General features: G+C 40.9%; 119 protein-coding genes and 5 tRNA genes (1 of these 124 cut by a window edge). 62 read left to right on the forward strand and 62 right to left on the reverse strand.

Annotated elements, in window-relative coordinates; translation table 11 throughout:
* The 4 genes from N0B29_RS09375 to N0B29_RS09390 all read right to left on the reverse strand — a co-directional run.
* Window positions 1–563, reverse strand: partial view of a sulfate adenylyltransferase subunit 1 gene (locus N0B29_RS09375; protein WP_263833463.1) — the 5' end (the start) only. It extends 811 nt beyond the left edge of the window; only the first 563 of its 1,374 coding nucleotides appear in the window; it begins with the start codon at window positions 561–563; its stop codon lies beyond the left edge, outside the window.
* Window positions 563–1,441 carry a sulfate adenylyltransferase subunit CysD gene (gene cysD, locus N0B29_RS09380; protein ID WP_263833464.1) on the reverse strand — a complete coding sequence of 293 codons (879 nt, stop codon included), beginning with the start codon at window positions 1,439–1,441 and terminating at the stop codon, window positions 563–565. The genes N0B29_RS09375 and cysD overlap by 1 nt, the downstream gene beginning before the upstream one ends.
* A gap of 120 nt (window positions 1,442–1,561) precedes the next feature.
* Window positions 1,562–2,254: a phosphoadenylyl-sulfate reductase gene (locus tag N0B29_RS09385; RefSeq protein WP_263833465.1), complete on the reverse strand. Its 693-nt coding sequence runs from the start codon at window positions 2,252–2,254 to the stop codon at window positions 1,562–1,564.
* Window positions 2,251–2,475 carry a DUF2061 domain-containing protein gene (locus tag N0B29_RS09390; protein WP_263833466.1) on the reverse strand — a complete coding sequence of 75 codons (225 nt, stop codon included), beginning with the start codon at window positions 2,473–2,475 and terminating at the stop codon, window positions 2,251–2,253. The genes N0B29_RS09385 and N0B29_RS09390 overlap by 4 nt, the downstream gene beginning before the upstream one ends.
* 328 nt (window positions 2,476–2,803) lie before the next feature.
* Between N0B29_RS09390 and N0B29_RS09395 the strand changes: the two genes are divergently transcribed.
* The 4 genes from N0B29_RS09395 to N0B29_RS09410 all read left to right on the forward strand — a co-directional run bounded on the left by N0B29_RS09395 (window position 2,804) and on the right by N0B29_RS09410 (window position 6,988).
* Entirely contained in the window at window positions 2,804–3,823 is a 1,020-nt protein-coding gene (locus tag N0B29_RS09395) for a Fe(3+) ABC transporter substrate-binding protein (protein WP_263833467.1), read from the forward strand.
* A complete protein-coding gene (locus N0B29_RS09400) occupies window positions 3,823–5,385 on the forward strand; it encodes an ABC transporter permease (RefSeq protein WP_263833468.1) in 1,563 nt (520 codons plus the stop codon). Before N0B29_RS09395 ends, N0B29_RS09400 begins: the two co-directional genes overlap by 1 nt.
* On the forward strand, window positions 5,382–6,341 hold the full coding sequence (locus N0B29_RS09405; protein WP_263833469.1) for an ABC transporter ATP-binding protein: 960 nt from the start codon (window positions 5,382–5,384) through the stop codon (window positions 6,339–6,341). The genes N0B29_RS09400 and N0B29_RS09405 overlap by 4 nt, the downstream gene beginning before the upstream one ends.
* 68 nt (window positions 6,342–6,409) lie before the next feature.
* On the forward strand, window positions 6,410–6,988 hold the full coding sequence (locus N0B29_RS09410; RefSeq protein ID WP_263833470.1) for a hypothetical protein: 579 nt from the start codon (window positions 6,410–6,412) through the stop codon (window positions 6,986–6,988).
* Here N0B29_RS09410 and N0B29_RS09415 read toward each other — a convergent pair.
* Together N0B29_RS09415 and N0B29_RS09420 are read right to left on the reverse strand one after the other, a co-directional pair.
* Window positions 6,985–8,160 (reverse strand): sensor histidine kinase, encoded by a 1,176-nt coding sequence (locus tag N0B29_RS09415; RefSeq protein WP_263833471.1) that lies wholly within the window; start codon window positions 8,158–8,160, stop codon window positions 6,985–6,987. The two genes, N0B29_RS09410 and N0B29_RS09415, sit on opposite strands and share 4 nt — an antisense overlap.
* The gene (locus N0B29_RS09420) at window positions 8,141–8,818 is read right to left on the reverse strand and encodes a response regulator transcription factor (protein ID WP_263833472.1); all 678 of its coding nucleotides are present in this window, start codon (window positions 8,816–8,818) and stop codon (window positions 8,141–8,143) included. Before N0B29_RS09420 ends, N0B29_RS09415 begins: the two co-directional genes overlap by 20 nt.
* A 72-nt stretch (window positions 8,819–8,890) precedes the next feature.
* On the opposite strand from N0B29_RS09420, the gene N0B29_RS09425 reads away from it, so the two are divergent.
* The 5 genes from N0B29_RS09425 (at window position 8,891) to N0B29_RS09445 (ending at window position 15,094) form a co-directional block, all read left to right on the forward strand.
* Entirely contained in the window at window positions 8,891–9,382 is a 492-nt protein-coding gene (locus N0B29_RS09425) for a cupredoxin domain-containing protein (RefSeq protein WP_263833473.1), read from the forward strand.
* A gap of 84 nt (window positions 9,383–9,466) precedes the next feature.
* Window positions 9,467–9,853 (forward strand): FixH family protein, encoded by a 387-nt coding sequence (locus tag N0B29_RS09430; protein WP_263833474.1) that lies wholly within the window; start codon window positions 9,467–9,469, stop codon window positions 9,851–9,853.
* The gene (locus N0B29_RS09435) at window positions 9,853–11,037 is read left to right on the forward strand and encodes a TolC family protein (protein ID WP_263833475.1); all 1,185 of its coding nucleotides are present in this window, start codon (window positions 9,853–9,855) and stop codon (window positions 11,035–11,037) included. The genes N0B29_RS09430 and N0B29_RS09435 overlap by 1 nt, the downstream gene beginning before the upstream one ends.
* Window positions 11,034–12,020 carry an efflux RND transporter periplasmic adaptor subunit gene (locus N0B29_RS09440; RefSeq protein ID WP_263833476.1) on the forward strand — a complete coding sequence of 329 codons (987 nt, stop codon included), beginning with the start codon at window positions 11,034–11,036 and terminating at the stop codon, window positions 12,018–12,020. The genes N0B29_RS09435 and N0B29_RS09440 overlap by 4 nt, the downstream gene beginning before the upstream one ends.
* Window positions 12,017–15,094 carry an efflux RND transporter permease subunit gene (locus N0B29_RS09445; RefSeq protein WP_263833477.1) on the forward strand — a complete coding sequence of 1,026 codons (3,078 nt, stop codon included), beginning with the start codon at window positions 12,017–12,019 and terminating at the stop codon, window positions 15,092–15,094. Before N0B29_RS09440 ends, N0B29_RS09445 begins: the two co-directional genes overlap by 4 nt.
* Window positions 15,095–15,166: 72 nt before the next feature.
* Here N0B29_RS09445 and N0B29_RS09450 read toward each other — a convergent pair whose 3' ends face one another.
* Window positions 15,167–15,676 carry an NADPH-dependent FMN reductase gene (locus N0B29_RS09450; protein ID WP_263833478.1) on the reverse strand — a complete coding sequence of 170 codons (510 nt, stop codon included), beginning with the start codon at window positions 15,674–15,676 and terminating at the stop codon, window positions 15,167–15,169.
* Window positions 15,677–16,131: 455 nt separating this feature from the next.
* On the opposite strand from N0B29_RS09450, the gene N0B29_RS09455 reads away from it, so the two are divergent.
* A complete protein-coding gene (locus N0B29_RS09455) occupies window positions 16,132–16,761 on the forward strand; it encodes a LysE family translocator (protein ID WP_263833479.1) in 630 nt (209 codons plus the stop codon).
* A gap of 15 nt (window positions 16,762–16,776) precedes the next feature.
* On the opposite strand, the gene N0B29_RS09460 is transcribed toward N0B29_RS09455, so the two are convergent.
* Together N0B29_RS09460 and N0B29_RS09465 are read right to left on the reverse strand one after the other, a co-directional pair.
* Window positions 16,777–18,252 carry an amidohydrolase family protein gene (locus N0B29_RS09460; protein ID WP_263833480.1) on the reverse strand — a complete coding sequence of 492 codons (1,476 nt, stop codon included), beginning with the start codon at window positions 18,250–18,252 and terminating at the stop codon, window positions 16,777–16,779.
* A 47-nt stretch (window positions 18,253–18,299) separates the two neighbouring features.
* Complete coding sequence (locus N0B29_RS09465) at window positions 18,300–18,968, reverse strand: tRNA-uridine aminocarboxypropyltransferase (protein WP_263833481.1); 669 nt, start codon at window positions 18,966–18,968, stop codon at window positions 18,300–18,302.
* A 92-nt stretch (window positions 18,969–19,060) separates the two neighbouring features.
* Here N0B29_RS09465 and N0B29_RS09470 point away from each other — a divergent pair, with 92 nt between their 5' ends.
* Complete coding sequence (locus tag N0B29_RS09470) at window positions 19,061–19,567, forward strand: hypothetical protein (RefSeq protein ID WP_263833482.1); 507 nt, start codon at window positions 19,061–19,063, stop codon at window positions 19,565–19,567.
* Between the two features lie 191 nt (window positions 19,568–19,758).
* The gene (locus N0B29_RS09475) at window positions 19,759–20,190 is read left to right on the forward strand and encodes a hypothetical protein (RefSeq protein ID WP_263833483.1); all 432 of its coding nucleotides are present in this window, start codon (window positions 19,759–19,761) and stop codon (window positions 20,188–20,190) included.
* A gap of 27 nt (window positions 20,191–20,217) precedes the next feature.
* Here N0B29_RS09475 and N0B29_RS09480 read toward each other — a convergent pair whose 3' ends face one another.
* The 3 genes from N0B29_RS09480 to N0B29_RS09490 form a co-directional block, all read right to left on the reverse strand.
* The gene (locus N0B29_RS09480) at window positions 20,218–20,820 is read right to left on the reverse strand and encodes a pentapeptide repeat-containing protein (RefSeq protein ID WP_263833484.1); all 603 of its coding nucleotides are present in this window, start codon (window positions 20,818–20,820) and stop codon (window positions 20,218–20,220) included.
* 10 nt (window positions 20,821–20,830) lie between these two features.
* Entirely contained in the window at window positions 20,831–21,931 is a 1,101-nt protein-coding gene (locus N0B29_RS09485) for a GTP pyrophosphokinase (RefSeq protein ID WP_263833485.1), read from the reverse strand.
* Between the two features lie 297 nt (window positions 21,932–22,228).
* Window positions 22,229–22,606: a winged helix-turn-helix transcriptional regulator gene (locus N0B29_RS09490; RefSeq protein ID WP_263833486.1), complete on the reverse strand. Its 378-nt coding sequence runs from the start codon at window positions 22,604–22,606 to the stop codon at window positions 22,229–22,231.
* A gap of 248 nt (window positions 22,607–22,854) precedes the next feature.
* Between N0B29_RS09490 and N0B29_RS09495 the strand changes: the two genes are divergently transcribed.
* From N0B29_RS09495 to N0B29_RS09505, 3 genes are read left to right on the forward strand one after another with little or no spacing between them, the layout of a single operon-like run.
* Window positions 22,855–23,448: an NAD(P)H-dependent oxidoreductase gene (locus N0B29_RS09495; protein ID WP_263833487.1), complete on the forward strand. Its 594-nt coding sequence runs from the start codon at window positions 22,855–22,857 to the stop codon at window positions 23,446–23,448.
* Window positions 23,449–23,451: 3 nt separating this feature from the next.
* Complete coding sequence (locus tag N0B29_RS09500; protein WP_263833488.1) at window positions 23,452–23,745, forward strand: putative quinol monooxygenase; 294 nt, start codon at window positions 23,452–23,454, stop codon at window positions 23,743–23,745.
* 8 nt (window positions 23,746–23,753) lie between these two features.
* Window positions 23,754–24,509 (forward strand): nitroreductase family protein, encoded by a 756-nt coding sequence (locus N0B29_RS09505; protein ID WP_263833489.1) that lies wholly within the window; start codon window positions 23,754–23,756, stop codon window positions 24,507–24,509.
* Between the two features lie 51 nt (window positions 24,510–24,560).
* On the opposite strand, the gene N0B29_RS09510 is transcribed toward N0B29_RS09505, so the two are convergent.
* Window positions 24,561–25,175, reverse strand: coding sequence for a LysE family translocator (locus tag N0B29_RS09510; protein WP_263833490.1), 615 nt, complete (start codon window positions 25,173–25,175; stop codon window positions 24,561–24,563).
* Window positions 25,176–25,380: 205 nt separating this feature from the next.
* Complete coding sequence (locus N0B29_RS09515; protein WP_263833491.1) at window positions 25,381–27,063, reverse strand: response regulator transcription factor; 1,683 nt, start codon at window positions 27,061–27,063, stop codon at window positions 25,381–25,383.
* A 173-nt stretch (window positions 27,064–27,236) separates the two neighbouring features.
* Between N0B29_RS09515 and N0B29_RS09520 the strand changes: the two genes are divergently transcribed.
* Complete coding sequence (locus N0B29_RS09520) at window positions 27,237–29,351, forward strand: helix-hairpin-helix domain-containing protein (protein WP_263833492.1); 2,115 nt, start codon at window positions 27,237–27,239, stop codon at window positions 29,349–29,351.
* A gap of 41 nt (window positions 29,352–29,392) precedes the next feature.
* On the opposite strand, the gene N0B29_RS09525 is transcribed toward N0B29_RS09520, so the two are convergent.
* Entirely contained in the window at window positions 29,393–30,247 is an 855-nt protein-coding gene (locus tag N0B29_RS09525; protein WP_263833493.1) for a nickel/cobalt efflux transporter, read from the reverse strand.
* A gap of 151 nt (window positions 30,248–30,398) precedes the next feature.
* Here N0B29_RS09525 and N0B29_RS09530 point away from each other — a divergent pair, with 151 nt between their 5' ends.
* Window positions 30,399–30,620, forward strand: coding sequence for an SHOCT domain-containing protein (locus N0B29_RS09530; RefSeq protein ID WP_263833494.1), 222 nt, complete (start codon window positions 30,399–30,401; stop codon window positions 30,618–30,620).
* Between the two features lie 3 nt (window positions 30,621–30,623).
* Here N0B29_RS09530 and N0B29_RS09535 read toward each other — a convergent pair whose 3' ends face one another.
* Together N0B29_RS09535 and N0B29_RS09540 are read right to left on the reverse strand one after the other, a co-directional pair.
* Window positions 30,624–31,883, reverse strand: a complete 1,260-nt coding sequence (locus N0B29_RS09535; RefSeq protein WP_263833495.1) for a coiled-coil domain-containing protein — start codon at window positions 31,881–31,883, stop codon at window positions 30,624–30,626.
* A 61-nt stretch (window positions 31,884–31,944) separates the two neighbouring features.
* Complete coding sequence (locus N0B29_RS09540) at window positions 31,945–32,868, reverse strand: phosphoglycerate dehydrogenase (protein WP_263833496.1); 924 nt, start codon at window positions 32,866–32,868, stop codon at window positions 31,945–31,947.
* Window positions 32,869–33,018: 150 nt separating this feature from the next.
* On the opposite strand from N0B29_RS09540, the gene N0B29_RS09545 reads away from it, so the two are divergent.
* Window positions 33,019–33,453, forward strand: coding sequence for a hypothetical protein (locus tag N0B29_RS09545; protein ID WP_263833497.1), 435 nt, complete (start codon window positions 33,019–33,021; stop codon window positions 33,451–33,453).
* A 31-nt stretch (window positions 33,454–33,484) separates the two neighbouring features.
* Here the strand turns inward: N0B29_RS09545 and N0B29_RS09550 are convergent, their stop codons facing one another.
* From N0B29_RS09550 to tig, 16 genes are all read right to left on the reverse strand, one after another.
* Entirely contained in the window at window positions 33,485–33,862 is a 378-nt protein-coding gene (locus N0B29_RS09550; RefSeq protein WP_263833498.1) for a DUF779 domain-containing protein, read from the reverse strand.
* 98 nt (window positions 33,863–33,960) lie between these two features.
* The gene (locus N0B29_RS09555) at window positions 33,961–35,457 is read right to left on the reverse strand and encodes an aldehyde dehydrogenase family protein (RefSeq protein WP_263833499.1); all 1,497 of its coding nucleotides are present in this window, start codon (window positions 35,455–35,457) and stop codon (window positions 33,961–33,963) included.
* Between the two features lie 123 nt (window positions 35,458–35,580).
* Window positions 35,581–36,069, reverse strand: coding sequence for a nucleoside 2-deoxyribosyltransferase (locus tag N0B29_RS09560; protein WP_263833500.1), 489 nt, complete (start codon window positions 36,067–36,069; stop codon window positions 35,581–35,583).
* A gap of 89 nt (window positions 36,070–36,158) precedes the next feature.
* A tRNA-Leu gene (locus tag N0B29_RS09565) sits at window positions 36,159–36,243 on the reverse strand.
* 46 nt (window positions 36,244–36,289) lie between these two features.
* Window positions 36,290–36,366 (reverse strand) — tRNA-Arg (locus N0B29_RS09570).
* A 19-nt stretch (window positions 36,367–36,385) separates the two neighbouring features.
* A tRNA-Arg gene (locus tag N0B29_RS09575) sits at window positions 36,386–36,462 on the reverse strand.
* A 23-nt stretch (window positions 36,463–36,485) separates the two neighbouring features.
* Window positions 36,486–36,562: transfer RNA gene (locus tag N0B29_RS09580), tRNA-His, on the reverse strand.
* Window positions 36,563–36,589: 27 nt separating this feature from the next.
* Window positions 36,590–36,667, reverse strand: a tRNA-Pro gene (locus tag N0B29_RS09585).
* Between the two features lie 78 nt (window positions 36,668–36,745).
* The gene (locus tag N0B29_RS09590; protein ID WP_263833501.1) at window positions 36,746–37,537 is read right to left on the reverse strand and encodes a thiazole synthase; all 792 of its coding nucleotides are present in this window, start codon (window positions 37,535–37,537) and stop codon (window positions 36,746–36,748) included.
* A gap of 3 nt (window positions 37,538–37,540) precedes the next feature.
* The gene (gene purN / locus N0B29_RS09595; RefSeq protein WP_263833502.1) at window positions 37,541–38,119 is read right to left on the reverse strand and encodes a phosphoribosylglycinamide formyltransferase; all 579 of its coding nucleotides are present in this window, start codon (window positions 38,117–38,119) and stop codon (window positions 37,541–37,543) included.
* Window positions 38,110–39,507 carry an NAD(P)H-hydrate dehydratase gene (locus tag N0B29_RS09600; protein ID WP_263833503.1) on the reverse strand — a complete coding sequence of 466 codons (1,398 nt, stop codon included), beginning with the start codon at window positions 39,505–39,507 and terminating at the stop codon, window positions 38,110–38,112. Before N0B29_RS09600 ends, purN begins: the two co-directional genes overlap by 10 nt.
* 9 nt (window positions 39,508–39,516) lie before the next feature.
* The gene (locus tag N0B29_RS09605) at window positions 39,517–41,052 is read right to left on the reverse strand and encodes a YifB family Mg chelatase-like AAA ATPase (RefSeq protein ID WP_263833504.1); all 1,536 of its coding nucleotides are present in this window, start codon (window positions 41,050–41,052) and stop codon (window positions 39,517–39,519) included.
* A complete protein-coding gene (def, locus tag N0B29_RS09610; RefSeq protein ID WP_263833505.1) occupies window positions 41,053–41,568 on the reverse strand; it encodes a peptide deformylase in 516 nt (171 codons plus the stop codon). It lies immediately after the preceding gene.
* Window positions 41,565–42,656 carry a GGDEF domain-containing protein gene (locus N0B29_RS09615; RefSeq protein ID WP_263833506.1) on the reverse strand — a complete coding sequence of 364 codons (1,092 nt, stop codon included), beginning with the start codon at window positions 42,654–42,656 and terminating at the stop codon, window positions 41,565–41,567. Before N0B29_RS09615 ends, def begins: the two co-directional genes overlap by 4 nt.
* A 20-nt stretch (window positions 42,657–42,676) precedes the next feature.
* On the reverse strand, window positions 42,677–43,267 hold the full coding sequence (gene clpP / locus N0B29_RS09620; protein ID WP_263833507.1) for an ATP-dependent Clp endopeptidase proteolytic subunit ClpP: 591 nt from the start codon (window positions 43,265–43,267) through the stop codon (window positions 42,677–42,679).
* Window positions 43,267–44,565 (reverse strand): trigger factor, encoded by a 1,299-nt coding sequence (tig, locus tag N0B29_RS09625; protein ID WP_263833508.1) that lies wholly within the window; start codon window positions 44,563–44,565, stop codon window positions 43,267–43,269. The genes clpP and tig overlap by 1 nt, the downstream gene beginning before the upstream one ends.
* A gap of 128 nt (window positions 44,566–44,693) precedes the next feature.
* On the opposite strand from tig, the gene folE reads away from it, so the two are divergent.
* From folE to N0B29_RS09665, 8 genes are all read left to right on the forward strand, one after another.
* Window positions 44,694–45,269: a GTP cyclohydrolase I FolE gene (gene folE / locus N0B29_RS09630; RefSeq protein ID WP_263833509.1), complete on the forward strand. Its 576-nt coding sequence runs from the start codon at window positions 44,694–44,696 to the stop codon at window positions 45,267–45,269.
* A complete protein-coding gene (gene fliI, locus N0B29_RS09635; protein WP_263833510.1) occupies window positions 45,269–46,573 on the forward strand; it encodes a flagellar protein export ATPase FliI in 1,305 nt (434 codons plus the stop codon). The genes folE and fliI overlap by 1 nt, the downstream gene beginning before the upstream one ends.
* Before the next feature lie 91 nt (window positions 46,574–46,664).
* Window positions 46,665–47,855, forward strand: a complete 1,191-nt coding sequence (locus N0B29_RS09640) for a NifS family cysteine desulfurase (protein ID WP_263833511.1) — start codon at window positions 46,665–46,667, stop codon at window positions 47,853–47,855.
* A 26-nt stretch (window positions 47,856–47,881) separates the two neighbouring features.
* Entirely contained in the window at window positions 47,882–48,871 is a 990-nt protein-coding gene (locus tag N0B29_RS09645) for an iron-sulfur cluster assembly scaffold protein (protein WP_263833512.1), read from the forward strand.
* Window positions 48,872–48,991: 120 nt separating this feature from the next.
* Window positions 48,992–49,213, forward strand: a complete 222-nt coding sequence (locus tag N0B29_RS09650) for a MoaD/ThiS family protein (protein ID WP_263833513.1) — start codon at window positions 48,992–48,994, stop codon at window positions 49,211–49,213.
* A 3-nt stretch (window positions 49,214–49,216) separates the two neighbouring features.
* Entirely contained in the window at window positions 49,217–49,663 is a 447-nt protein-coding gene (locus tag N0B29_RS09655; RefSeq protein WP_263833514.1) for a molybdopterin synthase catalytic subunit, read from the forward strand.
* Complete coding sequence (locus tag N0B29_RS09660; protein WP_263833515.1) at window positions 49,660–50,877, forward strand: molybdopterin molybdotransferase MoeA; 1,218 nt, start codon at window positions 49,660–49,662, stop codon at window positions 50,875–50,877. The genes N0B29_RS09655 and N0B29_RS09660 overlap by 4 nt, the downstream gene beginning before the upstream one ends.
* Window positions 50,878–50,914: 37 nt before the next feature.
* Window positions 50,915–51,121 (forward strand): CPXCG motif-containing cysteine-rich protein, encoded by a 207-nt coding sequence (locus N0B29_RS09665; protein WP_263833516.1) that lies wholly within the window; start codon window positions 50,915–50,917, stop codon window positions 51,119–51,121.
* A gap of 8 nt (window positions 51,122–51,129) precedes the next feature.
* Here the strand turns inward: N0B29_RS09665 and N0B29_RS09670 are convergent, their stop codons facing one another.
* Complete coding sequence (locus N0B29_RS09670; RefSeq protein ID WP_263833517.1) at window positions 51,130–51,735, reverse strand: DUF5625 family protein; 606 nt, start codon at window positions 51,733–51,735, stop codon at window positions 51,130–51,132.
* A 90-nt stretch (window positions 51,736–51,825) separates the two neighbouring features.
* On the reverse strand, window positions 51,826–53,253 hold the full coding sequence (locus N0B29_RS09675; RefSeq protein WP_263833518.1) for an SLC13 family permease: 1,428 nt from the start codon (window positions 53,251–53,253) through the stop codon (window positions 51,826–51,828).
* Window positions 53,254–53,558: 305 nt separating this feature from the next.
* Between N0B29_RS09675 and N0B29_RS09680 the strand changes: the two genes are divergently transcribed.
* On the forward strand, window positions 53,559–54,170 hold the full coding sequence (locus N0B29_RS09680) for a Crp/Fnr family transcriptional regulator (RefSeq protein ID WP_263833519.1): 612 nt from the start codon (window positions 53,559–53,561) through the stop codon (window positions 54,168–54,170).
* Between the two features lie 59 nt (window positions 54,171–54,229).
* Window positions 54,230–54,799, forward strand: a complete 570-nt coding sequence (locus N0B29_RS09685; RefSeq protein WP_263833520.1) for a GNAT family N-acetyltransferase — start codon at window positions 54,230–54,232, stop codon at window positions 54,797–54,799.
* A 38-nt stretch (window positions 54,800–54,837) separates the two neighbouring features.
* Here the strand turns inward: N0B29_RS09685 and N0B29_RS09690 are convergent, their stop codons facing one another.
* The 3 genes from N0B29_RS09690 to N0B29_RS09700 are packed head-to-tail and all read right to left on the reverse strand — an operon-like array spanning window position 54,838 to window position 56,807.
* Window positions 54,838–55,068: a transcriptional antiterminator Rof gene (locus tag N0B29_RS09690; RefSeq protein WP_263833521.1), complete on the reverse strand. Its 231-nt coding sequence runs from the start codon at window positions 55,066–55,068 to the stop codon at window positions 54,838–54,840.
* A complete protein-coding gene (locus N0B29_RS09695; protein ID WP_263833522.1) occupies window positions 55,065–55,487 on the reverse strand; it encodes a YqaA family protein in 423 nt (140 codons plus the stop codon). Before N0B29_RS09695 ends, N0B29_RS09690 begins: the two co-directional genes overlap by 4 nt.
* A gap of 3 nt (window positions 55,488–55,490) precedes the next feature.
* A complete protein-coding gene (locus tag N0B29_RS09700) occupies window positions 55,491–56,807 on the reverse strand; it encodes an MFS transporter (RefSeq protein ID WP_263833523.1) in 1,317 nt (438 codons plus the stop codon).
* A 195-nt stretch (window positions 56,808–57,002) separates the two neighbouring features.
* On the opposite strand from N0B29_RS09700, the gene mltA reads away from it, so the two are divergent.
* The 7 genes from mltA (at window position 57,003) to N0B29_RS09735 (ending at window position 64,743) form a co-directional block, all read left to right on the forward strand.
* Entirely contained in the window at window positions 57,003–58,073 is a 1,071-nt protein-coding gene (mltA, locus tag N0B29_RS09705; RefSeq protein WP_263833524.1) for a murein transglycosylase A, read from the forward strand.
* 47 nt (window positions 58,074–58,120) lie between these two features.
* Complete coding sequence (gene rdgB, locus N0B29_RS09710; RefSeq protein ID WP_263833617.1) at window positions 58,121–58,738, forward strand: RdgB/HAM1 family non-canonical purine NTP pyrophosphatase; 618 nt, start codon at window positions 58,121–58,123, stop codon at window positions 58,736–58,738.
* A 210-nt stretch (window positions 58,739–58,948) separates the two neighbouring features.
* Window positions 58,949–60,163 carry a saccharopine dehydrogenase family protein gene (locus tag N0B29_RS09715; protein ID WP_263833525.1) on the forward strand — a complete coding sequence of 405 codons (1,215 nt, stop codon included), beginning with the start codon at window positions 58,949–58,951 and terminating at the stop codon, window positions 60,161–60,163.
* A gap of 180 nt (window positions 60,164–60,343) precedes the next feature.
* Entirely contained in the window at window positions 60,344–60,682 is a 339-nt protein-coding gene (locus tag N0B29_RS09720) for a hypothetical protein (RefSeq protein ID WP_263833526.1), read from the forward strand.
* Complete coding sequence (locus tag N0B29_RS09725; protein WP_263833527.1) at window positions 60,679–61,503, forward strand: SDR family NAD(P)-dependent oxidoreductase; 825 nt, start codon at window positions 60,679–60,681, stop codon at window positions 61,501–61,503. The genes N0B29_RS09720 and N0B29_RS09725 overlap by 4 nt, the downstream gene beginning before the upstream one ends.
* 74 nt (window positions 61,504–61,577) lie before the next feature.
* The gene (locus N0B29_RS09730; RefSeq protein WP_263833528.1) at window positions 61,578–62,732 is read left to right on the forward strand and encodes an ATP-binding protein; all 1,155 of its coding nucleotides are present in this window, start codon (window positions 61,578–61,580) and stop codon (window positions 62,730–62,732) included.
* Complete coding sequence (locus N0B29_RS09735) at window positions 62,719–64,743, forward strand: AAA family ATPase (RefSeq protein WP_263833529.1); 2,025 nt, start codon at window positions 62,719–62,721, stop codon at window positions 64,741–64,743. The genes N0B29_RS09730 and N0B29_RS09735 overlap by 14 nt, the downstream gene beginning before the upstream one ends.
* A 33-nt stretch (window positions 64,744–64,776) precedes the next feature.
* On the opposite strand, the gene N0B29_RS13035 is transcribed toward N0B29_RS09735, so the two are convergent.
* On the reverse strand, window positions 64,777–66,909 hold the full coding sequence (locus N0B29_RS13035) for a methyl-accepting chemotaxis protein (protein ID WP_318526702.1): 2,133 nt from the start codon (window positions 66,907–66,909) through the stop codon (window positions 64,777–64,779).
* A gap of 153 nt (window positions 66,910–67,062) precedes the next feature.
* Here N0B29_RS13035 and nspC point away from each other — a divergent pair, with 153 nt between their 5' ends.
* On the forward strand, window positions 67,063–68,208 hold the full coding sequence (gene nspC / locus N0B29_RS09750; RefSeq protein ID WP_263833530.1) for a carboxynorspermidine decarboxylase: 1,146 nt from the start codon (window positions 67,063–67,065) through the stop codon (window positions 68,206–68,208).
* Window positions 68,209–68,234: 26 nt separating this feature from the next.
* Here nspC and N0B29_RS09755 read toward each other — a convergent pair whose 3' ends face one another.
* Complete coding sequence (locus tag N0B29_RS09755; RefSeq protein ID WP_263833531.1) at window positions 68,235–69,335, reverse strand: amidohydrolase; 1,101 nt, start codon at window positions 69,333–69,335, stop codon at window positions 68,235–68,237.
* Between the two features lie 138 nt (window positions 69,336–69,473).
* Here N0B29_RS09755 and N0B29_RS09760 point away from each other — a divergent pair, with 138 nt between their 5' ends.
* The 10 genes from N0B29_RS09760 to N0B29_RS09805 all read left to right on the forward strand — a co-directional run bounded on the left by N0B29_RS09760 (window position 69,474) and on the right by N0B29_RS09805 (window position 81,713).
* Window positions 69,474–70,133 (forward strand): nucleoside recognition domain-containing protein, encoded by a 660-nt coding sequence (locus N0B29_RS09760; RefSeq protein WP_263833532.1) that lies wholly within the window; start codon window positions 69,474–69,476, stop codon window positions 70,131–70,133.
* On the forward strand, window positions 70,126–70,596 hold the full coding sequence (locus tag N0B29_RS09765; RefSeq protein ID WP_041958773.1) for a YjiG family protein: 471 nt from the start codon (window positions 70,126–70,128) through the stop codon (window positions 70,594–70,596). Before N0B29_RS09760 ends, N0B29_RS09765 begins: the two co-directional genes overlap by 8 nt.
* 324 nt (window positions 70,597–70,920) lie before the next feature.
* On the forward strand, window positions 70,921–72,618 hold the full coding sequence (kdpA, locus tag N0B29_RS09770) for a potassium-transporting ATPase subunit KdpA (protein WP_263833533.1): 1,698 nt from the start codon (window positions 70,921–70,923) through the stop codon (window positions 72,616–72,618).
* Window positions 72,619–72,627: 9 nt separating this feature from the next.
* Window positions 72,628–74,664: a potassium-transporting ATPase subunit KdpB gene (kdpB, locus tag N0B29_RS09775; RefSeq protein ID WP_263833534.1), complete on the forward strand. Its 2,037-nt coding sequence runs from the start codon at window positions 72,628–72,630 to the stop codon at window positions 74,662–74,664.
* 10 nt (window positions 74,665–74,674) lie between these two features.
* Window positions 74,675–75,253 (forward strand): potassium-transporting ATPase subunit KdpC, encoded by a 579-nt coding sequence (kdpC, locus tag N0B29_RS09780; RefSeq protein WP_263833535.1) that lies wholly within the window; start codon window positions 74,675–74,677, stop codon window positions 75,251–75,253.
* A gap of 1 nt (window position 75,254) precedes the next feature.
* Entirely contained in the window at window positions 75,255–77,948 is a 2,694-nt protein-coding gene (locus N0B29_RS09785) for a DUF4118 domain-containing protein (RefSeq protein ID WP_263833536.1), read from the forward strand.
* Window positions 77,948–78,631, forward strand: coding sequence for a response regulator (locus N0B29_RS09790; protein WP_263833537.1), 684 nt, complete (start codon window positions 77,948–77,950; stop codon window positions 78,629–78,631). Before N0B29_RS09785 ends, N0B29_RS09790 begins: the two co-directional genes overlap by 1 nt.
* Before the next feature lie 105 nt (window positions 78,632–78,736).
* Window positions 78,737–79,669: an EF-hand domain-containing protein gene (locus N0B29_RS09795; protein ID WP_263833538.1), complete on the forward strand. Its 933-nt coding sequence runs from the start codon at window positions 78,737–78,739 to the stop codon at window positions 79,667–79,669.
* 72 nt (window positions 79,670–79,741) lie between these two features.
* Window positions 79,742–80,413, forward strand: coding sequence for a response regulator transcription factor (locus tag N0B29_RS09800; RefSeq protein WP_263833539.1), 672 nt, complete (start codon window positions 79,742–79,744; stop codon window positions 80,411–80,413).
* Complete coding sequence (locus tag N0B29_RS09805) at window positions 80,406–81,713, forward strand: ArsS family sensor histidine kinase (RefSeq protein WP_263833540.1); 1,308 nt, start codon at window positions 80,406–80,408, stop codon at window positions 81,711–81,713. The genes N0B29_RS09800 and N0B29_RS09805 overlap by 8 nt, the downstream gene beginning before the upstream one ends.
* Here N0B29_RS09805 and N0B29_RS09810 read toward each other — a convergent pair.
* Window positions 81,710–82,066, reverse strand: coding sequence for a response regulator (locus N0B29_RS09810; protein WP_263833541.1), 357 nt, complete (start codon window positions 82,064–82,066; stop codon window positions 81,710–81,712). The two genes, N0B29_RS09805 and N0B29_RS09810, sit on opposite strands and share 4 nt — an antisense overlap.
* A gap of 86 nt (window positions 82,067–82,152) precedes the next feature.
* On the opposite strand from N0B29_RS09810, the gene N0B29_RS09815 reads away from it, so the two are divergent.
* From N0B29_RS09815 to N0B29_RS09835, 5 genes are all read left to right on the forward strand, one after another.
* Window positions 82,153–83,130 carry a DNA adenine methylase gene (locus N0B29_RS09815; protein WP_263833542.1) on the forward strand — a complete coding sequence of 326 codons (978 nt, stop codon included), beginning with the start codon at window positions 82,153–82,155 and terminating at the stop codon, window positions 83,128–83,130.
* A 47-nt stretch (window positions 83,131–83,177) separates the two neighbouring features.
* Window positions 83,178–83,396: a hypothetical protein gene (locus tag N0B29_RS09820; RefSeq protein ID WP_263833543.1), complete on the forward strand. Its 219-nt coding sequence runs from the start codon at window positions 83,178–83,180 to the stop codon at window positions 83,394–83,396.
* 185 nt (window positions 83,397–83,581) lie between these two features.
* Window positions 83,582–84,670 (forward strand): transglutaminase family protein, encoded by a 1,089-nt coding sequence (locus tag N0B29_RS09825; protein WP_263833544.1) that lies wholly within the window; start codon window positions 83,582–83,584, stop codon window positions 84,668–84,670.
* A gap of 3 nt (window positions 84,671–84,673) precedes the next feature.
* Entirely contained in the window at window positions 84,674–85,012 is a 339-nt protein-coding gene (locus N0B29_RS09830; protein ID WP_263833545.1) for a mercuric transporter MerT family protein, read from the forward strand.
* Between the two features lie 156 nt (window positions 85,013–85,168).
* Window positions 85,169–85,444 carry a heavy-metal-associated domain-containing protein gene (locus tag N0B29_RS09835; protein ID WP_263833546.1) on the forward strand — a complete coding sequence of 92 codons (276 nt, stop codon included), beginning with the start codon at window positions 85,169–85,171 and terminating at the stop codon, window positions 85,442–85,444.
* Window positions 85,445–85,485: 41 nt separating this feature from the next.
* Here the strand turns inward: N0B29_RS09835 and N0B29_RS09840 are convergent, their stop codons facing one another.
* Window positions 85,486–87,258: a DEAD/DEAH box helicase gene (locus tag N0B29_RS09840; RefSeq protein WP_263833547.1), complete on the reverse strand. Its 1,773-nt coding sequence runs from the start codon at window positions 87,256–87,258 to the stop codon at window positions 85,486–85,488.
* A 391-nt stretch (window positions 87,259–87,649) separates the two neighbouring features.
* Here N0B29_RS09840 and N0B29_RS09845 point away from each other — a divergent pair, with 391 nt between their 5' ends.
* The 6 genes from N0B29_RS09845 to N0B29_RS09870 all read left to right on the forward strand — a co-directional run bounded on the left by N0B29_RS09845 (window position 87,650) and on the right by N0B29_RS09870 (window position 91,813).
* Window positions 87,650–87,901, forward strand: a complete 252-nt coding sequence (locus N0B29_RS09845; protein WP_263833548.1) for a phosphopantetheine-binding protein — start codon at window positions 87,650–87,652, stop codon at window positions 87,899–87,901.
* Window positions 87,888–88,997, forward strand: a complete 1,110-nt coding sequence (locus N0B29_RS09850; RefSeq protein ID WP_263833549.1) for a beta-ketoacyl-[acyl-carrier-protein] synthase family protein — start codon at window positions 87,888–87,890, stop codon at window positions 88,995–88,997. Before N0B29_RS09845 ends, N0B29_RS09850 begins: the two co-directional genes overlap by 14 nt.
* Window positions 88,994–89,638, forward strand: a complete 645-nt coding sequence (locus N0B29_RS09855; protein ID WP_263833550.1) for a beta-ketoacyl synthase chain length factor — start codon at window positions 88,994–88,996, stop codon at window positions 89,636–89,638. The genes N0B29_RS09850 and N0B29_RS09855 overlap by 4 nt, the downstream gene beginning before the upstream one ends.
* On the forward strand, window positions 89,635–89,997 hold the full coding sequence (locus N0B29_RS09860) for a hypothetical protein (protein WP_263833551.1): 363 nt from the start codon (window positions 89,635–89,637) through the stop codon (window positions 89,995–89,997). Before N0B29_RS09855 ends, N0B29_RS09860 begins: the two co-directional genes overlap by 4 nt.
* On the forward strand, window positions 89,994–91,316 hold the full coding sequence (locus N0B29_RS09865) for an alpha/beta fold hydrolase (RefSeq protein ID WP_263833552.1): 1,323 nt from the start codon (window positions 89,994–89,996) through the stop codon (window positions 91,314–91,316). The genes N0B29_RS09860 and N0B29_RS09865 overlap by 4 nt, the downstream gene beginning before the upstream one ends.
* 98 nt (window positions 91,317–91,414) lie before the next feature.
* Complete coding sequence (locus N0B29_RS09870) at window positions 91,415–91,813, forward strand: hypothetical protein (RefSeq protein ID WP_263833553.1); 399 nt, start codon at window positions 91,415–91,417, stop codon at window positions 91,811–91,813.
* Between the two features lie 48 nt (window positions 91,814–91,861).
* Here N0B29_RS09870 and N0B29_RS09875 read toward each other — a convergent pair whose 3' ends face one another.
* The 10 genes from N0B29_RS09875 to N0B29_RS09920 are packed head-to-tail and all read right to left on the reverse strand — an operon-like array spanning window position 91,862 to window position 100,910.
* Window positions 91,862–92,521, reverse strand: a complete 660-nt coding sequence (locus N0B29_RS09875; RefSeq protein WP_263833554.1) for a YajG family lipoprotein — start codon at window positions 92,519–92,521, stop codon at window positions 91,862–91,864.
* A gap of 25 nt (window positions 92,522–92,546) precedes the next feature.
* Entirely contained in the window at window positions 92,547–93,728 is a 1,182-nt protein-coding gene (locus N0B29_RS09880) for an AMP-binding protein (RefSeq protein WP_263833555.1), read from the reverse strand.
* Window positions 93,725–95,842 carry an MMPL family transporter gene (locus N0B29_RS09885; protein WP_263833556.1) on the reverse strand — a complete coding sequence of 706 codons (2,118 nt, stop codon included), beginning with the start codon at window positions 95,840–95,842 and terminating at the stop codon, window positions 93,725–93,727. The genes N0B29_RS09880 and N0B29_RS09885 overlap by 4 nt, the downstream gene beginning before the upstream one ends.
* On the reverse strand, window positions 95,826–96,308 hold the full coding sequence (locus N0B29_RS09890; protein WP_263833557.1) for a LolA-like protein: 483 nt from the start codon (window positions 96,306–96,308) through the stop codon (window positions 95,826–95,828). The genes N0B29_RS09885 and N0B29_RS09890 overlap by 17 nt, the downstream gene beginning before the upstream one ends.
* 3 nt (window positions 96,309–96,311) lie before the next feature.
* The gene (locus tag N0B29_RS09895; protein ID WP_263833558.1) at window positions 96,312–96,845 is read right to left on the reverse strand and encodes a hypothetical protein; all 534 of its coding nucleotides are present in this window, start codon (window positions 96,843–96,845) and stop codon (window positions 96,312–96,314) included.
* Window positions 96,845–97,534, reverse strand: a complete 690-nt coding sequence (locus N0B29_RS09900) for an SDR family oxidoreductase (RefSeq protein WP_263833559.1) — start codon at window positions 97,532–97,534, stop codon at window positions 96,845–96,847. Before N0B29_RS09900 ends, N0B29_RS09895 begins: the two co-directional genes overlap by 1 nt.
* Window positions 97,531–99,051 (reverse strand): HAL/PAL/TAL family ammonia-lyase, encoded by a 1,521-nt coding sequence (locus N0B29_RS09905; protein ID WP_263833560.1) that lies wholly within the window; start codon window positions 99,049–99,051, stop codon window positions 97,531–97,533. Before N0B29_RS09905 ends, N0B29_RS09900 begins: the two co-directional genes overlap by 4 nt.
* On the reverse strand, window positions 99,048–99,908 hold the full coding sequence (locus tag N0B29_RS09910) for a lysophospholipid acyltransferase family protein (RefSeq protein WP_263833561.1): 861 nt from the start codon (window positions 99,906–99,908) through the stop codon (window positions 99,048–99,050). Before N0B29_RS09910 ends, N0B29_RS09905 begins: the two co-directional genes overlap by 4 nt.
* Window positions 99,905–100,609 (reverse strand): glycosyltransferase family 2 protein, encoded by a 705-nt coding sequence (locus N0B29_RS09915; RefSeq protein WP_263833562.1) that lies wholly within the window; start codon window positions 100,607–100,609, stop codon window positions 99,905–99,907. The genes N0B29_RS09910 and N0B29_RS09915 overlap by 4 nt, the downstream gene beginning before the upstream one ends.
* Entirely contained in the window at window positions 100,596–100,910 is a 315-nt protein-coding gene (locus N0B29_RS09920; RefSeq protein WP_263833563.1) for an ApeI family dehydratase, read from the reverse strand. The genes N0B29_RS09915 and N0B29_RS09920 overlap by 14 nt, the downstream gene beginning before the upstream one ends.
* Window positions 100,911–101,024: 114 nt before the next feature.
* Here N0B29_RS09920 and N0B29_RS09925 point away from each other — a divergent pair, with 114 nt between their 5' ends.
* From N0B29_RS09925 to N0B29_RS09935, 3 genes are all read left to right on the forward strand, one after another.
* A complete protein-coding gene (locus N0B29_RS09925) occupies window positions 101,025–102,095 on the forward strand; it encodes a class I SAM-dependent methyltransferase (protein WP_263833564.1) in 1,071 nt (356 codons plus the stop codon).
* Between the two features lie 130 nt (window positions 102,096–102,225).
* Window positions 102,226–103,119, forward strand: coding sequence for an SMP-30/gluconolactonase/LRE family protein (locus N0B29_RS09930; RefSeq protein ID WP_263833565.1), 894 nt, complete (start codon window positions 102,226–102,228; stop codon window positions 103,117–103,119).
* Between the two features lie 93 nt (window positions 103,120–103,212).
* Window positions 103,213–104,100, forward strand: coding sequence for a hypothetical protein (locus tag N0B29_RS09935; protein ID WP_263833566.1), 888 nt, complete (start codon window positions 103,213–103,215; stop codon window positions 104,098–104,100).
* 99 nt (window positions 104,101–104,199) lie between these two features.
* On the opposite strand, the gene N0B29_RS09940 is transcribed toward N0B29_RS09935, so the two are convergent.
* Genes N0B29_RS09940 through N0B29_RS09960 form a run of 5 tightly spaced genes read right to left on the reverse strand, consistent with a single transcriptional unit; the run spans window position 104,200 to window position 108,690 of the window.
* Window positions 104,200–104,808, reverse strand: a complete 609-nt coding sequence (locus N0B29_RS09940) for a DJ-1/PfpI family protein (protein WP_263833567.1) — start codon at window positions 104,806–104,808, stop codon at window positions 104,200–104,202.
* Window positions 104,809–104,829: 21 nt separating this feature from the next.
* Window positions 104,830–106,059, reverse strand: a complete 1,230-nt coding sequence (locus tag N0B29_RS09945; RefSeq protein WP_263833568.1) for an ArsS family sensor histidine kinase — start codon at window positions 106,057–106,059, stop codon at window positions 104,830–104,832.
* Window positions 106,056–106,736, reverse strand: coding sequence for a response regulator transcription factor (locus N0B29_RS09950; protein WP_263833569.1), 681 nt, complete (start codon window positions 106,734–106,736; stop codon window positions 106,056–106,058). The genes N0B29_RS09945 and N0B29_RS09950 overlap by 4 nt, the downstream gene beginning before the upstream one ends.
* Window positions 106,737–106,774: 38 nt before the next feature.
* Window positions 106,775–107,911 carry a PAS domain-containing protein gene (locus tag N0B29_RS09955; RefSeq protein WP_263833570.1) on the reverse strand — a complete coding sequence of 379 codons (1,137 nt, stop codon included), beginning with the start codon at window positions 107,909–107,911 and terminating at the stop codon, window positions 106,775–106,777.
* Between the two features lie 59 nt (window positions 107,912–107,970).
* Window positions 107,971–108,690, reverse strand: coding sequence for a thioredoxin domain-containing protein (locus tag N0B29_RS09960; protein WP_263833571.1), 720 nt, complete (start codon window positions 108,688–108,690; stop codon window positions 107,971–107,973).
* Between the two features lie 94 nt (window positions 108,691–108,784).
* Here N0B29_RS09960 and N0B29_RS09965 point away from each other — a divergent pair, with 94 nt between their 5' ends.
* Together N0B29_RS09965 and N0B29_RS09970 are read left to right on the forward strand one after the other, a co-directional pair.
* Window positions 108,785–108,991 carry a hypothetical protein gene (locus N0B29_RS09965; protein WP_263833572.1) on the forward strand — a complete coding sequence of 69 codons (207 nt, stop codon included), beginning with the start codon at window positions 108,785–108,787 and terminating at the stop codon, window positions 108,989–108,991.
* A 28-nt stretch (window positions 108,992–109,019) separates the two neighbouring features.
* Window positions 109,020–109,994: an HD domain-containing protein gene (locus N0B29_RS09970; RefSeq protein WP_263833573.1), complete on the forward strand. Its 975-nt coding sequence runs from the start codon at window positions 109,020–109,022 to the stop codon at window positions 109,992–109,994.
* Window positions 109,995–110,183: 189 nt separating this feature from the next.
* Here the strand turns inward: N0B29_RS09970 and N0B29_RS09975 are convergent, their stop codons facing one another.
* From N0B29_RS09975 to N0B29_RS09995, 5 genes are all read right to left on the reverse strand, one after another.
* A complete protein-coding gene (locus tag N0B29_RS09975; RefSeq protein ID WP_263833574.1) occupies window positions 110,184–111,098 on the reverse strand; it encodes a DUF234 domain-containing protein in 915 nt (304 codons plus the stop codon).
* An 83-nt stretch (window positions 111,099–111,181) separates the two neighbouring features.
* Window positions 111,182–111,394 carry a CDGSH iron-sulfur domain-containing protein gene (locus N0B29_RS09980; protein WP_263833575.1) on the reverse strand — a complete coding sequence of 71 codons (213 nt, stop codon included), beginning with the start codon at window positions 111,392–111,394 and terminating at the stop codon, window positions 111,182–111,184.
* A 19-nt stretch (window positions 111,395–111,413) separates the two neighbouring features.
* The gene (locus N0B29_RS09985) at window positions 111,414–112,121 is read right to left on the reverse strand and encodes a pirin family protein (RefSeq protein ID WP_263833576.1); all 708 of its coding nucleotides are present in this window, start codon (window positions 112,119–112,121) and stop codon (window positions 111,414–111,416) included.
* A gap of 60 nt (window positions 112,122–112,181) precedes the next feature.
* A complete protein-coding gene (locus N0B29_RS09990; RefSeq protein ID WP_263833577.1) occupies window positions 112,182–112,748 on the reverse strand; it encodes a YceI family protein in 567 nt (188 codons plus the stop codon).
* A 62-nt stretch (window positions 112,749–112,810) separates the two neighbouring features.
* Complete coding sequence (locus N0B29_RS09995; protein ID WP_263833578.1) at window positions 112,811–113,266, reverse strand: MarR family winged helix-turn-helix transcriptional regulator; 456 nt, start codon at window positions 113,264–113,266, stop codon at window positions 112,811–112,813.
* Window positions 113,267–113,285 lie beyond the last annotated feature (19 nt).

The following is a 113,285-nucleotide window of genomic DNA, read 5'->3' on the forward strand; positions in this document are numbered from 1 at the left end:
TGCTCGATGAGATTCACACCTTCACGCGCACTGATCGGTATAAAGATGTCGCTTTTAATGCCCAGTGTTGCGAGGTATTCGCTGTACTCAATTTTGAGCTTATTAAAAGCGATTTCACTAAAATTGACCAAATCCATTTTGTTAACGACAATCGCGACTTGTTTGATGCCCAAAAGAGAGAGCAACATGCCGTGGCGTTTGGAATTTTCAGCCACACCCTCTTTGGCGTCAATGAGAAGCAGTGCCGCCTCAGCACGAGACGCTCCACTGATCATGTTTTTCAAAAATTCGATGTGACCGGGTGCATCGATGATGATATACTCTCGTTTTTTACTTTGGAAAAAGACGCGCGCACTGTCTATGGTAATGCCTTGTTTTTGCTCATCGGCTAGTGCGTCGAGCAAGAAGGCATACTCAAAAGGGCGTGCATTGTTTTCACACATCTTTTTCACACTCTCTAGTTTTCCTTGTGGCAATGAGTCAGTGTCGGCAAGCAGACGCCCGATGAGCGTACTTTTGCCGTGATCGACGTGCCCTGTGATGACAATATTGAGTCTTTGCATTACATGTATCCTTCTTTTCTTAGTGCTTCGAGCGTTCCGCCGCCATCTTTATCTTGAGCCCTTCCTGAGCGTTCAGCGATGTCTTTAAACTTCCCACTGGTGAGCTCTTCGATGATCTCTTTTGGCGTTGTTGCCACAGAATCCACTGGAGCCGTACATGGAAAACAGCCTAAAGAGCGGTAACGTTTTCCATTGCCTTGGTTAAAATAGAGGTTGATAATAGGAATATTCTCCCTCTCGATGTACTCCCAAATGTTAAGTTCCGTCCACTCTAAGAGAGGATGAATGCGCACATGAGTGCCTGGTGCAAAGTCCGTTTTGTACTGATTCCAAAGCTCTGGCGGTTGCGTACTGGCATCCCATTCGCTCTTTTCATCACGTGCTGAAAAGACACGCTCTTTTGACCTGCTTCCCTCTTCATCAGCACGTACACCTACGATCACACCCGTATAGGGCGCTCCGTTTAACTCATCTTCCCATATTTTTTTGTAAGGGTTCCATTTACGGCGTGCCCATGTACCATCCAGCGTGTATTTGAGTGCGTCGCTTTTAAGTTTTTTACAACAACTTAGTCTGTCCAATCCATTCACAAAGGTTTCGCCCTTAGCCAAGGCTTCTTTGTTTTGTCCCACCACGAGGTTTAAGTCCCATTGAATCGCTATTTCATCGCGGTAGCGAATCATCTCAGGAATTTTAAACGCTGTATCAATGTGTACCAATGGGTAAGGTACATGCCCAAAAAATGCTTTTCGTGTGAGCCATAAGAGTACTGTGCTGTCTTTTCCTATGCTCCAAAGCATGGCAAGGTTTGGGAAGCTTCGATAGGCTTCTCGCAAAATATAGATACTCTGAGCTTCGAGTCTGTCTAAATGATCCATCTTTAATCCTTAAGTCATTTTTAACACGCATCACAAGCAAAGCTTGCGATGACTGCGCTAACGCTGAGTTTTCTTCGGCAGAATGCCCGCGCTTCGCTTTTGCAACCTTGTTGTGGTCGCTTATTCTTTATGCAGATGCAATCCGCACTCTTTATGTTCTGGGTTTTCCCACCACCATCTGCCCGCTCGTATATCTTCGCCCTCTTTAATGGCTCTCGTACAGGGCTTACAACCAATGCTTTTAAACCCTTTAGCATATAAGGTGTTTTGAGGTATGGCATTTTCGCGCATGTAACGCTCAACATCTTCATCGCTAAAGTGAGTAAGAGGGTTGAATTTTAACAGTTCAAATTTATCATCAAACTCGACCAGTTTAGTGTCACTTCTCGTGATGGACTGCGCGATGCGAATACCGCTAATCCAGCCATCATATCCTTTCAATGCCTTAGCTAAAGGGATGATCTTGCGAACATGGCAACACTCTTTGCGTAGATGAATATCATCAAAGATGCCGTATTCTCCGACCTTTACTTCCAATGCTTTGATTTGCTCGTCGCTTGCGCTAAAGCGTTGGATTGTGATGCCAAAAAAGGCTTCAATCTCTTTTTCATACGTGATGGATTCAGAAAACAGTTTATGGGTCTCAAGCGTAAAGACATCAAAATTAATGCCTGCTTTTTGAGCAAGAAAGATGTTAATGGCATCTTCATTTTGATGGCTAAATGCCAACGTGACTTTAAGAGCTTTGGCTCCAACGAGTTCTTGAAGTGTGTTAATCGCTTCTGCGATTTTTGTTTCATAAGCGATACTCATATTTGATACTCGATTTCTTTTTGGCGACCAAAATTGATCTTGTTCCATGCTCGTTCATGAAAATAGTAGAGCAAGGTTTTAGTGATAAGCTCAAATCCTCCAATAGACACGGCAGCAAGTGGGCTTCCTGTGACGATAAAACTAATCAACATGGTGTCAACTGTGCCAAGTGTTCTCCATGAGATCGCTTTAACGATGCTTCGTTTTTTGTGCTCTACCATGTTGTCTCCTTCTAAATTTTCAGAATCATAGCATTTTACTAGGGTATTGTCAAGTAATATTATCAAAATAGTCGAGAATAAACTTTTTAATCTATCTCAATTTGTGATAAAATCCTTAATAATAAGCACTTTATTTAATAAATACAAGTGATATTGCAATGAATAAAGTTGAATAAAACAGTCAACAATAAAAACTTTGCAGATAAACTATAGTAAATTTATAAAGAATAAAAAGAATATATCAATATCTAATTGATAATAGTTATTATGTTTATTTAAAGGTTTTGTGTATTATGATTTCGACGAAAAAATAAAATAAGGATTTTCCATGAAAAAAGACTCACGTTTTCTAAAACTCATATTAGGTTTAAGTTTAGTAACAAGCACAATGATGGCAAGCGAAGTCAATGTCTATTCACATCGCCATTATGATAGTGACAAAGCACTCTTTAAAGCATTTGAAGAAAAGAGTGGCATTAAAGTTAATGTTATTACAGCAAAAGCAGAAGAACTTGTTTCAAAGCTTAAAATTGAGGGCGTTAATTCACCCGCTGATATGCTTATTACTTCGGATATTGGTAATTTATATGAAGCTAAAGAAGAGGGATTACTACAAGCCATTAACTCTAAAACCTTGACGGAAAATATACCAGCTCATCTAAGAGACAATGATAATGAATGGTTTGGACTCACAAAACGTGCGCGTATTTTCGTTTACAATCCAGAAAAAATTTCCGAAAAAGATCTTGGAAGTTATTTGGATTTGAGTGATCAAAAATTTAAAGGAAAAATTCTCACTCGTAGCTCATCGGCTGCATATAATAAATCACTTTTAGCCTCTATTATTGCTAATCATGGTGAAGTAAAAGCGTTAGAATTTGTGAAAGGTTTGGTTGCTAATTTTGCGAGAGATCCAAAAGGAAATGATAGAGATCAAATCAAAGCAGTAGCAAGTGGTGAGGGTGATTTGGCGATTGTCAATACGTATTATTTGGGGATTATGCTTAACAGTAAAGACCCTAAAGATGTTGAAATTGCCAAGAGCGTAAAGCTTTTCTTTCCAGCACAAAAAGCTGAAGGAACACATATTAACATTAGTGGTGCTGGTGTAACGAAATATGCTAAGAATAAAGAGAATGCTATTAAGCTGATTGAATTTTTAAGCAGTGTTGAGGCACAAACACTCTTTGCTGAAGCTAATTATGAGTATCCAGCCAATCCAGCCGTTAAAGCTTCTGGAACCGTAGCGACATTTGGTGTATTTAAAGAAGATACCTTACCTCTTGCAGAGGTTGGAAAATATAACAAAAAAGCAGTTGAAATTGCGACAAAGGCAAACTGGAGATAATGCAAACGTTTAAATATCTACTAGCCCCTCTTTTGGGGCTAGTAATCTCTCTTCCCATTTTTTCGCTTGTCATTTACTTTATCGCACAAGGCGATGTAAGCATGGTGAACATTAACACTTCAGAGCTAGTACTTTATTTTAAAAGCACCGCCATTGTACTTTTTGGAACGGCATTTTTAGTACTTTTTTTGGGTATTAGCACAGCATTTATGAGTGCACGCTTTATTTACTTTGGAAGTCGTTTTTTTAGTTTAGCCTTTGTATTACCTCTTGCTTTTCCAGCCTACATTTTAGGTTACAGTTATGTGGGGTTTTTCGAATTTCATGGCATTTTAGCAACGCTTTTTTCTCTTCCCAAATTTAAACTCGACATCTTAAATATCTATGGAGTCATTGCAGTCCTCTCTTTTGCAATGTTTCCGTATGTCTTCATTTTGGCGCGTGTCTCATTTGCTTCTATCTCCTCAACGGTGGTAGAACTCGTTTCACTCAAACAGCTCTCATTTTGCAAAGCCTTTTTCACGGTCTATCTGCCTTTGGCGTACCCTGCCATTTTTGCGGGATTGGTACTTGCTATGATGGAAGTTTTGAGTGATTATGGAACCGTGGCGTACTTTGGTGTCGATACTTTTAGTGTGGGCATTTTTAAAAGTTGGTTTGGCTATGGCAATCTGGGCGAAGCAATCAACCTTTCGATTATTATGCTTGTTGTAGTTTTTGTCATCATATTTGCAGAGTCACGTTTAAGAGCGAGGTATCGCTTTATTAGTTCTACACATAGCAGTAAAAAAGCATCTAAAGTTACATTACAAGGATTTCAAAATGGCATCGCTTTTGGACTCTCTTTGCTCATAAGTACCTTTACGCTTTTTATTCCAACGGGTGTTCTTTTGTACTGGTTTTATCTAGATTTCAACACATTGGATTGGAGTTCTTTAACCTATCTTTACCATACACTTAGTCTCAATATTCTCTCATCGTTCATCATCATCGCTTTAGCGTTTGGAATGGTCTATGCCTCGCGTTTTTACCCAAGCAAGCTAGGAGTGATTAGCCATAAACTCTCCATTCTTGGTTACTCTATCCCTGGAGCGATCATCGGTATAGGCATTTTGCTTTTTACCAATTTTATCGACCAAAATTTCGGTAAAGTCGTACTTGGGGGTTCATTTTTTGCGCTGATATTTGCGTATCTGACGCGTTATTTTGCTGCAAGCATTGGCTCGGTTGAAAATGGGTTTAGCAAGATCGATAAAAGTATCGATGATGCGACCATTGTTTTTGGAACAAGCGAATTTGGGCGTATGTTCAAAGTCTATTTGCCACTGATGCGACCTTATTTGTTGAGTGGTTTTTTGATTCTTTACATTGACCTTGCTAAGGAACTTCCAGCGACTTTACTTCTAAGACCGTTTAATTATGACACCATTGCCATTCGTATCTACGAGCTAGCCAGCAATGAGATACTCTATAAAAGTGCCTTTCCATCGCTCTTGTTGGTGGTTACAACCGCCATTGCGGTCTTATTACTTAATTCAAAATTTGTACGAGGTAGAAGATGAAACCTATCGTCAGCATCGAAAATTTACACAAACATTTTTGCAAAGGAAGTGTCTGTGTTGCCAATCAGATCAGTTTTTCCATCAATGAGGGTGAAATTTTTACGATTTTAGGCAGAAGTGGCAGTGGAAAAACGACCCTTTTGCGCATGCTTTCAGGTCTTGAAAATCCAGACAGTGGAACAATTTGCATTGGTGACAAGGTTGTGTATGACGCCAAAACCAATCTTCCTCCCAATCAGAGAGAGATCGCCATTGTCTTCCAAAACTACGCACTTTTACCCCATCTGAGCATCGCTCAAAACATCGCTTTTGGAAGTAAGGCGAGCCAAGAAGAGCTTTTACATGTAATGCAAAAAACCAAGATAGAAACGCTCTCTTCCAAGTACCCGCACGAGATCAGTGGTGGTCAGCAGCAGCGTGTTGCATTGGCGCGTGCTATATTGGATAAGCCTAAGATTTTACTGCTCGATGAGCCACTGAGTAACATTGACACCGAGCTTAGAGCCATTTTAAGGGCAGAGCTTAAAGAGATGATCAAACTCTTTAGCATCACAGCCCTTTTCATCACGCACGACAAAGAAGATGCGTTTTATCTTTCCGATCGCATTGCGATTATGGATGGAGGCGATATCTTACAAATCGGCACACCCAAAGAGATTTACAATCAGCCCAATTCTCTTTATTGTGCCAACTTCTTAGGAAAAATAAATGTGCTACCTAAAAGTTTGGGGTTAAGCGAAAAAGAGGTTTATTGTAGGCTTGATGCCGTGTATCTAGGCTCTGGTTTTAAGCATCAGGCATTGATTAAAGAGATTGTGTTTTATGGCAATTTTTACGAAATTATTTTGGATTTTGAAGGCGAAATTCTTATGGCGTATAGTTTTGATGACACTTTAAATGAGGGAAAAACCATAGGCTTTGAGATTGATGTAGGTAAGTTAATATCGTTTGTTTAGAAAGAGATAGTGTATCATTGCATTATGTTAAAATAGTCAAGCTTTCTATATCATTTTAAAGGATTTCTATGAATCGAAGAGAGTCTATCATAACACTTGGGTTACTAAGCGCGTCCGTTCCTCTAGCTCTTTATGCTGATGATAACAAAGCAATTATTATCGAATCTGATAGTAATGAATTGAAGTTTAAAGTAGGAAAAGATGCCTTTATACTTCGTCCTCACAGCAAAATCGAACTTTCACATGATGGTACATTTACAAAAGCACTTAAACTTATCGGTGGCGGAGTGATGGGTGTTTTTGGCGGCGGCGAAAAGACGATAGAGACCAAAACCTTTACAGCCGGCATTAGAGGTACGGGCATATACTTACAAGAGTACGCGCCAGATGCGGTGTACAGCTGTTTGTGTTATGGCGTAGGAGAGTATAAAAATCCAACAACCAATGAAGTCCTTTTTTCACTCAACTCCACTTATCACGATAAACCGGTTCAAATCGTAAAAACAAGTATGGAAAAAATTGAGTATCAAGGCTCAAAGCTTGTTAACCACAATGATGATGAATTACGTCATCTAGAGCATCTTTGTCAACGCGAAGCACCATTTGAGGCGTATTTAAAAGCAGAAAAAGTAAAAAGACATTATTAAAAATAGACGCTAAATGTAGTACCTTTACCCTCAACTGAGTCTATTTCAAGCCTGAAATTATTGGCTTTACAGATGGTGTTCACGATGTCTAAACCGATGCCAAAGCCGCCTTTGTCGCTGTTTGCGCGTTTATAGCGCTTGGTGATGTCACCTAGCTTTGAGCTTTTAATGCCGATGCCACTGTCTTTGACACTTAACTTTTCAAAGTCCAGTATAACTTCAATGCTTCCTTCAAAACGGTTGTATTTGATGGCGTTGGAAAGTAGGTTGTCGATGAGTTTGCTAAGACTCTCTTCGTTTATATGTAACGTTTTTTCTTCCAGTTTTAATGTTAAGTCTATTTGTTTACTCGCCATTAAATCCGCAAAATATTCGAGACGTTCCTCTATGAGTTTTTTCACATCGATATCAGTTTTTTCTTCGTTTTGTTTGTCATGTAGAAGCATGTAACTGAGGTTCCCGTATAAGGTTGCGATACGTTTGGCACTTAGTTCAATGCGTTTGCGCTTTTTCTCGTCCACATCTTTAAGTGTGCTAATGCTCATCAAAATCGCCGTAATCGGCGTATTAAGCTCATGCGTGGAGTCTTTGATAAAAGTATCAAGCGTTTCGATCTCCGCTTTGATAGGCTTTAGAAAGAGTTTTGCAAGCACATAACCCAAGAGTGTCGCAAACGCAAGACTCAAAAGTAGGTAAAGCACAACCTCTTGTTTGATCGCGTTTATAATGCTCGATATAGAACTCTGCTTGATTACGATGTAGTGTACGCCAAGATGGTGTTGCGCGCTATCGTCCACGTAAAAAAAGCTATCGTTTTTGAGGTAAAACTTTTGTTCAAAATCGATTTGATCGTTGAAGTTTACATGTAAAGGTTTGTGTTCTGCTCCAAAAAGAGCCACTTGATAGCCTTCATCAACGCCAAAGCACTGTTCAATGGGCTTTTGAGTGAAGCATTTCTCTAAGTCAGCATCTTCCATCATGTGCGCGGTGACGATCTTGTGCGAGATAGCAGAAGCAGTAGCACGCATTTTTAGGGCATAGTTTTCCTGCATATTTTTCATCTGTATGGTGTAAAACATGCCTGCCAAGATGAGTATAAACGTATAAATTGAGAGCAGGTAAATCAGTAAAAAACGAATGAGGGAGCGTTTTTCATAGTGGCTTAAAGACATAACCGACCCCTTTGGTATTTTCGATCAACGCTTCAAGCCCATAACTGCGAAGATTTTTGATATAAGTACGCACCGTCGCATACGTCGGCACTTCTTCAAAACGCCACACCTCTTCGATGATCTCTTCAAAACTCAGCACGCGGTTTTTGTGTTTTAAAAAATACTCCAAAAGTTGCGCCTCTTTTTTGCGGAGTTTATACGAAGTATCTGGTGTGATGATCTCGTAATTGGCAGGATCAAAAACGAGCTCATTCGCAAGTATAATGCGCTCGTTTGTATCGATGTTGTGAAGTTTTTTGGTGCGCTCAATTCTTACCAAAAGCTCTTCAAGATCAAACGGTTTTTTGAGGTAATCTTCAGCACCCAAAGCAAATCCTTTTTTCACATCATTGATCTGGTCGAGTGACGTGATGAAGATGACAGGCGTGGTAATGCGAGCGTTTTTGATCTCTTTTAAAAGCTCAAAACCATTAAGGCTTGGGACGTTGATGTCAAGAAGCAAGAGGTCAAACTTATGCTCAAAAATGGCATCAAGTGCTGTTTTACCGTCATAAAAGAGCTTTACATGTAAACCATGTTCCACTAAAAACTCTTCGATAATTTCGCTAAGAATGGGGTCATCTTCTAAGAGTAGGATTTTCATAGAGGCATTATACATAATTTTATTCCACAAATATTGCACAGATATTTTCTATACTTTAGTAATACTATTACTCATAAAAGGAAATAAATGTTACACCATAAAAAAAGTATTGCTATGCTAATCTTTGTTACTGCTTTTTCAGCCCAAGCTATTGCGATGGATGACCACTCAGCTCATAACCATGCTACACATAGCCATGCAAGCTCTACCATTGGTAATCCCGCTAATGCTTCGCAGGCAAACAAAATCATTAACGTCGACTTGCTTGATTCTATGCAATTTGAATTTCATAGTAAAATGAACATCAAAGAGGGAGATATCGTTAGATTTATCGTGACAAACCAAGGTGAAATTGACCATGAGTTTTCCATTGGTAGTGAAAAAGAACAAAAAGCACACCTAGAAGCTATGAAAAAAATGCCAAATATGGTTCACCATGATGGCAATACCATTACACTTAAACCTAAAGAAACAAAAGAGTTAACGTGGAAATTTACAAAAAGAAACACAGTTATGTTTGCATGCAACATACCAGAGCATTTTGAAGCTGGGATGCACCGCGAGATCACTATAAAGTAGTATGATGGTTTTTATTAGAGTTATTCCACAAATAGTACACACACGCTTTCTATACTGTCATTATATTTTTACAAGGAGTACGTAATGAAGAAGATTTTAGGGATGTTTTTAGCGGTGGCGTTGAGCCTTAGTGCTGTTTTTGCGGCAGATGCTTTGTCTAAAAAAGGGATGGCGGGTCCATTAGAAGTTGAGTACAGCAGTGAAAAGCCTTTAAGTCAGGGCATGAACATGATCAACATCAAAGTCAAAGAGAATGGCAAAGAGATCAAAGATGCGAAAGTAAGCGTTACCGCTGCAATGCCAGCGATGCCAGGAATGCCAGCAATGGAGCAAACTTCTGAGGCAATGTTTGTCAACGGTGCGTATATGGCACATGTCACATTCTCAATGAATGGCACATGGCAGCTTAACATCGTCATCGAAACCAGTGATGGCAAAAAACAACGCTTAAAATCAAGCGTTAACCTCTAATGAAACGCGTCATTTTAATGCTCGTAGCCCTCGCGGGCTACGCTTTGGCGCAAAGCGAGTTGACCTCTTTAGCGTATGAGCATAACTATGAGTTAAAGGCACTCGAAGCTGAGGTACAAGCGCTTGAAAAAGAGGTTGATATAAGCAAGATTTGGGAAAACCCTATGCTCTCTCTTGGGGTCAACGACATCTTTTTAAATGAGCCACTTACAAGAAACCAAGAAGCGCAAAATGAGGCGATTTCGCTTTCTCAAAAGATCCCAACGGGTGGAAAACTGGACATCAAAGAGTCGATTGCCTTGCAAGATTTGGCGATTAAAAAGCTGGAACTAAAAACTAAAAAACTCGAAATGCAACGTGAAATTGGCGTGTTGGAGCAAAGTTACATCCGCATTAACCAAGATCTTGCTTTAGTGATAAAGTATGAGAAAGTTTTGGAAGACCTGAAAAATGCCCACCTTGCTTACAATACCACCAGCGCGCACTATGTCGATACGCTGAACAATACGATTTTGCAAAAAAACCTTACCATCGAGAAAAAAACACTGCTTCGCGACAAAGCTTCCATAGAGCGAAAGTTAGAGAGCATCATCGTAGCCTCTATGCCTGAGATGAGCGCACATGAAGGACTATTGCCTTATAAGCTCAGTGATGAAGAGAAGCTTTTGGAAAAATCGCCGAAGCTTCAAACCCAAATGATGATTAGCCAAAAAGAGCTGCTCAATTTACGCTATGAAAAAGCAAATAAAACGCCCGATGTTACGGTAACTCTTGGCTACAATCGAAGGCAAGGAAGAGACGACTACGCCTTTTTAGGCGTTTCTGTACCGCTTCCGATTTACGGCAAAGAGAATGCCTCCATCCAAAAAGCCACACTCACCCATGCTTCCTCCGAACAGAGTGTGCAGTCGGTGCATAAAAGTTTGCAGTTTGAGCTAAGAGATGAGCTTCTCAACAAAGAGTTGCAGTACGACAAAATCTCTTTGGCGAAAGAGGTGTTACATGAAAATGAGAAGATGTATGAAGTGCTTCAAAGCACTGCATTGTCTCAAAATGACGCACTTTTAAGCCTTCTCAATGTAGTCACGCAAATCATTGAAGCACAAAAGCAAATCAACGCTAACACGTTCGCGTATAACGAGTCCATCATCAAAATTTACACCCTTTTAGGAGTCGAGCTATGAAATACACGCATCTCATTTTAGGAGCTCTTCTACTGTTAGGCTCCACGCTTGATGCCAAGCAGATTTTCAATGTCAAAACCATCGAAGTAAAAAAAGTTTTGGAAGGCTCTGCTAAAGATTTTTACGGCTATACCAAAGCCAATGAAGAAAATGTCAAAGAGGTGAGTTTGCGTTATGACGCGTTTATCGAAACGCTTTACGTGAACAAAAGTTTTACCAGTGTTAAAAAAGGCGAGCCTTTGGCGAAACTCTATTCGCAAGAGATTTACACCGCAGAGTTGGAACTTATCAACGCGTTACGCATCAAAAGTGACAGCATGGTGCAGAGCATCACGCAAAAGCTCAAACTTTTAGGGGTCGATGAGAAAACGATTGCGAAAATTATCAGTGAAAAAAATGTGCCTGAAAACATCACTATCGTTTCACCGTACAGCGGTATCGTAACCCAAAAAGCAATCAATCAAGGCGCGTTCGTTCCCAAAGGGATGAAACTTTACGAGATCAGCGATTATACGAACTTATGGCTTATCGTTAAAGTGTATGAAAAAGACCTTGATTTTGTTAAACGTGCGCAAAGTGCGGACATCTTTTTTGATATGAGTTCTAAGCCTTACAAAGCCAAAATTGATTTTATCTACCCTAAAGTTGACCCGCAAACGAAAAGTGTGGATGTGCGTTTGGTCATCGAAAACAAAGACCTCGAGATTTACGAAAATGCGTTTGCAAAAGCAAGGTTTGGCACAGCCAAACGTGAGTATCTAGCCCTTCCAAAAAGTGCAGTGATGACCAAAGGTGCTAAGACGAGTGTCTTTGTCAAAGGCGAATTTGAGGGCGAATACGAACCACGCGAGATCGAAGCAAAACGACTCAATAACGACACATTTGAAATAGTCAAAGGCCTAAAAGAGGGCGATGTAGTTGTCTCAAATGCGCTCTTTATGTTTGATGCCGATGCCCAAAATAACGCAGGGGCAATGAAATGATCGAGAGTATCATTGAAAAAAGCGTCAAAAACAGGGCGCTTCTTCTTTTAACTTTACTTATCGCCGCATTTCTTTCTTTTTGGGCGATTCGGCAAACCCCACTGGACGCCTTGCCAGACCTCACGCCACCGCAAGTCATCGTGAATGTGAAGTATTTGGGGCAGTCGCCAAAGATCATCCAAGATCAGCTCGTTTACGAGCTGACCAATGCGCTGTTATCGGTCGCAAAAACCAAAACTGTGCGCGCGTTTACGTCGTATGAAAATGCCATCGTGTACATCATCTTTGAAGATGGCACCGACCTTTACTGGGCGCGAGATAGGGTCAATGAAGTCATTCAAAATGTCTCGAAAAATGCTCCTAAAAACGCAACCATCAAGCTAGGCCCAGATGCCACGGGTATTGGTTGGGCGTTTGAGTATGCGCTCACCTCTAAAAATCGCAGTTTAGAAGAGCTTAGAAGCATTCAAGACTACCTCTACCGCTATGCCCTTTTAGGTGTTGAAGGGGTAAGCGAAGTGGCGAGTGTGGGCGGTTTTGTGAAAGATTATGAAATCACACTGAGCCAAGACGCGCTCTACAAATATGATCTCAGTATCGATGAACTTATGAGCGCACTTTCGAAAAACAACAGTGATTTGGGTGGGCGAGTGGTGCTTGAAAATGGCTTTGAGCAGATCATCCAAGCCAGAGGTTTTGCCACCTCTTTGGAAGACCTTTCAAACATCACCATCAAAACGGTGAATGGCATTCCGCTCAAACTCTCTGACATCGCCGATGTGCGTGTGGTTCCCACCTATAGAAGTGGTTTAGCAGAACTCAACGGCGAAGGCGAAGTGGTCGGAGGCGTTGTGGTTGTACGTCACAAAGAGAACGCTTACAAGGTCATTCAGGCGGTCAAAGAGAAGCTAGAATCTTTACATGTAAACGATGTGGAAGTGGTCACAACGTACGATAGAAGCGATCTCATTACCAAAGCGATTAACAACCTCAAGCGCGCTCTTTTTGAAGAGAGCATTGTTGTTTTGGCAGTGGTGATGCTCTTTTTGCTTCACTTTAGAAGCGCTTTGGTCGTCATCATTGTTCTGCCGCTCACCATTGCTCTGACCTTTTTGGCGATGAAGCTTTTTGGGCTGGAGTCGAACATTATGAGTTTGGGTGGTATTGCCATTGCTATTGGTGCGATGGTCGATGCGTGCATCGTTATGATCGAAAATGTGCATAAAAAGCTCTCGCACGGCGAGCCAAAAAGCGAAGAAGAGCGCAAAGCCATCATCATCGCTTCGTCCAAACAAGTTGGACGCCCGATCTTTTTTGCGCTTTTGCTTATCGTGGTGAGTTTCTTACCTATCTTCGCACTCAGCGGTCAAGAAGGAGCGCTCTTTAAACCCTTAGCCTACACCAAAACCTTTGCGATGCTCATCGGTGCAGTGCTCTCCATTACCCTTGTTCCCCTTTTGATGATCTATTTTGTCAAAGGCAAAATCCTTGAAGAACACAAAAATCCACTCAACCGCTTTTTTATCTGGATTTATGCACCGCTTTTAAAGGTACACATGCGCTTTTGGTATATTGCTATTGCGGCATTTATTGGCTTTTTGGTACTGGGTTATCACACCTACACCAAACAGCGCTGGGAGTTTATGCCCCCACTCAATGAGCAGACGTTTATGTACATGCCTGTCACGCCATTTGGCATCAGCATCGAGATGGCAAAAGAGTATGCGCAAAAGAGCAATGAGGTCATCAAAAGCTTTCCCGAAGTCCTCAGTACCTTTGCCAAAGCAGGGCGTGCGGAAAGTGCGACAGACCCAGCTCCTCTTTCGATGATCGAGACCATCATACAGCTCAAACCCAAAGAGCAGTGGAGAGAGGGCATGACGTATGAGAAGCTGAGAGATGAGATGAACGAACAGCTTCAAATGACGGGATTGACCAACTCATGGACATATCCGATTCGTGGGCGCATCGATATGCTCATCACAGGCATACGAACACCGCTTGGCATCAAACTCTACGGAGACAATGACCAAGCCCTAGAAGATAGCGCCAATAAAATTGCCAGTGTCCTTGCCAATTATGAGGGAACCAAAAGTATTTTTGCGGACAAAGCAAACAGCGGTTATTACCTGAATATGACGCTTAAGCCTGAAAATATTGCCGCGTATGGTCTCACCAAAGAAGAGATACTAGACTTCGTAGATAACGCCATCGGTGGCTCGAAAGTAACAACGTTTTACCAAGGCATTGAACGCTATGCGATCACGTTAAGACTGGAAGAAGAGAGTCGTAAAGACTTAAATACCATTAGTGAATTGACCATCAAAACGCCGTATGGTTTCCAACGTTTAGGACATTTTGTGGAGCTTAGTTACGACGTGGGTGCGAGTGAGCTCAAGTCTGAAATGGGCAAGAAAGTCAACTACATCTACATCACCCTAAAAGAGGGCTTTTCGTCTAAAACCTATAAAGAAGAGGCGAGCAAAATTCTGAAAGAGAGTGTGGAGCTTCCAACAGGTTTTTACATCGGTTGGGCAGGCGAGAGCGAGTACTTGGAAAGTGCGATGGAGCGCTTGCAGTTCATCCTTCCGCTCACGCTTTTGGTGACGTTTGTGCTCATTTACTTAGGACTTGGCTCGTTTAAAAATGCGCTTTTGGTCTTTTTGACCCTGCCGCTTGCCGCTGTGGGTGGGTTTTTATATGTGGATTATCTGAACTTTAACCTTTCCATTGCCGTCATTGTAGGCTTTTTGGCACTTATCGGCATCGCGGTGGAGACGGCGATTGTGATGATTATCTATCTTGAAGAAGCCATTTCTCATGTCAAAGAGCGAACAGCACATGCCATTCAAGAAGCCATCTTTGAAGGGGCGGTTTTAAGAGTGCGCCCTAAACTCATGACCGTTTTTGCGATTCTTGGTGGACTTTTACCGATTATGTGGTTAGACGGTGTTGGAAGTGAAGTCATGCAACGCATCGCCGCTCCGATGATCGGTGGCGTGGTAAGTTCGGCAATACTCACGCTTTTGGTGATTCCTGTGTTGTATTATCGGATGCAAAAAATCGAGGAGTGAGAGAGTTTACATGTAAGGAAGAAATCCTTACATGTAAATGTTAAACAAAGATCTCTTAATTACTAAAAATAATTACAGTGGCTTTCGAGAAATACTCAAAAATTGCGTCAAAATTCTCTGCAAACTATCTTCTTCTATCTTTTTGTTAGGTGTTGTTAAAATCTCTCTGGGAGCAACAACGGCTCCTAATTTTGAAAACTGTAAACGCATCGCATTGCAGACATCATTTCCTGTGATTCCTGAGTGCGTTGCGAGTTGGATGCATTTTAAGGTGAAGAGTTCTCTGAAATTTTCATTGCTTCTGGATATCCATGCGATGACATTGGTTAAAACAGGAGGAATGGAGTAGTTGTATTCAGGGGCTACAACGATGTATCCTGAGGAATTTTTCATGGTGTTTGAAAGCTCAAGAATTTTGCTTGGGATGCCATCATTTGTCTCTTTCGAAGAGTCATACAAGGTGATGTTCAAATCGACTAAATTGATGATTTGACTTTTAACACCCATCGTTTCTAGGCACTTTTGTATTTTACCTGCCAACTTCATATTTTCATTCAGACTTGCAACCAATATTAAATACATGATCAATCCTTATTTAGATAGGGTTAGGATGATTATAGTACGAACAGGTTATAGGAACAAGAGGAAATAAGGTTAGAGTAATTTTACGCATAAAGATTCAGTTTAGCATTTTATTTATCAAATAATTGACAAGCATCCGCCATTTTTTGACGTACTTCTTCTAAGCCCAACGAAATCAAAAAAGTTATATCATCATTTCAATCTCTTTGCTCATTTTGAGGAAAAACAATGAAAAAAGATAAACTTTTCGGTGTCAGTTTTGGGCTTTTCCTTCTCCTTGCGCTCTCTTTGGTTGCGGCTGTATTTTTGCTCTTGCGAACATGGTACTCGTAGTCAAGGCAAGAGAGCTTCTTTTTAAAATTTGACCTTTACATGTAAAAAGCATTAAGCCCATTTTTTAAACATTTTTTTGTATAAGGGTAGAGTATAATTTCCCTTTGTTTAAAGGATTTGATGTGATTTCAGCAGTTGATTTTTCGATTATGGCGCTTTTTCTTCCCACTTTCTTTTTTGTCTCGGTAACGCCTGGCATGTGCATGACACTTGCGATGAGCCTTGGTATGAGCATCGGTTTAAAGCGTACGTTTTACATGATGGCGGGCGAGCTCATCGGCGTGGCGATAGTCGCACTCTCTTCGGTTGTCGGCGTTGCGGCGATCATGATCAACCATCCTGACATCTTTACCGTTTTTAAGTATGCGGGTGGGCTTTATCTTGGGTATTTGGGTGTGCAACTTTGGCTAAATCGTGGCAAAATGGCACTAACTGAGGTGCATTGTACGCCAAGTATTTCCACTTTTTCTCTGGCTTCACAAGGTTTTATTACCGCCATTGCAAACCCAAAAGGCTGGGCGTTTTTCATCGCACTTTTACCACCGTTTATCAACCAAACGAAACCGCTCATTCCTCAAGTTTCGGTACTGTTAGCCATTATTTTAGTATTGGAATTTATCTGTTTGATTATCTACGCGAGTGGTGGTAGCACCATGCGTAAGTTTTTGCAAAAAAGCAACAACGTCAAACTTATGAACCGTGTCGCAGGCACATTGATGCTCGGTGTGGGCGTGTGGTTGGCGTTTGGGTGAGAAAAACTCTCACCCCTATTTTAAACTTTTTGCTAACGCACTCATCTCTTTCTCAAACACTTCAAACTTTTTATCCAGTTGCATTTTTACTTTAGCTTTCTCCGCAGGCGTCAAAAACGAATAGTCGATGCTGTTATACACATACGTTTTGATGGTGGCGTAACTTGGATGGTAGCGACTCGCAAGCAGGACATACTCATGCGTCAAGTTGTCTCTTGAAACGCCCGAATCATCCGTTGAGATGACGATGGGCACGCCATACGCGGCGTAAATGGAGTAGGGGTGTTCCTTGCCCGAAACGCCTAAGATGAACTCGTTGCTGGTGAGGTTGATCTCGATGGCGGCGTGTTCTTTAAGCTCTTTAAGAAGAGCCAAAGACTCTTTTTCATACGCGATGTCTACACCATGCCCGATGCGTTGTGCCCCTGCGATTTTGCGCGCTTGGGTGATGTGAAAGAGAAGCTCTTTGGGTTCAACCATACCGATGGTTAGCTCTCCCGCGTGCAGTGAGCGTGGCACTTGCGGGTAGTGGCTCGCGAGGTAGTTAAACATGCGCATGTGAAGGGTGTAGTCGTTAATCGCCACGGTGTTGTTCTCAGGAGCTACAATGTTCACACCCACCACAAGCGGTGAGCTAAGGACGGCTTTGTAGCCAGAGAGCAAATCGGTATAGACTTGAAGCGGTTCAACCACGCGAGTAGCATACGTTTGGTAGCGCATGGTAAAGCTTGCCGTGTCGATGCCCTCATGTCTTTTCTCTAACTCTTTGATGAACGATGCCACTTTTGTCTCAAATGCACTGTTTTGTGCATAAACCGTACTGATGCGATCTAGCAGTACGTTGACCTCTTCTTGTGTGGTCGCGTGGCGAAGGGCGTTATTGATATTTTTGGCTTCTTCTGCACTGAAAAAATCAGCGCTATTGACACCCACGCGTGAGAGCATGGTTTCGATGTAAGAGACGTTTTCATTAAGTGCGCGCTCTTTAATGATGTTCAGTCCCACGTCCATGTACTGGTCGGAGATGGGTGAAAAGTAGCCAAAGGTGTTGAAGAAGTTGCTATCGGGCGGGAGTTGTTCATGGCTGTGGTTGTCGAAGTCTTTGTCAGACCAGAGCGTGAGCAGTTTGCGGTACAGTGTGTTATTCGCGATGAGTTCATCCACGCTGAGAGTTTTGCAAGCTTCATTGCTTTTGGTTTTGACGATTTTGAAACTGCAGGTGTCGATAAACCAACCTTTATTTTTCACCCATTCAAGGTAGGTTTCGACATACAAAGAGCCTGAGTAGTGGTGGTGCAAGTCGCCACCTTTGGGCATTTGGGTGAAAAAGAGATTGAGTAGTGCGACATTGGGAAAATGAGCCTCAAAAGAGCGTTCATACAGCGCTGAAGTTGTGCTCTCATCGTTGTTGCGTGGTAGGTTTGGCGTTGGGGTACAACCTACAAAAAAACTCAAAAGGAGCAAGAGGCTGAGGTGTTTGAGGTAACGCATGGTGATCCTTACATGTAAAGATATGAATGGCTTATTGTAACGAAAAATTAGGTACGTCTAGGCTTAAACCTAACCGCTTGATGCAGAGGATTTTGGATGCACTCTAGTTGATAGTCAATCATCGCGTGAAAAGGGGTGAGGAATGTGTCGAGCTTGTTTTGCTCAATCGTTTCGATCTGCCATTTGGTAAGAAGTTCCAACACGGTGAGTGTGGACTCGATGGTCGAGAGGCAATACTCTAGGGGTTGCTCTTTGATCTTAAACTCCGAACGCTTCGTGGAGTCAAAACTGATGTGAGAAAGAGCGTGCAAGTTCTTACTTTCACGCATCATTTTAAGTGAACACGCCCATGTCGAATCAATGAGAAAAATCGCCACCTTCTTCTTTACATGTAAAGCTTTTTCAGTCAAAGGATTGTGATGACTGAGGTTGATAGCATGCTTTGAAGGGTAGAGAATGAAACTCTCATGTGTTGCGATGATTTCGTTGATGCGTGCATTGTCACTAAAGTCGATGCCCATAAAAAGCTCAGAGTTTGGAAGTGAAAGGTGTGTCAAATGCCCCGTGCCATTTTTGGTTTTTTTAAACTCTTTGGGGTGCATCAAAACGATGAATTTGGTCTGCGTTGCAATGGGTCGAATATGGCTGCACATACATGAGCTTTTGGGTCTGTAACAGCTGTAACATTTTGCTCTATCGCCGTAAATCGTCTGCATCGCCCGCCTTAACATAATGGGGGATTATACTAAAATATGAGAAAACTTGAAAAAAGAAATAAAACACTTTAATTATTTGATACAATTATTTTATGGAACTAGCAGAAGAAAAAAAACAAGAAATAGAAAACTCTGAGCATAATTTAAAACTTCTTTATGAAGCAAAGAAAAGTGCTCTTGAAACAATGCTTAGAAGTGTGATTCCAGCTCAATTATCAAGTATAAAAACAGTCCTATGGATGAATTTTTTAATTATGGGTCTTGTTGCAAGAACCGATGAAGTCAAATGGGTTTCAATAAATACAGGAATTTTAGTTTCATCAGGTACGGCAATTATTTTTTGTTTATATGCATTTATCGCTTTTAGAGAAAAACACTTAGGTTCTTTATCAGATGTAAATGCTTTTTCAAAACCAGATTTTCCAAATAATGAATGGTCAAAATATCATGCTTTACTTGACTCTCTTCATTGTGTTGAAAAAGCTTTATTATTAAATACACAAACACAAAATAAAACTAGTGATCTCACAGCTATAGCAACTTGTTTTTCAATAGTGTCAATGTTATTAGTCATTATAAAATATTCAAACCAATTATGAGGAATAAATATGGCAGAAAAACCTACAACACCTATTAATACAGGTGGAAATACTACTAGAGGAACATGCGATAGTAAGCGCCCAGTTTCACCACCACCTCCACCACCTCCACCACCAAAGAAAAAATGAGTTTAGAGAAGATATGTGATATCTTCTCTATCTTTTTGATAAAATATTTAAGGACATAAATTGTGGATTTTATTACTAAAGTAGCTGATTTAAAAAATTTACAAGATTTAAGTAAAATATTAGTACTTCCAATGTTGAGTGTTGCATATATAGCAAATAGTAGTTTTGAATTATCATATAAAGATACCAAAATTACATTAGAAACATTGGATTTGTTTATACCAATTGTAGGAATATTTATTATTTTTATTTGTAAAACATTATATTGTTCATTTATTGCACTTATTGTAAATTTTTTTTTGAGTATGATAGATATATTTTGGACTAAAGGAGTAGTAACTCTTGTATTAATATTGTCACTTCTTTCCTTAGGTTTTGCAGGAATTTTTGCCTATGATACAATGCCTCAACTACAAAATATTAATAAACTTTGGTTTTATGCTTCTTTTGTTACAAGTTTTTATCTACATTCTCAATTAGAAAATTATAAATAATACATGTAAAGATTTTCTTTCCCTCATTCAAACCAACACAATCCCCATTAATTCAAGCAGTTGAAGCGCCTCGTATCGGCTAAAAATGGCTCCTTTGAGGTGATTCGTGCGCAGATCGATCATCGTGTTACTTGCATCCGTAAAATTGGCGTATTCCAGATGGGTGTTGCCAAAGAGGGTACCTTTGAGGTCAGAGCCTCGAAAGTCTGATTTTTCGAGGTTTGCGCTTCTAAAGTCGGCTTCGGTTATACGGCATTCGCTCATCACAAGTCCGTTTAGGGTTAAGCCAAAAAAATTGCTGTCACCCAGAAGGCAGTCACGAAACTGAAGGGGTTCGATGGAGAGAAGGCTCTCCCAGTTTGCCATCGTCCAGTCGATGCCTATCATTTTGCATGAGGAGAATTGAACTGCGTTTAGTTTGGTGTCGGTGAGTTTCATAAGGCTTAGATTGCAGTTTTCAAAACGACACCCGATAAATCTGCACGATGAGAAAAAGGTTTCACTAAAGTCGCAAGAGACAAAGGTGCAGTCGTCAAACTCCGCTTTGGTGATCTTTTGTTTGTGCAGATTCACACCTGTGAAATTTTCTGCAAATACGTCCATTTTATCGGTGATACATAAAGAAGCCATCATTTAAAGCTTATTTACTCGTAATTTCTCTGTATATTTTCATTGCTAATGCCACTGCTTCGTCTTTTTCTTGGAGTGAAACATCGGGAAAAAATGCTTTGAGTCCTTCTTTATGGTTGGTTTCTAAAAATTCCATCATTAATGCGTATCCTATGATAAGACCATCTTTTTGATCGAAATGTTTTTGAAACCTATCCAATAAAATAGCCCTAAGTTGTGCCCATTTGAGGATGAACTGTTTGATAAGCTCTTTGTTCTTTCGAATAGAGTTTTGAACTTCAAGAATCTCTTTATATGCTGTAAATTTATTGATAATATTTAGGGTGAAACTGATAATGGCTTCTTGCATCTGTTCTGAAAAAGCGACATTTTTGAGTGCTAATGTTTCGATGATGTGCGTTTCGATCTCTTCCAAATCGCCTGATTGCTCGATGAAGAGTTTGAGGCTTTCGGCGTTAATGTCGGTATTTTCAAACCCCTGTTTGGAGATGGTTTCAACATAGTTGTGAATGTCGAGTTTCAGCCTGCTAAACTCATCATCGGCAATTTCAAGCATACTCGCAATACGTGAGAATTTTCTACGAAATTCCCTAGGAACGGCGATGTTCGACTTGTAGCCTATGTCGTGCTCTATCTCTGCCCATGCATGTTGGAGAATGGTTCGCACTTGGATTTCAAATTTGAGATTTTTGTAGTTTTTATACTCTCTAAGCTGTGCTCTTTCATCATTAATAGAGCAGATGATGTGGTAGGAGAGGTAGCCAAAGCGGTCGGGATCGAGTATTTTCTTTTTGTCGATGGAGTTGACTTCGTCTATTTTGAACTCTTTAAAAATAAGATTGACAATCTTTTCAACATCAATTTCAAAATAGCTGATGATGCGGCAACCCACAATATCGGTGATCTCGCTAAGGTCTTGGTACTTGTTTTTCCCGTCAATTTTTTTCGATAAGCTGCTTTTTTCTTTGACGCGATTTTCAATGGAGTGGTAAGAAATTTTCTCTTGTTCAAGCAGTTCTTTGAGTAAGATGTCCATTTTGTCGCTAAAGCTTTCATACTGTTTGAGCTCTTTTTCAAACTTAGCTATGAGATGATGTTTGTTGTTTTCCAAAAGAACTCCTAATAAGAGATAAATCAATTTATTTTATAGTATACGAGCTTAAGATTGTGCGAAATGAGGTTGAGTGTTTTCTTTAAGCCCAACTCTTATACAATTAAGAAGTATTAACCAACTTCAAAAAGGAGAGAACATGGCGAAAAGTAAAGATATGAAAAAAGAAGTTAAAAAGAAACCAGAGAAGTCGTTAAAAGAGAAGCGCGAAGAGAAAAAAGCGAAGAAAGCTTAGTTATCAACAACATTGACAAGAAGGATGAAAAATTCCTCTTGTCACGACTTACACCACATAAATCATTGTTTATCGGCTAATTTTGCTTCGCAAACAGCACCATTTGTAAATTCCCCACACTCTTTAACATACTCAATTCCCCAGTCAAACATCTCTTTTAGCACAGGGCGAAGCTTCTCGCCAATAGGCGTGAGCGAATAGACAACTTTAGGAGGAATTTCAGGAAAAACAACACGCTTAATCAGCTTTTTTTCTTCCAAATCCCGCAGTTTGACGGTCAGTGTCTTTTGGGTAATGTCACAGACCTCTTCAAATAAGTCTTTGTAACGTTTTTCACCATCAAGTAAATGCCAGATGATGCCCAGTTTCCATTTATCATTAAAAATATCTTGTGCGATGGCGACAGAGCATTTGTACTCTTTGTCATTAACCAAATACATCGTGCTCCTTTTTTACCTTTACACGCCTTTAGAGCCAAGCTCTAAAGACTACGCTAACGCTGAGTTCACTTCGGCAGTGAGCCCGCGCACTTTTAGTGCTTTTTATTTTGCAAATTGAGTTTAGCGAAAGTTTATTTGTATTATACCATATTTACACAATTTTACTATTACATTACAAAAGTATCGTAAGGGTATTTTAAGTACACACCTCTTATACTTCTTTTAATATCTTAAGACAAAGGACAATCATGAAAAATGTACTTATCATCAATGGTCATCAATACTATGCCCACATTGCAGAGGGGAAACTTACGCAGCTTTACATCGATACAGCAGAAGAATTTTTAAAAAGCAAAGGTTTTAATGTTAAGCATGCAAAGGCTGAGAGTAACTATAACCCACTCGAAGAGGTCGAAAAATTTAAGTGGGCAGATTATTTTATTATCCAATATCCTGTTTATTGGATGGGTGTGCCTTGGATGATGAAAAAGTACATTGATGAAGTGTTCTCTGCTGGCACGAACAATGGTATTTACGCCAGCGATGGACGAAGCCGCAGTGACGCAAGTAAGCGTTATGGTAGTGGCGGGTTGATGCAAGGCAAAAAGTATATGCTCTCCCTCACCTACAACTGTCCCGTCACAGAGTTTGGAAACAAAGAGGGCTTTTTTGAGGGGCTGAGTCTTGATGCAGCCAACATCGCTACACATAAAACATGGCAATTCTGCGGTGCGACACCGATGGAAACGTACTCCGTGCATGACATCTTCAAGGGTGATCTTGACATTGAAGCAGAAAAGGCTAAATTTATCAAAGTATTAACCAAAAATTTCAGAGGATAAGTGATGGGAAAAGTCGTTATAATCGTAACACTGACACTCGAAGAGTCCAATAAAGAGGGCGTAATTGAGGCGTTTTCTGCTTTGCATAATAATCTTCATCATGAAGACCATGGTTGTTTACAGTTCGATGTGCATAAAGACAACGAAAAAGAAAATACCTATGTTTTTGTAGAGACATGGGAGAGTGAAGCACTGTTAAATGTGTATATGAGTAAAGAGCCATTTAGGGCATTTCAAGCATTTCTAGCAGATAAAGTTGTAAGTTTATCCGTTCAACGATTGCAAAAAATTTTATAGGAGAAACTATGGAAAATCCAACCATCAAACAGCTTCAAAATCGAAAATCGATCCGTCAATTTACCGGCGAAGTTATCAGCGATGAGAACTTAGAACTTATCTTTAAAACGGCGCAACGCGCTCCAACTTCCATCAACGCGCAACAAATTAGCCTTGTTTACACGCGTGATAAAGCCAAGCTAGAGCAGATTTCGCAGTTGTGCAACCATCAAGCACATATTGCCACTGCGGACGTGTTTGTGGGTATTGTCATCGACTTTAATCGCACCAATATCATTACCGAGAGCATGGGGAAAAAACACGTCATTGAGCAGAGTGCTGAGGGCATTATGGTGGGTGCTGTCGATGCGGGCATCATGCTTATTCAGCTTCAAGTGGCTGCCGAAGCTTTGGGGTATGGCACAACCTGTATCGGAGCAGTGCGTGAAAATTCCGACAAGATGATACAGCTCTTTAACCTTCCACCCAAAACATTCTTAGCCGTAGGTTGCACCATCGGCGTTCCCACACAAGATGCTAAAAATGCTCCACTCAAACCACGCGTTGCACTCGAGAGCTTTGCAATGCAAGATAGCTACGATAGCGAAAAAGTGAAAAAGGGCGTGTTGGAGTATGATAAGGCCTTTAAAGCCTTCAGAGATGCAACAGGAAGCGGCTCCATGCCAACCTACGCGGAGATTACCTCAAAGGCATATTCGAGCATTTACTACCGAAAAACAGGCAAAGTTTTAATGGCACAAGGGTTTGCGTTTAAAGACGAATAATTTTTGATACACAGACAGGGATATGAAACCATATCCCTGCAAAGCGTGAAGTTATTGTTTTGCTGTTGCAAGCGAAAAACCAAAAAAGAGAAAAGTCATACTAGCCCCTTTGTTAATGATTTTTCCGCCGCGCTGGGAGGTCAGCCACGTTCGTGCTTTGCGAGCAAAAAATGCGTACAAACAATGAATAATGACCACTAAAGAACTATAAGTTAAGACTAAAATAGAAAATTGCATGACGTAATTGATTTCATTTTGATTAATAAATTGTGGGAAAATAGAGAGAAAGAAAAAGATCGCTTTGGGATTGGTGAGTTGCAAAGACAAACCTTCAAGAAAGCGTTTGCTAAAACTTGCTTTGTGCAGATGTTGCCCTTCTAGGTTTAGGGGAGGTGCTTTCCATAGTTTTATACCAAGATACAGAAGGTACAAAGCTCCAGCAAATTTTAAAATGGTAAAGATAGTGGCTGAAGTCGCTAGCAAAACCCCAAGACTCGTTGCAGAAATGGCCGCGATAATAAGCGCTCCAATTGCGATACCCAAAATGCCACCAAAGGTTCCTTTTAAACCATATCTTAGCGCATTGGTTAGCGTCATAACAACACCAGGACCAGGACTTAGAACGGTTAGTGTTGCCATCACTAAAAAAAGCAAATAGAGATTCATGTGATTTTACTCCTTAACCTTAGTAATCTAGTATGAATAACTCTAACGCAAAGCATCTTAAGTGTTCATAATAAGTTATGAATTGTAAAACGATACTTTGTTTTAAAAGGTCTATTTTCGTTACACTATCTCCCTAAAAATTTTTACATGTAAACGTTGGAAAGTAGACTTTAGGAATGCATGTATTTTCTTGTTTGTGATTCGGTTAACTGTACAACAAAATATTTTTAACGTCGTTTGCGTACAGAGGTTTTTCGATGATGTGCGCATTGAGGCTGTGAAGGTGCTCTTTTTCTTTAGCTGCCTCATGTTGTGAGGCAACAAGGTAGTAACGGTTGTATCTTTGTAAAGGAGCGAGGGCTCTTTTTTTAGAATTTTGTTTTAGAAAATACTTGAGATAAACCAATCCCGAAGCAAATACATTCGTAGAAAAATCATAATCAATTACCAGCTTATCGACTTTATTGTTCCCAATCCAATCTTCAAAAAAAGTGGTTTTAGAAAAGCAGAAAATTTTGGTATGGGTACAGATCTGCTCGTATTTTTCTTTAAAGTGGGCAAGGAAATCTATGTCTAAAGACAAAACGGCTAAATATTGAAAGTCGTTTTCTGCTAGCTTTTTGTAGGTTGTTTGGTCTATTTTTTTGAGGTGCAAAAGGATATTGCTTGTGGTAGGAATAACATCTGGTAGGTGTTTTTTCATGTAGCTTGAAATCTCTTTTGAACTCAGCACTTTATAAAGTAAATGCCTCTCGATTTCCCCAGTAATGTAATGTTGCATTTTATTGAAATGAATAGCGACACTGTTATACTTTTCGTAAAGTTCTTTAAATAAGTTAGCGGCGTTTTTAAATTGTGGAAGATCGCGCTCTAATGAATTATTGCGGCAGTAGTCACTTATCCATTGTGAGAACTCTTCAATCTCTTTTGTATAGGCAAGTAATTCAGATAAATATTCATCTCTAATAGCATAATCAATTTTCTCAAAGTGCTCAAGAAGCGGCTCCATGTAAGGGCTCAGTAGGGCATATTTTTTAGGTCGATAGTGTATAACTTTATTGCGTAAAATTGACGCTTTGTTGTTGATAGGCGAGAGGAGTTCTTCCATAATTGAATGGTAGGGGATCTCTTTTTTTTCAGCCAACAATTCCTTACAACTCTCAATAGAATCGTTAATGCACGCTTTGAGGGCTAAGGTAAAGTTATGCTGTTTGTTTGAGACGCTGTTTAAGGCAGCCTTCAATTCATTTTGGCTGAGTTTCAACGTGATATTTGATGCTTTGAACAGATCATCAATCATCGCGTAAAAAACAAACTCTATCTCATCTTCGGGTATAACGTGGGAGGCATCGAGGTATGCATCTAAGAGTGCTTCAAATTTTTTTTCATTGATTTGATGCCCAATAGGGTGTTTTTGACAGATATTTTGCAGCGCTTTAGTGATTTGTGTTTTATGGGAAGCGTATTTTTTTTGCGCATGCGCCTTTTTTTCGTGATGCTTTCTTACCAATTCGTTTAAAGACATGTTAAAAGAGAGATGATTAAAAGGTTTTTGAATCGTTCCAATGGTATGTTTTTTTGTACTGTGCTTAATAACATCTTCGTTTGCAGTGATAAAAACAGTCAGAATTTTTTGATGTAAGTTGGTATCAATAAGCACTTCGACTAAATCGTCGCCATTGAGATGGGGCATATTAATATCGCTAATGAGCATAGAGATATTTCTATTTTTACCCATAATTTCAAAAGCTTCCATCCCGTCGTGGGCATAATGTATTTTGCTTTCTTCAAAACAATAATGATCGAACTTATTTTCAAGTAATGCTTTGGTGATGACTTTTAAAACAAGATTGCTATCATCTGCTATTAACACTTCTATCGTCTGCATGCCTAATTTTCCAAAACTTTAACAGTATAGTATGATTTACTGTAACAAAAAGCATCTTAAGTATTCATAACATTGTATGAATTATTAAATTATGACAAGCAACCAAAAGCCAAGTTTTGTTACAATACTCCCCTCAAAAATCTTTACATGTAAAACCTAGGAAAGCAGACTTTATGAATCCACTTATTCCCATTTTAGTGCAAAAAACAGGCATTGCGAAAGAAAATATCATTAACATTTTAAAGCTTTTAGAAGAGGGCTCTACCATCCCTTTCATCGCGCGGTATCGCAAGGAGATGACGGGTGGGGCGAGCGATGAACAACTTCGTGAGTTTGATAGCATTTATGCTTATGCGAAAAAATTGCATGATCGTAAAGAAGAGATTTTACGGCTGATTGCTGAAAAGGTTGTATTGAATGATGAGGTGAAAAAAGCGGTTGAAAAAGCGCAAACACTTCAAGAGTTGGAAGACATTTACAGACCGTATAAAGAGAAGAAAAACACCCGTGCGGCGCTTGCGATTGCGGCAGGGCTTACGCCATTGGCTGATGTTTTGGAGAGGGCAGAGTTAGAACGAGAAGCGTTTGAGAAAAAGGCGCAGAGTTTTGTGAATGAGAAAATTGGAAGTGTCAAAGAGGCGATTGCGGGAGCGCAAGACATCATCGCGGAGCGTTACAGTGACGATGCTAAAGAGCGCGAATATTGGAGAGTCCAACTGCATGACTACGCCTCTTTTGAGATCAAAGCTTCCAAAACGCTCAAAGCGGATGGATTGTATGCCAAGCTTGCAGGTAAAGCCGAGCGCATCGCCTCCATTCCCTCACACCGCTACCTTGCGATGATGCGTGGCGTGAGCGAAAAAGAGTTACATGTAAAGATACTGCAAGATATGGAAAGGGTGGAAAGTGCCATCAGTCGTTACCGCATTCCACGCAATGCCAGAAGCTCGAAAAGCTACCTTTTGGAAGCCTATTTGGATGGGTTTAAAAGGCTTCTTTTCCCTTCTTTAGAGCGGGAAATTCATGCCATAATTAAAGAAAAAGCCGACACACAAGCGATTACGACCTTTGGTAAAAATCTCTCGCAACTGCTCAATACGCCTCCCGTTACCAAGCGTGTGATTTTGGGCGTTGACCCAGCATATCGCACGGGGTGTAAGCTCGCTGTCGTGGATGAACATGGCACGTACCTGACCCATGCCGTCATCTACCCGACACCGCCGCAAAGTGATTATGAGAAGTCTGCCAAAGTCATCAAAGAGTTTACGCAGAAGTACCACATCACGGCTGTGGCGATTGGCAATGGTACGGGCTCGCGCGAAAGCCAAGAGTTTTTTGCGCGTCTGAACCGCGAGGAGGGGTTAAATCTTGCCTATACAGTGGTTTCAGAAGCGGGCGCTTCCATCTACTCCGCATCAAAAATTGCCACACAAGAGTACCCGAATCTGGACGTGACGATCAGGGGAGCCATCTCCATCGCACAACGTCTGCGTGACCCGATGGCGGCACTCGTGAAGATCGATCCAAAGTCGCTAGGAATTGGTCAGTACCAACACGATGTGGATCAAAAACAGCTTGAGAAAAAATTGCACGAAGTCATTGAAGATTTGGTCAATCGCATCGGGGTTGACCCGAACAGTGCGTCAGTTTCACTGCTTTCGTATGTGGCGGGTGTTGGCGCAAAACTTGCCAAAGCCATTGTCGAGCACCGTGAGAGCAAAGGGGCGTTTACATGTAAATCTGAACTAATAAGCGTAAAAGGTTTAGGGGCTAAAGCGTACGAGCAGTGCGCAGGATTTTTCCGCATTCGTGAAGGTAAAAGTGTGCTCGATAACACGGGCGTTCACCCTGAGAGTTATGCCATTGCGCAAAAGCTTTTAGCGCGCGCTGATTTGGCAACGCTTTCCAAAGAACAGATTATCGCATTAGCCAAAGAACAGGGCATTGGTGAAGCAACGCTTCAAGACATTATCGCCGAGCTTTTAAAACCGGGTTTTGACCCCAGAGAGACATTGCCACCGATTGCGTTTCGCTCTGATCTTACCGACATTAGCGAGCTTAGTGAGGGTTCCATCGTCTCCGGTGTGGTGCGAAACATTGCCGATTTTGGGGCATTTGTGGACATTGGACTTAAAAACGATGGACTCATTCACATCTCGCAGATGAGCGACAAGCGCATCGCGCATCCGTTGGAAGTTTTGAGCATCAACCAGCAGTTAACACGCATTCGTGTCATTGAGGTAGACAAAGAAAAAGGAAAAGTCAGTCTGAGTCTTAAAGAGAGATAGACTTTACATGTAAGGATTTTCCTTACATGTAAAAATACTGTTTAAAGAAAATGATGTAGTCCTTGATAGCCTATATACAAGCCAACAAGTAAAATAAGTCCACCTGAAACATAAGGCGCTTTTTTGGCAAATTCTCCAAAGCCACTCCATTTTTTTGAGAGATGGCGCATACTCAAAGCGGCAATCACACCTGATAGCACCAATGTAAGCGCTAATCCAACACTAAAAGCTAACACAAGCGCAATACCGAGGGTAAACTGTTTGAGTTGCAAACAGATGAGCAATACTGTAATTGATGCAGGGCAGGGGATAAGCCCACCGGTTAGCCCGAAGAGTAAGATCTGCCAGTTGGTCACCTCTTTGTTTGAAAAGCGCTTTTTAATGTCTTTGGCATGTGCGAGTTCATGCGCATCATTGCAACTTCCAAGCTCTTCAAAAATGATCTCTTCTTTGCTGTGATGATGTTCATGATGGTGGTGCTCACCGTGGTCATGACTATGCTCATGTGAATGATGATGGTCGTCATGTTCATGTGCGGTGAAGCAAGCACGTTCATTTTTCCATGTTTGCCAAAGTGTCCACAGTGCGATGCCTACCATAATACAACCCGAAACAACTTCAAGATAGGGCTCCACCGCTTCGGTTGTAAAGCGAGCACCAAAATACATACCCAAAAGCGCGATAGCCCAAACCACCGCAGTATGTGAAATAGTCGCAGCAAGTCCGAGCATAATGGACTGTTTCACCGTTCCTTTAATGGCGATGATAAACGCCGCCATCATTGTTTTAGAGTGCCCTGGTTCCAGTCCGTGCAGTGCGCCAAGAAGAATAGCACTAGGAAGAAAGAGCCACGCGTTGCCTGAACTGCTTTGAATGATTGAGGCGATATCAGTCATGGTGGATAACCATTGTGTTTTTGTGAGAAAAATGTTGAGGCATAGAAATTTCCTATCGTGTGAATAACGCTATTTTAGCTAAATTCTCTCAATTAACACGTTGTTCACACAAAAGGACTACAATAATACAACGTTATTTAAAGGAGCTAAAATGTATGGATATGAATGGATGGGGCATGGGTTTTTCATGCCGTGGATGATTGTATTTCCAATGGTGATTTTAGTACTCTTTATGATGATGCGTGGCGGTAGATCGTCTTGCCATCATCACGAAAAAGAGGACGAAGCGTTAGAGATAGCGCGTAAGCGTTTCGCTCGTGGCGAGATCGATGAAGAGACTTTTGAGAAGATCAAACAAAAGCTCAATGCCTAAACATTAGCGTTGTGAGAGGGTCTTGGCAAGTGCGCGCTGAATCCTCTCATACTGCGCATCGATAGGATGTCCTTGTGATTCAAGATTGGCAAGTGATTTTTCTGCATCAGTCAGCTTCTTTTCCCATACATAGATCTCTTTTTGTTTATTGGAAAGGGCGAGTTCTATCTCTTTGGCTGATCTATGTAGGGTTACTTTTCGTTTTATGAGGGAGTCTTCTTTTCTGAAAAGCTGTGCAACGAGGCTTTTACGATCATACAGCTTTTCTTCGCCATCTTCTATAAACTTGACCTCTTTTGCATCGGTGTATTCGAGTCTATCAAGTGTTTGATGGATATGATCTAGTTTTTCTTCCGTCTCTTCAAATGCTTTATGCTCATTTTGAAGATGTTTAATGATCTCTTTTTGTTCATTGTTGTAGGCTTCAAGTTTCTTTTTGATGGTAATAAGTTCATTGCGTCTATCATAAAGTGTCTGTTTGGATTTTTTATGCTGAATCATCGTGGAACGAATGGTTGTCATGTTCCATGCGCGATTGCTTTCATCTAAAATAGGGTTTGGCTTGTAGCGATTCCCTTTGGCATCGATGGTTTCATGAATGCTAAAATGACCCAAAAACTCAATAGCCTTTTTTTCTTGATTGGAAAAGTGAAATAAAATATCTTCAGCGATGTAGAGCATCATTGTCTCAAACACTTCACGCAATAAAAAGTAACTAAGTCCTCGAATACTTCGTAAATCTTCCAAATCACTATGCTCAATGACAACAATGTCAGCAATATTGACAAGCACAGGGATAAAAAGGCTACGAAATTCAGAGGGGTTGATTTTTTTGATGTTAAGTGTACTTTCCATAGCAAAGTTTAAAAGTTCTAACATACGTTTTTTGTATTCGTCGTTAGGAAAAAATTGCTTTTTGTAGGCTTTTAATGTCTCAGGATCAAGACCACATGCTCTGCGGTCAGCACTGTTTTCAGGAGCTTCAATTTGGAAAAATAGTTTAATGTAAATGGCATTATCGGTGTATAAAAAAAGATCTTTATTGGTTGCGGAAATCTTTTTAGCAAGTTTTTCTTGCACAACATCCTTGTATGAATGATATTTTTTAGGAAGTTTACATTCGTGTAAGGCAGTTAGTACTTCTCCAATATGGTCTTCCTCTAAGCGATAGAACATGTCAAGGTATAAGTATTGTTGCGGATCAAAATTTTTTAAAAAATTTTCAATTATTTTTTCAACTTGGCTAAATGATGAATCTTCCATAACTTTCCTATCGACATAAAATAGGGCTTATTGTATCTAATAATGATGAAAAATTAGTTACTTATTGTGATGAAAAAAAGGTTTTTAGATGTTCAATACACGCATATCCCATCGCTAATATGCTCTCTTTTGAGTTTCCGCCAAGATGTGGTGTGCAAATAAGGTTAGGCAAATCAATGAGTTCCCAGTCTTGTGTGGGCTCTACCAAGAAAGCTTCTAACCCTGCACCTGCAATTTCACCCGTTTTAAGAGCGATCTTAAGCGCTTCTTCATCGATGATGCCACCGCGTGCTGTGTTGATGATAAATGCACTTTTCTTCATCGCTTTGAATTCTTCGGTTGAAAAAAGGTTTTTACTCTCTGGTGTAAGCGGCAGATGAATGGAAATAATGTCAGCTTCTGCTAAAATTTGCTCTTTACTCGCGTAAGTAATGCCATATTTTTTCGCTTCAGCCTCATCATGCGTACGGTTGCAGACAAGAATTTTGCAGTGAAAAGGACTCAAAAGCTCTACCACGCGCTTGGCAATGTTACCAAACCCAAAAAGACCAATCGTTTTGCCTGTAAGCTCGCTTCCTCCATTGACTTTCCATACGTGTTGTTTAAGCAAGGCGGTAGCGATGTGGAGGTTGCGGATGCAGGAGAGCATCAAGGAGAGGGTAATTTCAGCCACCGAATTGCTGTTAGTTCCACCGCTCCAGCCTAGCTGGAGACCTCTTTTTTTCATCGACTCAAGGTCTAAATTGTCCAGTCCAACGCCGTAACGTGAAAGGATTTTTAGTTTTGGACAAGCGCTTAGTATCTCATCATCTATCTCTTCACGTCCGACAATAGCACCATCAGCATCTTGCAAAAAGGCGATTAAATCTGCTTTGGTCTTAAGTAGGTTATCGGCGTTATGTTTGAGATCGGGAAATGCGGTTGTGAGCTCTTTCATAAGTTCGATGGAGCGTGAAAAAAGTGGTGAAATAACAGCGATTTTCATAGAGATTCCTTTTGACATGTAAAGTATCTTGTATAAAAAAGTATAGCATGCTTTCTTCAATCTTTGCTTATCAAATTGGTCTATTTTTATTAAGTCAATATTTACTTATAAAAGCTACAATCAGATAATTATTATCAATAAAGGAATTTAATGAAGTATTTAATATTGGCAGTTTTTCTGTTGCTACCACTGGGGCTATTTGCTGATATGCTCAAAGAAAACGCACCTATACAACAATTTGTCATCAAAGATCAATTTGAAAAAAGTATGAATATCACGTCCCAAACGAAGCAAATTATTATCGCTTTTACGAAGGCAGAGGGCGAGGGTATAAAGACTTTTTTAGAGACACATCCAAACTATTTGGTTGAAAATGATGCTCTTTACTTCATGGATGCGACTTCGGTTCCAAGTCTGGTGATGAGCATCTTTATGATGCCAAAATTTAAGAAATACAGCTACTCGATAGGGCTTTTGGAAAATGAAAAAGATGTGGCATATTTTCCTAAAAAAGAAGATCGCATAACGGTGATTACGCTTGATAATCTAACCGTGACTGCCATCACCTTTAAAGAAAAACTCTAATCCAAACGATCAGCGCTTTAAAAAGCGTTGGTCATTTTTGATCTTTTGGCAAAGCGTTATACTCTGCATCGCTAAAGATACGTGACCTTGTTATAAATTGATATCCCAAGTCTATCTCCAACGAAAAAGAGTTTCCAAAAGCAGCTTTCTCTTCTTTAACATCCAAAATAATTTGCGAGTAGCGAAAATATTCAAATTGGTCTTTGTCGATGTAAAATTCACATCCACCAACTTCGCCCATTTTAATATTTCGCCAAGGCACGTTAAAATCACTTTTTGCATAACACATCGGCGCTGTACCATCGCAACAACCGCCACTTTGGTTAAAGACCAGTTCGCCATTTTCTTTTTTAAGTTTTTCGATAATAGAGAGGGCTTCGGGGGTTGCTATCAGTCGTTTGACTTCCATAATATCTCCTTTCAAAGGTGCGTGGGCTTTCCGTCGAGGAAAACCCGGTGTGAACGTAGGGTTCAGAACTTTGCTCTGAACCCGTGCTAAAAGACCTATTAGAAAAATCCTAATTTATTTTTATTGTATGACGTCAAGATATTTTTGGTATGGCGATAAGCATTGAGCATCATCATGTGCGTCTCGCGTCCGATGCCTGACTTTTTATAGCCACCAAATGAGGCGTGCGATGGGTAGAGGTGGTAGCAGTTGACCCACACACGTCCCGCTTCAATGCCTCGAGACATTTTATGAAGCTGATGCGCGTCTCTTGACCAGACACCTGAGCCTAAGCCATAAATGGTATCATTGGCAATGGCAAGCGCTTCATCTTCTGTTTTAAAGGTTGTGACACAAAGCACGGGTCCAAAAATCTCTTCTTGGAAGATACGCATTTTGTTGTGACCTTTAAAGATAGTCGGTTGAATGTAATTGCCTTTTGGGAAAGTTTTGTTTATGTACTCTCCGCCACCAATAAGGCACTCTGCCCCTTCTTCTTTACCGATGCGAATGTAGTCCAAGATTTTCTCTTTTTGGTTCACCGAAGCTTGCGCTCCCATTTTCGTGGTTGGATCAAGAGGATTTTCTTGGGTAATCGCTTTAACGCGCTCCAAAACTCTTTTCATAAATGGCTCATAGATAGACTCTTGAATGAGGGCACGAGAAGGGCATGTGCAGACTTCACCGCTGTTAAAAGCGAAAAGTACCAGTCCTTCAATGGCTTTATCAAAAAATTCATCGTCTTTAGCCATGATAGACTCAAAGAAAACATTAGGAGATTTACCACCGAGTTCCAACGTTGAGGGGATGATGTTTTCAGTGGCATACTGCATGATGAGCTGACCCGTCGTTGTTTCACCCGTAAAGCCTACTTTTTTGATGTCGGGGTGCGTTGCGAGGTGTTTACCGATTTTTCCACCTGCACCATTAATAATGTTAATAACGCCTTTTGGTAGAACATCTTGGATGGTTTCCATCAAAAGTAAGATAGACATAGGCGTTGCACTCGCTGGTTTTAAGACAACGCAGTTACCAGCAGCGATCGCAGGAGCGATTTTCCATGCCGCCATCAAAAGTGGAAAGTTCCACGGAATAATTTGCGCTACAACACCAAGAGGTTCGTGTATCTCTTGTGAAATCGTATTTTCATCGAGGTCGGCTACGGTTCCTGATTCGCTTCTTATAACAGAAGCAAAGTATCTAAAGTGATCAACGACTAAAGGAAGATCGGCTGCGAGTGTCTCGCGCACGGCTTTACCGTTGTCTAGGGTTTCTGAAATTGCTAAAAATTCTAAATTCGCTTCGATTTTATCGGCGATTTTGTTAAGAAGTGTACTTCGCTCGATGACCGAAGTGTGCTTGTACGATTCAAAGGCTTTTACGCCAGCAGCAACCGCTGCATCAACATCTGCGGTGGATGAGCGAGGAATTTTGGTTAAAAGTTCGCCGTCCACAGGGGAAAGATTGTCAAAATATTCGCCACTCAAAGGTGGAACCCACTCACCGCCAATAAAGTTTTCATAACGAGGTTTATACGTTGGTTTGGAATATGCCATTTTTGCACCTTTCTAGTTAGAGTTATATAAGATAAAAATTATCTCTTTACAAACTCTAGTGCAGTAGGCTTTAACAACAAAGACAAAGAAGGAACTAACTATTTTTTTTAGATTGGATTAATGTTAATGAAAGCCATGTTTTAGGTACTTTAAACACGCTTCAAAGCTAGGAGCCACCACGTTATGCGAAAACATCAGGTTGTGTGTGAGGCCAAAATCTTCAATAGCCATACCCGACGTGTCACAATTGGTATCGCCTAAGTTGAGGATAGATTGAGTTTTTTCTTTCAAAGGGCGCATATCGGTAGAGTAAGCTAAAACGTGCTTGCCTAGTCCTTGTGCATAACCTACTTCCCAAACCGTACCACTGTCAGGCTCTGGACCACGAAAGGGAGAGAGATTGGCAATGACGATGTCGCATCTTTGTATCATTCTTTGATTTGCAAGGCGAATGGCTTCTGCAATTTCTTTGAGATTGTCCCCTGTTATGGTATTGTCAAGTGGAAAAAGCCCTTCATAACCATATTTTTTACAAAGAAGTTTATGAGAATTGCCAACTTCAAGTGCATTGGGTAAAAAGACTTCAGGACCTGCAAGATAGATTTTTTGCATGAAAAATTCCTTGATGAGTTGCCATAGTAAAAGTTTTGAGATTGTAACATAGAAGAGGTATCAAATTTTTTAGAAGGAAAATAAAAAAGTGGTGCGGATAAAGAGACTCGAACTCCCATGCCTCTCGGCACCAGATCCTAAGTCTGGCGTGTCTACCAATTTCACCATATCCGCACACAACAGTAGTAAATTTTGCGAAGCTGAAGCTCCGTCTTAAGGGTGGTACGCCCTACACGATTCGAACGTGTGACCTACGCCTTAGAAGGGCGTTGCTCTATCCAGCTGAGCTAAGAGCGCATCTTCTCTCGGTTTTAGGTGGTGCGCTCGAAAGGAGTCGAACCTACAACCTACGGATCCGAAGTCCGTTGCTCTATCCAATTGAGCTACGAGCGCATAAACCGCGCCACACAAAACAATGGGGTGAGTGATGGGGATCGAACCCACGACCCTCAGAACCACAACCTGATGCTCTAACCGACTGAGCTACACTCACCATCTAAAATTAATTCTGAGAAATAAGTGGTCGGGGCGAAAGGATTCGAACCTTCGACCCCCTGGTCCCAAACCAGGTGCGCTGACCAGACTGCGCTACGCCCCGACATTTAAAAAAACTTAAGTTGGTCTTTTTAAGGCTGAAATTCTATCCAAAATCCAGCCTTTTGTCAAGGAAAAGTTTTTAGCCTTTTTTGGAAAACTCGATAAGTCCCTCTGTTGGTGAGCTAGCCGTTGCAAAAGGCTTCTTAGCGATGCGCCCCGCAAGGAAGCTAGCACGTCCCGCAAGGACAGCATATTTCATTGCTTCTGCCATCATGATAGGGTTTTTAGCTTGTGCAATGGCCGTATTTGTCAGAACGCCATCAGCGCCAATTTCCATTGCAATAGCTGCATCACTGGCACATCCAATACCTGCATCGACAATGACAGGAATGTTAACGGCTTCTTTAATAAAAAGAACATTGTAACGATTTTGGATGCCAAGACCACTGCCAATCGGAGATGCCAAAGGCATAACTGCGGCACTTCCAGCATTTTCAAGGCGTTTTGCCATAATAGGATCATCGTTGGTATAGGTCATGATGGTAAAGCCATCTCGTGCTAAAACTTCACATGCTTTCAGGGTTTCCATGACATCGGGGTAAAGTGTTTTAGCGGTATCGCCGATGACTTCGAGTTTGATAAGGTCAAGTCCTGTTGCTTCTCTTACCATTCGAAAAAGCGTGATAGCATCTTCGGCGGTGGTACAGCCTGCGGAGTTTGGAAGGAGTTTTATGTCAGTGCCTTTGAAGTAGTCCATGAGATTTTCTTCGTTGGGATTGGTAATGTTAACACGACGCACTGCAACGGTGATAAGCTTAGAACCACTCGCGAGTGTTGCATCTTTCGTTGTTTGAAAATCAGGATATTTACCGCTTCCCACGATCAAGCGGCTTGCAAATTCAATATTGCCTACTTTGAGGATGTCGTTCATTTTTTAATTCCTATTGAGTAAATTTTTAACGGTTTCGGGAAGGAGCTCGTGTTCAAGTGTGTGAATTTTTTCTTCAAAATCTTCAAAACGCATTCCTTCAACTTTCTCAAAACAGCGTTGCGCGATGATCTCACCGCCATCAAGCTCTTCGCTAACGTAGTGAACGCTAATGCCTGCGACTTTCATCGGTGAATCAAAGCTCTCTTTTATAGCATTGCCTCCCTTAAAAAGCGGAAGGAGTGAGGGATGTAAGTTGATTGCTTTAACCTGTTTTGTGAAATAGGGCGTGAGAAAACGCATAAATCCAGCGAGTACGGTAAGTTCAGCGCCACTTTCATAAATTGCCGTTACAAGGGCTTCATCAAAGACATCACGGCTTGAATAGAGCGTATGATCGATAATGACGGGTTCAATGCCGTAGCTTCGTGATTTTTCGATTCCTGCGGCGTTTGGGCGATTGCAAATGGTGGTTGCAACTTCAATTTTACAGTGTTCAAATACTTTGTTGTGAAGGGTCTCGAGCAATTTTTCTAAATTACTGCCCTCTCCACTAAATAAAATAGCAATTTTCTTTATAACCATTTAAGACCTTTACAAATATCAATCGGAGTAAGCGCAAAATTATTACATGTAAACTTTTGTGAAACGAGTGCGTGAGCGAGTGTTGCGCTAATAGCAGCATCTTTTGGGGTATAGCCTTGGGCGAGGAGTGCTCCTATCATACCTGATAGCACATCGCCACTACCACCTTTTGCAAGGGAAGGCATGCCATAGGTGTTAATGAAAAGTTCGCCATTGTGTGCGATGATGGTGTTCGCACCTTTGAGAACCAGTACCACGTGCGGAAAGGCAAGACTAAAGCGTTTGGCGTGTTCAAAACGGTTGGCTTGGATCGCTTCAACACTGACTTTTTCTTTACATGTAAGCTCTAAAATTGAGCTAAATTCTTTGGGATGTGGGGTTAAAACGACAGGTTTTTTTGAGGCAATAATCTCCGTAATAAGCGGATGATGCGACAAAGAAGCGTCGATAACCAAGGGTAAAGTATTGGAGAGGAGAAGTGTTTTAAGAGCTTCTTCATCAAAAGGCATCTCAAGCCCCATACCGGCAACAATCACATTGGCATTTTTAGGAAGCGCTTCACTACTCATCAGATAAATGGGCAATTTTTTAGGTTTCTCGCCAAGAAGTGTGACAAGTCCTGCACCAAAGTGAAAGGCTCCCATGCCTGCAAGGCGCGCCGCACCCTCTTTGGAGCCTTGCACAATCGCAACATGTCCGAAAGTGCCTTTATTGGTGTTTTTTTTCATGCGAATGGGTAGCTTGAGGTCACTTTTGCGAAGTAAAAAAGTGGGGCTAGGCGTTTCATACTGATTACGGGCAATGCCGAGACCAGCGACTTTAATTTTTCCAACAGTATCTTTAACGTTGTCATTGAGCAAACCCAGCTTTAAAGCCCCCATTGTAATAGTCTCATGGGCTTGGAAAATGACGGGACTGAGCGTTAAATCACTGAGAATTCCGCTGGGGATATCGCAGGCTATTTTGTAGCCTTGCTTCGCGTTAAGGCGCTCTAGCAGTTTACATGTAAACTCGTCCAAAGGACGATTGAGTCCTGCACCAAAGAGCGCGTCGACATAGACATCGACATCAATGAGGTCATTGACGATGACCACCCCCACTTTTTTAGCACGTTCTAGTTGGAGTTTTGCAAGCTCTGATTTAAGCTCAAAAGGAAGATAGATGCTTACATTATGCGTACCATGAAGCAAACGTGCGGCGACAATGCCATCGGCACCATTGTTCCCCATGCCACACACAAAGAGCGCACTTTTTTTACATGTAAGCTTTTTTTTCACCGCACGAGAGAGGGCAAGTCCCGCATGTTCCATTAAAATTTCAGGGATAAGCTTAAACGTGGTGTAGCAACGCTTATCGAGTGTGTCAGTTTCTTCATAGACGTACTGCATTGGTTTCTCCTAACGCTTACGGAAGCTTAGAGCTTCAAGAAGATGCTCTTGCGCTATCTGCTCACTTTGTGCTAGATCGGCTATGGAGCGTGCGATGCGAAGTATTTTGTGAATGCTTCGCTGACTCAGTCCAAAACGGCTCTGTGCCATCTCTAGACTTTCATTTGCTTTGGCTTCAAGGGTACAAAAACGCATCGTGTTGTACTCATCTAGCTTGCCATTAAGTTCATTTTGCCCACGATTTTTTTGCATCACAAAGGCTTTTAGCACCTGCTCAAACATCTCTTTTGAGCTAAGGCCTTGCTCTTTGGAATTCTCTTCACTCATCTGAATGTACAGATCGATTCTATCCATAATCGGCTCAGAGATGTGGTTTTTATAACGATTGATTTCCACTTCAGAACAACGGCACTCATGCGTTTGGCTGAAAAGATTGCCGCATGGGCAGGGATTTTGTGCCGCTGCAAAGAGAAATTTGGTTGCGTAGCTTATTTTGGTATTGACCCGTGAAATGAGGACACGATGATCTTCCAAAGGCTCTCTTAGGCTCTCTAAAACTGTTTTAGAGAAGTTGGGAAATTCGTCGAAAAATAGAATTCCATTGTGAGCGAGGGCAATTTCACCTGCTCTACTTTGAGTGCTCCCACCGCCAAAGATGGAAGGGCGAGAGGAGGTGTGATGGGGAGAACGAAAAGCTCTCAAAGGGCTTAGTTCAACGTCTTCTTCTTGTAGGGATTGGTAGGCGTTTGACTCTAAAATTTCCTCAATGCTTTGAGGAGGCAAAATGTAGCGAAGGCGCTTGATGCTCATGCTTTTGCCACAACCTGGGCTTCCTTCCATCAAAAGGTTGTGCATACCAGCAGCAGCGATGAGCATAGCGCGCTTGGCTCTGTGTTGACCTAAAACATCGCTAAAATCAAGTGGAAATTGCGCGCTGTAAAAATACTCTTTACCTTCGATTTTCAAACTGTTTTCGCAAAAATTCTGATGCGGTGCAGAGGTTTCTGAATTAAAGCGTTTTTCTTTAAAAAAGAGCACGGCATCACTGAGTGTTTCAACACCAAATGCTTCAATATTAGGGATTTGCTGTACTTTTGAGAGAAGCTCACTTGGCACTAAAACACGAAGATTTGATGTATGTGAAGCTAAAGAGAGGATGATAGGAAAAATGGCATTGGTTTTTTTGATTTTTCCATCAAGCCCAAGTTCCCCAAAGATGAAAAAATCGTTACATGTAAAACGTTCTTTTTGAATAGCAATGAGTAGGGCAATGACCAAATCAAAGTGGCTTCCCTCTTTTTTGAGATCAGAGGGTGAAAGGTTAATCGTTATTTTTTGAGCAGGAAATTGGAAGTTAATGCTTGATAGGGCAGATTTTATACGTTCTCTAGACTCTTGAATGGCCAAATCAACCATTCCCACAATGCTAAAGCCAGGAAGGGAGCGCACCAACGTAGATTCAACGTCAACCTTGTAGGCTTTGTTGCCAAACAAGGTAGCACATTTTGCGTGCTTTACCTTGGATAACAAGGCAGCTTCATCCATTTATTTACCCGCTTTTTGCTTTTTTTTCCACTCTTTATCAAATTTTTTACGTTTTAAGTAAGAGAGTTTTTCGATGAAAAGACGTCCTTTGAGGTGGTCCATCTCGTGCTGTACGGCAATTGCCATCAGATCTGTAAACTCTTCTTCGCATCGATTGCCATTTCTGTCATAGTATGAGACTTTGATATGTTCAGCCCGCTCAATTTCATCGTAATAGCCAGGCACACTCAAACACCCCTCTTGATAGATAGTGCTACCATCTTTTTCAAGTATGACAGGGTTAATAATTTCATAGAGGTTTTCGATTTTTTGACACCCCTCTTCATCCACGAGGTTGATGATAAGAACATTCAAAAGAACGCCAATTTGAACAGCGGCAAGCCCAATACCTTCTTTAGCAACCATCGTTTCATACATATCATGCAATAAACTATGTAAATGCTCGTCAAAGTGTAGAACATCTTTTGACGATTCTCGTAGAAGCTTATTGGGATAAACTAATACTTCTTGGATCATATCTCCTCACTTGGTAGAGAAGGAGTGCAAACGATATATGGGACGTACTTTTTACCTGTATGAGGGAGCTCTTCAAGGGTAGCTGCTATAAATTCTTCAGCATTATGATCTGTATCTAGAGATACAATGGCAAGCTCAATGTCCGTTTCAACTTCACCTGTTCCTACGAAAAAGCTGGTTTGATAAACAAGTTCACTAATACGATCACACGCTTTTTTCGCACCTACAAGATCGGTATGTTTGAGAACCATCGCAAAAATTCCATCGCCAAAGTGAGCAACAACGTCACTTCTGCGAGATGTTTTAAGAAGGAGTTTCGCAATGTTTCGAACAACGATGTCTTTATCTTTTTTATTAATAATCTTCTCTAATGTGTCTTCTTTGACGCGTGCCAATACCAAAGAGCTTGGATGCGCGTAATTTTTAATGAGTTTGATCTCGTCTTGAAGTGATTTCATGAGGTAACGTCGGTTGTAAACACCATACTTTACATCAAAAATAGATTGGTTGTCGACCTCTTGTAGGATCGTTGTCGTTTTTTGATAATAGTCTTTTAAAAGATCAATTTGTTTGGTGGTTAAGCCAAACATTTTATTCAGATCTTCACTCAGTGAAGAGATAATATTTTGAATCGAAAGCGGGTTTGAGTTTGACTCGAGTTGTGTTGATCTTTTTTTAACAATCTCTTGCATCACATTAAGGTTGCGGTAAACAGTCGAAACAACTTGCATAATGTTTTTAATCTGCGCAAAACCCTCTTTGACTTCACGCTCAATGCGCGCATGATTTTCATCATTATTGGTACTTTCTAGTTCTAGAAAATCATTGATACGTTTTTTAAATGCCGCAGGTTTGCTCTCTAATAGTTTGTCAAAATAGATTTGAAAATTAGTAGGTGTGGGAGGGATGTTTTCATCTCCCAACACCTTCAAAACCAATGCAGCAAATTTTTCAAGCTCAACATTGGATGCTTGGGTGACAATAGGCTCTTTGGGAGGTGTTGGTGGTGGGGCTTGCTCAATGACATCTTCTTTCATGTCGATGTTATAAACACCCGTTTTCCCTTTTTCTTTATTGAAACGAACCATTGTTGACCCTCTTTGCTATGTTATTTAAAACTTTTATCTAATACTTTATCAATCAAACCATATTCGCAAGACTCTTCTGCACTCATGAAGAAATCTCTTTCAGTATCTTTAATAATTTTTGGAAGTTTTTGAGAACAGTTTTTTGCCAAAATTTCATTGAGCACTTGCTTCATTCTCAAAATTTCTTTCGCTTGAATCTCAATGTCTGTTGCTTGCCCTTGAGCGCCGCCTAGAGGCTGATGAATCATAATACGTGCATTAGGAAGAGCGTAACGCTTCCCTTTAGCTCCAGAACTAAGCAAAAATGCTCCCATCGATGCTGCTTGTCCGATACAAATGGTACTAATATCTGGCTTGATATAGTTCATTGTATCGTAGATGCTAAAACCACTGGTAATGACGCCACCAGGAGAGTTAATGTAAAGATAGATGTCTTTTTCAGGATCTTCTGCTTCAAGGAAAAGTAGCTGTGCTACGATGGAAGAAGCAACAACATCATTAATCTCACCACTGAGCATAATGATACGATCTTTTAAAAGGCGAGAGTAGATATCGTAACTTCTCTCACCTCTACCCGTTTTCTCTATAACGACAGGAACATAATAGCTCATTATTTACCTTTAGTAAAAAGCTTTGTGAAGAGTCTCTCTTCGATGATAGACATTTTAATTGCTGGAAGTACACCTTGTTTCTCATAATACTCTAGGTATTCTTTTGGATTTGCACCTTGTTGCATCGCTTCAAAGTAGATCATTTGAAGAACTTCTTGGTCACTAACATTGATGCTTTCTTGTTTTGCTAACTCATCAACAATGAAAGTTAATTTGACGCTTTTTTCAGAATCATTTCTAAATTCTTCTCTTTTTTCTTTGATTTTCTCTGGATTGCCAGCAAATTCTTTGATTTCTTCTTCGCTAAGTTTTCCAAAAACACTTCTCATTTGAAGGTCAATTTCTTGGTCAACAATATTTTCTGGAAGGTCTAGCGCGATTTTTGCCAAAATGTTTTCAACAAATTGTGGTTTAACTTCATCGTTAAAAAGTTTTGCAAGCTTTTCATTGCGAATTTCAGTCTCGATTTGTTCCTCAAGAACCGCTAGTGTTGGGTTTTCAACACCTGGAAGTAATCTTTTAATCATCTCTTCACTTGGCGTTTCAGGGATATCTTTAACTTTGATCTCTTTGAGAGTAATTTTAAAGGTGGTTGGTTTTCCTGCAAGGTCTTTGTTGCCGTAAGTCTCTGGGAACGTTACCGCGATTTCTTTGCTTTTGCTACTTACTTTCATACCAATGATAGCATCTTCAAAACCTGGAATGAAAGAGTTGCTACCGATTTCAAGTGTATAGCCTTCTGCTTTACCGCCTTCAAATGCGACGCCATCTAAGAAGCCTTCAAAGTCAATCACAACAAAATCGCCTGATTTAACAGCACGTTTTTCTTCAACGGTTTTAAGTTCAGCAACAAGTGCCAAAGTTTTTTCAAGTCTCTCGCTAATCTCTTTTTTAGTGACTTTAGGTGCTTTGTATTCAGGTACGCACTCTTTGTAGCCCTCAACATTGATTGTTGGTCTAAATGAAAGTTTCATAACAAGCTCTAATCCGCCATCTTTTTCTTCAAATTTTGAGAAACTAGGCTCTCCTACAACAAGGTCTGCTTTAACATCAAGTTCAGCTAATGCTTTTGTGTAAAGCTCTCTAAGTGCTTCTGTTTGTGCATCTTCTTTGAGTTGTTTGCCGTAGCGTGCTTTAACGATATGTGCAGGAACCTTTCCCTTTCTAAAACCATCAACTTTCATATTTGAAGCAGCAGATGCAATCATCTTCTCTTCTTTTTTTTGCAATAGCGCTGGTGAAATGGTTGCCTCAACTGCAGCATTAGCACTATTTGTACGGTTAACTTTAATTTGCATAAAATCCCTTTTCGATATAAAATTTTGCTCAAATATAGCAAAAATTTGCTTTTAAGTCGCTTTTTATCCATTAAAAAGCAAAATAGAGATAAAATATCTCGTCTTAATTTTAACAGAAGTGAATCATAATGCACAGACAAGAAGAGTTTGAACAAGCTGTCAAAACAATGCTTGAAATTATTGGTGAAAACACCCAGCGTGAGGGACTTTTAAAGACCCCAACACGTGTTTTTAAAGCGTATGAATATATGACACAAGGGTATCATCAAAGCCCTAATGATGTATTGGGCGAAGCACTTTTTGCGAGCGACAATAATCAAATGGTATTGATTAAAGATATAGAGTTTTATTCGATGTGCGAACATCACCTTTTACCGATTATTGGACGAGCTCATGTTGCGTACATTCCTAATGGCAAAGTTGTAGGACTTTCCAAAATTCCTCGCATGGTTGATATTTTTGCGAAACGTCTTCAAATTCAAGAACAACTTACCGAACAAATCGCTAAAGCAATTGATGATGTCATCGCTCCTAAAGGCGTGGGTGTTGTCATTCAAGCGCGTCACATGTGTATGGAGATGCGAGGTGTTGAAAAAACACACTCTAACACTACAACATCAGCACTTCGTGGACTCTTTCTCAAAGCAGACACGAGGAAAGAATTTTTTGATATTATCAACGCACCGCAGGCTAATCGCTACTAATGCCACTCGAGCGCCTTAAAAAACAACTTCATGGAAAAAGCCTCTCTCCTATGTTTGGCACCATCACCAAAATTAGCTCCACGACCATTGAGGCGTGTGGGTTAAGACCTAGCATTGGGGACATCGTCAAAATCGTCTCTTTAGATAGCCATAAAAATGAACTTGGCATGATCACTGAAGTAGATCGAAACTCCTTTTTTATCTCACCTTTTGGCTTTATTGAAGGGTTTAAAATAGGCGACAAAGTCTTTATCAGCGAGCAAGGCATGATGATCCCTGTAGGGGAAGAGTTGCTTGGACGTGTGGTTGATCCGTTTATTCGCCCCAAAGATGGCAAAGGAACGGTAGGTGCAATGTCTATGGCGCCGATTATGAAGGCGCCACTTGATCCGATGAAAAGAGGACTCATCAATGAGCCATTTCGTGTTGGCGTGAAGACGATTGATGGACTTTTGACCTGTGGCAAAGGTCAGAAAATGGGCATCTTCGCGGGAAGTGGTGTGGGTAAATCCACACTGATGGGTATGATTGTAAGAGGCTCAGAAGCGCCGATTAAAGTGGTTGCTCTCATAGGCGAGCGTGGGCGTGAGGTTCCTGAGTTTATTGAAAAGAACTTAGGTGGCAACCTTGACAATACCGTGATCGTGGTCGCGACCAGCGATGATTCGCCTTTGATGCGAAAGTATGGTGCTTTTAGTGCCATGAGCATCGCAGAGTATTTTAAAAATACAGGCAGAGATGTTTTGTTTATGATGGATTCGGTTACGCGTTTTGCGATGGCACAGCGAGAAATTGGTCTTGCCCTTGGAGAGCCGCCGACGTCTAAAGGCTATCCTCCATCGGTTTTGGCACTTTTACCACAATTGATGGAGCGAGCGGGAAAAGAAGAGGGCAAAGGCTCTATTACAGCGTTCTTTACAGTACTTGTTGAGGGTGATGATCTTAGCGATCCGATTGCGGATCAATCCAGAAGTATTTTGGATGGTCACATCGTGCTCAGTCGTGAGCTCACGGATTATGGTATTTATCCGCCGATTAGCATTCAAAACAGTGCATCAAGGGTTATGGGCGATGTCATTGACGGTGAGCATAAAAAAGCGGCGATGCGCTTTAAACGGCTCAACTCTATTCTGAAAGAGAACGAAGTTCTAATTCGTATCGGTGCGTATGAAAAAGGGAACGATAAAGAACTGGATATGGCAATTAGTAAAAAAGAGAAGATGAATGGCTTCTTACAGCAAGACCCTGAAGAAGTTTTTGAATTTGAAGCAACGGTTGCAGAGTTAAAACAGATCATTGCCTAAATTTCTTTAGTATTTTTTAATATAGAAAGTAATAGTATTCAAAAATTAATTAGGATAAAGTTTATCCTATATAGAATGGAGCAATAAGACGATGAGAGTCTATTTAGATAATAACGCGACAACCATAGTTGATCCTAAAGTTTTTGCTGATATGGAACCCTATTTTTGTCAAATGTACGGTAATCCAAATTCTTTGCATCAATTTGGCAGTGAAAGTCATCCCGCCCTCCGAAAAGCGATGGATCAGCTTTATGCGGGTATTAATGCGAGCGATGATGATGATATTGTCATCACTTCCTGTGCCACCGAGAGCAACAACTGGGTCATTAAAAGTATTTATAACGACTATATTTTAAACGGTGACAAAGATCATATTATTACCAGTGAAGTCGAGCACCCTGCGGTTGGCGCATCCTGTAAATTTTTAGAAGGGCTTGGCGTTAAAGTCACCTACCTTCCTGTTAATACTGATGGTGTCATCAGTGTCGAAGATCTTAAAAATGCTATTACGGATAAAACAGCACTTGTCTCTATTATGTGGGCAAACAATGAAACAGGCATGATTTTCCCAATCGAAGAGATTGGCGCCATTTGTAAAGAAAGAGGCGTTTTATTTCACACAGACGCTGTTCAAGCTATAGGAAAAATTCCTGTAGATGTTAAAAAAGCCAATGTTGATTTTCTCAGTTTTTCTGCTCATAAATTTCATGGACCAAAGGGTGTTGGTGCTCTTTACATTAAAGGTGGACAACAACTCTCTCCTTTCTTTCACGGCGGTGAGCACATGGGTGGACGCCGTAGTGGAACACTTAATGTTGCTGGCATTGTGGGTATGGGTAAAGCGATGGAACTTGCCGTTGAAGCACTTGATTTTGAAAAGAGTAATGTTAGACGTTTGCGCGACAAACTAGAAGATGCACTTTTACAAATTCCCGAAACGATGGTTGTTGGAACAAAAGAGCAGAGAGTTCCCAATACGATTTTGATCAGCGTTAAAGGAATTGAGGGTGAAGCAATGCTTTGGGATCTTAACCAGAGTGGAATAGGCGCTAGTACAGGAAGTGCGTGTGCGAGTGAAGCGCTAGAATCTAACCCTGTTATGGAAGCTATAGGCGCAGAGGCTGATTTGGCTCATACGGCTCTTAGACTTTCTCTTTCACGTTTTACAACAGAAGCTGAGATTGATTTTGCAATTGAAGTGATTCAAAAAGCAGTTGTGAGACTTCGTGCCATTTCAAGCACGTACGCGTATGCCCCAGAGTGGCACGTTAGTAAATTATAATTCAATAACGAATAGAGGATAACAAAATGGCAAAAAATAGTTTAATTGGCGGCTCCATCTGGGAGGAATACAGCCAAAAAGTACAAGATTTGATGAACCATCCACAAAATATGGGTGAGTTGACAGAAGAAGATGCTAAAAATATGGGCGGAAAGCTCATTATTGCAGATTTTGGCGCCGAGAGCTGCGGTGATGCGGTTAGACTTTACTGGATCGTTGATGAAGCAACCGAAGTCATTAAAGCAGCAAAATTTAAAAGTTTTGGTTGCGGTACTGCGATTGCAAGTTCTGACACAATGGCAGAGCTTTGTATCGGCAAAACGGTTTCCGAAGCGGTCAAAATTACCAACATTGATGTTGAAAAAGCGATGCGCGATACGCCAGATATTCCTGCTGTTCCACCTCAAAAAATGCACTGTTCGGTTATGGCGTATGATGTTATCAAAGCCGCTGCAGCTTCGTATAAAGGGGTTGATGCCGCTTCATTTGAAGATGATATTATCGTGTGTGAATGTGCGCGTGTTAGCCTTGGAACCATTAAAGAAGTGATTAAAATCAATAACCTTAAAACCGTTGAAGAGATCACCAATTACACCAAAGCAGGTGCATTTTGTAAATCGTGTATCAAGCCTGGTGGGCATGAGGCAAGAGAATATTATCTTGTTGACATTTTAAGAGATACAAGAGCTGAAATGGAACACGACCATCTTCTTGCAATTTCAAACTCAAAAATTGAAGGAAGCAATACAGTTAATTTTGATGATTTAACAGTAGTCAAAAAATTCCAACAAATTGAAGCCATTATTGATGAAAATATCCGTCCAATGCTTGTTATGGATGGTGGTAACCTTGAAATCCTTGACATCAAAGAAGGTAGTGATGGCATGACGGATGTTTACATCCGTTATTTAGGCGCTTGTAGTGGTTGTGCAAGTAGCTCTACAGGCACGCTTTTTGCGATTGAAGCCGTACTACAAGAGAAATTAAGTAAAAATATACGAATATTACCGATCTGATTTAATAACGTCTTTTGGGCTTTGCCCAAAAGACTGCATTAGCCACTAGAGCCCTAAAGCTAGCCTTATTTGAGGCAGAGTTTTTTAGTGGTTAAATCTCAATTTCATAAGGAAATATTCGTGGCAAAAGTTGAATTTTTAGGACCTCTTGGTCGCCCTAGTATTGAAGTAGATATTTCAAATCTCAGTGAACTCAAAACCTTTTTTAAAGACGATAAAGAACTTCAAGACTGGCTTGCCATCTGCGCAGTTGCCGTAAACGATACGCTCGTTTGCGATCTCAATGTACCCCTTTCTAAAGAGGACAAAATCTCACTTCTCCCTCCTGTTTGTGGAGGTTGATCTATGTTAGAACTTCACGATGGATCTTTACATGTAAACACTATTTTGGCAGATTGGTATGCCAAAATAAGCGATAAAAACTATGGTGCTTTCATCCCTTTTGTAGGTATCGTTAGAGATGAAGACGGCATAGAAGGGCTAAGTTTTGACATTTATGAGCCTATTTTAAATAACTGGTTTAACGCATGGCAAGAGAGAGCCAAAGAACAAAATGCTTACCTTCTTATGGCACACTCGCGTGGTGATGTTCTCAACCATACTTCAAGTTATATTGCCGCAGTTGTCTCTCCTAAACGGAAAGTTGCCCTTAAAATGATTAATGATTTTGTCGAAGACTTTAAAGCCAATGCACCGATTTGGAAGTATGACTTGGTGAATGGCAAACGCGTTTATGCCAAAGAGCGTTCACACGTGCTCAGTGGCTCTGGACTTTTAAAGGCAGACGCATGAGCAAGAAGACTTTCCTACCATTTGACGAAACGCTTAAAGCACTCGAAAACTCCATAAAAACAGAAATGGGTATTGAAAATATTTTCATAGGCGATGCGCTGGGTCGCTTTCTTGCGGTTGACGTTGTCGCACAGGAAAATAACCCAACGCACGCAACCTCTTCGATGGACGGTTATGCCATTCGTTTTACCGACCAACAACTAGGCTCACTCACCATCAGTGATTTTATCCCTGCGGGGACTGAAACGCATGGTGTCGTACACAAAGGTGAGTGTGTTAAAACATTCACTGGCACACTGATGAGTGAAGGCAGCGATACGCTGATTCCCATTGAAAATGTCGAAGTTAAAGAGGGTAAGATTCACATCACTTCCGCTGTGTCCAAAGGCTTTGCGGTTCGACCCGTAGGTGAGAACTACAAAGCGGGTGAAGTGCTCATTAAAAAAGGCACAAAAATTGGTTTTGCTGAAATTGGGGTGATGGCAGAAGTGAGTATGGTGCAAGTCGAAGTCTTTATGAAACCTCGCATCGCCATTCTCTCAACCGGCAATGAAATTTTGGACTTTGGTGAACCAAAAATCTCAAGTGCTCAGATCCGCAGTTCCAACCATGTCACCGTTGAAGCAATTTTACGCCAATTAGGCTGTGAGTGTATGCGTTTTAAACTCATTAGAGATGATCGTGATCTCATCGAGCAACAACTCAGACAAGCGCTCATGTGGAGTGACATCGTCATCACCACGGGTGGCGGAAGTGTGGGAGACTTTGACTTTTTGCAGAGCATTCTCACCGACATGAAAATCGAAAATATCATCGATGGCTCGTACATGAAACCAGGTCGCCACATCCGTGTGGTCAAATCGGGTCACAAATACATCTACGCACTTCCAGGCTTTCCCTACAGTGCTTCGGTCTGTACCTTTTTATTTATCGCTCCGCTGCTACGCAAAATGCGCGCGCAAACGTTTGCCTTGCCAACGATTAAAGCGTTTATGGGCGAACTCTATAAAAAACGCTCCAAATTTGTGGAATTTACCGCGTGTAATCTTCGCTTTGACCAAGGGCAACTGACCGTTGACCTAGAAGGCAAAAAAGAGGGCAGTAGCGCCATACTCAATAACCTTTTAGACAACCCCGTTCTTTTACGCGTTGAAAAAGATGTCCAAAAAATTGAAAAAGGCGAGATGGTTGACGTGGTACTGCTGGACTTGTAAAAGTCTGGCAATACTCACTCCCCCCAGAAAGGTTTTTATGGATAACACACTGTTCGATAAAACCATCACCTGCCCTTACTGTTGGGAAAACTTTTCAATTTTCATTGAACCCAGTAGCGAAGTGGGCGAGAGTTATATTGAGGACTGTTATGTCTGCTGTCGCCCCATCGAAATTTATGTTGCATCGAAACATGACGACTTTGTGGATATTCGTGTTAATCGTATAGAGGGAAATGAGTTTTAATAGAAATTTTAGTTCTTTTTAGATTTGAATAACCGGATAAGAAGACTTATAATTAAAATAGGGGATATTAAATAGTTAAATATAGTCCCCCACCACATATAGTCAGTATGCCATGTAGTTGAATTTTTTGGATCGTATGATATTTCAATTTTTGCATTGATATCTTGCAATTCAGGTATTGGCTTTAAGATTTCTATTGTTAGAATATAATCACCTGGATAAATTGTTATAGAGTCAATAGTCCTATATATCCGTTCCTTTGTCCATAAGTGTGCACCATATGTTTGTACATCTCTTTGAAAAATAACTTTTTTAGATTCATTTGAAGTTAATGACCATTTTAGAGGTATAACTACTCCTGTCTTATTGTTTGCTAATGAACCACCAACTAATTCATTGAGTTCCATAATCTCATGAGTTTTTCTACTAAAGCTTAAATCAAATTCATAAATTTCTGGCATACGAATTTCAATTTGTTCTGTTATTTTTCCTGCAGGATTAAGCGAAATTTGAGTTTCTAGAGGTTTCTTACTGTAGTAATTTACAAATAACATATGTACTGGGTAGTGTAGAAAAAGAAATATTAAGCAAATATAGATGTACCGCTTTCGCAAATATATCCTTTAATAATTTATTTCGATAAGGATTATATCCAAGTTATCTTTTTCATAAATAAATATAAAATAAAATTTTAGGGCTATTTATCAAAATAGCCCTATCCAACTCCAGTACGTATAAACCATAATCGTACAAAAAACCGCACCAAACAGACTCATGATCGCACCCACTTTAATCAATTCACTGGACGTAATCTCTTCCGTTGCTAGACCGATGATATTGGGAAGGTTCGAGACGGGGAGTAGGTATTGGTGGAGCATATTCATGGCAACTAAGAGAACAAATGCGGTAACTTGCATGCCAGCATTGGCGGGAAGGGCTGCAACGGCGATGGCATGGGCGATGACTACGGGCGTTAATGCCGTTGTTTTAGGACCCGCACCTGTGAACAAGACTTGAAGTGCAAGCATCAGCCAGATAAAAATGACGACTTGTAGTTTGACATCCAATGCTAAAAGAGGGTGAAAAAATGTAGTAGCAAGCCATGCGGCGGCACCCGTTTTAACGAGCAATGAACCCATAGACAAACCAGCCCCGTACACGATGAAAACATTCCAAGGGACTTTTTTCTCAGCCTCTTTCCATGTCATAACTTGTGTTGGAACAGGGGCTATCATCGCGGCAACGGCAAGGAGCGCCACAAGCGTGGTGTCAAGTCCGTGGAGTTTGTCAGTAGCCCATAACAGAAGCGTCATGATAAAAATGATGAAAGTATAGATCTCTTTTGAGCTCATTTCCCCCATAGCGGTTAACTGCTTTTGCATGACATCTTGACCTGCTGATATGTCTTTAATGTCGGGCGGAAACATCTTAATAATCATATATGTTGCGATTAAGCCCATAAGGAGTGCTGGTGGCATGCCGATCTTAAACCACTCCATCCAGCCTACGGTTACTCCCGTTGCATTTTTGATAAGACTGACAGAGATAGGGTTGGCGGCATGAGAAGTCATAATGCCCATACAGTACATCGTTCCTGCAACGGTGACAATATAAATCAAGCCTTTTACAAGGGTACTTTGCCCTTTTTCGACACCAAAGGCTAAACCCATCGAGGTGATAATCGGTAAAACTAAAAGCGTTTTAGCTGCAAGGGAAGGAATAAAAAAGGTCATGAGAAGGGTCACTAGCGAGATCGCCCAGTATAAATTGATAGCCGATTTTCCTATCTTGCTTACAATGATGAGCGCAAGCCTTTTGGAAAGCCCCGTATCACCCATACATGCCGCCATAATCATACCCAAAACGACAATCCAAACGCCTGTTGAGGAATAACCGATCAGCGCTTCGCCAATTTTTCCTGCGCCAAAAAGGACTAAAAAGGCAATGATTAAAAAACCGCTCTGTGCATCATCGAGAGCTTGCGTAATCCATACAATAATGGCAAAGATGCCAACGCCAAGCGCTACTTTTCCTTTAAAATTGAGTCCTGCCATTTCTGGGGTGAGATAAATCATGGAAAGCATAGCAGCTAAAGCCAAAACAATAAAGATAATTTTTTTGGTGTTAAACATATCAACCTCCTGTGTGCGCTTTAGATGTTAAGTGCAGATTTGATAACTGAAGTAGAATAAGATAAGAAACCTTAAATTTAATGTAAAAAAGGGTTGAGGTCATCCTTTACATGTAAAGTGTTCAACGCTCTTTATGTTTTTGCACATTAATCAAATTCTATCATTGTCAATGTCGTGACAACACCTTTAACAGTGGCACTTTGCTCGTTCTAGAACTAAATTTGTCAATTCAACCACTAAGATAAAATTTAATTCAAAATGCGTTATGATTGGAAGATGCCGTATATTTTGTCGCAGGGAGCCTTATGGTCACTTTCATCTCAAAAAAACAAGCGTTAGAGATACTTTATCGCGAATTAACGGATATATCTCCTTTGCCTATGCACGTTTGGGAAGATGCGTCACAGTACTTTTGTCTCAAAACGCTTCCTAAAGGGGCGCATCTGTTTGACATTGGCGATAAGGTCAAAGATTTTTATTTTTTGATTCAAGGGTTGGCACGCTACTACTACATCAGCGAAAATGGTAAAGAGTTCAACAAGTCGTTTGCGGAAAAACCGGGGCATCTTTTAAGCAGCATCTCCTCTGTTTCGATGAAGGAGGAAGTCTCTCCTTTTGGTGTGGAGGTACTGAGTGAGTTTACGGTGCTGTGCATCAGCTATGAAAATTTTAGAGTGCTGAGTGCAAAGCATCAAGCGTGGAATGATTTGATGTTGCGTATTTACGAGCGTTTGATCGTCAAAAAAGAGCGCAGGGAAGCGGACTTTTTGCTTTTGAGTGCGAAAGAGCGCTACATGAAATTTTTAAACGACTATTCGATGATTGAGAGTGCGGTTGCTAATTATCATATTGCCTCGTATCTTGGCATCACGGAAGTGGCACTTTCACGCATTCGCAAAGAGATGAAATTAACTTAGGTTAATGACAAGAACTCCTTTTAACGGTATGATTTCGTATCTTTATTAAGGAATGATGTATGCGGTTAAAAATTGCGGATAAGAACGATGTAGATGGCATCTTTGCGCTTCATTCAAAATATCAAATTGATTCGATTTTGGAAGAAGACAAAAAAGACGGTTTTGTAACCACGGCGTTTAGCAAAGAACAACTGAATGATATTATCGAAAAAGAACAAGGAATTTTCATCGCACTGCAAGAGGGCAAAGTTGTCGCTTATGTGATGTCTGCTTCATGGCAATACTGGTCACCATGGCCGATATTTGCGCAAATGATCGAAAACTTACCCAATCTTTCGTATCTAGGACAAACGCTTAGTATTCACAACTCGTACCAATATGGTCCCGTGTGCGTCGATAAAAGCGTGCGAGGTAGTGGCGTTTTGGAAAAACTGTTTAATTTTGCGCTGGAGAGCATGCAAAAGCGCTATCCTATTTTGGTGACATTTATCAATAAAATCAACGCTCGCTCATACGCGGCACATACACGAAAAATCGGCTTGGAAGTGATTTGCGAGTTTCCATTTAACGGCAATAATTATTATGAGCTGGTTTTCGATACTTCTAAAAGAGTATGTGCGGGTATATGAAGGGGGTTGTGTAAAATTTAACGTTACATGTAAAGCGTTCAACGCTCTTTATGTTTTTTCCCATTAAACGAAAAAATCGTTTGAAGATTGATCTTTTTTCCACCTTGCAAGATCAAAAATTCTTCATATTCTATCATTGTCAATGTCGTGACAACACCTTTAACGGTGCTACTTTGCTCATTTTCCAGATAGACAATGGTTGAGGGGATTTTTCGCTCTATGGCGACCATGAGTTGGTCGTAAAATTCGCAAGAGATGGGTGTGTTCATGATGCTATGGCTAAAAAGCCAAGGTAGACAAAAATATAGCGCGCCAACTTGGCAAATCCAACGATGATGACAAACTTCCACCACGCATAACGGACGATGCCAGCAACAAAGGTGAGCGGGTCGCCGATGATCGGAAGCCATGAGAAAAGAAGGCTCCACGCACCGTATTTTTCAAAAAGAGACGAAGCTTTTTTGAGGTGTTTCTCTTTCATGTAGCCTTTAGAGAGGGCAAAATCGGTGGCGTATTTTCCAAGTACATAATTGACAAAAGAGCCTAATGTATTGCCAAGTGTCGCAACGGTTAAGAGTAAAAGAGGACTGAGATGGATTGATAGCAAGTAGACAAAAAGCGCTTCGCTTCCACCTGGCAAAAGTGTGGCAGAAGCGAAACTTGTGAGAAAAAGGGAGAAATAACTCACTGACTAGGAAATAACGGCTAAAATAGTCTCTTGGTTGGTGACATTGCGGTCGTATTTGACCACCAAAATTTGCTCACTTTCGTTGCGGTACCACTCAACAACACCAATAACGTGATGCAAATGCTCTGCACGAGTCAGATCAAAACTGCTGTAAGGAAGGTAAATGTTTTTGTTATGACTTGGATTTTTAAGGCTTGCGATTAAAAAGAGCCAGAGAATACAGATAATGAAGATAACCCAAGCAATTTCCATAATGCCAAAGTGCTGTAAGAAATAACCACCAAAAACACCACCAATAAATGTTCCAGCGTAACCAAAGGTGTTAAAAACACCTAGTGCTGCACCCTTTTGATGAACTTTAGCATATTTGCTTGCCATGGACTGCATCAGTGGTTCGTGCATGTTAAAGCCGATGAAAAAGACGACCACGCCCACGATAAACCATGGTGCTTTGTGTGCATAACCCATCATCACGTAGCTGATCGCAAAGAGTGCCACGCCGATCATCAGCATCTCTTTGGAGCGGTGTTTTTTCTCTCCTAAAATCGCGGAAGGTCCCATGGCGAGTACACCAAAGATCATGGCGGGTAGATAGACCATCCAGAGCTCTTTTTTGGCAAACCCAAACTCTTGCACCATAATGATAGGAATGACCATAAAAGCGAGCGTCATCATCCCTTTTTGAAGCATGTTGGTGATGTTCATCTTCATCAGATCTTTATCTTTCAAAATGTGTTTGAGCTCACGCTCATCCGCGCCGTAGTTGTGAATGATTTTTGGAGGGTTTGGCACTTTTGTATAGAGCACAATCATCGCAAAAATAGAGAGTGCCGCAGTAATAAAAAAGAGTTTATCAACCCCATAATAGCCGCCGATTATGGAGCCTAACATCATCGAAATGGCAAAACTAGCCGCAATACAGCCTCCCATGATCGCCATGGCATGACCTCTCACCTCTTCTTTGACCATATCGCTGATCATCGCAGTTCCTACAGCACCAATGGCAGCCGCACCTTGTAAGAAACGTCCAATCATAAGGCCGTAAATGGTACTGCTGTAAGCGCAAATAAGCGAACCAATGAGAAAAATGACCAGTCCAATAAAAATAGTAATTTTGCGTCCAATTTTGTCGGACATAATGCCAAAAGGAATTTGAAGTAACATCTGTGTAAGCGCGTACCCACCGATGGTGATACCGACTAACAATTCGTTAGAGCCTTCTAGGTGAAGTGCGTAAACGGAAAGGACGGGTAAGACGATAAAGAGACCTAAAAAACGAAGTGAAATAATAAGGCTGAGAGGGAAAATAGTTTTGAACATGAAAATGTCATTCCTCGAAATTTAATAAGGAAAGATTTTACCTTTGTTAAACTTTGAAAATTCTATGGATTCTTTGGGGTGAATTTGGAGCAAGGTTATTTTATGTTATAATTTTTAGATACGTTATTGAGTTTGAGGCGATAAAATCGAAGTAAAAAGCTCAAAAAAGTTGAAAAAATGTTTTAATGGATTGAAATGCGATACAGTCTCCCCCTTTTTATCTGTCTCCTGTTTGTGTTGAGCGGTTGTGCTCCAAAATCTGCTCCTAGCCCCCAAGATGAAGCTTTTGTAACTTCTCTCAAAGAACAAAATGAACGCTTTGAAAAGCTAAGTCAAAATGAAAATTTTGATGAATTGCTCTTCTTGTTTCGCCAAAATTGCGCGGCACCCTTGACTAAAAAAGTCTATGCCAATGTTTGTGAGCAATCCTTACATGTAAAAGATGCAAGAGCCTTTTTTCAAAACTCGTTTGAGTTAAAAAAGATCGATCCAAACGAGCAACGTTCGATGTTAACGGGTTATTATGAGCCACTGCTTCATGGAAGTATGAAAAAAAGCGCGCGCTTCAAGTACCCTGTGTATGCGAAGCCAAAAGATTTGGTGGCGATTGTGGGTGAAAATGATAAAAAGATGCGTGGGCGTTCGGTAAAAGGCAAAATGCTTCCGTACTATACCCGTGAAGAGATTGGAAAGCGTAAGCTCAATGCCGAGGTGCTCTGTTATGTAGACGATAAAATTGACCTCTTTTTTATGGAAGTGCAAGGCTCTGGCAGGGTTGAGCTCGAAGATGGCAAAGTCATTTTTATAGGCTATGCAGATTCCAATGGGCATCAGTACAAATCATTGGGTCGCGAGATGATGAACCGCGGTATTTTTGCCAGCGTTGATGAGATTTCCTTGCAGAGTATCAGAGCATGGCTTTTAGCGCATCCAAGTCAAATTGATGCTATGCTAAACACCAATCCAAGCTATGTTTTTTTCCGCAAAATGGAGCAAAAAGCAACGGGAAGTTTGGGGCTTGTCTTAACGCCTGAGCGTTCTGTCGCGGTGGATCGCAGTTTCATTCCACTAGGATCACTTTTAGCGGTTAAAAGTCATTCACCCAACTACAGTGTCGATAAATTTGTCTTTGCACAAGATACAGGCGGGGCGATCAAAGGTCCAAATAGGGCTGATATGTTTATGGGGTATGGCGAGCGGGCACAGTGGATAGCAGGCGAGCTTAAAGCGCCTCTTGAAGTGTGGATAATGCAGCCCAAATTTTAAACAAAAATCGGTACAATAAAGATTCATTTGAGTATTTGGAGCAGAGTTTGAGAATTATTTTAGCCACGTCCAATCAAGGTAAAGTAAAAGAGTTCCAGTCATGGATCAGCGAATACGAAGTCGTCGCTTATAGCGATATTATGGCGCCTTTTGAAATTGATGAGACAGGGACAACTTTTAAAGAAAATGCACTCATTAAAGCACGTGCCGTTTATGAGAAGCTAGAAGATAAAAATGACATCGTCTTAAGTGATGACAGTGGCATTAGCGTACCCGTTTTAGGTGGAGAACCGGGCATTTACAGCGCGCGTTATGCAGGCGTGAATGCGAGCGCAAAAGATAATTTGAACAAACTTATTCAGACGCTTAAAGACAGAGGGATTGCAAAAACGCCTGCCTTTTACACTGCGGCGATTGCGCTTGTATGTGCAAAAGGTGAATTTTGTGTCCACGGTTGGATGCATGGCGATGCCATAGCGGAGGCTCGTGGAAACAATGGTTTTGGGTATGACCCGATGTTTATCCCCTGTGGTTACAACCAGACACTGGGTGAGCTGGATGAGAGCGTGAAAAAAGCCTTTTCTCACCGAGCGCGTGCGTTAGAGCTCGCGCACATCGTTCTCAATAGTTTAAATTTCTTGCAAAATTCATTTTGCAAGAAGTGAAAGCACCAAAGGTGCGTGGGCATTCCGCCGAGGAAAACTTAGCGTTAGCGTAGCTTTTCGAGCTTTGCTCTAAAAGCGTGTTTAGAGTTCTAGAAAACTCTTATGAAATAAAGCAGTAATAAAAAAAGTCTATACTAGGCTTTTTTGATAATGGCTATGGTGCATAGCGCTTATTAAAGAAGCCTCATAATGAAACCTCAAAGGATAGAAATGGCAACAGTATTAATTATTGGTGCGGGTGGTGTCAGTCGTGTGGTCACCAAAAAATGTGCGATGAACAAAGATGTTTTTTCACATATTGTTTTAGCAAGCAGAACAAAGTCAAAGTGCGATCAAATCGCAAACGAGATCAAAGAATCTTTACATGTAGACATTGAAACCGCTGCGATTGATGCAGACAACGTCGATGCGCTTGTTGCGTTGATTCAAAAAGTCAAGCCAGCGTTAGTCATGAATATTGCGCTTCCATACCAAGATTTAACCATCATGGACGCCTGTGTTAAAACCAATGTACCTTACCTTGATACGGCAAATTATGAGCATCCAGATCTCGCAAAATTTGAGTACAAAGAGCAATGGGCAAGAGATAAAGCGTTTAAAGATGCTGGCATTATGGCGCTTTTAGGCAGTGGTTTTGACCCAGGTGTCACCAATGTTTTCTGTGCTTACGCACAACAATACCTTTTCGATGAGATCAACTCTATCGACATCTTAGACTGTAATGCAGGCGATCACGGTTATGCGTTTGCAACCAACTTTAACCCAGAGATTAACCTTAGAGAAGTGAGCTCCAAAGGACGTTACTGGGAAGAGGGTAAATGGATCGAAACAGAGCCTGTTTCAGTAAAAATGGTCTGGGATTACCCAGAAGTGGGCCCAAAAGACAGTTACCTTCTCTACCATGAAGAGTTAGAGTCTTTGGTTCAAAACATCAAAGGGCTTAAACGTATTCGTTTCTTTATGACCTTTGGTCAAAGCTACCTCACTCACATGAAATGTTTGGAAAATGTCGGCATGCTTCGCATTGATGAAGTTGAGGTCGATGGTGTGAAAATCGTGCCAATTCAACTCTTAAAAGCGCTACTTCCAGACCCTGCAAGTTTGGGACCGAGAACCGTTGGTTTTACGAACATCGGTTGTGTCTTTGAAGGTCTAAAAGATGGCAAAAAACGCAAAATCTACATCTACAATGTGTGCGACCACCAAGCATGTTATCGTGAGACAGGTGCTCAAGCAGTCAGTTACACCACAGGTGTGCCTGCGATGATCGGTGCTAAGATGATGTTAGAGGGCAAATGGGCTGGCAAGGGTGTGTTCAATATGGAACAATTCGATGCAAAACCATTTATGGATGAGTTAAACACACAAGGGCTTCCTTGGAAAATTATCGAAATGAAACCAGAGGAAACGTTCGAAGTTAAATAGGTTTCTTGCAATGATGCAAGAAACCTCTGCCTTGCAAAGGCAAGCTTTAGTGCCATGAGCTTCTAGCGTAGCTTTTTTGGCTTTGCCTAAAAAGCGTTATAAAAATATGATCTCTCGCTCAAAGCTTTACATGTAAAGTTTTGAGCCTCCTCTTTGACACTTTACATGTAAAGGATCACCATGTCAAAAAAAGCAAAAATCTTATGGACAACCGATAACAAAGAAACCTCATTACTGATGGTCTGTCTTTATGCACACAACGCCATTTTAAAGGGTTGGATGGATGAAGTGGAAGTGCTGGTTTGGGGTTCTTCACAACGTTTAATCGCTGAAGATGCGGAAGTGAGAGCTAAAGTCGAATCGATGATAAGAGATGGCGTTAAAGTGGTGGCGTGTCTTAAATGCGCCGACACGATGGACATTACCGCGCCTTTGCAAACCTGTGGCATTGATGTCCATTATACGGGTGAATTACTCAGTTCATGGATTAACTCTGGCGAGACTGTTATTAGCGTATGAAAACAGTTTTAATCACGGGCTGTTCTTCGGGCATTGGTTATACCTGTGCACATGGGCTTTCAAAGCTAGGTTACACCGTTTTTGCTACATGTCGCAATGATGCCGATGTCAAGCGTTTGCAAGCCGAAGGGCTGAATGCTTTTAAGCTCGATTTGTGTGATTCTAGCAGTTTACATGTAGCGCTTGCTTGGATGCTCTCACAAACGGGTGGTCATATTGATGTTCTTTTTAACAATGCCGCTTACGGACAACCTGGAGCTGTGGAAGACCTTAAACGTGACGTGCTTCGTGAGCAGTTTGAAACCAATGTCTTTGGTACGCAGGAGCTTACAAACCTCGTGCTTCCTTATATGCGCAAACAAAAAAGCGGAAAAATCATTTATAACAGCTCTATTTTGGGTTTTGTGGCGATGAGTTACCGAGGTGCATACAATGCTTCTAAATTTGCGATTGAGGGTTTAGCGGATACCTTACGACTCGAACTTTATGGAAGTGGGGTGGAAGTTGTTTTGATCGAGCCTGGTCCTATTCGTAGCCATTTTCGCAAAAATGCACTGGCGAAGTTTTTAGCCAACATCGATCAAGAACATTCGGCGCACAAAGAGATTTACGCTAAAACACTTCAAAGGCTTCAAAAAAGTGGCGATAGTGCTTTTACGTTGGGAGCTGAGGCTGTTTTGGAGGTTTTAGTTCAAGCGATTGAGGCGAAAAAGCCGAAATTTCGTTACCTTGTAACCTTCCCCACCAAACTCTTTGTATGGCTCAAACGACTTTTGCCAACATCTTGGATGGATGTTATAGCGCGTAAAGCGGGAGATTAAAACTTAATGCTTTCTTGACAAAATATTTTTTGTTAACTATAATGACAATAAATTTTTTGTCAAAAGGCAAAGCAATGAAAAATGTTGTTGGTCAGGCGGTACGCGGTAAAGATTTTTGGGATAGAAAAAGTGAACTAGCCAAGATTTGGCAAGCCATTGAAAACGGCACCCATCCTTTGCTTGTAGCTCCAAGACGTGTGGGTAAAACTTCTATCATGTACAAAATTTTAGACGAACCAAAAGACGATTACGCTGTTGTATATGTCAATACCGAGTCTGCTGACAGTGAAAATGATTTTTGGCATAAACTTTTTAATGCGTTAATGGATGAAGAGTTTAAAAATAAAAATAAGCTCGTACTAAAATCTTTTTATGCTCGTATTAAGACCATTTCGATTAAAAAAATTAGCACTTCTGGTATCGAGTTTGATGATGGCAAAGTGCTTGATTATGCTGAAGCTTTTGAAGAATTAATCAAAGAGATAGACAGTGATAAAAAGCTGATTATTATGATGGATGAGTTTGCTCAAACGATTGAAAATATCATCAAATATGCAAGTATTCGCGAAGCAGAATCTCTGTTAAAAACCCATCGCTCCCTTCGTCAAAATCCTAAAATTACCTCTAAAGTTACTTTTGTTTATGCAGGTTCTATTGGTTTAGAGAGCGTTGTGGCAAAGCTAGATGCAATGAAGTTTATTAACGACTTAAATTCCATTAAAGTTACCCCTTTATCAAAAGATGAAGCGGCAGAATTTGCGCACTCTTTAAATACTTTGATAAAAAGTGACGAAATTTTTTATTTACTTGAGCGCATAGAGTGGCTTATTCCTTTTTATATTCAACTTATTATTCAAGAGATTCATGCTATTTGCCTTGAAAAATCTTTACATGTAATCTCCAAAGAGACTGTTGATCAAGCGATAGAACACGCCCTTGATCATCGAAATCACTTTGAACATTGGCTAGCGCGCATTAAAAGTGCTTTTGAAAAAGATGAGTTTAAATTTGCAAAAGAAATTCTAAATCTACTTAGTGATCAAGGCACATTAGAGTCTAAAGAGATAAGCAATCTTGCTGACAAATATGGACTGGAACATGAAGTTGCCAAAGAGATAATTCATGCACTGGTGTATGATGGCTACATCAACAATAACGAAAACCCTAAAATCTATCGCTTTAACTCTCCTATCTTAAAACTATGGTGGTATAAAAATGTCGCAAATTAACTATTCTCGGTATAAATACACACCCGATGAGATGAATGAAGAGGATTTTTTATCACGATTTGCGGTGCGTAAGGAAATTGTGGAAACCATTTTTAGTGACCTTAAAACATCTGATTATAACGTGCCAAATCAAAACTATCTGATCATCGGTCAACGAGGGCAAGGAAAGACAACACTGCTTCGCAAACTTCAACTTGATGTTAAAAATGATGTGTCGTTGTCGGCATTTTTACTCCCTGTAAAATTCGCCGAAGAGCAGTACCAGATTCGCTCATTGTGTCGATTGTGGGAAGAGGTAGCGGAGTACCTTCAAGTCATTTACCCAGAGATTTTCCCTACCATTTCCGATGATATGGAAGTGCATTATGAGGACGAAGATTATGAGCTCAAATGTTTTGATCTTTTAGATAAAGCCATCAGAGCACAATCCAAAAAGCTTCTTTTGCTCATCGACAACATCGATGAACTACTAGAAAAACTGAGTAAAAAAGAGCAACACAGACTTAGAGAAATTTTGCTGAGTTCTTCAACGCTTCGCATTGTCGGCGGTTCAACGAAGATGATTGAGCAGCATTTTGACTATAGTTCACCTTTTTACCAGTTTTTTAAGATCATTAAATTAAAAGGGCTTAGTTTTGAGGAGAGCAAAGAATTTTTACTTGCCATTGCTAAAGAAGATCAAAAAGAGAGAATCACCTCTGTTTTGGAAAAAACACCTGAGCGGGTTGAAACGCTGAGACGTTTGACAGGTGGTGTGCCCCGAACACTCGTGATGCTTTTTGACATCTTTTTAGATGAAGAGGGCAATGCATTTGATGACCTTTTAAAAATTCTTGATGAGGCAACACCGCTTTATAAACACCGCATGGATGACTTGCCCCCACAACTTCAAGATATCGTCCATACCATCGCGATGAATTGGGATGGCATGTTCACGAGTGAAATTGCTAAAAAAACAAAGTTGGAGAGTAAAGCGGTCTCGTCCCAACTCAAACAGCTTGAAAAATACGAGATCGTCGAGTCTGAATCCGCAGGCAAAAATAAAATCTATAAAATCAGAGAACGCTTTTTTAACATCTGGTACTTGATGCGTTATGGTCGCAAAAAAGATAGACAACGAGTTGAATGGTTGGTGAAGTTTTTTGTCTCATGGTTTAGCCAAGAAGAGCTTGAGAATAGGGCTAAAAACTTAATAGTGACGATGAAAAATGGTAATGTTAAAGCACCTTTTGTGCATATCATGACGGAGGCTTTAAGTTATACGGGAAGTTTAGAATTAGCAACAGAATATCGGTTGAAACAAGCTGCAAAAGAATGTTTAGAAAAACAAAATTCTGAACTAAGTAAAGAGCTATCCCAATCTGAATTTGAGTTACTATTAAAAGCTAAAGATTTGAATATTGAGAAGAAAATACCAGAGGCTCTTAATGTATTAATACAGTCAAAACGTGCTAGTAAAAATATTTTAGCCTATATTGGGCATCTTTATCAGAGTATATCTGATTTTACTAAGGCGGAGCAATATTATAGAGAAGCTATTGAAAAAGGTGATATGTTTTCATATAGCTTCTTAGCAAGTGTTTATTTTGAAAATTCTATTAAAAGAGAAGATGCTCTTTCATATGCTAAAAAAGGCTATAAGTTTTGTGAGGATGATCATAATACATTTGTTTTAGCGATGATTCTTATATGGTGCGAGAGTTTTCAAGAAAGTTATATTATTTTTGAAAAATATTTAACATCAAAAGAAGCTAAAAAGGAACAAGAGATCTTTGTGCAATGGTTTTTATCTCTTCTTATGGCAAAAGGACAACTCTATCAAACTAAAAAATTCATGGAAATGCCAGAGTATGAGTTGAAAGAACGCTTCAAACCGATATGGTATGCACTGATGAAACTTATGGCAAAAGAGTTTCCCTATGAGTTTGAAAAAATGGGAAGTGAACTTGCTGAAAGTGTTGAAGAGATTTTAGCTAAAATTGAATTTTATAAGGAAAGATACAAAATTTAAGATTAAGATAAAGCCCTAAAATAGGGCTTTATCTCATGTTCTAAATTTATTGAGAATCGCGTTGAGTTTTTCAGTCAACGAGTTAAGATGCTCACTCGCTCCTGCTATTTCTTCAACACTTCTGGTATTTTGGGTTGAAAGCGTGTTGATTTCTTCAATTTTACTCACGATCTCTTCGATCTTCGAGCCGGTACTAATATAATCGGTGACCGTTTTGTCGTTTAGGTTGGTTGCAAACTCCATAATATCAACGGTCGTATTGATTTTTTTGCCAACATCTTCGGCAATAACAGAGAGCTCTTGAACTTCTTTTGAGTTTCTATTCATCTGTTCGCTACTGTCCATGATAGCTTGAACAATGACATTGATGGTTGCATTGATCTCCACTAAACTTTTTTGGGTACGTTCTGCTAACGTGCGCACTTCGTCGGCAACAACCGCAAAACCACGTCCATGCTCTCCCGCACGTGCTGCTTCGATGGCGGCATTAAGTGCTAAAAGATTGGTCTGATCGGCAATATCACTGATGACCGTGAGAACATTTTTGACCTGATCGGCATCGCTGCTTAATTGTTGGATCTTTTGAGCAAGCTCCATTTCCGTATGTGCGCTATTTTGAACGCGTTCGCCTAATTGTTGGACAAATCCCCGAGCTGTTCTTAGCTCTTTATTGGCTTTGATAACTTCTTCTTTGGACTCTTTTGCTTTGGCAACAGAAGTGGTTATCTCTTGTTTGATGGTGTTAGACATCTGTGTTGTTTGGTTAATAATTGTGGTTGAGTCTTCCACACGTTTTCCTACTTGAAGCGTTGTGACAGAGAGTTCGTGTGCTATAGAAGCATTTTCACTACTGGTATCTTTAGCAAGGGCAATGGTTGAGCGTACTTTTTCAATAAAACTATTGATCTCTTGAGAAGCTCCACCTATTTCGTCATTGTTTTTAATCTCAAGCTGTTTGGTAAGATCCCCATCGCCTACCGCTAAATTGTGCGCGGTTGCTTTTAGGTTAAGGAGTGGTTGTGCAATAAGACTTGTGATAAGAAAATAAATGGCAATAATGGCGATAATAGCGACAATAAATCCTGCCACAACGGTCTCAAACAACATATTGTTGATATTAGCAGTTATCTTTTCCCCTTGTTTGGCAGTATGTACATCAATGTTATCGATGTAAACACCAGAGACGATGATCCAATCCCATTCTTTAAAATATTTTGCAAACGCTATTTTTGGAGCATCTTTTTTAGTGGTAGGATGCGCAAAATTGTACGTTACAAATGTGCCTTCTTGAATATTTTTTGTAGCACCGTCAATGATCTGTTGTCTGTATGGGCGACCTTGTGAATCTTTATCATCAATTTTGATCTCTTTATCAATCCATGAAGGATTAATGGCATGAAATGCGTATTCATAACCGCCTTTACCATTTTTCTTGATAGCATAAAAATAGCCATCATCGGCGTATCTTAGTTTCTCTAAAATACGAATGGCTTCATCTTGAAAATGTTTTTTAATGCTTGAAGCATAATCGCCTGTTCCAATAACAAGATCTAAAGGCTCATAATAGAAGTTATAGGAGAGTTTTGGCTCGTCTTGCTTTGTTATAGGGTGAGGGAAAATAAATTTTGTTACGCCTGTGCCATCTTTTGCAGATTTTAGAATGTCTCTGATGATAAATGTGCCTTCTTTATCTTTCATGTCAATCAGATTTTTACCCACAAGCGCTTTGTTGATAGGATGAATGACATTGACACCTTCGAGATTATAGGCATAAAAGTAGCCTACATCGTTGTTATAGCGATATCCGTTTATGATGCCGAGAAGCATTGTTCTTAGTTCTGCTTGGGAGAGTTTGTCTTTGTTACTCTGATAAACATCATCTAAGATTTTTTTCAAGCTCATCGCATCGCTTTTGATCTTTTGTGCGATATTGGTTTCTGATGAAGAGGCTTCGTAAAAAGTATTAATGGCTTTTTCTGCCATCATCGTATAGGCTTTGAGTTCGTTTTTATTCATATCCAAAATCAGCTCACCCTCATTTTTGGTTTGGGTTTGACCTAGTTGGTTTGATTTGTAGATGACTACAACCAAAGAGACGGATGCGACGAAAAAAATTGAAACGATAAAAACGACTAGGGCTTTAACTTTAATACTGAGTGAGTTCATTACCTCTCCTTTTTGCTTCGAATAAGCATTTACCTTATATCGACTTATGACTAATATATGATTAAATTATGACTAAATTGTGTTGCAATTGTGTTGTATTGCATAATTAAGAGGAAAAATGTTACATTTAGTGTGTAAATTTGGGAGAAAAACATGGTAAAAATCAGCCGTATAGAAACGGTATTAGACGATATTCAAACACCAGCGTACGTGTGCGAAGAGATTCTTTTAGAGCAAAATTTGACTCTTCTAAGAGAGGTCAGTGAGCGCTCAGGTGCTACCATTTTGCTTGCCCTTAAGGGTTTTGCGTTTAAAGCACTCGCGCCACTTGTTGATAAATACCTGAGTGGTTGTACGTGCAGTGGACTTCATGAAGCTAAATTTGCCAATGAATACTTTAAAGGCACGATTCATACCTACTCACCTGCGTATAAAGAAGAGGATATTGATGAAGTGATTGAATTAAGCGATCATCTTATTTTTAATTCGTTCAATCAATGGGAAAAATACAAACATAAAGCGATTGGCAAAACAAGTTGTGGCTTGCGTCTCAACCCTGAAGTCTCTTCAAGTCCTGTCGATCTTTACAATCCTTGTGGGCTTTACAGCCGCTTGGGTATCACCAAAGAAAATATGCAGTATGACAAGTTAAAAGGTATTGAGGGGCTACATTTTCACGCGCTTTGCGAACAAGATGCGAGTGCTTTGGAAGAGGTCTTAAAAGGATTTGAAAAACGCTTTGGAGATTTGATTCCTCGTATGAAGTGGGTCAATTTTGGAGGAGGGCATCACATCACGCGTGAAGGGTATAATGTCGAAAAACTCATCAAAATCATTAACGATTTTAGAGCGCGATACGATGGCATTAAAGTCTATTTAGAACCCGGAGAAGCGGTAGGTTGGCAAACGGGACCACTTGTTGCGAGTGTGCAAGACATCGTGCATAACGGCATGGATATTGCTATCCTTGACATCTCAGCTGAAGCGCACATGCCTGATACTCTAGCAATGCCTTATCGTGCTGCGATTCGAGGCGCTGGTGATGTGGGTGAAAAACCACACCTGTACCGCTTGGGAGGACCTACGTGTCTAGCCGGTGACATCATGGGTGATTACAGTTTTGATGCACCTTTGAAAATAGGCGATAAACTTATCTTTGAAGATATGATCCACTATACCATCGTTAAAAACACTACCTTTAATGGTGTGAAATTGCCAGATTTGGCTGTTTTACACCGTGATGGAAGCTATGAAGTGACCAGCCATTTTGGGTATGAAGAGTATAGAAGACGCAATTAAAAAAGGGCGCATTGAGCGCCTCTTCTCTAATTTAAAACGCGTTTTGTAGCGCAGATAAGAACTTCTTTTCCTTGTTCCATCGCATTTTTATTAAACTTCATGTTAGGATTATGAAGTCCAGGAGTGAGGTCACACCCCAAGCCAAAATACCCCGCTTTAATGGATGGTCGCTCTTTGATATAGTAGTGAAAATCCTCTCCACCCACGGTTTTAATCTCAGGAGCCAATCCTTCTTTGCCGTAAACATCAACAATCGCTTTAGACAGTACCTCAATCGCCTCTTTGGAGTAGTGTGCCGCTGGAATGTAGGAGTAAGTACTAATCTCCGCTGTTGCGCTTACTGTGGCTGCTCCTGCGCTGATGGCTGATGTAGCACGTTCCAGTAAAAGATCCATGGTATCGTTGAGCTCAGACCTTACATCCCAAATCACCGTTGCTTCATCGGGGATCGCGTTGGTAACACCTGCATCAGCAATCATCTTGGTTGCTTTGATACTGTAGGAGTCTGATGGGTTGAGATGAATCGCATTGACCGCAGTGATGGCAGCAACAGCCGCATCAATAGCATTCACCCCTAAATGCGGACGTGCGCCATGGGCGGCAACACCGTGGAAAATGGCTTTGAGACGATTGGATGCCCCATGGTAGAGTGCTGGGGTTGATTTGCCCATTGGTACTTCTGAAAGAGGGCGCACATGAAGCCCTAAGATCATATCCACATCATCAATTGCTCCAGCTTTTATAACTGCTAATGCACCAGTGCCAGGCTCTTCTGCAGGTTGAAAAAGGATTTTGAGTTTGCCTTTAGAGATGAGTTTTTGAGCCATAATTTCTTCAGCTGCGGCAAGAACCATTGAGGCATGTGCATCGTGTCCACATGAATGCAGGGCGCAAAGCTTTCCATCGATAAAATGACCAAGTGCGTCGATGTCCGCTCGAAGGGCTAAGGTAGGACCTGCAACACCGCTATCGTACACACCAATGACACCTGTACCACCCACACCTGTACTTACAGTATAACCAGCCTTTTTTAGGGCATTTGCTAAAAATTCTGCCGTTTTAAACTCTTCAAATCCAAGTTCAGGCATGGCATGCAATGTATCGTATAACTCAATGACTCGTGACATTTTGAAATCCTTAAAAGCGTTTTAGTGCGCAAAGAATGGCTAAATTTTGCTTATTGTTGACTTATTGTGCATTCTACATTATAAAAATAGAATAATTAAAATATATAATTATAAATTAAAATTTTTAAAGGAGTTTAGGTGGAAGTAGAAAATCAATCCCCAGATGAATGGAAAGTAGGTGTTGGTGCCTATATCGCACTGATATTTGCGGTACTATTTTTTTCGGGTCTGTTTATGAAAGTTGATGGTATGGAGTGGCTTGGCGCACTTGATTTTACAACGTTATCAGGAAAATTTGGAACGCTTCAAGATGGAAAAAGTACCTTTGTAGGCTCAGGTGGTGTAAGTGCGAAAGCGGGATTTTTATTTGCGCTCTCTTTGGTTCCAACGGTGATGTTAGCACTGGGTATGTTAGAGATTTTTAGCCATTACGGTGCGATTCGAGCAGCACATAAATTATTAACACCCTTGCTAAGACCGTTACTTGGCATTCCAGGTCTTACTGGTCTTGCGATGATTACGGATTTGCAAAGTACCGATGCAGGAGCTGCTTTAACCAAAGAGCTTTACGATGAAAAACAGATTACCAAAAAAGAGTTGGTTATTATGTGTGCGTGGCAGTATTCTGGGGCGGGCATGATTAATAACTACTTTGCGATTGGTTCAGCAGTGTTTTCAACATTGACCATACCTGTCCTCGTTCCGTTGTTGTTGGTGTTTGTCTTTAAATTTATCGGTGCGATCGGTGCACGTTTCGTTCTCAATACGGTCTATAAAAAGGATTTTATCAATGAGTAGTCCAACAACTCCAACAACGAATAACCCATTTGATATTTTTGTCATCGGCGCTCGCAAGGGCTTTAATATGGCTATCAATAACTTGATGCCCAATGTTTTGATGGCGTATGTTATTGCTGAAATTTTAAATGTGACAGGTGCTATGAAAGCCATTGGTACACTCTTTGCGCCTGCTATGGCTATTTTTGGCTTACCAGGTGAAGCTGTTACGGTACTTCTATCTACATGGCTTTCGTGTTCTGCAGGTGTGGGTATGGCTTTGAGTCTTTTTACCAAAGGTGTATTAACAGGGACTCATGTGAGCATTTTAATGCCAGCACTTTTTCTTATGGCATCCCAAATCCAGTACATGGGACGACTCTTAGGTGTTGCCGACGTTCCTAAAAAATATTGGCCACTTCTGATGGTGATTAGTATCCTCAATAGTTGTCTAGCAATGCTCATTATGCGTTTTGTTGTCTGAAGGTTTTAAAAGTTATTTATCTTTACATGTAAAAAAGGAAATCGTTCTTTTTCCTTTTTTACATCCTAACAAAATCCTTATCTTTTAGCCCCAAATCGAAATATTTCCCCACTTTTATCTGCTCTATAATTTCCTAAATAACCAATAGACTTCTTTCATAACCCATTGAAAAAAGAGTATCGCTTATAGCACATCACTTTTTGAAACTAAAAACATCGCCATAGCTTCGGCTATGACTCAATTTTGAGTTTCAAAAATTAATGCACTCTCAGCAAACTCTCTATCTTTTCAAGGGTTATGAAAGAAGTCTAATAAAGGAAAACAATGGTTGCAGATATAACCCTTTTTATAGGCTTTTTGATTTTGCTCCTCGGTGCGGCAAAAGCGTACAGTGGGTTTTTTACCAAAGTGGTGGTTGGGGAGAAAAATGTTTTAACACCCATCCTCTCGCCGCTAGAAAATAGCTTTTATCGCTTTTCTGGCATCAATCCTCAGCTTGAGATGAACTGGAAAAAATACGCTTTAGCACTGATGCTCTTTAATGGTGCTGGCATCGTGCTTGTGTTGGTGGTACTTCTGTCACAACATCTTTTGCCTCTCAATCCACAAGGCTTACCCGCGCTCCCCTTTGAGTTAGCGTTTAATACTGCGGTGAGTTTTGTGACCAATACCAACTGGCAAAATTACAGTGGCGAGAGTACCATGAGCTATTTCTCTCAGATGTTCGTGCTCAGTGTGCAAAACTTTCTCTCCGCCGCAACAGGCATTGCAGTAGCCGTGGCTTTTATGCGCGGTATCATCTCTAAAGAGAGTGAGTCTATCGGCAATTTCTGGGCCGATATGGTACGCGTAACGCTGTATGTTTTGCTTCCACTCTCTTTGGGGTATGCGCTCTTTTTGATTTCTCAAGGCGTCATTCAAAACTTCGCTCCTTATGTCAGCGTAGTGACACTCGAAGGGGCACATCAGAGCATTCCGATGGGGCCTGTGGCTTCGCAAGAGGCGATTAAAATGTTAGGAACCAATGGTGGTGGCTTTTTCAATGCCAACTCCGCGCACCCTTTTGAAAATCCAACGCCCCTTTCTAACTTTGTGCAGGTTATTTCCATTCTCTTCTTGCCCGTATCCCTTCTTTTCGTCTATGGGAAGATAAGCCAAAAAAGCGGTGAGGGTCGCTCCATTCTAATCGCGATGGTCGTTCTTTTTGTGCTGATGTTAGGCTCGCATTACGCTTCTGAAAAATTTGGCAATCCTGAAATTTCAGGCATTGTAGGTGAGAGTGCGATGGAAGGCAAAGAGGTGCGTTTTGGCATCGCTTCAACCTCTCTTTTCTCGGTAGCCACAACCGCGGCATCGTGCGGTGCGGTCAATGGTATGCACGACAGTCTTACGCCGCTTGCAGGTATGGTCAACTTGGTGCAGATGATGCTCGGTGAGATCGTCATCGGTGGTGTAGGTGCTGGGTTTTACGGCATGATGGCGTATGTCATTTTAAGTGTTTTTATAGCAGGACTCATGATAGGTCGAACCCCTGAGTACATGGGCAAGAAGATTGAAGCGAAGGAGATGACCTATACCGTCATAGCCGTGTTGCTTCCGGGTCTGTGCATCCTTCTTTTTACGGGTTTATCACTTTTAATCCCAGATGCCACTAGCTCCATCTCCAACCCAGGGCCGCATGGGCTTTCTCAAGTCCTTTATGCTTTTAGTTCTGCCAGTGCAAACAATGGTAGTGCTTTTGCGGGACTTAGTGGCAATACGCTTTACTATAACTACGCGTTGGCTATCTGTATGTTTGTGGGACGTTTTGGCGTGATTATCCCAATGCTTGCCATTGCGGGAAGTTTGGCACGAAAGAAAGTCGTTCCTTTTGGCAAAGGTACCCTCAATACACAAAGTGCGCTTTTTATCACCCTTTTGGTAGCAACTATTGTGTTAACGGGAGCGCTTACGTTTTTCCCTTCATTGGCACTTGGCCCTGTGATTGAGCATTTGATGATGCTTGAACGCATCTCTTTTTAAGGAATAAACATGAAAAAACAACCTAATTCTAGCTATAACCAAGCGATTATTAAAGACGCATTCAAAGGATGCCTTACAAAATTAACTCCCAAAGAACAGCTCAAAAATCCGATCATTTTTGTGGTCTATTTGGGTACATTTATTACCGGTTTTATATGGATTTTTGAAAGCAGTCGTGGCAACATTCCTCTTTTTGGATTTGAATTTTGGGTCTTTGTGTGGCTCTTTTTTACGGTTCTCTTTGCCAATTTTGCAGAAGCATTAGCCGAAGGCAGAGGCAAAGCGCAAGCGAGTGCGTTACGTTCAGGCAAAAAAAGTAGCAGTGCCAATAAACTAAGGAATGATGGAACGACGACTAAAGTGAGCTCAGAGAGCCTCAGGGTAGGCGATGTGGTCGTTGTGAGTGCCGGTGAAGTGATTCCTAGCGACGGTGAGGTCATTAAGGGCATTGCGAGCATTGATGAGAGTGCCATCACCGGCGAATCAGCTCCCGTCATTCGTGAATCAGGAGGAGATCGCAACTCGGTTACAGGTGGGACGCTTGTTTTAAGTGATGAGATTACGATCAAGATCACGAAAAATCCAGGTGAGACGTTTTTGGATCGCATGATTAGCCTCATTGAAGGGGCTAAAAGGCAAAAAAGCCCGAATGAAATCGCGCTCTCCATTTTGCTGATGGGCTTGACCGCCATCTTTCTTGTCGTGACGTTGACACTTAAGCCAATGGCTTTACATGTAAACGCAGATATTTCTGTTGTCTCCTTGATTGCGCTTTTGGTCTGTTTGATTCCTACAACAATCGGTGGGCTTTTAAGTGCCATCGGTATTGCGGGGATGGACAGACTCCTTAAAAAGAATGTCCTTGCAATGAGCGGTAAAGCGATAGAGGCTGCGGGTGATGTCAATGTGCTGTTACTCGATAAAACAGGCACGATCACCTTTGGTAATCGCATGGCAAGCGTATTTCTTCCCATTGACATCAAGGAGATTGATACCTTGGCGTATGCCGCACTGTTAACATCGCTGAGTGATGATACGCCAGAGGGGAAAAGTACGGTCACTTTGGCTCAAAATCATTATGGCGCTAAGGAACCGGCTAATCTTGAAAGTGCCCAGTTTATCCCTTTTAGTGCCTATACGAGAATGAGCGGGCTTGATCTTGATGGCAAGGAGTACCGCAAAGGGGCGGTGGATGCCATTGAAAAATTTGTCACCGCAAAAGGTGGGAACTTCCCCAAAGAGGCACACGATATGTGTACGCAAATCGGTAAAAAAGGCGGCACGCCTTTGGTTGTATGCGAGGGAAGCATTGTGTTAGGGGTGATTCATCTCAAAGACATCATCAAACCTTCCATCAAAGAGAAATTTGCCGAGTTTAGAGGTATGGGCATTAAAACTGTGATGATTACGGGAGATAATCCCATCACAGCTGCCGCCATTGCCGCCGAAGCAGGCGTGGATGATTTTGTCGCGGAAGCAACACCCGATACGAAAATAGCGCTTATTCGCAACTACCAAAAAGAGGGTTTCACCGTAGCGATGACGGGGGACGGCACCAACGACGCTCCTGCTCTTGCACAAGCCGATGTCGGGCTGGCGATGAACAGCGGAACGCAAGCAGCAAAAGAGGCCGCCAATATGGTGGATATGGACAGCTCTCCGACCAAACTCATTGAAGTGGTTGAGACAGGTAAAGAGCTTTTGATGACCAGAGGAGCGCTGACAACCTTTAGTTTAGCCAATGACATTGCGAAGTACTTTGCGATCATCCCCGCTCTTTTTGTCGTGGCGTTTCCTCAGATGGAAGTGCTCAACATCATGCACCTCTCATCGCCCGAGAGTGCTATTTTATCGGCAGTTATTTTTAATGCGCTCATTATCATCGCACTGATTCCTCTAGCGATTTCAGGGGTTGGGTATAAAGCTTTGGGTGCAGATGTGGTGCTAGGAAAAAACTTGGTTATCTATGGACTTGGCGGTATTATCGTTCCGTTTGCGGGGATAAAACTGCTTGATATGTTGCTTGCAACATTGCATCTTTTGTAAAAGGAAGACTATGAAAACACTACTTCAATCCGTTAAATTGCTTTTAGTCATGACATTTTTACTAGGCGGTATCTATCCCCTTGTTATCACCAATTTAGGGGCATGGGTTTTCCCCTCTCAGAGTTCAGGGCTTTTACTGAAAGAAAACGGAGTGGTTATAGGCTCAGAGTTGATCGGACAAAATTTTTCCAAAGAGGGTTATTTTATCGCTAGACCCTCGAGTGCAGGGGAGGATGGCTACGATGCGCTCTCTTCAAGTGGGAGTAATTTAGCACCGACAAACAAGCTTTTGTTGGATAGAATAGATGCCAGTAAAGAAGCTTTACATGTAAGATTTGGCGACGGTGTTATTCCCAGTGATTTGGTTATGACATCTGGTAGTGGACTTGACCCGCATATCTCGAAATTAGCAGCACTCTATCAAGTTCAGGTTATTGCCAAAGAGCGCCATGTGGATGAAGTTCAGATGCTAGAACTTGTCAATCAATACATTGAGCGAAAATTTTTGGGTTTTATAGGCGAGGAGAGGGTGAATGTCCTTCTTTTAAACCGTGCGTTAGATAAAAACTTTGGAGTTTTAAATCCTTAACATGAATGAAGATGTCTTAGAAACGAGTGATCCCGTTCTTCAAGAGATCAAAAACAGACGCGAAACGGGTGAGCTAACGCTCTTTTTTGGAGCTTTAGCAGGTGTGGGCAAAACCTACACCATGCTTCGTAATGCCAAAGAGCTGCTTCAAAGTGGAAAGCGCGTACTCATCGGTTATGTTGAGATGCATGGCAGGGCTGAAACAGAACGTTTAACCCAAGGCATTCCTTTCATTGCTCCTAAAAAGATCGTGTACCGTGGAAGCACACTGTATGAACTTGATATTGATGCCATTTTGGAAGCCAAGCCCGACGTGGTGCTCATTGATGAGTTAGCCCACAGTAATGCTCCCACTTCAAGGCATCAAAAACGTTACCAAGATGTTTTAGAAATTTTAGACAATGGCATTGATGTTTACAGCACGATGAATGTCCAACACCTTGAGAGCCTTAACGATTTGGTATTGCAAATTACGGGTGTGAAGGTCACTGAAACCGTTCCCGATAGCATTTTGGAACGCGTCGATAAAATCCAAATCATCGACATCCCTCCTGAAAAATTGGTCGAGCGACTCAAAGAGGGGAAAATCTACAAACTGCAAAGCGTTGAAAAAGCACTGATGAACTTTTTCAAGCTTGGCAACATCAATGCGCTTCGAGAAATTGCGCTCAAACAAGCCGCAGGACGCGTGAGCAAAGACGTTTATGACTTGTATAAAGAGAATAAACTGGAGCGTTGGGAAGCGGTTGAAAAGGTCATGGTGTGCATTGATGGCAGTGAATTTTCTGCCAATTTGATTCGCTATGCCAAACGGCTCTCTTCGCAGATGAATGCGGAGTGGATCGCGCTTTATGTCGATGACTTCTCAACCAATAACCGCGAAAAATTGGCTAAAAATATCCGTTTAGCTGAAGAGTTAGGCGCTGAGGTCAATACGGTTTCGGGGCAAGATGTCGGCGAAGAGATTTTAAAACATGCCAGAGCGCGATTTGTAACGCACATCGTTGTGGCAAAACGTAAAAAGAACTTTATAGGCAAGTTTTGGCGCATGGATATTGCCGATGAGCTTTTAAATGCAGGCGATGAATTTTGCATTATTTCGTATATCAACAAAACGCATGAGCAAAAATTAGAAGAGTATGCCCTTGATGAACACAAAAAAGAGGAAGCCTCTTTATGGCACTATCTTTTTGGACTCGGTTTGTTGGGCATCATTACGTTTGGTTGTATTGTTTTTAGGAGCTATTTAGAACTTCTCAATGTTGCGCTGCTGATTCTGATTCCTGTGTTAATCGTTGCTTCCAGAGGCGATATGAAAACCTCTATGGTGATTACTTTTGTTGGCGTTGGGCTTTTTAATTATTTCTTTGTACCTCCTATTTATACCTTTGTCGTAAGCGATATTTCGCATCTGTGGAGTTTTTTCATCTTTTTCATTGTGGCGTATCTGATCTCATCGCAAGCGAAAAAGCTGAAGCTTATTGGCGAAGTGATACGCGAACGTGAGAAGAGGGTGAGGCGACTGTATAAACTAAGCCGTCGGGTGACTGCTGTTTCTGAGATGAAACAAGTGATTAAGATAGCGATGCCTTTAATTGCTGAATCACTTGGCAAAGAGACGTTCTTTTTCTTACGAAAGCATGTGGATGAGATGCCAAAACTCTATGCGCATTATGATCCTAAAAGTCCGCTTTCCAGTAAAAAATACGATGCGATGTTTGAAAAATTAGAGGCTATTTTTATCTCTTCGAGTGAAAAAGCAGTCCTTGATTGGTGTTTGGACAATGGCAAAATAGCAGGGGCTGGCACGGACACCTTTTTGGCTTCGGATATGCTCTACATTCCGATTAAAAGCCGCGAGGTCGTTTATGGAGCACTTGGGCTTAAAATCAAACAAGATGAGATGACCACAGAGCTTAAGATGTTTTTAGACTCCGTAACGAGTGTCATGGCGGTCTCTTTTGAGCGTATCTCTCTTTCAGAAAAAAACAGTAAAAATGCGATTACTCTAGCACGTGAAGAGCTTAAAAATGCGCTGTATGGCTCGATTTCGCATGATTTACGAACACCCCTTGCTTCCATTTTAGGCATGGTTTCCATGCTTAAGACAGATGAAGCATGGTTGGATGATAAAAAACGCGTCATCATTTCGCAAGTCATTTTTAGCGCAAAAAAGATGGAGCGCTTGATGAACAATTTACTCGATTCTGCACGCTTTGAAAGCCATCAAGTGGTTCTTAAAAAAGATTGGTGCGATGTAGCAGACATCTTCTCGCAAGCAGCGAGGGAGTTTGAAGATATTTTAAAAGAACGCAATTTTAGCATCAAGATTGAAGAAGAATCGGGTATTTTTAAAGCCGATTGTGTTTTGATAGAACGTGTGGTTGTCAATCTTTTGGAAAATGCGATTAAATACTCGCAACACGGAAGTGCCATTACCTTAGGGTTCCAAAAAGAGGGTTCATGGTGGAAAATTTTTGTTTTGAATGAAGACAGTCACATTAGTGATGAAGATCTTAAAATGGTGTTTGAAAAGTTTTTCAGAATCAAAGGTATTAGCGATGACATCAATGGCAGTGGCTTAGGGCTTTTTATCTGCAAAAAAATTGTTGAAGCGCACGAGGGAACCATTTGGGCAAGAAATGTGGAAAACAGTGTCATTTTTGAGTTTAACATTCCCATCGAGGAGGAATAATGTCCCAACCTAAATATAAAATTTTGATTGTAGAGGATGATAAGCAGATTCAAAAGCTTTTAGAAGTGAGTCTTGAAGAGCACGCTTTTTTACTCAAAGTGTGTGGTACTCAAAAAGAGGGCATGTCTTATATGATTCAGTTTAATCCTGATCTGATTTTGTTAGATTTAGGGCTTCCCGATGGTGATGGAAAGCTGTTTGTAGAAAAAATTCGTGAGTTTAGCAACATCCCCATTATTATTGTCTCGGCACGAAATAGCGAACAAGAGATCGTAGATTCACTCAATCTTGGAGCGGATGACTATGTGGTAAAACCTTTTTTTACGGGAGAACTGGTTGCGCGCATTAACTCTGCACTCAGGCATGTTGCCAAAAAGGAAAGCAACCCATTATTGAAAGTTGAAGGCTTAGAACTTGATCTTGAAAAACGTGAATTTAGGTTAGAGGACATGCCTTTGCATCTCACTCCACTCGAATTTAGCCTTTTAAAATTTTTCATGCAAAACAGTGGTAAGGCTCTGACACATGCGCAAATTTTAAAAAATGTCTGGGGTGTTGGTTATCAAAACGATACAAAAATCCTGCGTGTGTTTGTGAATCAACTGCGTAAAAAAATTGAAATCGACCCCAATCGACCTAAATTACTCATCACCATTTCAGGTGTGGGGTATCGGTTTGGATGAATTAATGTTTTACATGTAAAGCTTTTTACAGTGTTACCCACCGTTTACCGCTTTGGCGCTAGGATTGTCATTGGGAAATCCCCAAGCCAAACAAAGGAGGAGAAAATGAATATAACTTCAAATTCTCTTTACGGAACGTCTATGGGCGCGACGTATGGCAGCAGTACCAGCAGTACCAGCTCGTTAAGTTCACAATTCGCAGAAGCGTTGCTTACTTCTTTGGATAGTGATTCGAGTGGTGCAGTGGACAGTACTGAGTTTAGCAGTGCTGCTTTAGAGCTAGCAAAGGGTGATACAAGCACGGTTAGTAACGCTTTCAACTCCCTTGATAGTAATAAAGACGGCAGTATTAGTGTAGATGAGTTAACATCTATGCTTTCGGCACAATCTACTATGGCGTCTGGAAGTATGCCCCCACCTCCACCGCCATCTTCATCATCAAATGGTAAAGAAGACAATGGCAAAACCCAAGATGAGCTTACCGCTATGGCGAGTGAAGTTTCATCAACCGATAGCAATTTGGCTTCATTACTTTCTTCTGTTGCACAGAATTTCTCTGCGGCAGATGCCAATGGTGATGGTAAAGTGACTTCTGCTGAAGCAATGGCGTATCAACAATCTACGCAAGATTCAACTAGTGGAACGGATGCAAACAATGTTGCAGCGTCTGGAAGTATGCCCCCACCTCCACCGCCGCCATCCTCATCCTCTTCTACGCAAGAAGATACAGGCTATACGAAAGATGAGCTTACCGCTATGGCGAGTTCGACTTCATCGACCGATAGCAAACTTGCTTCGCTTTTTGATACATTGGCTCAAAACTTTGATGCCGCCGATACCAATGGCGATGGTAAAGTGACTTCTACGGAAGCGAAAGCTTATCAAGACTCAACCAAAGCAGAGAGTATGGGTGTTGCGAGTAATGCAACAACAGGGACTGACGAAAATACGCTGATGAAAGCGCTTTTAGCACAAATCATCTCGAATTACGCTACCCAAAATACGCTTTCAAGCAGTTCTGTTAGCTTTAGCGCCTAAGCCAAAACCACGCTCTAAGCAAGGCGTGGTTTTGTTACTTTCCATTTACTTTATCTTCGTTATAATCGACTTATGATTAAAATTTTAATGATCGAAGATGATGTCGAACTCGCACAATTGCTTCAAGACTCTCTTGCCAAAGAAGAAATTGAAACAACACTTGCTTTTACCCCATTAGAGGGATTAACAGCACTCCAAAATGAAAGCTTTGATGCGTTAGTTCTTGACCTCTCTTTACCTCAAATTGATGGTTTAGAAATTTGCCGTATCGTTCATGCTTCTATTCCAACACTTCCTATTATCATCTCTTCTGCAAGATCTGACATGAGCGATAAAGTCATGGGTTTTGAAAGAGGTGCGGATGATTTTCTTCCCAAACCTTATGATCCAAGAGAACTTGCTTTTAGGTTACGTGCAATTTTAAGACGTGGAATTTCTGGTGTGGATTCTCAACCGCAGGTATTTAGCATTGATGAAGAGCGGCATTTGATCAAACGAGGCAATAGCGAAGTTAAGCTTACCATGGCAGAGTATGACATTGTCTCTTACATGCTTAAAAAAGAGGGCTTCGTGATTTCAAGAGAAGAACTTTTGATGAACATTGGCTCTATCAAATACGAAAGCAGCCTTAAAAGCATCGATGTGATTATGGGTAGAATTCGTCAAAAGATTGGAGATGATCCTAGAAAACCACGTTTTATTCTCTCCGTACGTGGGGTTGGTTATAAATTTGTCAATGCGTAAAACCTCTATCGTTACCCTGATTTCTATCTTCTTTGCATTAACACTGGTGGTGATTAACATTGCTTTTGTGATAGAGTACAAAAGACAAATTAGTGACCAAGAGTTTTTTACATTTCGTCGTTTTTTATTGGCAATGAAAATGTTGCATGATAATGTAACTGATCGTGAAGCTATCCTTACAAAGCTTGGTGTACGCATCAGCAACAAAAATAAAAATGTGCTTCTCGAACAAGGAGAGAAGCTTTTAGAAGACCCTTTTGCTGATATGATCTTGTATGAGCATAAACTTTATTTTGTGCCTAAAAAGCCTCCACATCCACCTTTACCAGATGATCGAATGAAGCCACCACCTGAGTTTGGACTATTTGATGGAGGATTTGCTCCACCATCGCCTAAAATGAGAAGAGAAGAGCCCCCTTTGTTGGAAAACGTAGAAGAGATTTCATTTTACAGACTGTGTGTTTTAGGAGGCGTTACCAATGCTCTTTTAGTGCTTTTTTTTGGAATAGTACTGCGTAAGCTATTACGCCTTAGCAATCTGAAAAGTGCTATTCGTGCTTTTGGCAATACGAAAAAATTTCAAGCTATTGGCGTGGACTCCCAAGATGAATTAGGTGAAATTGCCTCAGAGTTTAATCTTGCAATGGAGAAAATTCACTTGCTCAAAGAGGCGCGCACACTTTTTTTACGCAATATTTTGCATGAATTAAAAACGCCCATCATGAAGGGGAAAATTCTTTCAAACTCTTTAGCAGACGTCAAACATCAAGCACAAATGGAACGCATTTTTGAGCGCTTAGAGACATTGCTTGGAGAGATGGTGAAGGTTGAAAAACTGAGCTCAAATGAATGGGTTTTGGAAGCTAAGGAGTATCGTTTAGTTGATGTGTTAGACCATGCGATTGATTTGTTATTGAGTGATACCAAACGTATTCACATTTTGCCACAAGAGATGGCACCATTGGTAAGCGTTGATTTTGAGCTTTTTGCCACCGCGATCAAAAATATACTTGATAATGCACTCAAACATTCGAGTGAAGAAGTAGAAGTTGATATTGGTATTGAGAGCATGAGTATTTGCAGTTTTGGTGAAAAAATACCCGATGAGCGACTTGATTTTTCGCGTGCATTTAACCGTGCTGTTGAGGGCTCTAGTAGTGGTCTGGGGCTTGGGCTTTACATCGCTAATGCCATTATTGCAAAGCATGGGTTTGAGCTTAGTTATTTACATGTAGAAGGGCAAAATCACTTTACAATTCATTTTATAGAGAAAGAGGTGGAGAAAAATTCTCCACGTTAGATGATATCTTTGAGTTTTTCTTTGAGAACAAATGCGGTGAAAGGTTTGACAATGTAATTGTTAACACCCTCTTTAATCGCAGTGATCACTTCGCGTTTACCGCCTTCTGTTGTCACCATAATGATAGGAATGTGTTTATACTCTTCCATTGCTCTAAGGCTACGGACGAGTTCCAACCCATTCATTTTAGGCATATTCCAGTCTGTCATGATCGCATCAAATTTTTGCTCTTTGATCTTTTTGAGCGCGTCTAGTCCATCTTCAGCTTCTGTTGAATTGTAACCGATACTGCCTAAAGTGTTGCACAAAATTCTGCGCATTGTTGAGCTATCATCAACCACTAAAAAATGCATGTTCCATCCTTTTAAAAATTCTCATTTATCTCTAAGCAAAAAGTGTTCTACTTTTGCTATGATATGGAAAATTTAGAGGGAATAGTATGAATTATATCGGCTCTAAAGCACAACTACTTCCTTTTCTACGCGCCAATATAGAGGCTTTTGCGGGCGGCGATCTTTCTTCAAAAGTTTTTTGTGATCTTTTTGCAGGAAGCGGTTGTGTTGGAAAATCGTTTGCAACTGATGTACGATCTCTTATTAGCAATGATCAAGAATATTACAGCTATGTCCTCAATCGTGCAATGCTCCAAACAGGTATTTTAGAAGGTGTCGATGAAATAATCGCTTCTTTAAATGCACTTCCTCCAACACAAGGGATAATTTATAAAAACTACTGTGAAGGTAGCGGTAGCGGACGTAACTATTTTTCGGATAGGAATGGTCAGAAAATAGATGCCATGCGTCAAGGCATTGAAGCCTATAAGGAAAACGAAGAGCTCTATTTTTTTCTTTTAGCCTCGCTACTACTCAGTGCCGATAAAGTCGCCAACACCGCTTCTGTTTACAGCGCTTTTTTAAAGCATCTTAAACCTTTGGCGCAAGAGGAACTTTGTTTTCAAGCACTTGATTATCAACCAATGTCTAAACTTCATCAAGTCTTTTGCGAAGATGCGAATACGCTCATTTCAAAGCTAGAAGGTGATATTCTCTATCTCGACCCTCCCTACAATCGTCGTCAATACGGAGCAAACTACCATCTTTTAAATACGATTGCACGCTATGATAGTTTCGTGCCTAAGGGTAAAACAGGAGTGCGAAGTTATGAGAGTTCACCTTATTGTAAAACAACCACCGCTTTACAGGCATTAGAAAAGCTGATTTACGAAGCAAAGTTTTCATACATTTTCATAAGTTACAACGATGAAGGGATTATTTCATCTTCAATGATTGCACAAATGATGCAGAAATATGGAAAATATGAGAGCATCAAAATGCCTCATCACCGCTTCAAAGCTTACCAAAATAAACTTCATAAACATTATATTTACGAATACCTTCATTTTTTGGAAAAGTTTTAGAATTTACATAGTACAATACGGTTTTTATTTCTAAGAAAGGAGAAAACATGTTTAAACGTTTAACATTAGTCATGGCAATGGTTGCATTTTTATCATCATCGGTATTTGCTCAAAGCTATCTTTCATCAGAAGATGCAGCACCAACAAAACATAAAACTGCAAAAACACAAACAGCCAAAAAAACTACAAAAGTAGCTAAAAAAAGTACTTCTAAACAACACACAGCTGCAAAGAAGAGCAAGAAAAAATCGTCTAAAGTTGCATAAAACTTAAGAGTGTTCTGATAGTCCAAAATTATCAGAACACTTAGGTTTATTTTTAAGCTAATCCACTGTAAAATCCCTCTAATGCACGACGTCTAAGGCTTAGACAAACATAATCGTAAAACCATACTTCATGACTTCTTTTATGTTTTCACCTCTTCGTGCCATTTTACATGTAAGGATTTTTTATGCAAAGAAGAGTGTTTATGAAAGGGTGTATTGCCCTTGGTGCAAGCAGTGTCATTTTACCTCAGGTTTCGATTTTAGAAGCGAGTGAGCCAAAGGGTAAAACACGTATTTTTTTCGTCAAAAACAGTTACAACCTCAAACACGAAAATAAAAATGGCTTGACCAAACTTTGGGTTCCGCTTCCACAAGAGACAAGTTATCAAAAAGTGAGCGATTTTAAATTTAGCTCAAACGCAACCAATGCGTATGTGACCGACAAAAACAGCTACAAAGCCAGAACGCTTTATGCGGAGTGGAAAAATGGCGGTGAAAAACTTCTCGAAGTGACCTACACGATTACCACGTATGAGCGCAATGCCGATCTTAGCAAAGCAACCGCTTCAACCAAATACCCTAAAGATGTTGCGCACTACCTCAAACCAACCGCACACATCCCCACCAGTGGAAAAGTCAAAGAGTTAGCGCTTAAAATCACAGAAAATAGTAAAACACCTCTCGATAAAGCCAAAGCAATTTACGCGTGGGTCACTGAAAACATGTACCGTGACAACGCCGTTGTAGGTTGTGGTGTCGGTGATGCAGGTAAGGCGATAGAGCAGAACATTATGGGTGGAAAATGCACCGATATTAGCTCTGTTTTTGTGGCACTTCTTAGAAGTGTGGGCGTTCCTGCGCGTGAGATTTTTGGTATTCGTTTGGGAAGTTCTCGCTACTCCAAAGCATGCGGAAGCAGTGATGAAAAAGGGTTGGCAAAAATCACGGGAGGCGAGCATTGTAGAGCTGAGTTTTACCTTGATGGCGCAGGTTGGGTTCCGTGCGATCCTGCCGATGTGGCTAAGGTCATCTTGACCGAGAAAATGACGCTGAACGATCCACTTGTGAAAGAGGTGCGTGAGTATTTCTTCGGCAACTGGGAGATGAACTGGATGGGCTATAACACAGCGCGTGATTTTGTGTTAACTCCAACGCCAGCGCAAAAACCACTCAATATGTTTGGTTATCCGTACGCCGAAGTCGAAGATGAAGTGCTAGACTATTATGCACCTGCGGCGTTTGCGTATAGCTTTATCTCACAAGAGAAACTCTAGTCGATGAAAAAAGAGATTCTAGGCGTTTTAACAGCGCTCCTCTCAGCGTTTGCGGCAACCGCATGCTGTCTGCCACCACTGCTGTTTTTACTCTTTGGAATCTCTTTTGGATTTTTAAGTTTTTTAGAAGTCCTCACCCCTTTTCGCATACCGCTCTCACTTTTTTCACTCTTTATTTTGTGGCTTTCATGGCGTTCTTACGCGCATCATACCTTTACATGTAATCCTCAAAAGAAAAAGCGTTATGTGTGGTTTTATTCGATTGTTTTAGGGTTGATTATAGCGATATTGCTCTATCCTGAATGGGCAAATTTTTTTATAGACTTCTTTTATAACCCTTGAAAAGAAAAAGAGTTTGTTTAGAGTGCGTTAATTTTTGAAACTCAAAATTGAGTCATAGCTGAAGCTATGGCGATGTTTTTAGTTTCAAAAGGTGTGTGCTATGAGCGATACTCTTTTTTCAATGGGTTATAAAAAAAGTCTAAAAGGAAACGATGAATGAAAAAATGGTTGATACTGCTTTTACCTTTGATGCTCTTTGCCAAAGAAGAAGTGGTCATTAAAGTGGCTGAAATGCACTGCCCTATGTGTACAACGGCGGTCAAAAAAGCACTCAAAAGCGTTGAGGGTGTTGAGAATACGAAAGTAACCTTAGAGACAAAATTAGCCGTCGTTACTGCCAAAGATGGCATCGACGATAAGACGTTTTTAGAAGCGGTGAAAACGACGGGGTATGAGGGTGTGATTGTAACACGACATCATCTTAAAGACTAAAGCTCGCCTCTTATGAGGCAGAGCTTTAGAAGTTTGGTTGATTAGTCTTTTTTGTAAGCGTTTCTAGGAGCGGCTTTTGGCGCGCGACCTGCATCACTGCGTGGTGCGCTTGGTCTATCGCCTCTTGGAGCGCGTGGTGGTCTGCTATCGCCGCCATCACGGTTGCCTTTGTATCCGCCTTCACGTGGAGCTGAACTGCTTCCCTCTTTTGCAAAAGGGCTACGCTCGCCTCTGTCACTTCGTGGCACACCATCCCCTCTTGGAGGACGTGCATCTCTGCTTCCGCTATCGCTACGTGGGTTTGAACCTTTGTATCCGCCGCCATCGCGTGAGCCGCTGCTTGAGTTTCCTCTGTATCCGCCACCTTCACGTGAACCACCAGAGTTTCCTCTATAACCGCCGCCACTGCTTCTGCCATCACGTGAGCCACCTCTGTAACCGCCGCCGCTTCTGCCACGACCGCCATCACGCTCTTCGATGTTTTTAACAACATTTTCCAATGTTTTTTTATCTAAACCGATTTTATCAGGACCGACTGGTGTGTTTTCTTTGAGAAGATTTGAGAGAAGTTTAAGTGCAATTTGCGACATATCCATCTCTTCTTCCAAAATAGCGAGAAGTTTTGACGCATTTTCATTAAGCTCTGCATTTTTAATATCATCTGCAATTTTAATCAGTTTGTTCTCTTTAACGTCTCGTAAACTTGGAACAATTCTGTGCTCAATTTTAGAACCAACTTTTTTACCGATTCTTTGCATAGAGTGAAATTCGATAGGTGTTACAAGGGTAATCGCAGTTCCTTTTTTACCCGCACGTCCCGTTCTACCAATACGGTGAACATAACTCTCAGGATCAAATGGCATGTGGTAGTTGAAAACGTGGCTGATGTCAGCAACGTTTAGACCGCGTGCCGCAACGTCTGTTGCAACAAGGATTTCGATTTGTGAACTACGGAACGCTTTAATAACGCTCTCACGTTGGTTTTGCTCCATATCGCCATGCAACCCTTTTGCTGCGTAACCGACTGCCATAAGTTGAGTAGAAAGTCTGTCAACCTCTTTTTTAGTACGGCAGAAAACAATTGATTTTTCAGGCTCTAAAGCGTCCAAAAGACGAATCATCGCATCATCTCTCTCGTATTCGTTGATGACATAGTAAAGTTGTTCAATGTCTTCATTGGTTGTATGATCTTTTGGCGTAATGCTTACGAATTTTGGCTCATGTAAGATTTTACTTGCAAGGCGTTTGATAGGATCTGGCATTGTTGCTGAGAAAAGTAGCGTTTGACGCTCTTTTGGAAGGTAGGTAAAGATCTCTTCGATGTCTTCTAAGAAGCCCATATCAAGCATCTCATCGGCTTCGTCCAAAACGACCATTTTAGGTGAAAAGCCTGGAAGTCTGCCATTTTTAAGAAGGTCTAACATACGACCCGGAGTTGCTACGATAACGCTCGCACCTTTTTCGATAAGACCAATTTGACGTGAATATGAACTACCACCATAAATCGTTACGGTTTTAATGCCACAAAAACGACCAAGTGAGTAAAGCTCATCGCTTACTTGTGTAGCGAGTTCACGTGTTGGGGTGATAACTAAAAGTTGTACTTTGTTAAGATGTGCATCGATCATGCTCATGGTTGGAAGACCAAAAGCGGCTGTTTTACCTGTACCTGTTTGTGCTTGTGCAACGATGTCGTTACCTGCTAATACTAAAGGGATTGCCTCAGCTTGTACGGGACTTGGTTCTGTAAAGCCTGCCTCTGTGACGGCTTTGAGAATATCTTGGTGAAGACCAAAGGATTCAAATGTTTGCATGTTTTATTCCATTATTATAAATTTTTTCAAAACAAAACTAACGTGCGTTTAGCACAAACTCATGTACATAAAAATTTTAATGGGGAACAAACCCGTCAATATCGTATGCAAAAACCTACATACTCACTGAGGATTTCTCAAATCTGGTAGGTTTTAGGTGAAGTTCTTTGTTTCTTAATGAAGTTCTGAAATTAAGGGCATTATAGTGGAATTAGTTTAAAACAATATTAAGGTTTGGAAGTGGTTTGCTTTTACATGTAAGTGTGAGCGAGTAAAAATTTCATAAATGTTAATTAATAAATGTTATTTTTTGATCTTTTTATAAAAATCCAAGATAGGTTAAAGTACACTTGAAATCAAAATTGAACAATACAGTTAAAGGCAGAACACGATGGTGGATATGAGAACACTCAAAGAGACTTTGATTAAGAATTTAAAGCTAGAAGATATGACACCTGAAGATATAGACGACACCATGCCTCTTTTTGGTGAGGATGGTTTAGGACTTGATTCGGTGGATTCGATTGAGCTTGTATTAACGGTCGATAAAGAGTTTGGTGTCAAGATCGCAGATTCTAAAGAGTATGAAAAAATATTTGCCAACGTTCAAAGTTTATTAGACTTTATCAATGCCCAAAAATAGTGTTTTTGTAAACAGTTTCGAGTCGGTTTGCTGTGCAGGTGAGAGTAGTGAAACACTATTTGAAGCGATTTGTGCGCAGCAAAGTGGTATAAAAATTTTTGATGAGTTCATTCAAAATAAGCCCATTGCTTTAGGTAAAATCGAAAAGCCTTTTTCCATCGAAGCTATTTTGGAACTTACATGTAAAAAGGTTTTAACGCAAAGTGGGCTTGAAAATTTTGCCGACACCCTCCTTGTTGTAGGTTCCTCAGTGGGTGGTATGCAAATCACCGAGGGCATTTTTTTAAAAGAGCACGCTTACACCAACATAGACCCCAAACTTCACGTGATTGATGCCATAGCACACATCCTCTCTTCCAAATTTTCGTTCAAAGATGACATCTCGTTTTCAACCGCTTGTACTTCCAGTGCCAATGCTTTGGGCTATGCGTACGAGATGATCGCTAAGGGTGTTTATGAAAATGTTCTAGTGGTGGGTTTTGATACGCTCTCCTTAACGACCATACGAGGGTTTGATGCGCTTGGTGTACTGAGTTCTCGCCCATGCCAACCGTTTGACGTGAATCGAGATGGCATGAATGTGGCGGAGGGCATCGCGGTTTTACTGCTTCAAAATAAGCCTCATGAAAAGAGCATTGAACTTCTAGGTGTTGGGTACAGCTCCGACGCGCATCACATGGCACATCCAAGCCCTGATGGTGCGGGTGCGCTTTTTGCGATGCAACAAGCACTGAAATGTGCCAATGTTGAGCCTCACGCGGTGGGCTATGTTAATGCGCATGGTACAGGAACAAGCGCCAATGATGCGAGTGAGGCGTGTGCCATTGAAAGCCTTTTTGGAAGCAATGCCTATGTAAGTTCGACCAAATCGATTACGGGGCATACCTTGGGTGCTGCGGGCGCACTTGAGGCGATCATTTGTGTTATGGCACTTCAAAAGCAGATCGTTCCTCCTAACACGCATCTCGTTGAACCCGAAAATAAAACGCTGGATTTGGTAAAGGTTGCCAAACCTCACACCTTTCGTTATGCTCTAAGCAATTCACTCGCTTTTGGCGGCAATAACACCTCACTTCTTTTTGGACTCCTTCAATGACGGTTAATTTAGAAATTTTAAGCAGTGCTTATCTGTTAGGCGAGAAAAGTTTGGAGTTGCCTCGCATTAAAGAGTTAGTGCCTCAGATGATGACGCGCCGCCGTCTTACCAAAGCGGCTAAAATCGCCGTAGAACTTCTTAATAGTGTCGAGCATTTTGAGGGTGGGCGCATCCTTTGCGGGAGTGCGTTTGGCGAACTTGAGACGACCGCCAATATCTTAAACGCAATTCACGATGAACAGCCTCTAAGCCCGACCGATTTTCAAAATTCGGTTTACAACACCGCTGTTTCGTACCTCTCTATTTTGTACCATAACCACAATGAGATTTTGACCCTCTCGAGTGGTGACAAGACAGCGCTCAATGTTTTAAAAGCGGGAGCGCTTAAAGCGTTGGACGGCGATGTGTTGCTTCTTTTATGTTTTGAAACGCTGGATATTCCAAACATTGAGCAGGTCAATCACTGCATCAGCTACCTTGAAAGTGGTGTGGCTTTGGTTGTGCGAGTTACTGAAGATCAGGCGACTTTGAAGCTTCAAAAAAGCGAGCTTGCGGGTGTTCCCAACTCCATCAGCGAGATGTTACATGTAGCGCAGAACGCACCACAATTAGAGCGCGCGATTATCGAAGTGAACCTATGAATTTACCGCATCTTCCACCCATTCGTTTTGCCAAAGAGGTGCTTACATGTAAGGACAAAAAGGCTTCCGTATTGTGTGAATTTCCATATTTGCCAACACTTCCTATGCTCACTGAAGCTGCCGCTCAAGCCTCCTCAGCCTTTGCAAAATCTGACACACCCCAAAACGGTTTTTTGGTTTTAATCAAAGATGTCTCTTTACATGTAAAGGTGCAAAGCCTGACGTGCATTATTGTGGTAGAGGAGCGTTTGTCGCTTGGCAATTCGAGTGAGTTTTACTTTGAAGTGTTTGAAAAAGAGGGCGATGTGATGTATGCGAATGGATCGTTGATGATCGTTCTTGAGGAGTGTGGTGCATGAAAATTTTTGCGCTAGTTTTCGCTTTTCTTTTAGGACTTCACGCCGAAGAGTTAGCGGGAACATTTATTACCGAGCCTGTTTTTAAAGCTTCTGTTTACATGCAAACCATAGGCAATCCCGAAAATCCTGCGGTAGTTTTGGTACATGGACTGGGTGATGAAGCTTCTACGATTTGGGAAAGTACCATTGAACTTTTGAAAAATGGCTATTTTGTGGTGACCTTTGATCTTCCTGGTTTTGGGCAATCCAGTAAAGCTAATGAGCTTTATTCTCCCCAAAATTATGCCAAGTTTATTCGCTATGTGACGCAAACATACATCAAAAAACCGTTTCATCTTGTTGGGCACTCTATGGGTGGGGCGATTGCTCTTAAGTACACTAGTATGTATCCCTCCGATGTGGCGAGTTTAGTGCTGGTGGACGCGGCTGGCATTTTGCACCGGTCTGAATACAACAACTTTTTAGTGCAAAGTGGTGTCAATGCTTTTTTTGATGAACAAAATGGCCTGATACAAGGGCTTCAAACGCAAAAGGTAAACTCTTTTATCGATAAAATAGCAGAGAAGATTGATCGAAAAATGTCTTTGGATATGGGGGTTGTTCTTGCCAGTGAAGACCTAAGAAGCACGATTCTTGGCGGAATGCCTCATAGCATCGCCGCAGTTGCGTTGGTGGAAGAAAGTTTCAATGGCATTCCTCAAAAGATCGATACACGAACAACGATTATCTGGGGTGAAACAGACACGGTCGCTCCTGTTGAAACAGGCTATGTACTTCATAAATTAATGCCTAATGCTTCATTTAAAATTCTTCCTAATACGGGTCATGTGCCGATGTTGACACGTGAAGAGGCTTTTTCTCACATGCTACTGACGCATCTTTCAAACCAAGAGGGCATCATTCGCCCCGTTCAGCCAAAAAATACGCAAAGTTATAGTGTTAAGATTAAAGATGTGAGCGATAAAGTTTATACGGGCAGAATTGAGAGTATGAGCATTCGCAATTCTCAAAAAATCATCATTAAAGATGCGGTGATTGAAGAGCTTGTGGTTTTAAATTCGGATGTTGAGATTATTAATAGCACCATTAAAGCAGGAAAAGCAGTAGCGATAACAGCTCAAAATGCCAAAATTTCCATTGTCGCAAGTGATGTCTTTGGAAAAATAAAACTGCAAAATACAAAATTGCATCTTCTAGGTATCACCATGGATGTGCTTGGAAAACCCATCGAAGCGCTCTCGACCTCTATGGTTTACTTCTCGTTGTGTCAAATTAATAACAAATTGATTCATGGAAAAGAGATTTTAGGGTTACAATAAGTGAAAAAAAGCCTATTCTAGGCTCTTAAGTACTATTTACTCAGTAATATTTAATCTTAAAATAAATAAAATAAATTAAATTTTTTTAAAGGATTGTAATGAGAAAACTTGTCATGTTAGCTATGGCTTTTGCCTTGAGTATCGCGTTCTTTGGTTGTGGAACACCACCTGTGTACAATGTAAACAACAATGCAGTTGTAGTTGCTGCTGATAAAAAAGCAACAATGGCAGATGTTGAAAAAGCCATTATGAGAGCGGCTGGAGGACTTGGTTGGATCATTAAAAAAGAGAAAGATGGTCTTCTTAAAGGAACACTTATTTTAAGAACTCACACAGCAGTTGTTGCCATTACGTACAATACTGAAGCATATAGCATCAACTACGAGAGCAGCGTTAACTTAGATTATAATGCAGCAAATAACACTATTCACAGTAACTACAATGGTTGGATTCAAAATCTAAACAAAGCAATTCAAGTACAACTTAGTTTGTTATAAAAGAAAGATGCTAGGTGTTAAGTTAATCTTAACACCTAGCTTTTGAGACTACTTTATCTCTACTTTTGCCTCAGCAATATACTGCTGTAACGCTTTTTGCATGACTTCTAGATAGTTACTCTCCATACCTGTTTGAAACGAATCAGCCGCTTTTACATGTACGTTATAGGTCTTAGCATCAACCTCTTTTTTGAGGTCGACTTTGGTTTCAATTTCACAACTGATGGTTAGCGCTAAAAAGCCCATATTCATCCAAGACCAAAATTTGACAATTTTCACATCAGCCATATAGGTTTGAGGTGTGATTTGATCTTTATTTTCAATGACCTGGTAGCCTTTTCCTGTTAAAGCTTCTTTGAGAGCATTTTTGACAACACTATTGACATTTTGATCTTCATTGAGAAGAATATCTCCGAGTGCCATGCCATAACCATTACGTTTTCTTCCAACTGCTCGCGCTTTGATGGTATCACTTTGCGCTTCTGAAGGATCAAGAGAAGGAGTACTAGGATCAGTTGGTTTTGGCTCAAACATACGCCTATCGACAACAGAATTGATGTAAATTTGTTGACCGTTAGATGGTACTGCTTCAGCTTTGGTGGTTGGCACTTGCAGTGCAACTTCTCCACGTTTAGTAGCACAACCACTGAAAAAGAGTGCGCTGGTTGCAAAGAGGAGTGTGAGGAGCGTTCTTAAAACATGATTCATTCGACTTCCTTTAAGGTTGAGATTTTTAGACTAATGGCATACATTTTTTCCCCATCAACGTGGTGGAGATTTTATCAACGATGTGTAATTCAATCGGGAGATTGATTTTTCCCAGTTTTTGTTTGATGGCACTTTTTAGCTCTTTTGCTGTGATAGGACGCGTGGTTTCAAGAAAAATTTGAACGACTTCATCTTTAAGCTCGGCATTGTTGTGTTTGACGTGTACGAGAGCTTTTTCGATGCCCTCTATCGCTTCTAAAATCTCTTCAATCTGTGCGGTAGCGTAGCGTTTACCTGCGATTTTGACAATGTTACTGCTTCGTCCTATGAGTTGAAATTTTCCATTTTCTATCAAAGCATAATCAAAGCTTTGAATTTCTCCACCTGTTTGCACAAAACCCTCTTGCCATAAGGTTTGGGAGATAAAAGGTGACTTTACATGTAAAAGTCCTTCGGCATTGAGCGAAGTTTGCACTCCTTGAAACGGGCTCCAAAAAGTGTCATCTTGCTTTTTAAAAGCGATGCTCCCGCATTCGGTGGAGCCAAAGAGTTGAATGAGTGTGGTGTTGAATTTATCGGTAAATTCTTTGGCAATCTCGGCTGGCAATGGTCCTGTAGAGCTAATAAAAATCGTTTCGCTCAGGTCTTTGGTTTCATCCAGCCTCAAAAGCGATTTGATGTAAAGAGGCGTGGTGACGATAAGGTGATGAGGCTTTGCAGACTCGAGCAGATCATGTGGTAGAAAATGCTCTTTAAAAAACAGATCAACGTCTAGTTTGAGCGGAAGTAAAAGTGCGGCTAAAAAACCGTAAATATGAATGAAGGGAACGGTTGCAACCACTTTTTCGATCTGAAAATTCCCAAATTCTCGCACCAACGCTGCCATGTCCTTTTCGATGTTTTCTCTACTTTTAAAGGCACCCGTTGGAAAGCCTGTGCTGCCAGAGGTAAAAAACATGGCGGCAAAGTCAATGTCGTTGAATGTTTCTGCGCCCAGTGATTCGATTTTCTCTTTAAGTGCGATGTTTTCTTGGTCGTACAAAATAGGCTTTGCACCTGAAAGATAGGCTCTTAAAATCTCTATGGCATTCTCTTCTTTGGTTTTGGAAGGAATAAGAAGGACTTTATTTTTAAGTGTTGTGTCGATGAGGTGCGCGCTTTCATAGACTTTTTCGCTGCCATTATCGTTTTGTATAATAACTCTCAATGACTTTTCCTCCCCATCAATAAAACTAAAATCGCCCCCGTGGCAATACATGAGACAAGCCCCATGGAGTAGAGTGCTCCAATGTCACTGAAAATGAGCACACCAAAGCCTGCAAAAGTGTCGACAATGGAGAAGAAAATCGCACTTCTCGTTCCATCTTTGAAGCTGTCATCACTGCTCATATAGATGCCATAGTCAATGCCAAAAAGCATCATGATAAAAAGCATAAAAATGTGTGCAATGGTAAAACCACCCATAAATGCAAGCAATAAAATAAGTGCGGTTGGCAATAAAACAAAGCTAGAGCTGAGTGCAAGTGTTTTGCGGCACACCATCCAGAGCATAAAAAAGATAAAGGCAATGGCTAAAATACCTCCAAGAAGGAGTTGATGTGCAATTTTTTGAAGAGCGTTAAAGAACATCTCTTTGGCGTCAATGGAAGAGGCAAAAGCAAAAGGTGTCAATAAGCCTCTGTCGCTGTTTTTCACCAAAGCGTAGGTGTAGTACTTGCCATCTTTGAAGACGACATCAAAGCCCATTTCACGAAGTCGCTCCAAAGAGAGCTCTTGATAATTTGGGTGTAAAAGTGCTTCATTGTAGGCGTTTTTAAAGAAGCCTTCACGAAAGCCAATCTTAGTTGCTTCTTCTTCGATCTGTGCTTTTTTCTCGTTTACATGTAAAGCGTCAATTTCTTGTTTTCTCTGCTCGTAAAATGATTTGTCAAAAAAATAGGAGAGTGGAGCGGTGGCGTTTTTAAAGCTTTTTTGAATGACATTGCTATGCGCTATAAGCTCGTCAATGGAGTCTGCTTCGATGAGAAGAGGCATGAAGCCCTCTTTTTTGATCGCATCTTTGAAGAATTTTTCCTCTTTCATTAAGGAGGTATTTTGGTAGTCAAGGTTTTTGATATTGGTATCAAGATGTAAAAAAGGAACGCTTAAAACAATGGATAAGAGAGAAAGTAGAGCGATGGCACGGTAGGGTAATGGAATGGAAAAGTGAAATTTTGAATAAGGCTGTGCTTTTTTGAACCCGATGAGTGGGAAGAGAAAAACGAATTGCAAGTAAGAGAGTATGAGCGAAATCATCGCAAAGACGCACACTTGTTGGATAAGGGGAAAATCGACCCAAGCGAAGATCAAAAAGCCCCCAAAAGTAGTGAGGAAGCCGTAAAAAACAGAGGTGTTAAACTTCTTTTTGCTCTCATAATGTCCGTAAAAATAGTAGTGGAACATATAGTCAATTGCCAATGTTCCTATGGCATTTCCAAAAGCCAACACAAAGACAGAGACTTCACTCCAGATCATGCCAATGAGCAAAAACGAAAGCAGAGCAGAGGTCGCAAGGGTGGCAATAGTGTTGATGAGAAGGTAGATATTTCTGATGATGAAAATGTAAAGCACAAGGAGAAGTACCGTTGAGAGGACAATCAAAAAAGTGACATCATCTTGTATTTTTTGCGAGTTTTCCACAAAGTAAAATGTTGGGCTAAAGACGCGGACATTTTGTATGCCTTTAAGCTCTTGATGCACGAGATTATAGATGGTTTCATAACTCTCGATGGTATTGGAAGTGTCTTTGATGCTCAAAACGCACAAATACCCAAAATCGCCTAAGGCTAAGTGACCGTCCCTGATGTTAATGGGAATTTTTTGCTCTTTAGGGCTAAAGTAGCCCAGTGGATCAGAGGCATCTATGGTCGTATAGTAGAGACTATTTGACATTTTTTCATAAAGCGATTTTAGCTTTTCATGGATGCTTGCTGAGTCATCTTTGTTTAGGTTTTTCAGATAAAAAGCATTGTTTTTGGTGTATTCGATCAGTTTGGCATTGGGTGTTATGCTACTCTCTAACTTTAAAAGCTCAGTTGCGAGCAGTTTCTCTTCGATGGTTTTGATTTTGGCAAGGGATTCTTTATCGAACCCTTCGGTGGCGATGAGCACCTCTTTTGAATTTTTGAAATGCGAATAGATCTCAAACGCCTCTTTGCTCTTTCCTTCTGGTAAAAAAGAGAGCAGGTTGGTGGAGACATGCACCGAGTTTTGGTAGACGAAAAAAAGTGTGCCTACGATGGCAAAAAGAATGATGTTAAGGCTTTTAGTTCCTAATTTCAATGGTGATCCTATCGCCGTTTTTAATCTTTACATGTAAAGATTTGAGTTTCGTTGCTGCACGTAAAATACGCACCTCTTCAAGAACTTCAGCCGCCACTCCTTTAGGGCTTAGGAGTGTCTCATCGCCTTCTGTTTTTGCCTCAAAAAAAGAGTTCAATAAGACACTGTTTTCATCATGCACCGCTTTAATAATCATAAAAAAATAGTTCATCGAAGGCATGCTTTGCGCATCGATGACTTTATAGCCATTTTGGTCTTGAATGGTGAGCTTTTCTTCAAAATAGGTCAATACTTTTGATTCGGGCTTGACATATTCGATGATGATATTTTGCTCTCCAAACGTGATGAATCCTTCTAACTCGATGGTTTTATCAAGCGCGTAGAGGTAGCGTGTCTCTTTAAAAGTGGAAGCGTCGTTGGCAAAAAGGCACAGCAGTGAAAGTAAACACAAAACGATGATTTTCATGCGTTACATCCGTTTTAAGAAGATAAATTGGCGGTGCAGAAACTGTGCAATCCCGCCCAAAATAAAAACAAAATACCAACCAAAAGAGGAGTAAATAATCCAATAGTGGTCATTTTTGAGAAGAAGGATGCTTACATGTAAAAGAATGTTGATAGACGCAAGCACTATCCAAAAAAGGGTTGAGCGGTTGATGTATGCCTCTTCTTTGGTTGAAAGAGGGCGTTTATGGAGTTTGCGTGCAAAGTGTAAAATGATGGAATCGTTGTCAAAATAGCTCGCCATCAAGAAAAAGATAAATGCTAAAGAGATCAAGAGTGGCAAAAACTTCAAGACCAAAAAGTCATCTAAAGCAAAGGCTCCAACGGCTACTGCGATATAAAAAAGAGGAAAGAGTGTGGTTTTAATATCTTTTTGTTTCAGACTGAAAAGCCAAAGGATACCAAAGCCAAAAAGTCCCATCGAGACGGTTTTAATGTCAAAATAACTCAGCAAAACGACCACAACAGGTGCGTATAGAAACGAAAAAAGTATGTGCATTATCTTACCATCCCACCGCTAATATTGATCACTTCACCGTTCACGTACGTTGCTTTGTCGCCTAAAAAGAAGACCACTTCAGCGACCTCTTCGGGCTTTCCTACGCGTTTGCAGGGAATGAGGTTGGTGATATTTTTATCCACATTGTGGATCATTTCTGACTCAATAACCCCTGGGGCTACTGCATTGACTCTGATATTATAGCGTGCTACTTCCACACAAAGCGCTTTGGTGAAAGCGATGATGCCGCCTTTGGTCGTCGAGTAGTTGACTTGCCCGCCATTGCCCACCAGCCCTGAGATGGAGGAGACATTGACGATGGAGCCCGCTTTTTCTTTGATCATATTAGGCAGAATTTGTTTGGTGACATAAAAAAGGCTGTTAAGATTCGCATCCATCACATCACTCCACTCTTCCTCTTCCATAAAGAAGAAAAGTTTGTCTTTGGTGATGCCTGCATTGTTGACTAAAACGTTTACATGTAAATCTTCTAAAGCCTTTTTCACTTCTTCTTTTTGGGTGATGTCAAACTGGATAATCTCACCATTTTTGATCTCATCAAGAAGCGCAAGAGCTTTTTCTTTTTGGTTTCGGTAGTGGATGTACACAAAATAACCCTCTTTGGCAAAGTAGTGCACAATGGCAGCTCCAAGGCTTCCCGTAGCTCCTGTTACCAGCACTTTTTTCATGCTAAAGCTCCTTTGCAAAGAATATTTTGAATCTTCACGATGTCAACATCCATGCGTCTGTCTTCCAACAGGGGCTGAGCGTGTTCTCTGATAGCATCATAATATTTAAGGAGTGTTGGCGAAACGCTCTCTTTGCCCCTGATGTCCACCGCTTGCGCCATGCCCATAAACGCGATGCCAAGCATCAGCTCAAGCGGCTCCATCATCTTTTTAAAGTCCAGTGCCGCGGTGGTTCCCATGCTCACTTTGTCTTGATTGAGGGATTCGGTTGGGCGAGAGTGAATAGAGGCGGCTGTGGTGTTTTTAATGACATCGGCACTTAGGGAACTGAGTGTAATTTGCATCGCTTTAAAGCCATGAAAATAGTGCTCTTTAGAGAGTTTAAGATTTTCACCGAGTCCTCGGTTAAATTTGTGATCGACCAGAAGGGCAAACTCTTTATCGAGTAGGTCAGCAAGGTTTGCAGCGCAGATTTTAAGCGTGTCCATCGCGTGAGCGACGTAGCCACCATAGAAATTGCCTGAAGTGTAAATTTTTTGGTTTTTGCCATCAATGAGCGGGTTGTCATTGACCGAGTTGATCTCTTGCTCGACCCATTTTTTAGAAATCTCCAAGTTATCGCGAATCACGCCTAAAACTTGTGGCGCGCAGCGCATCGAGTAGGTATCTTGGATGTTCAGGTCATTGTCTGCAAAGAACTTGTCATAGCGGTCATCGCGCCCGTGCGTGAGCTTCGAGCCTTCGATTTTAGCTTTGATGTTGGCTGCGACTTGAATTTGCCCACTAAAAGGCTTCGCCTCATGCACAAATGAATCTAAAGGCGTCGTATCGCCCAAAAGCACTTCAAACATGCCAGCTACAAAGGACTCCATACTCGAAAGGAGCACTTCAAAGCGCTCCAAGCAAGTGAGCGCAATCGCACTCATAATGGTCGTACCATTCATAATGGCAAGGGCTTCTTTGGGTTTAAACACATACGGAGCGATACCCAGTTTTGCATACACCTCATTGGTAGGATGTATGGTGCCTTCATACCACACTTCACGCTCGCCTGCAATGACGGCGGCAATGTACGAAAGCGGCGTCAAATCGCCACTAGCTCCTACCGAGCCAAGGGAAGGAATAACGGGGATGATCTCTTTTTCAAGCAAAAGCTCAAGGCGTTGTAAAAGCTCATACGAGATGCCAGATTTGCCCTTAGAGAGTGAAACAAGTCTGCAAATCAGCGCGTAACGCGATGTCTGAGGAGTGAGCGATGCACCAACGCCACAGCCATGAAAGCGGTAAAGGTTCTGTTGTAAAATGGCGCTTTGCTCATACGTCAGGTAGTTTTTGCCACTCGCACCATAGCCTGTGGTGACGCCGTAAATGGGTTTTCCTTTTTTGATTTCATTCATCAAAAAGGTATGAGAGAGTGAAAAATTCTCTTCAAAGTGGTTCTCTTTAGAGACACTAACACTGCTGGCTTTGCATATCTCTTCTAAGCTGATGTAGCGATCGTCTATGATTAATTTCATGCTTTTTCTTTCCAAAAGGGGTATAGGTTGAACCATTGTTCAGGGTGTGCGGTAATATGCGTTGCAAAAAAATCGGCATAAGCTTGCATCGCTTTGTGTATCTCTTCGTTTGCATGGTTGTTTTTATCCATCTTAATTTCGATAAATTCAATGCGGTAATGCTGGGGGTTTTGATAGCTAAAGGCAATGCCCATGAGTGGTTTTTCGGTTTTGTAGGCGATGCTAAAAGGATTTTTATTGAACTCGGCCTCTTTGCCAAAGAATGTCACGACCTCTTTGTTTTTAGCTTCAGTGGCACGGTCTGCCATCATCGCGACAATCTCGTTATTTAAAAGGGCCGAGGCGATTTTCATCGTGACATAAACCCCACCTTTGGAGAGATCAATGATGTTTAGGTGAGGGTTTTTTGTCTCAAGATTTTCTTCGATACATTTGATGGTCTCCATAAGCGCTTCTTGCATGACAATGTTAATTTTAAGGTCTGTAAAACAGTTGCCTGCACTCGACCAGCCCCCAAAATGCGATAAGAGCAAAATACCACCACTATGAAGATGGCGCATAAGTTCTTCTTCATTTTTGATGTCAAATGTGTAATCTTGTGGGCTGACTTTAGAGACAAAGCGGTCGCACATCGTAATCGCGAAATGGCGCAAATGTTCAAAATAAATCCAGTTGTTAAAAGGTTTGTTGATGTGTTGGTAATAATCACGAAGAGCCTCTTTGACATTGCCAGCGACTAAAAAATAAAAAAAAGTCACAGGGTACATCAAGTAGTAGATAAAGGTGTAGCCAAAGAGTGTGTAAAAGGTAAAAACGAGCCTGATGCTCCAACCGCTTCCGCGCTGTTTTGTGCTCATTGGTACCTTTTTTTGAGGAAAAATTTCCACGGCAAAAGTTTGACATGCACCATAACGATGGCGGCGGTGTCCCAAAACTTTTTAAAGTGACTCACACGCTCTTCGGGAGTTGGGTAGTAGCACTCGATGATGACCTCTTTGATGAGGCGACCTTTCCACGCGTGTTTGACGAGCACTTCCATCTCCCAGTCAAAGCGCTTGGTTTTGATGATGAGGTCTAGGATGGAGGTCGGATAAAGCCTAAAGCCCGAGAGCGAATCGGTAATGGTCTGTTCGGTGTCCCAGCACGCCCAAAAGTTACTAAACCAGCGTCCAAATTTTGAGCCATTGGGGACATGGTTGATCTCAAAATTGCGCGCACCGATGATGATTTGATCGACTCCATCGCAGGCGCTTAGGATTTTTTCAATTTGAGAAGCCAGATGTTGTCCATCGCCATCCAGGCTTATAAAATAGGGAAAACCTCGCTTTTTTGCCTCTTTCGCTCCTGTGATGATGGCTTCGCCTTTACCTTGGTTGACTTCGTGGCGTAAAATGGTGAGTTGTTCATGCGGAGTCATCAGCGATGAAACGGGCGTTTGTGAGCCATCATCGACAACGATGAGCGCATAGCCGTGAGAGAGAACATCGTTGGCAACATGGACAATGGTAAGAGGGTTGTTGTAAGTGGGGACAACAACGACAATATCATCTTTTTTCATAGGTAAATTCTGCTACTTTTTGTTCATTTTGATTGACACGAATTTTGAGCGTTTTTTCCTTGGTTTGGATGTTAAACCAAAGAACACTAAGAGGCGGTATGTTTTTTAAAAATTTTGCTTTGGTAATTTTTACGATTTCGACACCTAAAATTTCAGCGCTCATATCGAGCAGAATAAATCCAGCCACGATAGGGTTTGTGGGGAAATGTGCCTTAAAAATAGAATGGTTTGCGTCACACAATTGTACACAAAAGCGCGTTTCATCTTTACATGTAAGCGTATAAAAATCGGTTAAAATCATACAATCCTTACAAAAATTCTTAAATAAATAGATATTATAGCTAAAATAACAGCTTAAAATCGACCTAATAATCGAAGAGATTCAGACAATGTGTCTAAAAAGAGGAAATTTTTCATGAACCATTTTTTTGAAGAAAACGATAGCGCATCTGCCATTGAGGCGCAGTACAACGCCCAGCGCATCGCTTTTGCCCCGATAGTGTTTCAAGTCGCACGCTCTATGCGTGATCTGGGTGTTTTAAAAGCCCTTTACGAGCATAAAGAGGGTCTTAGCATCGAAGCGTTGGCAAAAGAGACCAACCTAAGTACATACGGCATAACGACACTCATTGAAACGAGCCTGAGTGCGGACATCGTCAAACAAAAAGGCGAGCTTTATTTCATCACCAAAACGGGCTATTTTTTACTGAACGATCCGATGACCATTGCCAATATGAACTACAACCACCATGTGAATTACCAAGGGCTTTTTTCTCTGGATGAAGCGATCAAAAGTGGCAAACCAACAGGGTTGAAAGTCTTTGGCGAGTGGGAGACCATCTACCCCGCACTTTCCATTTTGCCCGAAAATGCAAAACAGAGTTGGTTTACCTTCGATCATTTTTACTCCGACAGTGCTTTCCCCGAAGCGGTGAAAAAACTTTTGAGCTTCAAACCTCGCAAAATTTTAGATGTGGGCGGCAATACAGGCAAGTTTTCAATGCTGATGGCAAAGAGCGATAAGGCTTTACATGTAAGCATTATGGATTTACCAGAACAGCTCGCGCTGGCACGTGAAAACATCGAAAAAGAGGGGCTGGAAAAGCAAATTTCTCTTTTACCTGCCAATGTCTTAGCTCCAACGCATAGCTTCCCAAAAGGGTTTGACATCATCTGGATGAGCCAGTTTTTAGACTGCTTTAGTGAAAATGACATCGTCTCCATCTTGAGCAAAGCCAAAGAGGCGATGGATGAAGAAACAATACTGTGCATCATGGAGCCATTTTGGGACAGGCAACGCTTTGAAACTTCCGCCTTTTGCATCATCAATACCTCGCCGTACTTTACCGCCATGGCAAATGGTTGCAGCAAGATGTACCACTCAAAAGATTTTATCAAGCTCGTCGAAATGGCGGGGCTTAAAGTCGATGAAATCAGCGATCATTTGGGTGTTTGCCAGAGTATTTTGAAGATAAAAAGAGGTTGATGAAGAACAAAATATGGAGCCAAAATAGCGATAAAAGTAGCTTGTCCCCATTTTTTTTGCGTGCTTGCTCGATTTAAGGTAATACTTTTTATAATGTATCTCATCAAATCTTACTGTTCAAGGATTTTTTATGAAATATCTTATTATGATCGCATTGAGCGTTATAGCTATTTTTTTTAGTGGCTGTGCTACTACAAAACCTACGTATGATCTTTATTGGACAACTACGATCAGTAGCAATATAGGGGGAGATGTTGGAGGTATCTATGGCGTCAAACGAGATGAGATGGATATTTCAACAAAAATTATTCATTTAAGAGCCGATGTTCGCTCAGCAACAGTTGATAAAGCAGGCAATATCTATTGGACAGACATCACCAATCACGGTATCTATAAAGCCAAGCCAGATGGCTCAAATGTTCAAAAAATTATTTCAGATATTTATCGTCCTACGGTTATTACGATTGATAATACACGTGGTAGAATCTATTGGATTAATTGGCTCGATGGTTTAAAAGTAGAAGTATGCTTTGCTGATCTTGATAATTATGAAAAAAAGATTATTCTTCCAAATTCAAGAATGTCAATACGCTCAGGAAGTGGGTTATTTTATGATGCGATATATGACAAACTCTATCTCTCTGACTATTCTGGAGGACAAATTATCCGAATCGATTTAAAAACCAATGAATTTAGTAGACTCACTTATGCCCAGCAACCCCAAGGTATCGTTGTTGATTATAAAAACAGAAGGGTAATTTGGGCAGATACTAGTGATGATTCGATATCAAGTGTTACATTTGATGGCTCAGACAAAAAAGTTCTTATCAAATTTGAAAGTCAGTTTGCCAACCCAACCGCACTCACCATCGATAAAGTCAATGAACGTTTGGTTTACATTTATGGTGAACCAAAAAAAGACCTTCACTTCTTAGAAACATCCAATCTTGATGGAAGTGATAGAAAAGTGGTGAATCACTCTATAGAACATTCTGGTTCTTCATCACTCTTTAGTATTGATTAACCATTTTTCTTTCATTTGTATAGGTCAAAAGGCATAAAGAATCGGAGCTAAACTTTTATATTTGAGCAAATCTTATCTTTATAAGGATTTTTTATGAAAATTTTTTTTATGTTTGCATTGAGTCTTATAGCGATTGTTTTGAGTGGTTGTGCCACGAAACCTCTCTATGATTTTTATGGAACAACTACGATCGATAACAATATGGGAGGATATACTAGCGGTATCTACGGTGTTGAACGAAATGCGATGGATAACGCAACAAAAATTATTTATTCCAATACCCGCATTCAGTCATCAATAGTTGATAAAGCAGGCAATATCTATTGGTCAGACATCACCAATCACGGTATCTATAAAGCCAATCCAGATGGCTCAAATGTTCAAAAAATTATTTCAGATATTTATCGTCCTATGTCCATTGCGATTGATAATACACGTGGTGGAATCTATTGGACAAATTGGCTTGAAAATTTAGAAATCGAAGTAGGCTTTGCTGATCTTGATAACTATGAAAAAAAGATCATTCTTCCAAATTCAAGATTTTATTACATAGGCTCGGGGAATGGGTTATTTTATGATAGGATATATGATAAGCTCTATCTCTCTGACTTTTCAGCACACCAAATTATCCGAATTGATTTAAAAACCAATGACTTTACTAGGCTCACTTATGCCAAAGAACCTCAAGGTATCGTTGTTGATTATAAAAACAGAAGGGTTGTTTGGGCAGATACTGGTGATGGTTCAATATCAAGTGTTAAATATGATGGCTCAGACAAAAAAGTTCTTATCAAATTTGAACATCGATTTTCCAACCCAAGAGCACTTACCATCGATAAAATCAATGATCGTTTGGTTTATATTTATGATGCAGAAAAAGACCTTGAACTCTTAGAAACATCCAACCTTGATGGAAGTGATAGAAAAGTGATGAATTACTCCATAGAACACGTCGCCTATTCCCTCTTTAGTATTGATTAATACTTATAAAATAGGAAAATGGGGATAGGCTACTTTTAAAGAATTTTAGACAACAAAAATAAAAAGTTATATAAAGCAGCCTTATTTAAAATCAAAAGCTTAGCTATTTTTCGTCCAGTCAAACTCCATTTGCCTCGCAGTTTTAACGGCTAAATCTCTATCTATAAGGCGTTCGATAAGATGCAGACTCATATCGATGCCAGCAGATATGCCAGCGGATGTGATGATGGAGTCTTCATCGACCCAGCGCATTTGCTCTTTGACGTCAAGGTTTGGAAACATCACGCGAAGGTCGTTTATATCTTCCCAGTGTGTGGTTGCAGATTTGCCCTCAAGCAGTCCCGCTTTTGCTAGTAAAAAGGCACCTGTGCAGATAGAAGCGGTGAGGTGTGTCTCTTTGGAGGTCGTGGCGATCCAGCTTATAACCGAAGCGTCTTTCAAGGCTTCAGTGACAACACCGCCAGGGATGAGTAAAACATCAATTTTGGGATGGGAGCTAAAGTCAAAGTCAGGGTCGATTTTGAGTCCTGCCCGCGCTCGAACGGGGGATTTTGTTTTACCAATCGTAAAAACTTCAAAGGGCGTTATGGAGCTTAGAAGATGCTCTTTCCCGTAGACACGTGTTGCGGTGGTAAAAACTTCATAAGGACCTGCGAAATCAAGCACTTCGACATTGTCAAAGACAAATATGCCAACCGAATAGCTCATACATCTTCCCCCTTTTTTTCTTTACATGTAAATCATAAAATGGTTCATTTCGCCTTCACGCTTGTACTTTAACCTCATGCCATGCAAACGAATGACATGCCATGTGATGAACAGACCAAATCCAAGACCGCGTGAGCTTTTTTGTTTTTTCCCTTCTAAAAAATAAGGCTCTGCGTAGCGCTCAATAGGAAACTCTAACGCTGGGGCGTGGTTCGAGACGGTGATGGTTTTGGCATCATTGCGAAGTATAACGCGGTGGTCATGAGCGTAGTTGACACCATTGTCCAGAAGGTTTTTAAGTACGACGCCAAAAAGTTCAAAATCGACATGAAGTTCGACAGGAGTAAGCTGGCAGGTAATGTTCTCTTTTTTATCTTCTAAAATATCGAGTGCAAAGTCCACAACATCTTCGATGTGGTAGGTTTTTATGTCTAGTTTGAGCTCGTCAGCACTCAGCTTTTCGATGCGCGAAAACTCTTCCAACAGGGCTTCTTGACGTTTAAAGACATTTTGAAGAATGTTGGTATAGGTTGCATCTTCGATCATTTCGGCTGCTAGTTTACCTTTGGTGATGGGTGTTTTAAGCTCGTGCATGATGTTGCGTAAAAAGAGCTGTCTGGAATCACGGAGCGATTTTATTTTAGCTACCGCACTGTCAAATTCGTTGGCAAGAGCGGCAATTTCATCTTTTTTAGTGCTTTTACATGTAACGTCGTAATTGCCATTGGCAAAGTGTTTGATCTGCTCACGCAATGTTTTAAGCGGTAGAATACTTCGGATAATGCCAATGTAGAGAAAGATAACAAAAGCGAGCGTTAGAAATGGGAAGAGAATTTGAGGAAAAACTTCTTTTTCAAAGGGCACTTGCAAGATGATAGGATCACCATCTCTTTTTTGCAAAATGGCATAAATATGAATGCCATGCGAAACGACATACATCCCAAATCGTAATTTTTCTTCCATCTGTTTCATAGGAAAAGGACGAGGAGGTTTAGGTAACGATAAAAGTTTTTCTTGCAATTTTCGGTCGTCTACAAGCGTAAAGCCCATCTCATCGAGTTTGGCAAAATCAAGCTGTTTCGTAAGCGGATCAACCGCTGTACGAACCGCTAGATGCGCGTAGTCATGCATACGCCTTATATTGCTTTCACGCTCATGAATCGAGAGTGAAAAAAAGATGGCAGCGATGCCTAAAAGCGCCAGTGCAAAAATGAGCGTAATGCGCGTGATGATCGAATGATACCATCTCATGCTTGAAGCCTATAACCGATGCCGCGTACGGAATGGATGAGTTTGGGCTCTTTAGAACTCTCACCCAGTTTGGTTCTGATACGACTAATAAGAACATCTAAACTTCTGCTTTCATTGTCTTCATTAAGACTTAGCGTGCTACTGAGCAGTTCCGTTCTTGAGACAACGCAGTTGTTCTTTTTGATGAGGTGTGCAAGGACGTCGTATTCGGCAGGGGTAAGTGTCAAAGGTGTATGGTTGAAAAAAATGGTATGGCTCTCTTCTTTGAGTATGAGGGCTGAAATTGACGCTTCGTCATGAGGTGAATTGCTTTTTTTATAGCGTCTTAGCACACTCATAATGCGTGCATAAAGCTCTTTAGGTTCATAAGGTTTTGGCAAGTAGTCGTCAGCGCCCAGCTCTAAACCTACGATCTTATCTTCCAGATCACTGCGCGCAGAGGAGATAATAATAGGGATGTCGCTTTTAGCGCGTACTTCTTTGCAAATCTCAAGCCCATCCATACCTGGAAGCGAGAGGTCTAAAATCAGCAGGTCATACTTTTTGAGGCTCAGTGCGCTGATACCAAGGTAGGGGTCATCATAGTTGGTCACGATGATGTTATAGCGTTTTAAAAAATTGCATAAAATTTCGGCGAGTTCGACATCATCTTCAATCATCAAAAGGTTAGGTTGCATAGGCGTATCCTTAGAATTTGCTTGCAATAATGATACATCTACTCTTTGAATGGTTTGTTAATGCTAAAGCCACAAAGAAGCTTTTCGTTTTCCTCGTCAATGATAAATTCGTATAGATGGAAGTGGCTTTGTAACCCTTCTAAAGTAGGCAGTGCAATTTCATGTTCAACAACACCTTCATAAAGCGCAAGGCGGTCTGTTTCTGCTATGTTTTGGGCAGTTTGAGCATCAAAAAGATCAAAGGCGTTTCTGTTTTTCCATGTTTTAAAACCGATGAACTTTTGGTAAGATTGGTTCATATACAGATAGTTTCCCTGCGTGTTTTTGATAAAGGCAAGAGCGGGAATATTTTCTACAAAAGCGATGAATCGCTCTTGTTCTAAATGCTCTTTAACCTCTTCTTCTTTGCGTTCTGATATGTCACGAATCGTACCAACCATGCGAATGTTTTGGTCGTTTTTACCCCGAATGACACGACCTCGAACATTAATCCAACGCAGAGGTTCACTCTGGCGAATACGATGATCGACGACAAAAAATTCGGTGTTACCATCAAGATGCGCTTTAAGACGTTCATTGACCAGTGCCATATCTTTGGTGTGGACAAGGTTAAGCCATGAAGAGAGTGTTGAAGGATTTTCTTTTGGTTCATACCCCATAAGTTGTTTCCATTTTTGGGAGTAAAAGACAACATCGCTTTTCATATCCCAATCCCAGATCGCCTCATTGCTTCCCTCAAGCGCTAGCTCCAAACGCTCTTTTTGTTGTAAAAGAAGCGATTTGCTTTTATGCAGATGTGCGATGTCTACGATGATGGCAACAAAATCGTTCGAAGAGCCTAAAAGAGGGGCTGTATAGATCATAGCTTGTTTGGTAATGTCATTATCAAACACCAATTCGTGCATGTGCTCGCCACTTTTTGGAAGGGTGTTTAGAAGTTCGGCTGTCTCTTTGCTCATAGCACCAAATGCGCGGCTAAAGGCTTTGTTGGTGTACCACTTAGCATTTTTTTTGTAAAGAGTGGGGAGTGGCAATATTTGAAAAACTTCTTCTTCTTGCAATGCGGCATGTTTAGAGCTGGTAGGTTCGTTTTGAAGTTTTCGAAGACGAAAATAGAGTGTCAATGATAGTGAAAGTAGAAAAACAATAATGGCAAAAAGGACGATTTGAGACATACAACCTCTTTGTATTGGGGTATCCCGCTTTTATGTTCAGCGGGATAAAAAAGCAAAAACTATTTCAAAAGCTCTTTCTCTTTCACAATAAATGGAACGCCTTTGATGCCAGCACCAAAGTATTTGTTTTTGAGTTCATCAATGCGAGCAACGTCTGCATCACTGATTTTTTGCTCATATTTAACATTTTCATCGTAATATTTTTTCAAGATTTTGATTTTCTCAGCGTCTGTTTTCGCTTTGGCTGTCTCGTTGTAGATAATGACTGATTTTTCAAGAGAACTGCGCTCATGAACAGGGGTAAAAATAAGTTTGAGATTGTTGGTGGTGAGTCTTTGCTCGATTTGAGCAAGCTCTTGCCTACAGTAAGGACACTCAGGATCGGTGAAGACGACTAATGTATCTTTTTTAGGGTCATTGCCTAAAGAGATTACATTTTTTTTCTCCTCTTTTTTGTAGATTGCTGAAAGCTTTTTCTGAAGCTCTGCCATCTCCATCATCTCTTTAATGCTTCCACCTTGTTTGATGCTGATAACATCAGGGAAGATCAAATCATCTTTTGTGAAGATGCTGAGTTTTTGTGAACGTGAACCATCGCTAAGATTTAAAGTCACGAAATCCATGCCATCAATGCCTTCAACGCCTTTGCGAGAAACGACTTCAATGGTAATATTGGGTACTTGAATCGTTGATTTAAAGTGTTCAACAATCTGTGCATCGGTTGCTGCAAAAAGTGTGCTAGAAAGAAGCGCAACCAACCATAAAATGTGTTTTTTCATTCATTTTCCTTGTAAGTTACAGAAACTAATCTGCATGAAATGTAAGGTATTATACAATAAAAAGAGTCACAGTTTGGTAATGAAAGGTAAATGAATGCGTGATAATGCCGATAAAATGGCACTTATAGAAGAGATTGAAAAACTGATAGAATCCGATCCCAATGCCCCAATCTCTTCATTTTCGATGTTAGAGTTCTTAGAATTGGAAGATTTGGTCTCGGTTCGCGAGACGCTTTTGCGCTCTAAAAAGAACCGTTCGCAGGAAAATGAAGTCTGGTTCGATGAACTTTGTAAAAAATAGTTAAAATCTTTACATGTAAAGGTAAATTATGGATAAAAAATGGGCGTACTTAAATGACATTGAAGGGTGTGACGTCGTTGCACTTTACACGCTTCATAATCTTGTTGAAATCGTCTATCTTAAAGAGGGAAAACCAAAAAGTCTGAGCATTAATTTTCATGTTGCGGGTGGCTCTATGGGTTATTTTGAATTTTTTAAGTTCGATAACATTCCTCTTCCGCCTGCAAAAACAAAACATTCTTTAAGTGAAACGCTTCAAAAGATTTTATATGTAAACCTTTACGCCAATGTTGGAGAGCATGAGCGTTTTGAAGAGTTGGAGCTTGTCTGTGAAGGTGGCAGTTATCTGTTTTTCTTTAGTGAGGATGAAGAAGAAGCTCCATACGCCAAAATCGAAAAAGAGAAAAAGCCCTCTTTGCCATGCGTAAAACGTGTTGAGCAGAGCTTACCCAAAGAGCTTTTCAGTGTCGAATTTTTCAAAGAAAATCTCGCTTTTGCGCTTGTCGCACACGGTGAGCAAAAGACACCGCATGGGCTTCCTTACTCGATGCACCTTCTAAGTGTTGCGAGTGAAGTCATCAACGCTCTTTGTATGGAGCCGCTTAGTTTTGATGAAAACAATGTCGCCATCGCTTGTGCGCTTTTACACGATGTCAACGAGGATACACCCATAAAAATTACCAAAGAGAGCTCTTTGGCAGGCAATGCCGAAGTCATAGCCAAAGGTGTGCAAGCTCTGACCAAAGATAAAAGCCTACCTACTAAAGAGCTTCAGATGAGAGATAGTTTGGAACGCCTTAAAAAGCGTCAAAACTGTGTCGCGCTTGTCAAACTTGCCGATCGCATTACCAATTTGGGTGTGCCACCCAAACATTGGGATGAAGCGAAAAAACGAAAGTACCTTGAAGAAGCAAAGATGATTTTGAGGGAGCTTGGTTATGCCCATAGCTATTTAGCCAATAAACTTCAAACGAAAATTGAGGCGTACGAGCTTTACATGTAAAGCGTTGGAACGAAGAATGCTTAGGTGCGATACAACAACAAAAGGATGAGTCATGCGTGTATGGGTAGCTTACTTCAAATACACCCCTGAGATCATCGCCTTTGTCGCAACCTGTGTTGTTCTAGCGCGATGATTTATGTGGGATAAAATGTATCAAAGAGGGAGTTCATTCCCTCTTTGATGCTCCTTCTAGTACTTCTTTCCCTCACATGCAATGAGCTCTTTTTCTTTGATCTCTTCAATAAGTGGCTTCATACTTTTTAGTGTAAACAGTTTTAGATCATCGCCTTTAAGAGCTTTAAGTTCCGAGCTAAAACCGCTTTTGCTAAAAATCACATAGATGTCAGCCTCAAGTTCCGCTTTTGCACATTGTTCTTTGAGTTTAGAAAGCTCTGTTTTTTTCACTTTAGCATTCGTGTATTTACAGCTTCCAGCGATAAGTTTGCCAGATTTCGTCTTCGCTAAAATATCAATTTCAGCGTTTTTATCCCAATAACTTCCTATCTCGACGATAGGGTCTTCCGTAAAACTTTTTTTCAAAAATGCTTGTGCGAGTTTTTCAAAAATAAGATCACTAAAGCCTTGTTCGCGGTTGGTAAACGCTTTTTCGACTTCGCTAAAATCATTCTCTTTGATGGTTTTGTAGTACGGTGAAACAAAAGCAAACCAAAAACGCATAAAAGGGGAGATGAAATTCAGTTTATCGGAGTTGTCATCTTCTTCTCTTACGGGGCGCTCTAGCGAATACTCAAGCTCGATGAGTTCACTGCGCAAAAGTGCATGCAATGCTTCATTGCCTTCTTCTCGGCTCAAACGTGCTTTTTTATACGAGGAAAAAACGCGACGATCGCCCGTTGCACACGCGGTGAGGAGTGCGTGGCTTAGTTTGTTGCTGTAAGTGAGTTTGGTAATGTCGGCATGAATGTAGGTGTAGTTTTTTAAAATTTTCGCCGCGATGAGTTCAAAAAGAGGTTTAGTGGTATCGACATTCCAACTTGTCCCTCCAAAAACGCTGAAGTATTCGATGGCGACTTCAAGATCGTTAAGCCTATTTTGAAGATAAAAAGAACGGAATTGCGCTAAAAGAGTAGGGTGGTGTGACATAGAAAAAGAGCCTTTGATTGTTTTTCGTCATTATACACGAAAAAGAGGAGTGAAAGCGTTTTCACTCCTCTAAAGGCATTTAGTTATTTAGCGTGACTTCCATCACAAAATGGAGCATTGGCGCTTTTTTTACAGGCGCACAGATAGTACTCTTTGCTTTCGGTAACCGTAAACGCTTTAGGCGTAAAACTTGTGCCTTTATGGCTACCATCACACAAAACGGTGTCAGCACTTTTCCCACAGGTGCAGAAGTGGTACTCTTTGTTGGCTTCGAGCGACATTTTGACAGGTGACATAGTTTATCCTTTATACTTTTTAGTGCATTGGCACATCAAAGACTAAAACCCAAGAGGGCTTCAACGCTTTTAACTCATAGGTTTTATTTTCGGTAATCTGTACTTCATCTCTTGACTCAAGTGCCACACCATCGATTTCAATTTCACCTTCGACAACGAATACGAGTTTACCACGATTTGAAGAAGAAGGAGCTAGAAAAATCGTTTTACCCTCATCCAGCTCGGTTGTAGCGATGAATGCGTCTTGTTTAATGGCGATGGAGTGGTCTCTGCCATCAGGCGAAACGAGCGTTACCCATTGATTGTTTTTGGTGACATCTCTAAAATCGCGTTGATTGTAAAGGGGCTCACCACCTTTTTGGTTTGGGTGTATCCAGATTTGAAACAGTGCCGCCGTTCCCTCTTTGGATGCAAACTCAGAGTGATAAACACCACTTCCCGCACTCATGTACTGAATCTCTCCTGCATGGATTTCGCCATGATTGCCAAAAGAATCCTTGTGGACAAGCACCCCTTTGGTGACAATAGAGACGATCTCCATGTCGCGGTGAGGGTGCATACCAAACCCCTCTCCCGCTTCGATGATGTCATCATTGATAACACGAAGTGCGCCAAAACCCATTCGAGCTTGATTGTAATACTCCGCAAAGGAGAAGCTAAAATGGCTATGAAGCCAACCATGTTCCGCAACACCTCTTTGGTTTGCTTTATGAATGATAAATGCCATTGCTTTCTCCTTTACATGTAAAGCATGAGACTTCTTTCACAACCCATTGAAAAAAGTCTATTATTTTTGCAAAATGCCCTCAAGCGCTACGTCGATTTTAACCTCTTCGCCTACGATAACACCGCCAGTTTCAAGGGTTTTATTCCATGAGATACCAAAATCTGTTCGATTGATTTTTCCCGTTAAACCAAGTCCTACACGTTTGTTGCCATAAAGATCAGTCGCTGTGCCACCATTCTCGTAAGCCAAAACAACAGGCTTAGTCACGCCTTTCATAGTGAGTTTTCCATACGCTTTGTCCCCTTTAATTTCATCGAGTACAAATGTGATGGTTGGGTACTTTGCAACATCAAAAAGGTCGGCGGAACGTAAGTGTTCGTCTCTGTCTTTAATGCCTGTATCGATGGAAGTTGCTTGAATGGTTCCATTGAGAGATTTAAGCGTTTTAGTTGCTTCATCGTATACAAAACTTCCGTTAAATGTTGAAAAATTCCCTTTTACGGTTGAAATCATGGCGTGTTTGACACTAAAATCCGCACTTGAGTGCATAGGATCGACGTTGTAATTGCCAGCGAATAGGGCAGTTCCTGCCAACAGGGATGATGCGAGTAATGTTTTTATTTTCATAACGGTTCCTTTTTTACTAATTAGTAATATTTGAGCAAAAAAATAGCAGACTTACACGAAGTCTATTGCGCTTTTTGCAGTTTGCGTAACAGGTCATACAACGTGACCAACTCTTCATCGCTTAAAATGTCAAAATAGCTCTTGAGATTCGCGGCATGTTGTGTAAACATACCACCGATAAGGGCACATCCGCTTTCAGTGATGCTTACAATGCGTACACGACTATCTTCCAAAGAGGGCAGCGTTTGCACTAAGCCATCTCGAGTGAGATTTTTGACAACCACAGTGACATTGCCAGGTGTGCTCGCGATCAATTTTGTAATCGCTCCTACTTGCAAATCGCCACGATGGTAAAGGACTTCTAAGACTTCAAACTGATTCATGCTAAGGTTAGATGCGTTGATATATTTCAACTCTTTAGCACGGATTTTTTGAAATGCACGCAGGATCTGAATCCATGTTTGCATACTCTTGTCTGTGCGTTCACCATAACTTTTAACGTTTGATCTCAGTTTCATCTTTTCCTTCCTTTGCCAG

Source organism: Sulfurospirillum oryzae (assembly GCF_025770725.1).
Classification (GTDB): domain Bacteria; phylum Campylobacterota; class Campylobacteria; order Campylobacterales; family Sulfurospirillaceae; genus Sulfurospirillum; species Sulfurospirillum oryzae.

Bases quoted from the DNA above. Each gene is read 5' to 3' on its own strand.
- cysD (WP_263833464.1), bottom strand. From the start codon at position 1,441: ATGGATCATTTAGACAGACTCGAAGCTCAGAGTATCTATATTTTGCGA.
- N0B29_RS09385 (WP_263833465.1), bottom strand. From the start codon at position 2,254: ATGAGTATCGCTTATGAAACAAAAATCGCAGAAGCGATTAACACACTT.
- N0B29_RS09390 (WP_263833466.1), bottom strand. From the start codon at position 2,475: ATGGTAGAGCACAAAAAACGAAGCATCGTTAAAGCGATCTCATGGAGA.
- N0B29_RS09395 (WP_263833467.1), top strand. From the start codon at position 2,804: ATGAAAAAAGACTCACGTTTTCTAAAACTCATATTAGGTTTAAGTTTA.
- N0B29_RS09400 (WP_263833468.1), top strand. From the start codon at position 3,823: ATGCAAACGTTTAAATATCTACTAGCCCCTCTTTTGGGGCTAGTAATC.
- N0B29_RS09405 (WP_263833469.1), top strand. From the start codon at position 5,382: ATGAAACCTATCGTCAGCATCGAAAATTTACACAAACATTTTTGCAAA.
- N0B29_RS09410 (WP_263833470.1), top strand. From the start codon at position 6,410: ATGAATCGAAGAGAGTCTATCATAACACTTGGGTTACTAAGCGCGTCC.
- N0B29_RS09415 (WP_263833471.1), bottom strand. From the start codon at position 8,160: ATGTCTTTAAGCCACTATGAAAAACGCTCCCTCATTCGTTTTTTACTG.
- N0B29_RS09420 (WP_263833472.1), bottom strand. From the start codon at position 8,818: ATGTATAATGCCTCTATGAAAATCCTACTCTTAGAAGATGACCCCATT.
- N0B29_RS09425 (WP_263833473.1), top strand. From the start codon at position 8,891: ATGTTACACCATAAAAAAAGTATTGCTATGCTAATCTTTGTTACTGCT.
- N0B29_RS09430 (WP_263833474.1), top strand. From the start codon at position 9,467: ATGAAGAAGATTTTAGGGATGTTTTTAGCGGTGGCGTTGAGCCTTAGT.
- N0B29_RS09435 (WP_263833475.1), top strand. From the start codon at position 9,853: ATGAAACGCGTCATTTTAATGCTCGTAGCCCTCGCGGGCTACGCTTTG.
- N0B29_RS09440 (WP_263833476.1), top strand. From the start codon at position 11,034: ATGAAATACACGCATCTCATTTTAGGAGCTCTTCTACTGTTAGGCTCC.
- N0B29_RS09445 (WP_263833477.1), top strand. From the start codon at position 12,017: ATGATCGAGAGTATCATTGAAAAAAGCGTCAAAAACAGGGCGCTTCTT.
- N0B29_RS09450 (WP_263833478.1), bottom strand. From the start codon at position 15,676: ATGTATTTAATATTGGTTGCAAGTCTGAATGAAAATATGAAGTTGGCA.
- N0B29_RS09460 (WP_263833480.1), bottom strand. From the start codon at position 18,252: ATGCGTTACCTCAAACACCTCAGCCTCTTGCTCCTTTTGAGTTTTTTT.
- N0B29_RS09465 (WP_263833481.1), bottom strand. From the start codon at position 18,968: ATGCAGACGATTTACGGCGATAGAGCAAAATGTTACAGCTGTTACAGA.
- N0B29_RS09470 (WP_263833482.1), top strand. From the start codon at position 19,061: ATGGAACTAGCAGAAGAAAAAAAACAAGAAATAGAAAACTCTGAGCAT.
- N0B29_RS09480 (WP_263833484.1), bottom strand. From the start codon at position 20,820: ATGGCTTCTTTATGTATCACCGATAAAATGGACGTATTTGCAGAAAAT.
- N0B29_RS09490 (WP_263833486.1), bottom strand. From the start codon at position 22,606: ATGTATTTGGTTAATGACAAAGAGTACAAATGCTCTGTCGCCATCGCA.
- N0B29_RS09495 (WP_263833487.1), top strand. From the start codon at position 22,855: ATGAAAAATGTACTTATCATCAATGGTCATCAATACTATGCCCACATT.
- N0B29_RS09500 (WP_263833488.1), top strand. From the start codon at position 23,452: ATGGGAAAAGTCGTTATAATCGTAACACTGACACTCGAAGAGTCCAAT.
- N0B29_RS09505 (WP_263833489.1), top strand. From the start codon at position 23,754: ATGGAAAATCCAACCATCAAACAGCTTCAAAATCGAAAATCGATCCGT.
- N0B29_RS09510 (WP_263833490.1), bottom strand. From the start codon at position 25,175: ATGAATCTCTATTTGCTTTTTTTAGTGATGGCAACACTAACCGTTCTA.
- N0B29_RS09515 (WP_263833491.1), bottom strand. From the start codon at position 27,063: ATGCAGACGATAGAAGTGTTAATAGCAGATGATAGCAATCTTGTTTTA.
- N0B29_RS09520 (WP_263833492.1), top strand. From the start codon at position 27,237: ATGAATCCACTTATTCCCATTTTAGTGCAAAAAACAGGCATTGCGAAA.
- N0B29_RS09525 (WP_263833493.1), bottom strand. From the start codon at position 30,247: ATGACTGATATCGCCTCAATCATTCAAAGCAGTTCAGGCAACGCGTGG.
- N0B29_RS09530 (WP_263833494.1), top strand. From the start codon at position 30,399: ATGTATGGATATGAATGGATGGGGCATGGGTTTTTCATGCCGTGGATG.
- N0B29_RS09535 (WP_263833495.1), bottom strand. From the start codon at position 31,883: ATGGAAGATTCATCATTTAGCCAAGTTGAAAAAATAATTGAAAATTTT.
- N0B29_RS09540 (WP_263833496.1), bottom strand. From the start codon at position 32,868: ATGAAAATCGCTGTTATTTCACCACTTTTTTCACGCTCCATCGAACTT.
- N0B29_RS09545 (WP_263833497.1), top strand. From the start codon at position 33,019: ATGAAGTATTTAATATTGGCAGTTTTTCTGTTGCTACCACTGGGGCTA.
- N0B29_RS09550 (WP_263833498.1), bottom strand. From the start codon at position 33,862: ATGGAAGTCAAACGACTGATAGCAACCCCCGAAGCCCTCTCTATTATC.
- N0B29_RS09555 (WP_263833499.1), bottom strand. From the start codon at position 35,457: ATGGCATATTCCAAACCAACGTATAAACCTCGTTATGAAAACTTTATT.
- N0B29_RS09560 (WP_263833500.1), bottom strand. From the start codon at position 36,069: ATGCAAAAAATCTATCTTGCAGGTCCTGAAGTCTTTTTACCCAATGCA.
- N0B29_RS09590 (WP_263833501.1), bottom strand. From the start codon at position 37,537: ATGAACGACATCCTCAAAGTAGGCAATATTGAATTTGCAAGCCGCTTG.
- purN (WP_263833502.1), bottom strand. From the start codon at position 38,119: ATGGTTATAAAGAAAATTGCTATTTTATTTAGTGGAGAGGGCAGTAAT.
- N0B29_RS09600 (WP_263833503.1), bottom strand. From the start codon at position 39,507: ATGCAGTACGTCTATGAAGAAACTGACACACTCGATAAGCGTTGCTAC.
- N0B29_RS09605 (WP_263833504.1), bottom strand. From the start codon at position 41,052: ATGGATGAAGCTGCCTTGTTATCCAAGGTAAAGCACGCAAAATGTGCT.
- def (WP_263833505.1), bottom strand. From the start codon at position 41,568: ATGATCCAAGAAGTATTAGTTTATCCCAATAAGCTTCTACGAGAATCG.
- N0B29_RS09615 (WP_263833506.1), bottom strand. From the start codon at position 42,656: ATGGTTCGTTTCAATAAAGAAAAAGGGAAAACGGGTGTTTATAACATC.
- clpP (WP_263833507.1), bottom strand. From the start codon at position 43,267: ATGAGCTATTATGTTCCTGTCGTTATAGAGAAAACGGGTAGAGGTGAG.
- tig (WP_263833508.1), bottom strand. From the start codon at position 44,565: ATGCAAATTAAAGTTAACCGTACAAATAGTGCTAATGCTGCAGTTGAG.
- folE (WP_263833509.1), top strand. From the start codon at position 44,694: ATGCACAGACAAGAAGAGTTTGAACAAGCTGTCAAAACAATGCTTGAA.
- fliI (WP_263833510.1), top strand. From the start codon at position 45,269: ATGCCACTCGAGCGCCTTAAAAAACAACTTCATGGAAAAAGCCTCTCT.
- N0B29_RS09640 (WP_263833511.1), top strand. From the start codon at position 46,665: ATGAGAGTCTATTTAGATAATAACGCGACAACCATAGTTGATCCTAAA.
- N0B29_RS09645 (WP_263833512.1), top strand. From the start codon at position 47,882: ATGGCAAAAAATAGTTTAATTGGCGGCTCCATCTGGGAGGAATACAGC.
- N0B29_RS09655 (WP_263833514.1), top strand. From the start codon at position 49,217: ATGTTAGAACTTCACGATGGATCTTTACATGTAAACACTATTTTGGCA.
- N0B29_RS09660 (WP_263833515.1), top strand. From the start codon at position 49,660: ATGAGCAAGAAGACTTTCCTACCATTTGACGAAACGCTTAAAGCACTC.
- N0B29_RS09665 (WP_263833516.1), top strand. From the start codon at position 50,915: ATGGATAACACACTGTTCGATAAAACCATCACCTGCCCTTACTGTTGG.
- N0B29_RS09675 (WP_263833518.1), bottom strand. From the start codon at position 53,253: ATGTTTAACACCAAAAAAATTATCTTTATTGTTTTGGCTTTAGCTGCT.
- N0B29_RS09680 (WP_263833519.1), top strand. From the start codon at position 53,559: ATGGTCACTTTCATCTCAAAAAAACAAGCGTTAGAGATACTTTATCGC.
- N0B29_RS09685 (WP_263833520.1), top strand. From the start codon at position 54,230: ATGCGGTTAAAAATTGCGGATAAGAACGATGTAGATGGCATCTTTGCG.
- N0B29_RS09690 (WP_263833521.1), bottom strand. From the start codon at position 55,068: ATGAACACACCCATCTCTTGCGAATTTTACGACCAACTCATGGTCGCC.
- N0B29_RS09700 (WP_263833523.1), bottom strand. From the start codon at position 56,807: ATGTTCAAAACTATTTTCCCTCTCAGCCTTATTATTTCACTTCGTTTT.
- mltA (WP_263833524.1), top strand. From the start codon at position 57,003: ATGCGATACAGTCTCCCCCTTTTTATCTGTCTCCTGTTTGTGTTGAGC.
- N0B29_RS09715 (WP_263833525.1), top strand. From the start codon at position 58,949: ATGGCAACAGTATTAATTATTGGTGCGGGTGGTGTCAGTCGTGTGGTC.
- N0B29_RS09720 (WP_263833526.1), top strand. From the start codon at position 60,344: ATGTCAAAAAAAGCAAAAATCTTATGGACAACCGATAACAAAGAAACC.
- N0B29_RS09725 (WP_263833527.1), top strand. From the start codon at position 60,679: ATGAAAACAGTTTTAATCACGGGCTGTTCTTCGGGCATTGGTTATACC.
- N0B29_RS09730 (WP_263833528.1), top strand. From the start codon at position 61,578: ATGAAAAATGTTGTTGGTCAGGCGGTACGCGGTAAAGATTTTTGGGAT.
- N0B29_RS09735 (WP_263833529.1), top strand. From the start codon at position 62,719: ATGTCGCAAATTAACTATTCTCGGTATAAATACACACCCGATGAGATG.
- N0B29_RS13035 (WP_318526702.1), bottom strand. From the start codon at position 66,909: ATGAACTCACTCAGTATTAAAGTTAAAGCCCTAGTCGTTTTTATCGTT.
- nspC (WP_263833530.1), top strand. From the start codon at position 67,063: ATGGTAAAAATCAGCCGTATAGAAACGGTATTAGACGATATTCAAACA.
- N0B29_RS09755 (WP_263833531.1), bottom strand. From the start codon at position 69,335: ATGTCACGAGTCATTGAGTTATACGATACATTGCATGCCATGCCTGAA.
- N0B29_RS09765 (WP_041958773.1), top strand. From the start codon at position 70,126: ATGAGTAGTCCAACAACTCCAACAACGAATAACCCATTTGATATTTTT.
- kdpA (WP_263833533.1), top strand. From the start codon at position 70,921: ATGGTTGCAGATATAACCCTTTTTATAGGCTTTTTGATTTTGCTCCTC.
- kdpB (WP_263833534.1), top strand. From the start codon at position 72,628: ATGAAAAAACAACCTAATTCTAGCTATAACCAAGCGATTATTAAAGAC.
- kdpC (WP_263833535.1), top strand. From the start codon at position 74,675: ATGAAAACACTACTTCAATCCGTTAAATTGCTTTTAGTCATGACATTT.
- N0B29_RS09785 (WP_263833536.1), top strand. From the start codon at position 75,255: ATGAATGAAGATGTCTTAGAAACGAGTGATCCCGTTCTTCAAGAGATC.
- N0B29_RS09790 (WP_263833537.1), top strand. From the start codon at position 77,948: ATGTCCCAACCTAAATATAAAATTTTGATTGTAGAGGATGATAAGCAG.
- N0B29_RS09795 (WP_263833538.1), top strand. From the start codon at position 78,737: ATGAATATAACTTCAAATTCTCTTTACGGAACGTCTATGGGCGCGACG.
- N0B29_RS09800 (WP_263833539.1), top strand. From the start codon at position 79,742: ATGATTAAAATTTTAATGATCGAAGATGATGTCGAACTCGCACAATTG.
- N0B29_RS09805 (WP_263833540.1), top strand. From the start codon at position 80,406: ATGCGTAAAACCTCTATCGTTACCCTGATTTCTATCTTCTTTGCATTA.
- N0B29_RS09810 (WP_263833541.1), bottom strand. From the start codon at position 82,066: ATGCATTTTTTAGTGGTTGATGATAGCTCAACAATGCGCAGAATTTTG.
- N0B29_RS09815 (WP_263833542.1), top strand. From the start codon at position 82,153: ATGAATTATATCGGCTCTAAAGCACAACTACTTCCTTTTCTACGCGCC.
- N0B29_RS09820 (WP_263833543.1), top strand. From the start codon at position 83,178: ATGTTTAAACGTTTAACATTAGTCATGGCAATGGTTGCATTTTTATCA.
- N0B29_RS09825 (WP_263833544.1), top strand. From the start codon at position 83,582: ATGCAAAGAAGAGTGTTTATGAAAGGGTGTATTGCCCTTGGTGCAAGC.
- N0B29_RS09830 (WP_263833545.1), top strand. From the start codon at position 84,674: ATGAAAAAAGAGATTCTAGGCGTTTTAACAGCGCTCCTCTCAGCGTTT.
- N0B29_RS09835 (WP_263833546.1), top strand. From the start codon at position 85,169: ATGAAAAAATGGTTGATACTGCTTTTACCTTTGATGCTCTTTGCCAAA.
- N0B29_RS09840 (WP_263833547.1), bottom strand. From the start codon at position 87,258: ATGCAAACATTTGAATCCTTTGGTCTTCACCAAGATATTCTCAAAGCC.
- N0B29_RS09845 (WP_263833548.1), top strand. From the start codon at position 87,650: ATGGTGGATATGAGAACACTCAAAGAGACTTTGATTAAGAATTTAAAG.
- N0B29_RS09850 (WP_263833549.1), top strand. From the start codon at position 87,888: ATGCCCAAAAATAGTGTTTTTGTAAACAGTTTCGAGTCGGTTTGCTGT.
- N0B29_RS09855 (WP_263833550.1), top strand. From the start codon at position 88,994: ATGACGGTTAATTTAGAAATTTTAAGCAGTGCTTATCTGTTAGGCGAG.
- N0B29_RS09860 (WP_263833551.1), top strand. From the start codon at position 89,635: ATGAATTTACCGCATCTTCCACCCATTCGTTTTGCCAAAGAGGTGCTT.
- N0B29_RS09865 (WP_263833552.1), top strand. From the start codon at position 89,994: ATGAAAATTTTTGCGCTAGTTTTCGCTTTTCTTTTAGGACTTCACGCC.
- N0B29_RS09870 (WP_263833553.1), top strand. From the start codon at position 91,415: ATGAGAAAACTTGTCATGTTAGCTATGGCTTTTGCCTTGAGTATCGCG.
- N0B29_RS09875 (WP_263833554.1), bottom strand. From the start codon at position 92,521: ATGAATCATGTTTTAAGAACGCTCCTCACACTCCTCTTTGCAACCAGC.
- N0B29_RS09890 (WP_263833557.1), bottom strand. From the start codon at position 96,308: ATGAAAATCATCGTTTTGTGTTTACTTTCACTGCTGTGCCTTTTTGCC.
- N0B29_RS09895 (WP_263833558.1), bottom strand. From the start codon at position 96,845: ATGCACATACTTTTTTCGTTTCTATACGCACCTGTTGTGGTCGTTTTG.
- N0B29_RS09900 (WP_263833559.1), bottom strand. From the start codon at position 97,534: ATGAAAAAAGTGCTGGTAACAGGAGCTACGGGAAGCCTTGGAGCTGCC.
- N0B29_RS09905 (WP_263833560.1), bottom strand. From the start codon at position 99,051: ATGAAATTAATCATAGACGATCGCTACATCAGCTTAGAAGAGATATGC.
- N0B29_RS09910 (WP_263833561.1), bottom strand. From the start codon at position 99,908: ATGAGCACAAAACAGCGCGGAAGCGGTTGGAGCATCAGGCTCGTTTTT.
- N0B29_RS09915 (WP_263833562.1), bottom strand. From the start codon at position 100,609: ATGAAAAAAGATGATATTGTCGTTGTTGTCCCCACTTACAACAACCCT.
- N0B29_RS09920 (WP_263833563.1), bottom strand. From the start codon at position 100,910: ATGATTTTAACCGATTTTTATACGCTTACATGTAAAGATGAAACGCGC.
- N0B29_RS09925 (WP_263833564.1), top strand. From the start codon at position 101,025: ATGAACCATTTTTTTGAAGAAAACGATAGCGCATCTGCCATTGAGGCG.
- N0B29_RS09930 (WP_263833565.1), top strand. From the start codon at position 102,226: ATGAAATATCTTATTATGATCGCATTGAGCGTTATAGCTATTTTTTTT.
- N0B29_RS09935 (WP_263833566.1), top strand. From the start codon at position 103,213: ATGAAAATTTTTTTTATGTTTGCATTGAGTCTTATAGCGATTGTTTTG.
- N0B29_RS09940 (WP_263833567.1), bottom strand. From the start codon at position 104,808: ATGAGCTATTCGGTTGGCATATTTGTCTTTGACAATGTCGAAGTGCTT.
- N0B29_RS09945 (WP_263833568.1), bottom strand. From the start codon at position 106,059: ATGAGATGGTATCATTCGATCATCACGCGCATTACGCTCATTTTTGCA.
- N0B29_RS09950 (WP_263833569.1), bottom strand. From the start codon at position 106,736: ATGCAACCTAACCTTTTGATGATTGAAGATGATGTCGAACTCGCCGAA.
- N0B29_RS09955 (WP_263833570.1), bottom strand. From the start codon at position 107,911: ATGTCTCAAATCGTCCTTTTTGCCATTATTGTTTTTCTACTTTCACTA.
- N0B29_RS09960 (WP_263833571.1), bottom strand. From the start codon at position 108,690: ATGAAAAAACACATTTTATGGTTGGTTGCGCTTCTTTCTAGCACACTT.
- N0B29_RS09965 (WP_263833572.1), top strand. From the start codon at position 108,785: ATGCGTGATAATGCCGATAAAATGGCACTTATAGAAGAGATTGAAAAA.
- N0B29_RS09970 (WP_263833573.1), top strand. From the start codon at position 109,020: ATGGATAAAAAATGGGCGTACTTAAATGACATTGAAGGGTGTGACGTC.
- N0B29_RS09975 (WP_263833574.1), bottom strand. From the start codon at position 111,098: ATGTCACACCACCCTACTCTTTTAGCGCAATTCCGTTCTTTTTATCTT.
- N0B29_RS09980 (WP_263833575.1), bottom strand. From the start codon at position 111,394: ATGTCACCTGTCAAAATGTCGCTCGAAGCCAACAAAGAGTACCACTTC.
- N0B29_RS09985 (WP_263833576.1), bottom strand. From the start codon at position 112,121: ATGGCATTTATCATTCATAAAGCAAACCAAAGAGGTGTTGCGGAACAT.
- N0B29_RS09990 (WP_263833577.1), bottom strand. From the start codon at position 112,748: ATGAAAATAAAAACATTACTCGCATCATCCCTGTTGGCAGGAACTGCC.
- N0B29_RS09995 (WP_263833578.1), bottom strand. From the start codon at position 113,266: ATGAAACTGAGATCAAACGTTAAAAGTTATGGTGAACGCACAGACAAG.